The following is a 115,343-nucleotide window of genomic DNA, read 5'->3' as shown; positions in this document are numbered from 1 at the left end:
TCGCTCAATTCGCGCTCGGCGGGAAGCTTGACGCCCTCTCGCAAACGCCCGGTGCGGATGGCCTCTTCCAGATAGCTCGCAAGCGCACGCGCGCCCTCCGCTCTCACAGAAATCTTGCCGGTCTCAACGTCGCCCATGACTTTCTTCCTTGCCGGTGAAGCCTCTTGCATAGAACCAATTGGTACTTATCTTTGGTTAACCCTGGTTGGTTGTGGTCGCATTTGGTCCTACAGTGACACACATTCTCACCAACTGGACCTAGATTAAGGGCTCGACATGAAATTGGCAAATTTGCTGGTGAACGGCGCGAAAACCGTTGCTGTGATAGATCCCGAACGGCAACAGTATTGGACCGTAGCGGAATTGAGCGACGGCTTTCGCGGCGATATGATCCAATTGGTACATGACTATTCGTCGATCAGGAGCGCGCTGGTGCCGAAGCACGACGGCCATCCCCTGAGCGGCGTCACGGTTCTGGCGCCGATCGACGAGCCGCGCCGCAACATCTTCTGCGTGGGCAAGAACTATCACGACCATGCGGAAGAGTTCAGCAAATCCGGCTTCGACAAAAGCGCCCAGGCCGGCGAACACATTCCCGAAGCACCGGTCGTCTTCACCAAACCGGCGACGACGGTGATCGGCCCAGGCGACAAGATTCCGCGTCACGCCGCAGTCACGCAGCAACTCGACTACGAGGTTGAGATCGGCGTTGTGATCGGCAAAGCGGGCCGCGGTATCCGCAAGCAGGATGCACTCGCGCACGTGTTCGGCTACACGCTGATCAACGACGTGACCGCGCGCGATCTGCAAAAGCTGCATCGCCAATGGTTCCTCGGCAAATCGCTCGACGGCTTTTGCCCGATGGGCCCGTATCTCGTCACGGCCGACGAACTCGACGCCAACGACATCGACGTGCGCTGCTGGGTCAACGGCGAGTTGCGCCAATCGTCGAACTCGCGGCATCTGATTTTCGACATCCCCACGCTGATCGAAACCATTTCGGCCGGCATCGCACTGCAACCGGGCGACGTGATTGCAACCGGCACGCCGGCGGGCGTCGGCATCGGTTTCAATCCGCCGCGCTTCCTGCAATCCGGCGACGTCGTGCGGATGGAAATTCCGCGCGTCGGCGTTCTTGAAAACGAGGTGGCATAAATGGCAACAACTCTGGTCCAGGGTCTTTACATCGAAACGCAAGGCGACGGCGCGCCCGTCGTGTGCATTCACGGTCTCGGCGGCTCGTCGAATAACTGGACGCCGGTGCTCGGCGCATTCGAAGGCAAGCGGGTAATTCGCATCGACCTTCCTGGCAGCGCGCGCTCGGAACTGCCGGCGCAGAAGCTGTCGATCGACGGCTACGTGGACGTGATCGCCGCCGCGCTGCGCGAGATGAAGATCGAACAGGCGGACGTGGTCGCGCATTCAATGGGCACCATCGTCGCGCAGCATCTTGCGATCAGGCATCCGCAACTGGTGAAAAGCCTCGCGCTGTTCGGGCCGCTGCTCGCGCCGCCCGATGCCGGCCGCGAGGGCATGCGTCAGCGCGCGGCGCTCGCACGCGACAAGGGCGTCGCGGGCTTGCAGGAAATCGCCGATGCGATCGTCAAAGGCGCGACGAGCGACGAGACCAAGGCTCAGCGCCCCGTCACGCTCGCGCTGGTGCGCGAGAGCGTGATGCGCCAGTCGCCGGAAGGCTATGCGCAAAGCTGCGAAGCGTTGGCTGGCGCACAGGCCGCGCCGGTCGAACAGATCAAGGTGCCCACGTTGCTCGTCACCGGCGATCAGGACGGCGTGGGCAAGCCCGAAGCCGTGCAGGCGATGGGCGAGCGCATCGCGGGCGCGAAGGTAGTCGTGCTGAGCGGCTGCGGACACTGGACGACGTTCGAAAAGCCCGCGGAATCGCAGGCTCAATTGCAGGCGTTCTACAGCGCCGCCCGCTGATAAAGAAGTGACCGACAAGGCCCAAGCGGGTGATACGTCTTTAGCGAAACATAACCCTTAGGGCGAGATGCGCGCCAGTCGCAGTCCGCCCGCCTGGAGGAGACACATGAGCTCGATCGTATTCACGAACGTAACGGTTTTCGATGGCAGCGGCGCGCAACCCTTCAAAGGCGAAGTGCTCGTCGAAGGCCAACGCATCGCCAAGGTAGGACGCGAAGGCGAGCCGGTCAGCGCGCCGCACGCGCAACGCATCGACGGCAAGGGCGCGTTCCTGATGCCCGGCATGACGGAAGCGCACACGCATTTCTCATGGAACGATCAGCCTTCGCTGTCGGCGATCCAGTTCATGCCGCCGGAAGAACACATGTTGTGGTGCGTGCGCGTCGCCAAACGCTATCTGGAGATGGGCTGGACTTCGGCGCTCGGCGCGGCGGCCGCGAAGCCGCGGCTCGACGTCGTGCTGCGCAACGCGGTGAACGCAGGCGAATTCCCCGGCCCGCGTTATCTGGCCGGCAGCCAGGAGATCACGATACTCGGCGGCCTCGCCGACAACACCCTGCCGCACATGCCGTTCAAGGAACTGAACTTCGGCGCGGTGGTGAGCGGTCCCGAGGAGATGCGCGCCACCACGCGCATGTTCGTCAAGTACGGCGTCGATCATCTGAAGATCAATCTGTCCGGCGAGTACATTGCCGGGATTTCGGCGGAATCGTCGCCATTCTCGGAAGAAGAAATCGCCATGCTCGCCGCCGAGGCGAAACGTGCAGGCAAGCGCGTCGCCGCGCATGCGCGTTCGAGCGAGTCGGTCAAGCAATGCGTGCGTCACGGGCTGGAACTGATCTTCCACGCAAGCTTCGCGGACGAAGAAGCGCTCGACATGCTCGAAGCGAACAAGGACAAGCACTTCGTCGCGCCGGGAATCGGCTGGCTGATCAGCACGCTGTATCACGCGGAACCGTGGGGCATCAGCGAAGCGGCCGCCACGCAGATGGGCTATAAACGCGAGCTCGAAACCGCGGCGATCACGCTGCAGAAGATGCACAAGCGCGGCATTCGCATCCTGCCCGGCGGCGACTACGGCTTCGCATGGATGCCGCACGGCACGAATGCGCGGGACCTCGAATACTTCGTGAAGTACATCGGCATGACGCCGATGGAAGTGCTGTTGGCGGCCACCCGATATGGCGGCGAACTGATGATGCGGCCGCACGAACTCGGCCAGATTCGCGAGGGATATCTGGCTGACATCCTGCTCGTCAATGGCGATCCGCTGAAGGACCTGGCCGTGCTGCAGGACCCGCAAAAAATCACGCTCGTGATGAAGGACGGCGAGATCTTCAAGACCTCGCACGACGTCGTGCCGCCGCACGGCGAACTGCATGCGGGCGCGCCGTTGCCGGCCGATGCCGGCGTCGCGCAGACGACTCACGCGCCGGTTCACTGAGCGGCGCGGACTTCGGCGCGGCTGCGGGCACATCAAAACAGCAATCCCTGTTCACGGGACGGGAGACAGCATGAAATCGCTTGCTCTGCTCGCCGCTTGCGCGGCGAGCTTCGTGTGCGCGTCGGCATGGGCCGCCGCGCCGGATATCGGTTTATCGAACGGTTATTTCGGAACCGAATGGCGCAACCAGATGGTCGACGGCGCGAAGGAACAGTTTCAGACCTACAAGTCCAAGGGTCTCGCGGGCAATCTCGTGATCCAGCAATCGGGGACGAATACGGGCCAGCAGATCCAGGACATGCGCAACATGATCCGCCAGAAAACCGGCGCGATCATGGTCGACGCGAATTCGGCCACCGCGCTGAACGGCGTGATTTCCGAAGCGCAGCGTAGCAAGATCCCGGTCGTTTCGTTCGATCAGGCCGTGTCGAACAAATACGCGGTGAACGTCACCGTCGATCACTACAAGTGGGGGCAGCGCTACGCCGAGTGGATCGTGCAGCAATTGAACGGCAAGGGTAACGTCGTGGTCCTCGACGGCATTCCCGGTCATCCGGCAGCCGAAGCGCGCAAGAAAGCGGCGCTCGACACCTTCGCGAAGTATCCCGGCATCAAGGTCGTGTGGTCCGGTTATGGCGAATGGGACGAAGCGAAGGCGCAGGCGGTGATGGCAACGGTGATCGCCGCGCAACCGAAAATCGACGCGGTCTTTACCGAAGACGCGATGGCGCTCGGCGTGCTGCGTGCGTTCGAGAACGCGAACCGGCGCGTCGCGGTGATGACCGGCGAAGCGCAGAAAGGCTTCCTCCAGGAATGGAAGAAGCAGCGCGACGCGGGCAATCCGATGAAGGTGTTCGTGCAGGTGAATCCGCCCGACATCAGCCGGACCGCGCTCGGCATCGCAGTGCGGCTCGCGCAGGGCCACAAGCTCAAGCCGCTGCCGGACAACACCTACTACTTCCCGATCACGAAGACGGTCACCGCCGACACGCTCGACGCCACGCTTGCGTCGATGAACGGCAAGCCCGACAGCTATTTTCTGGGGCAATGGCTGAGCGAGCCGGAGCTCGACGCGCTCTTCACGCCCTGACGGAACGCGCATGCCTTTACTGACTGCCACAGGAATCACGCGGCGCTATGGCGGCGTGGTCGCGCTCGATAACGTCAGCATCGAAGTGAATGCGGGTGAAGTGCTCGGTTTGCTCGGCGCGAACGGCTCGGGCAAGTCGACGCTGTCGAGCATTCTCGCCGGCGACAATCGTCCCGACGCGGGCACGCTTTCGCTCGACTCGCATCGTCTGCCGCCCGGCGAGCCGCGTGCGGCTCGCGCGGCGGGCATTGCGATCGCGCATCAGCATCCGGGGCTCGCGCCCGATCTGCCGGTCTGGGAGAACGTGTTTCTCGGCGCGGAAATGTGCCGGCGTGGGCGCTTTCTCAATCGCACGGCGGCAAGGCGGCGCGCGGCGCAGTTGCTCTCGAGCCTGCGTGCCGGCTGGAACCTGGACCTTCCCGCGGGGCAACTCTCTGTCGCGGATCAGCAGCTCGTTGAAATAGCCAAGGCGCTGGCGCTCGAACCGCGCGTGCTGATCTTCGACGAACCGACGGCCGCGCTCGCCGCCGCCGAAGTCGAGAGCCTGATGCGCGTGATCCGCGCACTGGCCGCGCGCGGCACAGCGATCGTGTTCATCTCGCATCGAATGGCGGAGATTCAGGCGCTGTGCGATCGCGTGATGGTGTTGTGCAACGGAAGGCATGCCGGCGAAATTCCGGTGCAAGGCAAGCTCGACGAAGCGCGCGTGCTTGCGTGGATGGGCGGCGCCGCTGACGTGGATATGCACGGTGAAAGTGCGGCCGCTCGCCGGCATTCGCAACACAGTCCGCGCATGAGTGCCGTGATTACAGCTAGCGCGCCCAACGACATCAGCCCTATCGCGTTGAGCGCGCGTGGCCTGCGCGCCGGCGCCCGCCTGCGCGGCGTGGAGTTCGAATTGCGGCAAGGCGAAATACTCGGCGTGGCCGGACTGCAAGGACACGGCCAGGAAGAATTGCTCGATGCGCTCGCCGGATATCGCAAGCTCGATGATGGCGAGATAACGCTCGACGGTGCACCGATCGCTGTCCGCTCGCCGCGTCAGATGATCGACGCGGGCGTGTGTCTGGTGCCGAACGATCGGCATCGGCAGGGACTGTGGCTCGATCATTCGGTCGAGTTCAATCTCGCGCAAGTGGCGGCCAATTTTCAGCGCGAGCCGTGGCGTTTGCGAAGTGCGTCGATCCGCCAGTTGGTCGACTTTGCCGTGAAGCGTCTGCGGATCAAGACGTCCGACGCGCGACAACCCGTGCGTGCGCTGTCGGGCGGCAATCAGCAAAAGGTCGTGATAGGCCGCTGGCTCGATCGCCGAATCAAGGTGCTGCTGCTGAGCGATCCGACCAAGGGCGTCGATGTGATCGCGCGCAAGGAGATCTACGAAGCGATCGGCGCGCTGACCGAAGCGGGCGCGGCCGCGATCGTCTACGCATCCGACACCGATGAACTGCTCGCCGTTTGCGACCGCCTGATCGTGATGTACGAAGGCCGCGTGGTCGCGCAACTCGAAGGACCCGACATGAACGAAGCCCGCGTCACGAGCGCGCTGTTCGGCAGGAGCGCCGCATGAAAGCCGGCCTGACCGAACGACTTCAGCCTGCGCGCGAGCAGCCCGTCCACAGTTTGCGTCAATGCATTCACGCGATCACGTCACGCAACAGCAGCGCGTTGCCGGGCGTCGCGATGCTGCTGATCGTGCTGGCTTGCAATGCGTTTCTTCAACCTGATTTTTTCAGCGCCGATTCGCTGTCGAGCAATCTGCAAAACGCGGCGCCCGTGATTCTCGTCTGCATGGCGCAGGCGGTGATCGTGCTGCTCGGCGAGCTGGATCTTTCAGTGGGGTCCGGGATCTCGCTGATCAATTGCGTGCTCGCCGCGGTGCCGTCGCTCACCGGCTGGGGCACGGCGGCGACCTGCGTCGCGGCGCTTGTCATCGCGGTTGCGGCGGGTGTCTGCAACGGCTTGCTGGTCGGCTACCTGCGGCAAAGCGCGCTGATCGCGACGTTCGCCACCGGCGCGATCTGGTTCGGCGGCGCCCTGCTGCTGATGCCGCAGCCCGGCGGCGCAGTGCCGGAAATACTCGGCGAGTGGTTTGCGATGCGCGTCGGCGTGTTTCCGCTTGCGGCCATTCCGGTGCTCGCGGCGTGCGCGTTGTGGGCGCTGCTGCAACGTCATCGCTTCGGACGCCGATTGATCGCGACCGGCAGTTCGGCGGATGCGGTGTTCAAGTCCGGCGTCGATACGCGGCTTGTCAAGCTGCTCGGCTATGTGCTCGCGTGGCTGTTCGTGTTCGGCGCGGCGCTTTGCATCTCCGCGCAAACCTCGTCGGGCGATGCGCGCCTCGGCTTGCCGTACACGTTGAATTCGGTGGCAGCGGTCGTGATCGGCGGGATTTCGCTCGCGGGCGGACGCGGCTCGATGCTCGGCGCGATCTGCGGCGCGCTGGTGCTCGTGCTGATCGGCAACGTCGTCTACTTCGCGGGCATTCCGAGCAACTATCAGGAAGTGTTCAAGGGCGCGGTGATTCTGCTCGCGCTCGGTTGCACTTTCATCGGCGCGAGGAAACCGGCATGAGCGCGACGCTGACTTCCCGGCGCATGTTGTTGCTGGTGCTCGTCGTTCTCGTGATGGTCGGCGGACAGTGGGCGGTGCCCGGCTTTACGAACGCCGACCAGTTGGGCAACCAGTTGAAGATTGCAACTTTCCTCGGCCTCTTCGGCATCTCTCAGACGCTCGCGATGATGGCCGGCGGCCAGGGGCTCGACCTCTCGGTCGGCGCGGTCGCGACGTTGGGCGGGATCATCGGCGCGGCGGTGATCAATGTGGGGCCAGCGGGTTTGCCCGTTGGCTTGCCGCTCGCGTTTTTTGCGGCGGCGTTGTGCGGCGCGGTGGTCGGTGTGGTCAACGGTTGCGGAATCACGGTGTTCAAAGTGCCGCCGCTGGTGATGACGCTCGCAATGGCGAGTCTGGTCGACGGCGGTTTGATCGTGTGGTCGTCGCTCATGCATGTGAATACCGCGGCCAGTGCGACGCTCGTTGCGCTCGCCGGACGTAGCGTGGCAGGCGTACCGACCGTCGCCGTGTTGTGGCTCGTCGCCGGCACTGCGGTCTGGTGGTTTCTGGATCGCTCCGCATGGGGCCGCCGCCTCATGGCGACCGGCGCGAATCCCACCGCCGCCCTGCTCACCGGCGCTCGCGTGCGAGCGGTGCGTATCGCGGCTTATACGGCGAGCGCGATGATTGCCGCGCTGACCGGCATGCTGCTGGTGGGCTACGTCGGCCAGGCGTTTCTCGGACTCGGCAGCGGCTATGTGCTCACGAGTGTCGTGGTGGCGGTGATCGGCGGCGTGTCGCTGGGCGGCGGACGCGGCGATTACATCGCGGTGGCGATTGCCGCGCTGTTCATCACCGCGCTGACCAGTTTGCTGACCGCGCTGCAGATCGGCGAGGCTGGACGTCAGTGCATCTTCGGCGCGACGCTGATCGTGTTTCTGACGATGAACGGCTGGTCGGTCGGACGTCGGGCGTTGGCGGCTTGATGCGGGCATCGTCCTGCGGGTAATGCAGCGCTTTTCTGGAGGCGCTCTACGGCCAATACCACATCCATCACCGCGGCGTTTGGAGAAACCGGCCCACACATTTAAGGCACGTAGGGTCGCTCACAACCATTCACCGAACCAGGCTGCGCCGCAGCCGAAACCAGGACTAAAAAGCGCGCGAAAAAAACCCGCCGGGTGGAGTGGCCGGCGAGCCCTTAGATCCAAACCTCGGTGACAAGTCCGGAGGGTTCGGAAGGATAACGAACTATGGTGACTGGATCAACCGCTTGGTCCTGCCACTACGCTCCCCTTGTTATGAAACGGTCAACGAGACAGCGCGCGCTGTCCTGTCGACGACAGCTTGCCACCCCCGACGCTGCGGAAAGCCCGCGTCACGCGATCGGGCTCCGATCCCTGGGCGCAACGCTCAATGCCTCGCACTCATGCCCTGGCGAACTGCAGGCCGCCGAAATTCTGGATCGTCGGAATCTCGACCTTCGTGTACGTGTCGATCTGCGTGACCGGTGCGACGACGATAGCAGGGCTGGCGAAGCCGCCGCCATAGGCAGCATTGAAGTTGCCAAAGTTGAAGTTGCTGCCGCCGCGTACAGCGCACAGGGCCTTGGCGGAGAGGTGTTCGGTATGGGCGATGTCTTTGATGGTGAGCGAGGTCATGGTAGGTCTCCTGGAGCTGTTTGTCTGTTTCGGTTTGGAAGTACGGTCGGCGTGCCGCCGGGGAGAGCGCGGCTCTCCCCGGCGCTTAACTCACGCCTTCGCGAACTGGAAGCCGCCGAAGTTCTGGATCGTCGGGATCTCGACCTTCGTGTACGTGTCGGTCTGCGTGACCGGTGCCACGACGACGCCCGGGCTGGCGAAGCCGCCGCCATAAGCAGCATTGAGGTTGCCGGCGTTGTAGTTGCTGCCGCCGCGTACAGCGGACAGAGCCTTGGCGGACAGGTCTTCGGTGTGGGCGATGTCTTTGATGGTGAGCGAGGTCATGGTAAGTCTCCTGGAGCTGTTTCTTTGTTTCAGGTTGGAAGTACGTTTGGCGAGCAAGGGGGAGAGCGCCGCTCTCCCCGGCGCTTAACTCACGCCTTCGCGAACTGGAAGCCGCCGAAGTTCTGGATCGTCGGGATCTCGACCTTCGTGTACGTGTCGGTCTGAGTGACCGGTGCCACGACGACGCCGGGGCTGGCGAAGCCGCCACCATAAGCAGCATTGAGGTTGCCGAGGTTGTAGTTGCTGCCGCCGCGTACAGCGGACAGAGCCTTGGCGGACAGGTCTTCGGTGTGGGCGATGTCTTTGATGGTGAGCGAGGTCATGGTAAGTCTCCTGAGATGTTTCTCTGTTTCGGGTTTGGAAGTACGGTTCGGCAAGCAAAGGGAGAGCGCCGCTCTCCCCGGCGCTTAACTCACGCCTTGGCGAACTGCAGGCCGCCGAAGTTCATGATCGTCGGGATCTCGACCTTCGTGTGCGTGTCGGTCTGCGTGACCGGTGCCACGACGACGCCCGGGCTGGCGAAGCCGCCACCATAAGCAGCGTTGAGGTTGCCGAGGTTGTAGTTGCTGCCGCCGCGTACAGCGGACAGGGCCTTGGCGGACAGGTCTTCGGTATGGGCGATGTCTTTGATGGTGAGCGAGGTCATGGTAAGTCTCCTGAGATGTCTCTGTTTCGGGTTTGGAAGGTACAGTCGGCGTGCCGTCAGGGAGAGCGCCGCTCTCCCCGGCGCTTAACTCACGCCTTGGCGAACTGCAGGCCGCCGAAGTTCATGATCGTCGGGATCTCGACCTTCGTCTGCGTGTCGGTCTGCGTGACCGGTGCGACGACGACGCCCGGGCTGGCGAAGCCGCCGCCATAAGCGGCATTGACGTTGCCGACGTTGTAGTTGCTGCCGCCGCGTACAGCGGACAGAGCCTTGGCGGACAGGTCTTCGGAATGGGCGATGTCTTTGATGATCAGCGAGGTCATGGTAAATCTCCTGTGAGGGTCTTCAGTCTGGAAGGAAGAGCACTATTCGTTGCGCTCACAGGGGTATTTGCACAGGGTATGCCAGGCTTAATCGCGCAAGGCGGATATAGGCATCCAAGCCGCTGAAAACAAAGGGGAATTAAAAATTTACCAGCAGGCTTTTCAAGCGCTTTCGGCACGCGAGGGGGAGAAAGGTGTCGTGCCGTAGCAAACAGGTTTTTGAGGACTGTCTGCGTTGCGAAAACAGCAGCGGGGTTTTGGTAATTCGCGACGCAGCCGGTGGTGTGCGCATATCGTTCGTGCGACGTGACACGGCGCGCTTGCCGTCTTGCTTATTCCTTGCTCTCAGGAAACATACATCCGCCATTGCGGATCAGCGCCTTCACCTCTTCGCTCACCTGTAAGGGGTTTCGATTTAATCGGGCAACGAACTCCTTGCAGCGCCGCACGTACGACTTCGAATCGTGCTTCGCGCTCCAAACGACTATGTTAAGCACGACCGGAATGAGGTCCAGGCCCTTCTCGGTCAGCGTGTAAAAGTCCTTCCGCCTGTCGTCGGCACTGGGTGCCCTCGAGAGAATTCCTTGCTCCTCAAGAAACGCAAGGCGCGAAGCAAGGACATTGGTCGCGATTCCCTCCTCCGATCTCAGGAACTCGCCATACGTCTTCTTGCCGGCAAAGACGATGTCGCGAATGATCAGGAGCGACCACCGGTCGCCGAAAACCTCCACGCCGTAGTTCACTGCGCAATGGGACCGAATGTCTTCTTTAGATGTCGTCTTCATGGATGTCGTCTTCATCGCTCGATATTAACATCGCTTGCATAACGCAAGTAATTTGCGCCGTTTACTTGTTTTTTGCAAGCAATATGTTTAGCATGGTTGTTCGGGAGTACGAGCAGCACCCAACAAACCAGGAGGCTGCATATGAGCACTATCAGCATCATCGGCACAGGCGGCATGGCCGCAGCGATCGGCGGCCTTGCCGCGAAGGCGGGACACATCGTCGAGGTGATGAGTCGCGACGCCGTCAAGGCGCGGACGCTCGCCGGGCAGATCGGAGCCGGCGCGACGACAGGCGCGTTCGGCGCCGCCCCGGCCGGGGACATTGTCATCCTGGCGGTTCCCTACTCCGCCGTTCTCGACGTGGTGAAGCAGTACGGCGAAGGGCTGGCAGGCAAGGTTTTAGTCGACATCACGAATCCGGTCGCCTCCGATCACACGAGCTTCGTGACCCCTGGAGACAGTTTCGGCGCGAAGGAGATCACTAAGGCCGCCCCTGCCGATGCGAAAGTCGTCAAGGCGTTCAACACCCAGTTCTCTCACGTCCTCGCGGCCGGTCCGGTCCCGGGCCACGCATTGGATGTGTTCATCGCCGGAAACGACGCGCAGGCGAAGGCACGCGTGTCGGCGTTCATCGAGAGCCTCGGACTGCGTCCAATGGATACCGGGCCGTTGCCAATGGCGAGGTCACTGGAGCACGCGTGCCTGCTGTCGCTGGGCCTCCTCGCCCACTCGGTCAAGCACACGAACTTCTCAATCGGCGTCAGCCTTCCCGGCTGAATGCACCCGGACCACCGCTTCCCGCATCACATTACTGATAAGGAACATTCACATGCAGGTTTTCGTCACCGGCGGGACTGGCCATTCCGGCCCGTACATCATCTCCGACCTCATCGCCGCAGGCCATCAGGTCACCGCCCTCGCTCGTTCTGACAAGGCGGCGGCTGCGGTGTCCGCACTTGGCGCGAAGCCGCGTCTCGGTAGCCTCGAGGATCTCGACGGCCTTAAAGAAGCGGCCGCCGCCGCCGACGGCGTCATCCATGTCGCGCACCGGCAAGACCTGATTCCGGTCGGCGGGATCAACGCCGTGGCCGATGCGGAGCTTCAGATCATGCTCGCATATGGCGAGGCGCTGGCCGGAACCGGAAAGCCGCTGGTCTCATCGGGAAGCATCGGCTCGCCCGGCTGGGACAACCTGGGCCGGCCGGCCACCGAGGAGGATCCGCCTCTTCCCGGCGGCGATCCGTACAAGAACACCTTGCGGGTTCGTAACATCGTGGAAACCACGGTAATCGGGCTCGCCGAAAAAGGCGTGCGGTCTTCGGTCGTTCGGATTCCTGAAATCATGCACAGCGCGACCGATAATGCCGGCTTCCTTCCGCTGCTGATCGGGCTGGCGAAGGAAAAGGGTGTCGTCGGTTACCCCGGAGACGGTGCGAACAGGTGGGCCGCCGTGCACACCCGCGACGTCGCCACCGTGTTCCGCCTGGCGCTTGAGAAAGGCGCCGCCGGCAGAAGCTGGCACGCGGTTGCAGAGGGGAGCATTGCGTACCGCGAGATCGCCGAGGCCATCGGCAGTCGCTTGAATCTGCCCGCCGTACCCATTCCCGCGGACGTGCTGATGCTGCCTGGGTACTTCGGATTCCTTGAAAATCTGGTCACGCTGGATACACCGGCGTCGAATGCGATCACGCGCGAGACGCTCGGCTGGACACCAACGCAGCCCGGCCTGTTTGCCGATATGGACAATGGCCACTACTTCCCTGTCCGTTGAACTAAGCAGACGGCAGTGACTCCCCCATCGCGCCGAGCCCGTCACGGAGTAGCAGGAAGGTGACGCAAGTGGCTCGGCGCACACGAAAAAACATCATGGGCGAAGCCTCGTACAGATCACGGGCATACCCCAACTCAGAAGGATATTTGACATGAGCACGATTAGCATCATTGGCGCAGGAACCATGGCCACGGCCGTCGCCGGCCGTATCGCCAAGGCAGGACATACCGTCGAGGTCCTGAACCGCGACCCAGCCAAAGCGCGGGCGCTGGCCGATAAGCTCTCAGCGGGAGTAACCACGGGGACTTACGCCGCCGCGCCGACAGGCGATATCGTCATCCTCGCCGTGCCGTACGGCAGTGCGGCGGCGGTCGTCGCCGATTACGGAAACGCGCTCGAAGGCAAGGTGATCATCGACATCACCAATCCGGTCGCCCCGGACCTTTCCGGCCTCGTCACCCCGCACGGCAGTTCCGGCGCGCAGGAGATCGCCAAGGGTCTTCCCGCCACCGCACACGTCGTAAAGGCGTTCAACACCGTCTTTGGCCACGTACTGGCCAAAAACGGACGCCTCGACGCGTTCATCGCAGCCGACGATGCACAGGCCAAGGCGCGCGTCTCGACCTTGATCGAGAGTCTCGGACTGCGTCCGTTGGATGTGGGTGGCCTGCACATGGCCGCGACGCTCGAGGCGCTCGGTCTGATGATGATCGGCCTCGCGAAAAACGGCGCCGGCACATGGGATATCGCGTTGAACGTCGAGATTGGCTGAATCACCGGCGCGACGTCCTCCGGCGGCTTTTCGGCCACATGAAACGGAGATGGAGAACTTCAATGAGCACGCAAGAGAATGTCCAGATTGTGAAGGATTTTTTTGCAGCAATGGGCCGCGGCGATAAGCAGGGCCTGCTCGCGATTTCCGCCGAAGACATAGAGTGGATCATTCCGGGCGAGTGGCCACTGGCCGGCACCCATCGCGGACACGCGGGATTGGCGGATTTGCTTCAGAAGGCTTCCGACACGGTTGAAACGTCATACCCAGCCCCTTTCGAATTCGTCGCGCAGGGCGACCGGGTTCTGGTCGTCGGCTTCGCCACGGGCAGAGCCAAAGCCACGAACAGGACGTTCGACGACGATTGGGTCTTCGCCATTACCGTTCGAAATGGCAAGGTGACAAACATCCGCGAGTACATCGACACGCTTGCACTGGCGCGGGCCTGCGATCTTTAAAGCTGAAGGCCCCGCAACTCGCGACGTGCTCGCCCGCCGTGAATTCGGAGCCAGCGCTCATGGCGCCTTAGGTGGCGTCCTATCGACAAGTGTGCGACGCCCCACCTCCAGGATCTCGTCGGCGAAGGCGGGATCGGCGCTCACGACCGCACGCGACAACACGAGTGCGCCAACCATCTGGCTGAACGCCGCGATGGCATCGTGACGGCTCTGCTTCGCCGTTGCGCCTTCCGCGGAAATCATGGCTTCAAGCCGGCGGAGATACGCCGCCAGGCCGCGCGTGTAGGACGCGCGCGCCGCGTCGCTCATACGGGGCACGTCGCCCGCGAACCCGGACAGCGGGCAGCCGGCCTCGACGTTGCCGCGGTGCCGCGTCGACAGGTAGCGCGCCGCCTGCTTTGCCAGGCTCCCGGCGTTCGGCGAATCTGCATAGTCTTCCATCGCCTTTTCCATCACCGCGGCGACCAGCGCGTCTTTCGACTTGAAATGGTTGTAGAAGCCGCCCTGTGTAAAACCGGCTTCCTTCATTAACTCCGCGAGCCCCACAGCGTCGACCCCGCGCGCGCGGAACAGCCGCTCGGCGGCCGCGACGATCGCGCTGCGGTTCTCGGCGGCCTGCTGTCGTGACACACCCATCGATTCCTCCTTTGTTCAGGCGATCGCATCGATTAATAAACACAATGTCGATCACCATTGACATGTCCGAGTTGCGTCGACACAATGCGTCTTAAGACGATGGCGATCGACATTGAGATAAGTTTAGCCGACTTTGGCCCATGACGCGAAGCGACGCGGGACAAGGTGCAAACGGCAATGTGGGTCATGCCGTCTTTGATGCCGATGTTTTCACCCGATCGTTTTCACCCGATTTCTTGCGCCCGGCGAACCCGCGCGCCGGCGATCAACCCCAGGAAAGGATGCGTCATGAAAATCGAAGGTTCTGTTGTTTTGGTGACGGGCGCGAACCGCGGGCTTGGCCTCGAGTTCGCGAGACAGGCGCTCCAACGAGGCGCGCGCAAGGTCTATGCGGGCGCGCGCGATCCGGCCAGCGTGACGCTGCCGGGCGTCGTGCCTCTCAAGCTGGACGTGACTGATCCGGCGGCTGTGGCCGCTGCCGCGGAAGCGGCGCGCGACGTCACGCTGCTGATCAACAACGCGGGCATTGCGCGGTTGGGCAGCCTGACCGACGACGGCGCGCTCGACGTGTTGCGCGATCACTTCGAAACCAACGTCTTCGGGATGCTCGCGATGTCGCGCGCGTTCGCGGGCCACCTCGCCGGCAACGGCGGCGGCGCGATTCTGAACGTGCTGTCGGTCGCGAGCTGGATCAACCGGCCGATCCTTTCCGGCTACGGCGTGTCGAAGTCGGCCGCGTGGGCGGTGACCAACGGCCTGCGTCATTCGCTGCGCGAGCAGCGCACACAGGTTGTCGGGCTGCATGCCGGCTTCATCGACACCGATCTGACGCGCGGGCTGGAAGTACCGAAGGCGACACCGGCCGACGTGGTGCGTCAGGCATTCGACGCGATCGAGGCCGGCGCGGAGGAAGTGTCCACCGACGAGTTCACGCGAGAGGTGAAAGCCGCGCTGTCCGCGGGCGTCTATCTGAACGAGCCGGCTCCTCGCTGACGGCGTCGCGGCGTTCGCCCGAAATCGAGCGCGGCTATCAACCCGCGCTCAGTTCCTGCTGCCGCCGTACTCGCGCGTCTTCCTCAAGACGCGTCTCTTCGAGTTCCTGAAGCACGCCATCGAGGTCCACAGGTCGCGTGTCGACTTCGACGCGGCCGGTCAGTTCGATATCGACATGCAGCAGCCCCGATTCGAACAGCGTCCAGATCTCCGCGCCGTAACTCGCGGTGAGAATTTGCGGCGCAAACCGTCCGAAGTATGCGGCCAGGTTGTCGACGTCCCGCTTGAGCATCGAGGCGGCTTCGTTGTTGCCGGCGGCGTCGACGGCCTGCGGCAGATCGATGATCACCGGGCCGTCCGCTGCGAGCAGGATGTTGTATTCCGACAGATCGCCGTGAATCATGCCTGCGCAGAGCATGCGGACAACCTGGTTCAGCAGCAGCGCGTGCAGTTCGAGGGCGCGGGCTTCGGTCATATCGACGTCGTTCAGGCGCGGCGCGACGTCGCCCATCTCGTCGATCACCAGCTCCATCAGCAACACGCCGTCGGTGCAAATATAGGGTTGCGGCACGCGCACGCCTGCCGCGGCGAGCCGGAACAGTGCGTCGACTTCAGCGTTCTGCCATGACGCTTCCTGCATCTGACGGCCGTAGCGCGTGCCTTTTTCCATCGCCCGCGCTTGCCGGCTGTTCTTGACCTTGCGGCCGTCGCGATACGACGCGGCTTGCCGAAAGCTTCGCTGCTTCGCGTCCTTGTAGACCTTCGCGCAACGCGTCGATTCGCCGCTGCGCACGACGTAGACCGTTGCTTCCTTGCCGCTCATCAACTGGCCGATGACTTCGTCGATGAGCCCTTCTTCGAGAAGCGGGGCAAGCCGTTTAGGTATTTTCATGCGACCGCCGACTGCGGCTCGACGAACGTGGATTCCGCACGAGTGGAGGGTGAATGGACCGGGCCGATGAAACGCGCAGCCGGTGCCGCTGCTCGCAAGCTTGCTGCTGTGGGGATGAATTGAGTCATGCCGGATTATACGGGGGCCGCGGATAAGCCGATTTAAATTCCCCGGCGACTGCTCCTTCGACCCTGCTGCTTCCCCCGCCGCGCCTTTATGTATCTCAACGTATCCACGACCGACAGCGATACGCGCGCTTACAAACAACCGACTTCCGGACACAAGCGGGATACGTCCGTCCGCTCAAATACGCCCATCGCGAGCAAACACCGCTCCGCAAACTGAAGGTGGTGCATATGCAGCATAAGTCGAAGGGACCCGTTGAACAGGACTGCACCGCGCATGAAGCGCCGAGCAGACAGATCGCGCGCAGTTGTTTGCTGACGCGCGCCCGGCAGATCTCGCGTTTCCTCACTTCGATCTACGACGACGCGTTGCGCCCGTTCGGCATCGTCGCTTCGCAGTTCTCATTGCTCGTAATGATCGCGGAGTTCGGGCCGATGAGCCGCTCCGATCTGGGCCGACGCAATTATCACGAGCGCTCGACGCTGACACGGAACCTGCAACCGCTGATCGCCCAGGGCTGGGTTGCCGAAGGCGCGCCAGGCAGCGATGGTCGCAGCCGCCCTCTTTCGCTCACGCACGAAGGCAACGCGCTGCTCACGAATGCCGCTAACGCGTGGGCGGCGGCACAGAGCCACGCGACGCGCGTCCTCGGCGAGGGCGGCGCACATGGCCTCATGAATATCGCGCAGCAATTGCCGCCGCGCATCGTTTGAAGTTTTTCGGTCGATGTTGCATGTGCAAGATCGACCAACGCCTCGCACCCTTCCCCGCATCAAGGAGTTCGTCATGAAAGTTGTCAAAGCCGCCGCCGTCCAGTTCAGTCCGGTGCTTTATAGCCGTGAAGCCACCGTCGCGAAAGTGGTGCAGAAGATCCACGAACTGGGCCTGAAGGGCGTGCAGTTCGCCACTTTTCCCGAAACGGTCGTGCCTTATTACCCTTACTTTGCGGCAGTCCAGACCGGCATCGAACTTCTTTCGGGATCCGAACATTTGCGTCTGCTCGAGCAGGCTGTGACTGTGCCGTCCGCTGCTACCGACGCGATCGGCAAAGCCGCGCGAGAGGCAGGCATGGTCGTGTCGATTGGCGTGAATGAGCGCGATGCCGGCACGCTATACAACACACAATTGCTCTTCGATGCTGACGGTACGCTGATCCAGCGCCGCCGCAAGATCACGCCGACGCATTTCGAACGCATGATCTGGGGCCAGGGAGATGGCTCGGGCTTGCGTGCAGTCGACAGCGCCGTCGGCCGCATCGGCCAGCTCGCATGCTTCGAACACAACAACCCGCTCGCCCGCTACGCAATGATCGCCGACGGCGAGCAGATCCATTCGGCGATGTACCCCGGCTCTGCCTTTGGCGAGGGGTTTGCGCAGCGCATGGAAATCAATATCCGCCAGCATGCGCTCGAGTCCGGCGCATTCGTCGTCAACGCGACGGCATGGCTCGACGCCGACCAGCAGGCGCAGATCATGAAGGACACCGGTTGTGGAATCGCTCCGATCTCGGGTGGCTGCTTCACCACCATCGTTTCGCCTGACGGCATGTTGATGGCCGAACCGCTCCGCTCGGGAGAAGGCGACGTGATCGTCGATCTCGACTTCGCGCAAATCGACCTCCGCAAGATGCTGATGGACGCGGCCGGCCACTACAACCGCCCCGAACTACTCAGTCTGATGATTGACCGCACGCCCACCGCGCATGTTCACGAACGCGCTCCGCACTCGTTGCCTGTCAGTGACAAGGCTGACGACGATGTGCGCACGCAGGCGGCCGCTGTTGCAGGTTCGCGCTGACCAGAGGATGCTGGTTCGCAAATTTCAAATGATGTGTGTATTCGTGAGGCCGCACGCCGCCGACTTCACCCGCAACACAACACGCTGATCAAGCAGGAGACAATCTCATGTCACAAGACACTCCCCAATCCTCATCCCGCCGCCACTTCGTCGGTGCGGCCGCCGCAGCCCTGGCTGCCGGTTCGCTCAGCCGGCTTGCTTTCGCGGACACCAGCCCGGCAATCGGCAGGATCACCGAACCCGCGAACGGCGACAAGTCCGCAATTCGCCCGTTTCGCGTTCAACTGCCCGAGGCACAACTCGTCGACATGCGCCGCCGTATCAAGGCGACCCGCTGGCCTGATCGCGAGACCGTGCCCGACGAGTCACAAGGCATCCAGCTCGCCATGATTCAGACGCTAGCGCAATACTGGTCGACCGGCTACGACTGGCGCAAATGCGAAGCACGGCTGAATTCGTATCCGCAGTTCATTACGGAGATCGACGGGCTCGACATCCACTTCCTTCATATCCGCTCGAAGCACGAGAACGCAATGCCGCTGATCGTGACGCACGGCTGGCCCGGCTCGGTCATCGAACAGTTCAAGATCATCGACCCGCTCGTCAATCCGACTGCGTACGGCGCACCGGCTTCGGATGCATTCCACCTCGTGATTCCGTCGTTGCCCGGCTACGGCTTTTCGGCACGGCCCACAACGACCGGCTGGGGTCCGGAGCGCACCGCCCGTGCGTGGGTCACGTTGATGAAAAGGCTCGGCTACGAGCGCTTTGCATCGCAGGGCGGCGATCTTGGCGGCATCGTCACCAACATCATGGCAAAACAGGCGCCGCCCGAACTGATCGGCATTCATGTGAATTTCCCGGCGGCCGTTCCGGCTGAGATCCTCAAATCGCTGGCGGCCGGCGATCCGATACCTCAAGGCTTATCGGACGAGGAGAAGCACGCTTATGACCAGTTGAGCGCGAACTTCAAGAAGAAGCGGGGCTACGCGGTCGAAATGGGCACGCGGCCACAGACGCTCTATGGACTTGCCGACTCGCCCGTTGCGCTGGCGTCCTGGCTGCTGGATCACGGCGATGGCTACGGCCAGCCCGCAGCGGCGCTGAGCGCGGCCGTGCTCGGGCATCCCGTCAATGGACATTCCGCAGGCGCGCTGACGCGGGACGACATTCTCGACGACATCACGCTTTACTGGATCACCAATACAGGTGTGTCGGCTTCGCGGTTCTACTGGGAGTCGCACGCGAATTTCTTCCTTGCGGCCGACGTCAACGTGCCTGCCGCAGTGAGCGCTTTTCCGGGAGAAAACTACCAGGCGCCGAAGAGCTGGACCGAAAAGGCCTATCACAATCTGATGTACTTCAACAAACCCGAAACCGGCGGGCACTTCGCGGCATGGGAAGAACCGATCATCTTCGCGAATGAAGTGCGAGCGGGGTTAAGGCCATTGCGTGCGTAAAGCGCGAAACGCTCCGACCCGCATGCGTTGGAGCACTCATTGCAGGAGAGTCACCATGTATTTTTCAGCATCATCAGCGCCCGCGCGGCGCACGCTTGCTGCGTTTGTCGCAGCCTCTTTGGGCCTTACGCTAGCGACGGCTTTCAGCTCTGCGTACGCGGTTCCAACACCGGATGTACTTCCGGCAACACAGCATGCAAGCGTCCAGGACGAGTCCATCCGTCCGTTTGCACCGGTTCATGTGCCGCAGGTCGCGATCGACGACCTGCGCAGGCGTATCGCCGCCACGCAATGGCCGGAAAAAGAGACCGTGGCGGACTCGTCACAGGGCGTGCAGCTTGAGACGATGCAGAAACTCGCGCGCTATTGGGCAACGGATTACGACTGGCGTAAAGCGGAAGGGGCGCTCAATGCGTTACCGCAATTCGTGACGACCATTGACGGCGTGGACATCCATTTCATCCATGTTCGATCGAAGAACCCGAATGCGCTTCCATTGATCATCAATCATGGCTGGCCCGGCTCGGTGCTGGAACAGGTCAAGCTCATCGGGCCACTGACCGACCCCGTCGCGTATGGCGGAAAAGCCGACGATTCGTTTGACGTCGTCATCCCGTCGATGCCCGGCTACGGTTTCTCCGGCAAGCCGACGACGACCGGCTGGGGTCCCGAACACATGGCGCGCGCGTGGGCCGAGTTGATGCGCCGTCTCGGCTATCAGCATTACGTCGCTCAAGGCGGGGACTGGGGTGCGTTCGTCGTCGATCAAATGGGCTTGCAGGCACCTCCGGGGCTGCTCGGCATCCACACCAACATGCCCGCGACAGTTCCTGCGGACATCGACGAGGCGCTAAGGATCGGCGCCCCGGCGCCAGCCGGTATGTCAGCGGACGAGAAACGCGCCTACGGGCAGCTCGCCCAAACGTTCAAGCAAGTGGACTACGCCCGCTTGATGGGCTCGCGCCCGCAGACGCTCTACGGCATTGACGATTCACCCGTCGGCCTGGCGGCCTGGCTACTCGATCACAACGACGCCAATGCTCAGCCCGCCGCGGCAGTCGCTGCAGCGCTGAACCGGAGTGCGAGCGCAACAGGCGAACTGACGCGTGACGAAGTTCTCGACAACATCACGCTGTATTGGCTGACTAATACGGGCGTGTCTGCATCGCGTCTCTATTGGGAATATAAGGGTGGATTCTTCAACGCAAAAGGCGTCAAGGTTCCAGTCGCCGTCAGCGTATTCCCCGGCGAGCAATATCAGGCGCCGCGTAGCTGGACCGAGAAGGCCTACCCTCACCTCATCTATTACCATCAGGCCGAGAAAGGAGGCCATTTTGCAGCGTGGGAGCAGCCGACGATATTTGCTCAGGAACTGAGGGCAGCTTTCCGGTCGCTACGGTAAGCGACGTGCTCTCTCTCCTGCTGTCCGCACTCGCCGTCATCAATCCAGTTCAGCCGTGCCGATGCCCCGGATCATTGCAGGTGCACGCGTAATTCGAGTCGTTCCACGCGTTTCCGAGAATGATGCTGCAAAAGTTCTTGCGACGGAAACCGGGGTCCTTCAACGCAAGCACGTCGTCGTTGACCGTACCGAATGTCGAGTCCGGCCGGTGCTTCATGCCCTCGTTAAAGGCGTTGATAATCTGCTCCTTGAAGTTCTCCCCGCGTGGGTGAGCCGCCACCACCACCTTGCGCTGTTCCTCGGTGAACTCGTCATACGCGAAGCCCAGCACGTCCATCTCGACGCCTGCCGTCACGAGTTGAACCACTGGCTTCTTGAACGGCGGAATACCCGGTGTGGTATGCAGGGCGATCGCGTCCCACACGAGCTCGACCTCGCCTTCGGGAATGCCGTGCCCCTGAAGGAAGCTGCGCGCCGCATTTGCGCTGTCGACCTCGAAGCGGTTCTGCGATCCGCGAAACTGTTCGCTAAGACCCATGTCATGGAACATTGCGCCTATATACAGAAGCTCGGGGTCATACTTCAACCGCTTGCGCTCGCCGGCGAGGGCGCCGAAAAGAAATACGCGAGTGGAGTGATGGAAAAGCAGGTCCGACTCTGTATCGCGAACCAGTTGAGTGGCTGCGCGTGCCATTGCGCTGTCGGGAATCTTGATTCCTGCAATCGTCGTCATGTTCGTTGCTCCAATGTGTGCGTAGTTGCCGCGCATTCCGGGCGGCTTGAGATAGCTACGTTGAGAAGGAAAGCCCGCACCCAAAGTATCGGAGTGCGGCAAGCAACTTTCAATTCGATCGATGCCTGGAACACAGCCAACCAGACGGCGTTTTCTGCCAACTGCGGCGCCTACGACCGCGTAGGTTATCCTGCGCATACCGACGACAGACACCATCGCCATGAACCTTAGGGCTCTACAGTGCTTCGTGATTCTTGCAGAGGAGCTCAATTTCAGCCGCGCCGCGGAGCGCTTGCATATCGCGCAGCCCGCGCTCAGCCAGCAGATCCGTTCACTCGAAGACCGGCTCGGCACGCAGCTTGTCGATCGCGCGAGGCGTCCGCTCGCGCTCACGGAAGCCGGCCACTATCTCTGCACAGAAGCTCGCCAGATACTCGGCGCATTGGAGCAGGCCGGCCTCGCGACGCAGGAAATCGGCGTGGGCCGGCGCGGCTGGCTCAGCGTCGGCTTCACGCGCTCGGCGATGTACAGCATCTTGCCGCCCGCGCTCAAGGCATTTCATCACGCGTATCCGCAAGTGGAATTGAAGCTCTTCGAGATGCTCACCGAAGAACAGACCGATGCGTTGCGCGACATGCGTATTCATGTCGGCATCGGCCGGCAGCCGCTGGCCATCGACGGTTGCACGTCATATCCGCTGCTCCGCGAACGGGTCATGGTCGCACTGGAGCCCGGTCATCCGCTCGCCGCGCAGAAGAAAGTCAAAATCGCCGATCTCGCGGATACGCCGTTGATCCTTTATCCGAAGCATCAGAATGCGCAGTTCAAGCGCTCGGTTCTATCGTTGTATCGGGACGCCGGCCTGACGCCGCTCGTCGCTCATCAGGCGTATGAAATCCAGACTGCAATCGCGCTCGTGGCGGCCGGACTCGGTGTCACCTTCATCGGCGAATCCGTCGCGCGGCTCGGCCGCAGCGACGTCGTGTATCGCCATCTGACCGGGCCCGGTTCAACGCATCGCTCGACGCTCGCCGCAACTTTTCGCACGGACGACGCTTCACCCCATTTGCGTGCATTCCTCGCCTGTCTGCCGCCGCCAATTGCGGACGCAGCACTATAAGCAAAAACCTATAGAAGCATAAGCAACCCGTCTTGGACTCATCACCGCCGCGTTCTTATCATTGATTGCACACATGACAAGAACGCAGGGACGGCAACTTCGCCGTCGCCGCAAGGTAGGAGACAGGATGAATCCGATCGACGAAGCCGCCACCATGCGAAAGGTCTATGGGCGCCTGATGCCCCTGCTTTTCGCCATGATGTTTTTCAACTATCTGGACCGGATCAACATCGGATTCGCCGCGCTGGATATGAACAAGCAGCTCGGCTTCAGCCCCGCTGTGTTCGGATTTGCCGGCAGCATTTTCTTTGTCGGCTACATGCTGCTCGAAGTGCCGAGCAACCTGCTGTTACATCGCGTCGGCGCACGCCGCTGGATCGCGCGCATTCTTCTGACATGGGGCGCTGTGGCCGCGGTCACCGCGTTCGTCTTCAACGACACGAGCTTCTACGTGCTGCGTTTTCTGCTCGGCGTGATGGAAGCGGGCTTCCTGCCGGGCGTCGCGGTCTATCTGACGAAATGGTTTCCTGTACGTTACCGGGCGCGCGCCGTGGGCGGCTACATCATTGCCGGTTCTTTTTCGGCGGTGCTGGGCGGTCCCATTTCCACCGCGCTGATGACTTACGCGGACGGCATTCTCGGTCTGCACGGCTGGCAGTGGATGTTCATTCTGGAAGGCGTGCCGGCAATGCTGCTCGGTCTTCTCACACTGCGCATCATGACCGAGCGCCCCGCCGACGCCGCCTGGCTTTCCGCCGATGAAAAACGCTGGCTCGAATCCACGCTCGCCGCCGAGCGCGAGGCCTTGGGAGGCAACACGCATTTTCCGCTGCTGCGCGTGGCGGCCGACATCCGCGTGTGGAGTCTTGCATGTCTGTTCGGCTGCGCGCTGGTCGGCATTTATGGATTGTTCCTGTGGCTGCCGCAGATCGTCAAAAGCCTTGGACATCTAACTAATCTCGAAGTCGATTTTCTGTCCGCCGCGCCGCCATTGCTCGGCGTACTCGGCACTTTCCTGATTAGCCGCAGTTCCGACCGCACCGGCGATCGCAAGAAACACCTCGCTTTCGTCTATGGCATGAGTGCACTTGCGATTGCCGGCAGCGCGTATGCGCCTAACCCCGTCATCGCCTATGTGCTGCTGTGCATCACGGGCCTGTTCATCTACGCGGGCAATCCGCTCTTCTGGAGCCTGGCGTCATCGTTCAGAACGGGAGCCGCGGGCGCCGCGACGATCGCGCTCATCAACACCATCGCGCAATTCGGCGGGCTCGTAGGGCCGTGGAGCATCGGACTCGTGCGCAGCGCGACCGGCAACTTCAAGCTTGCGCTGCTGACCATTGCCGCGTTCCTTCTTGTATCGACGATCATCGCGCTCGTGATGCGAGTCACGGCGTCGGACGACGAAACCGCCTCGCTCACCGCCGGCGATGCCGCGCCGCGTGCATGACCAACCAATCTTGCGACAACCAGAACGAAGGTACTTGCAGACATGATCATCGATTGTCACGGGCATTACACGACCTCGCCGCCGCAGCATGAAGCATGGCGCGTCCAGCAGATCGCCGCGCTAAAGGACGGTCACATGCCACCGGCACGCCCCAACATTAGCGACGACGAAATCCGCGAAAGCATCGAAACGGGCCAACTGCGCATTCAACGCGAGCGCGGAACGGACGTCACGATTTTTTCGCCACGCGCCGCAGGCATGGGTCACCATCTGGCCACCGCCGAAGCGAACGCGCACTGGTCGCGCGAATGCAACGACCTCGTGCATCGCGTGTGTTCGCTGTTTCCGCGCAATTTCGTGGGCGTATGCCAGTTGCCGCAAGCGCCGGGCGTGCCGCCCGCGAACTGTATCGACGAATTGCGGCGCTGTGTCGAAGAACTCGGCTTTATCGGCTGCAATCTGAATCCCGATCCATCCGGCGGACATTGGTCTGGACTGCCGCTCACGGATCGTTCGTGGTATCCGCTTTATGAAGCGATGGTGGAACTGGACGTGCCCGCGATGATCCACGTGTCATCATCGTGCAATCCGAATTTCCACGCGACGGGCGCGCATTACATCAACGGCGACACGTCCGTGTTCATGCAGTTGCTCACCGGCGATCTGTTCGCCGACTTTCCCACCTTGCGCTTCGTCATTCCGCACGGCGGCGGAGCAGTGCCCTATCACTGGGGACGTTACCGCGGTCTCGCACAGGACATGAAGCGTCCGCTGCTGCGCGACTATCTGCTGAACAACGTGTTCTTCGATACGTGCGTGTATCACCAGCCGGGCGCGGAACTGCTCGCGAAAGTCATTCCGGTCGAGAACATTCTGTTCGCGTCGGAAACGATAGGCGCGGTGCAAGGCATTGATCCGGAAACCGGCCACTATTACGACGATACGCGCCGCTACATCGATGCAATCGGTTGGCTCAGCGACGCGGACCGGCAACGTATCTACGAAGACAATGCGCGAGCGGTGTATCCGCGGCTTTCGCGTCAACTCGATCGACAATTCGCGGCGCAAGGAGCGATTGCATGAACCCAATAGGATGGCGGGAATTTGAGTCCGCACCGCAGGCTCGGCCCGCGACGCTCGACGCATTGCGCGAGCTCGCGGTCTCGCTGCTCAGCGACAACATGGCGCGAGCGAGCGGCATGATCGGACTGCGGCCGTATCATCGGCCGAAGCCTCTCGCGGGCACGGCGGTGACCGTGCATACGCGGCCCGGCGATAACCTCGCGATTCATCGCGCGTTCGATTTTTGCCGGCCCGGCGACGTGCTGGTGATCGACGGCGCGGGCGACCTCACGCAGGCGCTGATGGGCGAGATCATGGCGAGCTTCGCGCAAAGCCTCGGCGTCGAAGGACTCGTGATCGACGGTGCAATCCGCGATGTCGGCGCGTTGCGTCAGCGCGATTTTCCGGTGTATGCGCGCGGCGTCACGCATCGTGGTCCGTACAAGAACGGCCCTGGCGAAATCAATGTGCCTGTCACGGTAGGCGGCATGGTTGTCCATCCAGGCGATATCATTGTCGGCGATGAAGACGGCCTGCTCGCAATCGCGCCCGCCGATGTCGACGCCGTTATCGAAGGCGCGCGCCGGCAACATGCGAAAGAAACGGCGGCCTTGAAGTCGATTGCGGAAGGCAATTTCGACCGCTCGTGGGTAGCCCCGCAACGCGACAGGATGATGAACACCTGAATGTGAGCCTCATGGCGCAATATCTGAACGCTGCAATGCTTCTCGAACTCGCGCGCGCCGCGGAAGTGCGCGCAAGCGCGCCCTGCCCGTGCATGAAGACGCCGCTCGACGGCTGGCAATCGCAACCGCTGTCACTCGATGAAACGCAGTTCGCGGAAATCGGTACGCTTTCTACTGAAGACTATGCGGAGCCGACCTTCAGCGAGTATCTCCCCGGCAAAACGACCTACTGGTCCGTCGATGCGCCTATTGCACCACGCTACTTTCCATACAACCGCTGCGCGGTATGGGAATGCAAACTGTGCGGGCGTCTCTATCTGCACTACACGGAAGGCGGTGGTTATTTCGTCGATCGCAGGATTCGCGCTGTAAAAGCCGGGCTGGTTGAAGACGTGCCGTTGCCGTCTTAATCGGCCAGGCACTCACCAGCCGCCAAACTCATAACTGCTATGCATCCCTCGCAATGTGCAGCGCAAACGGCAACCGCATAATGCCGTGACGCAACGCTCACATTGAAGCCGCGTTTGTCCCGCGAACCGGCAACGAGGAACCCCAATCCATGTCTGACAATGCAAATGCAAATGCCATTGCACAACCGCGCAATGGCGGACGCATTCTCGTCGATGCGCTCGCGCGCAACGGCGTCGATACCGTCTATTGCGTTCCCGGCGAAAGCTATCTCCCGGTGCTCGACGCGCTGCACGACGCGCATGGCATCCGCGTGATCACGACGCGCCATGAAGGCGCAGCGTCGAACATGGCCGATGCATACGGCAAGATCACCGGCCGCCCCGGCATCTGCTTCGTCACGCGCGGCCCCGGCGCCACGCACGCGAGCAACGGCGTGCACACGGCCAGTGAAGACTCCACGCCGATGATCCTGTTCATCGGCCAGGTGGAACAGGACTTCATGGGCCGCGGCGCATTCCAGGAAGTCGACTACCGCCAGATGTTCGGCGGGATTGCCAAGTGGGTCACGGAAATCGACAGCACCGAACGCATTCCCGAGATTCTCGCGAAGGCATTCAGCATCGCGATGTCGGGGCGTCGTGGTCCAGTGGTGATCGCGCTGCCCGAAGACGTGCTGTTCGGATCGGCAACGGTAGCCGATGCACCCGCGGCACGCGTCGTCGAGGCGGCGCCCACGGCGCACGCGCTGAGTGAACTGCGGGCGCTACTCGAACGCGCGTCGCGGCCGCTCGCGATCGTCGGCGGCACCGGTTGGGATGCCGAAGCGACCGCGGCGTTGAGGCGCTTCATCGTGGCGAACGATCTACCCGTCGCCGCCTCGTTCCGCCGCCAGGACCTCTTCGATAATCGCGATCCGCACTATGTCGGCCAGCTCGGCCTCGGCGTATCGCCGAAGCTCGCCGAACGCGCGCGCACCGCCGACCTGTTGATCGTGGTCGGCTCGCGGCTCGCGGAGACGACGTCGTCGGGCTATACGTTGTTCGAAAGCCCGACGCCCGCGCAGACGATGATTCATGTGCATCCCGATCCGCAGGAACTCGGCCGCGTCTACCAGGCGCGCTTGCCGATCAACGCCGGCCTGCGCGAGTTCGCGCTCGCGCTGGATAGCGTCGCGCCGGTCAGCTCGCATGCGTGGGCGCAATGGACGAAGGACGCGCGCGCCGACTACGTGGCTCATTCGACGCCGCCCGCACCATCGCCGGAAATTGCGGGTGTGGATCTCGCGCATGTGGTCGGCCACCTGAACGAAGTGCTGCCCGACGACGCCGTCATTTCGAACGGCGCGGGCAACTACACGGTCTGGGTGCACCGCTACTACCGGTACAGGATGCCCGCGACCGAGCTCGCTCCCACGAACGGCGCAATGGGCTACGGCTTTCCCGCCGCCATTGCCGCCAAGCTGCGCGATCCGCAACGCAGCGTGGTCTGCTTCGCCGGCGACGGCTGTTTCATGATGTACCCGCAGGAGCTCGCCACCGCCGTGCAGTTCGGCGCGCCGCTTATCGTAATCGTCGTCAACAACGGGATGCTCGGCACGATTCGCATGCACCAGGAACGCGAGTATCCGGGCCGCGTCTCGGCGACCCAGCTCGCGAATCCGGATTTCGTCGCGCTAGCCAAAGCGCTCGGCGCACACGCGGAGCGCGTCGAACGTACCGAGGATTTCCCCGCTGCGTTCGAGCGCGCGCAACAGGCCGGCGTCGCGGCGCTGATCGAACTGCGCACCGATCCGCGGCAGATCACGCCGGTTAGCCGTCTGAGTGCATGAGCGTGGCCGCGTGCAACGTCGTATTCGGCCACGTGCCGTCGCTGACGAGATCCGCGGCAAGATCGCGGATCATCTGCGCGACGTTCCATACGCCTTCCGGCATCACGCGGTTTTGCGGCCACGCGATGGCGACTTCCCGCTGCACGACGGGGTCCGTCAACGGAAAACATTTCACCGTGCCCGATGCCACTTCGTCGACGACGGCGGCTGCGGGCAGCACAGTCGCGCCGCATCGTTCGATCACGAGGCGCTTCGTGATGGATATCGAGCCATCGCATTCGAGCGCGATCATAGGCGCAAAGCCGTGCCGCGCCGCAAGCGATTCCACGAGCACGCGCAGTCCGTGATGCGTGCTCGGCAGAATCAACGGAACGCCGGCGAGCCCGCTGACCGCAAACGGCCCGTCGGACACCGGCGATGCGGCGGGCGTCACGAGGCACACCTGCTCCGACAGCAGCGCATCGAACTGGCTTGTGCCCGGATGCTCGGGCACATACATGATCGCTAGGTCGATCTCGCCGTCGTTCAGCAAGCCGAGAAGATGAGTCGCGAGTCCTTCGACGAAGCGCACTCGCGTGGCTGGATAGCGCGCCTTCAGACGATGGCCGAGACTGCCGAACATCATGCGCGCGATGGTCGGCTGCGCGGCAACGGCGAGCGTGGCCGGCCCGCGCGCGGCGCTGTCCTGCATCGCGACGCGAGCTTCGTCGAGCGTTTTTTCCATCGCGAGCGCGTAACCGAGGAGTTGTTCACCACGCGCGGTGAGCCCGACTCCGCGGCCGCTACGGCGAAAGAGCCGCACGCCGAGCTCCGCTTCGAGCATGCCGATACGCCGGCTGACGGTCGACTGATTCGCGCCCAGCTCCATCGCGGTGCGCGAGATGCTGCCGGTTTTCGCGACGCGCGCGAACATGGCGAGATCGTCTGAGTTCATGGACGCGGAGTAGTTAGCCGGAATAGTTAGCCATACTGCGCGAATACGTCGTACCGCTCACCGCGTTACAAACGCTATGCTCACAGGAGACGGCACGCTCGCCGCTTGCCCGGTCTGCGACAGCATGCCAGAAGCATTGTCGATAGCGAGCACGTTCACTGTGCCGCTGCGCTGATTCGCGACCAGCATCCACTTTCCGGACGAATCGATCGCGAATGCCCACGGCTTCTCACCGCCCGACGAAATGCGCTGAACTGGCGACAGTTCGCCGGAGGCCGCATCGACGCGATAGACCGCGAGCAGATTCTCCGCGCGATTTTCGGCGTACACGAAGCGTCCGTCGCCGCTGACCGCGATTTCCGCTCCGCTCGGCGTGCCCTTGAAGTTTTCGCCGCTGACCGGCAACGACTGCCGCAACGTCAAGCGCCCTTGCGATGCGTCCCAACGAAACACCAGCACCTGCGCGGACAATTCGCTGATCACATAGACAAACTGACCGTTCGCGCCGAATGCGATATGACGCGGCCCGCTCCCCGGCGGCGCAGCGAACGATCGCGGAGGAGTGGCGTCGTCGGCCACGAGCGCGTGCGCCGCGCGGTCAAAGCCGTAAACGAACACGCGATCGGCGCCGAGGTCGGGAACAAGTGCATACCGCCCCGAGGGATCGACTGCCGCGCTATGCGCATGCGCGCTTGCCTGCCTGCGGTTCGGGCCCGAACCGGTCTCCTTAACCGTGCTGACGACCGCGCCCAGGCTTCCATCGTCATTGACAGCGATGCTCGATACGGAACCGCCGCCGTAATTCGCAGCGAGCAACGTCATCGACGGGATGTCCAGGTACAGGTTCGTGGTGCCGCTGCCTCTCGTCGCAACCTCGTTGATCCTGGCGAGCGCGCCGTTCGAGCGATTCACCGCGTAGGCGATCACGCGCCCTTCTTTCGCGTTGTCGTCGTCGACCGCGTAGAGCACCGGCAAAGCCGGATGCGCGACGACCCATGTGGAGCGCGGCCCCTCGGCAACCTTGCCGATCGTCGTGAGGCGGCCCGTGGATGTATCGAAGCGCATGGCGTGAATCTGGCGGTCCTGCGTGCCGATGTACACGAGTTCCGTGCGTGCGTCTTGCGACGATGTGCCCGCACTGCTGCACGCACTCAATGCCGCCGCGAGCGACATCAGTACAGCGAACGCGCCGGTTTTAACGTATTGGGTACGTCTGATTCTCGTTAAAGGCTGGGTCATGGGCGACGAATCTGGAGACCTGAGTGAACTAGAGATGTTTCCAGACTATTCGATTCACCGCGGTACGTCCCTGCATAAAAGCACGATTCGCCGGCATTTTTCGCTGCACGCGCTGCGTTGTCCAGGCGCTTACTGTGACGAAGCCTTGCGATGAGGCTGCTGCCGCGCGGCCACGCGAAACTGGCTGGGTGCCTGACCGACTTCCCTGCGAAAGAAGCGCGTGAAATACGCGGCATCGGCGAAACCGAGGCCAAAAGCAATCTGCTCCACCGACATGTCGCCGAAGATCAGATTGCGTTTCGCCTCCGTAATGATGCGGGCGTGGATCATCTTGGTCGGGCTTTGCTCAGTCGCCGACGCGCACGCTGCACGCAGTTGCACGAGAGACACCGCCATCATCGATGCATAGTCCTGCAGCGGCAGATTCTCGCGGAAGTGTTCATCGATCAGCTTGCGAAAACGTTCGACGAGCCGAATGTCGTTGCGAGTCGAGCTTTCGTGCGCCGCATCGAGGCGCGCCTCGCGAACCAGCTTGAGCAAAAGCATGGTGAGCAGCGCTTCGGTGCCGACCACATGGCCGGTCGCATCCGATTCCACTTCTTCCTTCAGGCTGTGGATCAAGCTGCAGAACTCCATTCCCGCTTCTGCGGAATGGGCAAGTGGAATCACGCGCGGCGCAGCCCACAGTGCGATGAATTCGTGAAACCTGGCGTTCACCTGCGCCAGATAGGCGACCTCGATCGTGACGACCCAGCGGTCGGCATCGACTTCATAGTCGAGACCATGCACGCACTCGGTCGGCAACAGCAATGCGCACGGCCCTTCGAACGGCACGCTGCTGCCTTCGAGATTCATCACGCCGCGCCCATTGCGCACGAATATCACTTGCCCGTAGGCCGGATGAGCGTGAGGCTCGGTTCGCCAGCGGCCTCGTTCGGTGACATGTCCAACGTGCACGAACCAGTCCCGTTCTTCAGGGCGCTCAACGTACAGACGAACCTTCGGAACAGTTGTCAGCTTCGCCTTGGAACCGGACCGCGTTTGATACTTTGCCGACGCACTGTTTGTCATAAAGTCTCCTTGGCCGCTACGGATTCACGCGCCTATTGATTCACGCGCCCACTATCAGCATTCCGGTTTCGCGAGCCATCGGGCAGCGCGATGCGGATAACCGCATGCTGCTCGTGGCGTATGGCGAGTGGAACCGCGAAGTGCGTGAGAAGATGGACGCGGCACGAATTGCGGTGCGCATGCGCGAGTTTGCAGCAGCGCTAACAGCGGAAAAAACCCACGAGAGCGCCGTAGATTTTTGCATATCTTCGAACAGCACGCGCCCTGCTATTTACCCGAACGCGCAGCGCGGCGGCGATCAGAATCGATGCACCATGCCGATAATCGCGCCGCGCGTGTCGGCGCCCGGTGCGACGGCAAGGCCCGTATAACCGGTGCCGTTGAGCGTGAAGCGCGCCTGATTGCGGTTCTGGATAAAGCCTGCGGAGCCGTACAGCGTCGTGCGTTTCGACAGTGAATAGGCGTACGTCAGACCGACCTGCTGCGCATTATTGCCCTGCCCGGTCCGGTCATGCGCATAGCCGTACATGACTGAAAACTGCGCGGCCGGACTGAATGCATAAGAACCGGATGCCTCATACACATCGCGTTTGATACTGTTATCGGTCTGGTGTTCGGTGTGGTACGCCAGATAGAACCGCGCGGCTCCTACACCGACAGACGCCCCCGCGTTGAACAGTTTGAGTGTGGACGTTCCCGCGGCGTTTGCCGCCTGCTCGTAGCCTGCGGCGATGCGAAAAGGTCCGTTCTCGTAGCGAAGCGCCGCGTTATAGAACTGGAATCCGTTGGTCGGCTTCGTGGTGGAATCGCGCATTGCCACCATGAACTGCGCGCTCAGGCCGTACACCGTCGGCGTGAAATAAGAAATCGCGTTGTTCACGCGCACGGTCAGGCTGTTGAAGTTATTCATTGGCGAGCCAATGCTCATGACCGCCACAGGGTCGAGCTCGGGGTTGATAAAGATGTACTGAGGCGTGTTTTGCAGGCCAAAGCGCGTCTCGCCGAATGCGCCGGATAGACCGACCCACGCCTGCCGGTTAAAAGCGGCGGCCGAATTTGAAGCCGCGCCTGTCACGCCGGAGAAGCCCTGCTCCAACTGGAAATTGACGTGCAGACCGCCACCTATGTCTTCACTGCCCTTCAAGCCGTACCGGCTTGCGAACAGTCCGCCGGACACCGCGCGAAGAACCGTTCCCGCAGCGGAATTCCGGTATTCGATGCCGTTGTCGATAACCCCGTACAGCGTGACCGACGACTGCGCGTATGCAGCATTGAAAGCGCATGCCGATGCAATCACGGATAAACCCATGATGGTCTTTTTCATTTCGTCTCCTGTTTATAGTTTGTTTGTGCGAGCCTTATCCCGGCCGCCAAGGTGGCTACGGCCGCTACGGTCGCTGTGCGCTATCAAGCGTATTGAATGAGCGGTGGCGCGTCCCTACACAAAAGTCAGTTTCACTGGCATTTTTTAGGTAGTACTGGCTCGAGCGAAAGCGCCTCGTCGACCTCGTTGATTTTTGGCGCCCATTCGCGGCGAAGCAGAACGACGGTGCTCGCGGCGCCCATTAACAGGAAGATAAAAATCGCCATCATCGGCAGTTCGTAGCTTCCGCCAACGTGCAGAAGCCAGCCCGAAAGACTCGCCGATACACCTCCCGCCAGGCTGGTCGCGACCTGCTGTAGCCCGGTGTTCAAGCCGACGGCCTGAGTCGGAATCAACGTCAGTTTGCACAGCGCGAGATTGTTCGCCGTGACGAGCCCCAGCAGCGACAGCGACGCTACGTTCCAGAAGAGCGCCATGTCCGCGGTGCGCGCATAGGCGCCGAGCAGAACCGTCGTGCCGCCGATAAAACCCGCCACGATAAAACATTTGCGCACGAACACGGCGTCGTGTCCGCGCGCGATTATTCTGTCTGCGGCGAACCCCGCGAGCGCCGCCACGACCGCGATCCCCGCAAAGCTAAAAAACGTATAAACGCCCGACTTCTCCAGCGAAAGCCCGCGCTGTTCCACCAGATAGGCAGGCATCCATGTCATGCAGTAGAACGCGAAGTAGCTGTAGCAGAAATTGTTGACGAGCCCGCCCCATACAACAGGGCTCGCCAGCAGATTACGGAGAGGCACCGAAGCGGCCCGATGCATGGCCGCCGCGAGTTCATCGCGCGACGGGTAATCGTTTCGCACCATCAGCAGCCAGGGCAGCAACCAGACGAGTCCGACGAGTCCTGTTGCAATGAACATCAGTTGCCACGAATATCCGACGATCATCCACGCCGCGATAGGCGCACCGAGTGCGGGCCCCATCTTGCCGCCAATCGAAAAGATGCCTAATGCAGTGCCTTTCTGCGTTTCCGCGAAGTTGTTCGCGAGATAGCGATAGGTGGCCGGCACCACCACCGCTTCCGCAACGCCGATAAGCAGACGCATCACGATCAGCGCCGACAATGTCGTCACCATGCCGGTGGCCGCGGCTGCCAGACACCACAGCACGAAGCACACGGAATACGGCCACTTCACGCCATAGCGATCGACGAGCCAGCCCATCGGCATCTGAAACAGGCCATAAGACCAGAAGACGGCGGAATTGAGCCAGCCGCGCTCGATGCTCGTCAGCGCAAAATGCCGGACAAAGCTTTTGTCCGCGAGCGCAGCGGAAAGGCTCGTGCGATCGACAAAAGAAATCAGCAGACCTAGCGCGAGAAGCACGAGGATGCCCCAAGGGTTTTCAGCGCCCGCGCGTCTGTGCGTCAACTGATTCGTCTCCATGCTCACAGCGTCGGAATGTATAGCGGCATCGCTTCTTCCCACAGCGTATCCGTGATCGGCCGCTGATTGCTGCCGTCCGCATTCATCACCCAGTTCTGGCCGTCGGGCTGGAAGCTGTTGTCGTAGAGCGCGAGTTCGTCGCGAAAGCCGTACGTTCCCGAGCTATACGCGATGCGGCCGTCCCACGTCCATACGGCGTGCCCCTGATTCGAGCCGTCGGTCGTGAGCCGTGTGAGGCCCGTGCCGTCCGGACGGATCGTGAACACGTCGTAGTTGAACCGGTTTGGATTCGTGGCGTCGATCTGCTTGCGCGTGAACACGATCCTGCTGCCGTCCGGCGACCAGCCCGGCAGATTGTCGGCGCCGCTCGTCAACACAGTCGTGCTGCGCGTGGCCAGGTCGAGAATGCGTAGCCCCTGAACCTCCTCGCTCCATACGCGGTACACGAGTTTCTTGCCGTCCGGCGAGTAGCTCGGAAAGCCCGAATTGATGGAGCCGTCTGTCAATGCTTCAGCCTGGCCGTTCATGCTGCCGTCGGCCTTGATACGCATGATCTGCGCGGGGCCGGTACTGCGCGTGAAAAACCAGTTGCCCACGCCGAAAGCGACCCACTGCCGATCGGGCGACCAGGCCGGTTGAAATGCGCCGGCGAGACCCTGAGCGATGGCAGCGGGGTCGAGGCCGCTCGTCGCCGGATCGTAAATGCGCGTGTAACCGGACAGATTGGGATTCGCAACGGCAATCGACGAATTAATTGCCTTCTCCGTATACACGAGCTTCGCGCGATCCCTCGACAATTGTGGGAATACGTCCAGATAGGTGTACTTCCATGCGGGGTCGAAACTGAAGAGCGGCGTGCCATTGGCGCGTGCGGGACTAAACGCGACTTTTTCGTAGACCAGCTTCGTGCCGTCGGGCGAATAACGCGGCGAGCGGATACCCGTATTGGCTGTCGAGTGGAAAGTACCTGCCGTTGTATAAAGCCCTTCGGTCGAGCCGCCCTTGACGTGATACGCGACGGTGGCCGCATTCAGATATTGCGGAAAGACCTTGAAGCCCGCCGTGGAGGTGAGCGCCGTTCGCGAAAGGCTCGCTATATCCACTGAGACCAGTTGCGAGCTCACCGAGTTGATCGACTCGGGACGGTGCGCGCCCCATGTCGATTCCACCGGCGTTTCATAGAACACCACGCGCTTGCCATCCGGCGACCACGACGGCGAACCCTCGTCATAGCCGGAAACGCCGGCAATTTTCTTCCAGCCGGAACCGTCTGGCCGGACGATATAGATACTGCTTTCCTGCGTGCGCTCCCAGCCGGTCGGCAGATTGTGGCCGCGCCAATCGGAGCCGGTATCCGAAGACAACGCGAGCCATTTGCCGTCCGGCGACCATGACGGCCTGAAGTAACCATGCGGGCGCGTCGGATCGAAACCGAGCGAGCCCGTCACGTTGTTCAATGCGCCCGTCGATAGGTTCAGCGTCCACACGTTGGTCGTGCCGAAGCCGTCGTTGCCCCGGCGCGACGAGACGAACGCGATCACGTTCGGGTCCGTCGGCGAGAAGACGGCCGCATCGTCGACCGCAATGTGATCGGTTAGCCGCTCGAGACCGGTGCCGTCCACTTTCACGCGATACAGGTTCGATTGACCAGCGCCGTCGCGCTCGGACGTGAACACAAGCCACTGGCCGTCTTTCGAAAAGGACGCGTGATAGTCGAAGCCGGTACTCGGAATCAGCTTGCGTTCGCCAGTACCGTCGGCATTCGATATGTACAACTCTGAACTGACGGGGCCGACCCGGTTCAGGAACAGGGTTCCTTTCGGCGCCGCGCCCGCGGTGCCCGCAACGGCAACCGAAACCGAAGCGGAAACCGAGACAGCCCCGATGGCGATGCACGCGAGAAGCTTCTTTAAGGACGAAGTGAGATACACAGCGAATGCCTCCATGAGTTTTATGATCAAGCGGTTTTATTTCCTCGATACCTCCGTTCGCCCCCGCTTTCCGGGCACGATTCAGCCGAGGCTGCCGGTCACGTCGTCGAACAGTTCATCCACCGAAAGCCGATGCGGAATGATCTTCTGATCGAGCGCCCAGTCGATTGCCAACTGGATGCCCTTGCGGTTCTCCTCGAGTCCAATAGGCGGAAACACGGCGGGCACACCGCCTTCGGTCTGAGCGCGGCTCTCCACGATCATCCGGTACAGTTCCCGCACAATGTCCGGACGCTTCTTCGAAATGTCCTCGTGCACGACGAACATGTGGTTGATCGGCACCACGCCTTCGCGCGCGAACCAGTCTTTAGCCGCGGCCTGCGCGTTGGGCACGAGCGTGCGTACGCGTTCGTCTTTGGGCATGTCCTCGCCGAGCAGCGCGGCGGCGAGTTCGCCGTCGAGCATCATCTGCGGGATCGACGAACCGGCGGGCAAACGTTCGCAGTTATTCGGATCGCGGTACTCGGCGAGATGGCCGTCGCCGAGCGTCATCCATGTGACCTTGTCGAGATCGACGCCATATTCGTGGCGCAAAATGCCGCGAATCCATAGCGCGGTCGTCTGCGTATAAGTGCGAACGCCGACTTTCCTGCCTTCTATGTCCTTCGGATCGAGCTGGCCGAACTCGATGTTGTAGCCCGCGCAGTGATGCTGGAAGCGCCCGGAGATCGGCGTCGGCAACAACACATAGGGCTTGCCGTAAGCCTTGGCCTGCAGGAAGGTGACGATCGCGAGTTCGCCGGCGTCGAACGCGTTCTCGCGCACCATCGCCTTGAAGCCGTTGTGCGCCGGCGTGGGTCCGCAGTAGTCGAGCTTGACGAGGTCCGAGGCGACGCGTCCTTCCTTCATCGCCTTCGTGACCGGATAAGTGGCCAGATTCGTGCGTAAGGCGGGCACGCCCGCGGACCGCTCGGTAAACGTCGTTGTCATTGCGCTTCTTTCCTGTGCTTGAATGAATCCGGTTCAATACCCCGCCATCTCGCGCGCCATGCCGACCACGCCGTAGCTGCGCAGCGGCGCCGACATCAGAAAGCGATATCCCTCTTCGAGCAGGCGTTTGTGGTTCTTCGCGTTCACGTGCGGATTGCCGACCACCACGTTGTGCTTGCGGCACGTTTCGACGATCTTGCGCATCGCGTCGACCACCACCGGGTGCTCATAGTCGCGGGGATAACCGAGCTCCTGGCTCAGGTCGCCCTCGCCGATCAGAATGAAGCCGATGCCCGGCACGTTCGACAGAATGTCGTCGAGGTTTTCGATCGCCTCGGTGCTCTCGCACATCAGTCCGACGAGAATTTCTCCTTGCGGCGCGAGCGGCCACACGTCGGCCTTGCGGTAGTAATCGGCCATGCTCAAACCCCAGTAACGCGCGGCGTTGGCCGGGCCGTCGCCGCGCACGCCCTTCGGCTCATACAAGGGCGCGCTTTTAGGCCGCGCATACCGGCACGACGCGACTGCGTTGTATGCCTGCTCGACTGTCGCCACATGCGGCCAGATCACGCCGTAAGCGCCGCGGTCGAGCACCTGCTTCGCGAACGCCTGATTCATTTCGGCGCCGTTGGCGGGAATGCGCGCGATCGGCGTCACACGCGGCGCTACCGAGCCCGACTCGGCGATCTGCTTGCGGCTGAGCATGTACTGCAACGCGTCGCCGAGCGCGGTCACGTCGTAGGGGTTGTGCTCCATTTCGAAGACGATGCCGTCGTACGGCGCATCGCTCATCTCGATGGCGGTCTGCTTGTCGAGCTTCGAGAACGCGGCAAAAGCGGGCTTGCCGGATTCGAATGCGCGGATGATGCTGTTAAGTCGCGTGTCGCTCATGGTCTTTATCTCAGGATGAAGAGGGGCAGGCGTGGATGCATGAACTTGAGTTGGGCGCGGCTCATTCGTCGGCCTTCCAGTACATGAAGCCCATGCCTTCGCCGGTGCCGGCCGGCGTACGCCAGCACGGCACATAGTCGACGAGCGTCATGCTGGCGCGCGTTTCCTGCACGGCCTTCATCACGCTGACGTAAAGCTTGATTTCGGAGGTGCCCGACTGATACGAACGGTTGTCCACCGCGGCGAGACCTTCGTAGTCGTAGTCGGCGAGCATCTTCATGATGCGGCGGTCGAATTCCTCGTCGTTGACGAAATGCGAGAGACCGCCGGATGCAAAGATGCCGACTCGCACATCCTCCGGCCACGCGTCGATCGCATCGCGCAGTACCGCTCCGAACTCGATGCAGCGCGACATGGACGGCTGCGTCGGCGGATAAAAGCAGTTCATGATGATCGGCACATGCGGCGGCGGTTCGTCGCCCATGATCTGGTGATAGACGAAGCTGTACGCATGCGGCACGACCGGATACGCCGGCAATGGCTTCATCCACACGTTGTCGGGCCACGCGAACAGATCGGTGAGATCGAAGCCTTCGCGCTGGAAGTGCCCGATCAGATAACTCGCCAGCTTTGGATGACACTGGTGCGTAACGTGGTGGTCCGGTGCATAAACGGAGCGCTGCGGCGGGCCGTTATGCACTTGCTCGCCGCTGTAGATGGCGATGGACGGCGAGCAGTGCGTAAAGATCTCTTTCTGGTCCTTGCCGAGAATGATCGCGACGTCGATGTTCGCGTCGCGATACGCGGCGGCCATGACGTCGAGCGCGGCGCGGCAGCGCGCGGCGCGCGCGGTGCGCTCCTCGAGCGTCAGGAACTTCTCGAACGCCGCTTCGCGATGCGCTTCCAGCTCCGCATAAGTCCAGGTCCGATTGCGATACCACAGCTCCGGATTGCTACGGTCGCGCTCACCGTTCTTTAGCCAGTCCTCCGGTGCCTGACCCAGCATGCCGCTATGCGGCACTGCCATCCCGAATACAATCTTCGCCATGTAAGGTTTCTCAGTGAATTAGTGTTTCAACATTGGTCTCGACGGCGCCGGCGTGCGTGCTACGCCTCGCGCAGCGCAGGCTGCATTTCCGTGACCTTCGGCGCCCATTCGGGGCGATAAAGAATCGCCGTGGCGAGCGCTCCAATCGCGAGGAAGACGAGGATCACCATCATCGGCAGGTCATAGCTTCCGCTCACATGCAGCAGCCATCCGGACAGGCTCGCCGTCACGCCGCCCGCGAGACTCGTCGCGACCTGCTGTACGCCCGTGACGAGTCCGATCGCCTGCTTCGGAATGAGGGAGAGCCGCGACAGCACCAGGTTGTTCGCCGTCACGAGGCCAAGCAGCGAGAGCGACAGCACATTCCAGAAGAGCGCCATGTCGAGCGTCTGCGCATACGCGCCGAGCAGCACCGTGCATCCGCCGACAAAGCCGGTGATGGTGAACACCTTGCGCACGAGAATCGCGTTGTGCCCTCTTGCGATGATCCGGTCCGCCGCCCATCCCGCGAGCGCCGCGACGATCGCGATGCCGGCAAAGCTGAAGAAAGTGAAAAGCCCCGACTTGGACAGCGACAGGTGACGCTGCTCGACCAGATACGCGGGCATCCACGTCATGCAGTAAAACGTGAAATAGCCGTAGCAGAAGTTGGTGATCAAACCGCCCCACACCACCGGGCTCGACACGATGCTGCCGAGACTCACCATGCGCGCGCGCCGGTTCGCCGCCGCGAGTTGCGCCTTGTCCGGCAGATCGTTGCGCGCGAGCAGCAGCCAGGGCGCGAGCCAGATAAGCCCGACGAGGCCCGTGGCGACGAACATCACCTGCCACGAATAGTGGACGATGAACCATGCGCCGACCGGCGCGCCCAATGCCGGGCCGAACTTGTTGCCCATCGCCAGCAGCCCGACCGCGAGACCGTTCTGGCTCTCGTCGAAGTTGTTGCGAATCCAGCGGTAGCTCGCCGGAATCACAATCGCCTCGGCCATCCCGATGACAAGGCGCATCACGACGAGGCTCGCGAGCGCCGTGACCGCGCCCATCATCGCGGTGGCGACGCACCACAACGCGAAGCTGATCGCATACGGCCACTTCACGCCGTAGCGGTCGGCGACCCAGCCCATCGGAATCTGGAACGCACCGTACGACCAGAAGAACGCCGCGTTGATCCAGCCGCGATCCACATTGGTGAGCGCGAAGTGCCGGATGAAGTTCGCGTCGGCGAGCGTCGACGAAATGCTGGTGCGGTCGACGAACGAAATCAACACGCCGAGCGCAAGGAGTGCGAGCACGGCCCACCGGCTCACGCCTGCCTGTCGTTCAGATCTGCTTGTCTCCATCTTCTGTTTTCTCGTTGGTTTGTGTGAGGCTTGCTCAGGCCAAGGCGGGATACAGCCGCCGTGCGGTGTCGCCGAAGATCCACGCGCGATCCGCTTCGCTCAGGCAGGCGAGGCCGGCTTGCGCGGTCGCGAGAATGTCGGCGAGCGTGCCCGGCGAGGTCGGATAGTTCGAACCCCACGCGAGCCGCTGCGCGCCGAATGCGTCGACGACACGCGGGAAAAAAGTTTCGGCGCTCGCCTGGTCCTTTTTCACATCGCCGAAAATGCGCGGCGTGAGCTTCAGGTAGATGTTCGGCAGCTCCGCCAGATCGAAGAGGCTCTGCGCTTTTGCATACGGCGCACCGTCGGCGACTTCGGGACGCGCCAGATGGTCGAGCACGATCCGCACGTTCGGAAAGCGCCGCGCGAGCGCCGTGACTTGCGGCAAACCGATCGGCCCGGTCTGGATGCACATCGGCAGCCCGAGTTCGCCGCACAGTTCCCACGCGGGAAACGAGCGCGGGTCGTCGAGTTCGCTTGGATCGAAGTCCTTCGTGCTGCCGCCCGTGAAGAGGCGCAGGCCCGCGAGGCCGCGCTCTGCCCAGCCGCGAATGACTTGCGGCGCATCGGCCTGCAATACGTCCACGGAACCGACGGCCACGAGACGCTCCGCGTATTTCGCGCAGCCGTCCACCACGTAGCTGTTGTCGAAGCCATACGTCGTCGACGAATGGACCACAGCGGCTCTCGCGACGCCGGCTTCGTCCATTGCCGCGATCAGCGTCTCGACCGTCGTGGGCCGTTCTTTCGACCAGTCCGAGCGCTTGCCGAACAACGGCGCCGGCGGGTAGCGGCTTTCGTCGTCGGAAATGATGTGCGGGTGAATATCAACGATTGAAAATGTCATGAGTGTCTCTGTGCTTTTCTGTGTGCCTGTCTATGTGCATGCTTATGTGCGTGCTCAGGTGCGTGCTCAGGTGCGTGCTCAGGTGCGTGCTCAGGTGCGCGATGTGTTGAGTTGCAGCGGCTCGCGCCGGCATCACTTGCCGCGAGCCTTCAGGCGCGCGTCGAGACGCGGATAGACGCGCCGCGCATTGCCTTCGAAGATCTTGTAGCGGTCTTCGTCCGAGAGCGCCGGGCAGGCGTCGATATAGCGCTTCGTGTCGTCGAAGTACTGGCCGGTGGACGGGTCCTTGCCGCGCACCGCGCCAATCATTTCGGAGCCGAACAGCACGTTGTCGGCCGGCACGACCTTGGTCAGCAGTTCGACGCCCGGCTGGTGATACACGCACGAATCGAAGAAGATATTCTCAAGCAGCCCTTCCAGCGGACGCTCGCGCATTTCCAGCGACATGCCGCGATAACGTCCCCAGTGGTAGGGCACCGCGCCGCCGCCGTGCGGAATCACGAGGCGCAGCGTCGGGAAGTCCTTGAACAGATCCGACTGAAGCAGTTGCATGAAGACGGACGTATCCGCGTTCAGGTAATGCGCGCCCGTGCCGTGAAAACACGGATTGCACGACGCGGCGACGTGGATCATCGCGGGCACGTCGAGATCGACCAGCGCTTCATAGAGCGGATACCATTCGCGGTCGCTCATTGGTTTGCCGGTCCAGTAGCCGCCGCTCGGATCGGGATTCAGATTGCAGCCAACAAAGCCCAGTTGCTCGACGCAGCGGCGCAACTCGGGAACCGAGTTGGCCGGCGCCGCGCCCGGCGACTGCGGCAACTGGCACACCGGCGCGAAATTGTCGGGGTACAGTTCCGTCACGCGATACACGAGGTCGTTCGACACTTCGGCCCATTCGAGGCTCGTCCGCTCGTTGCCAAGGTGGTGGCTCATCAGACCGGCAATCGGCGAGAACAGCGTGAGGTCGCTGCCGCGCTCGCGCTGCAGTTTCAGTTGCCCGTTGCCGATGGCCTCGCGAATCTGGTCGTCGGTGACATAGGCGTCGGCGCGCGACGGCGCGTTAGCGGGATCGTTCGCGAATTCGACCTGCTTTGCGCGCCAGTTGCGAAATGATGCGGGTACGGTCGTGAAGTGACCGTGGCAATCGATAATCATGTTTTCTCTCTAACTTGCGTGCGCTCAGCGAGCGAGCGGATCGACGAACAGCTCGTCGATGGACATGCGCCGCGGCGTCAGGCCCTGCCTGAACGCCGTCGCTTCGAGCGCCTGAATCGTCTTGAGGTTTTCGGCGAGACCGTAAGGCAGCGGGTCATGTCCGACGATCTTGCGAAACTCGATGTATTTCCTGTCGCTCGCGCTCGTGGCTTCGCCGGCATCGAGCCGCGCGAGCCATTCCTGCTTCGCCTGCGCGAAGGCATCGAACAGCGAGTGCGCGATCCACGGGTGCTCGGCCAGCACCGAATCCTTGACGACGATCGTGCCGTGCATCGGATAGACGCCGGTGCGCGCGTAGTACTCCGTTTCGAGCTCGGCCGCGTTCGGCAGCAGGTCGGGATAGTCGGCCTCGACTTCCTGCCAGCCGCCCGTCGGCGCGCCGGTGCGGCCGATGCCCGCGGCAGCCGCAAAGCCCGCCGCCAGTTCGCCCTTCTCCATCATTTCGGATAGCGAACTGTTGGCCGGCGCGTGAACCACATTCGGCGGCAGCTTCAGTTGCGTCACGTGCTCTTCGTCGTCGACAACCCACGTCACCTTCGACGAATCGAGCCCGAATTCGTCCATCAGCACCTGACGCGTCCACACGCCGGTCGTCACCGAATAGGCGCGCACGCCGACCTTCTTGCCTTCGAGGTCCTTAGGCGTCTTGATGCCTGCGTCCGGGCGCACGAGCAGCCCGCCGTGGTGAAAGCGCCGCACGACGAATACCGGCAGCGCGACAAAAGGCGCGCCATAAGCGCGGGCGATGATGTAAGTGGTCGGCGCAAGTTCGCAGACATCGAACTCGACATCGCGGACCATCCGGCGAAACGCGCCGATCTGCGGCTTGACCGTGATGAATTCCGCGTCCACGCCTTCAATGGGAATGGAACCGTTACGGATAGCCGAGGTGTGCGGGTGCTCAGCAATTGCAATCTTGAGCGGGACTTTCCTTGTCAACTTCCTCTCCTTGGGAGTATTCGCCGCCGGCACCGGCGGAACACACCGGCGCCGGGCGCATCGTTTCGACGGACCCAGCATATTTGAGGAAGAGGCTCGCGTCCCTACACAAAAGTCACTTTCAATGGCACTTTTTTTGTCAGCGCGCGAGCGTCGATCGGCATTTGAAAAGTGCCGGTGAATCTGGATTTTGTGCAGGGACGTACGCGCGGCGATCCCCTATTCTGCGTTCTCGCTTTTCGCGGCACACCAAAAGAAACAGTCCCGGAGACAGAATGAAGAAGCTGGCCTATTCGCTATTGGCCGTTGCATCGGCATGTGCATTTAACGGCGCTTATGCGCAGTCGTCGGTGACGCTTTATGGCGTTGTCGATAACGGCATCGAATATCAGAACGGCGGTGCGGGAGGCGCGGTACGCGCGGTATCGAGCGGACTCTTCGCGACCGTGTATGGGCTGATGGGTCACGAAGACATTGGCGGCGGCGTGCACGTCAACTTTCAGCTCGAGCAGGGCTTTTCAGGCGTGACCGGTGCGGCGACCGACCCGACCGCGTCGTTCAACCGGCTTGCGTGGATCGGCGTATCGGGGCGTTTCGGCGAATTGCGCTTTGGGCGGCAGAAGAAGCCCGAATATCTGTTCCTGAACGGCGAAGTAGACCCCACCGCGGTCAAAAGCTTCGCATCGCCGATCAACAACTTTACCGACGCGTCCGTGCGCGCGAGCAACGCAATCGCGTACTTTCTGCCGGACTTCCGCGGGCTGACGGTCCAGGGCATGGTCTCGCTGCGCGATCAGACAACGAGCCCGTCCAACGGGCTGCGTTTCTATAACGTGGTCGCGCGCTATGTGCACGGGCCGATTCATGTGGGGGCCGGCTATGAGTCGTCGGCGAATGCGACGGGAACGTCCGTGCAAAAAATCTTCCGCGCGGCCGCGTCTTATCGGCTCGGCGCCGCGCGCTTCTATCTGGCGTATCAAACGGAGCGTCAGAGCGATCACAGCGAGAAGCGCGACATCTACGAAGCTTCGGGTACCTATCTATTCAATCCGTTCAACCGCTTTTCAGTGATGTACAGTTATGCGCACGACCGCACGGGCCAGGGCAACAACGCGCAGCAGGTCGGTCTGATCTACGAATACTATCTGTCGAAGTCGACGATCCTGTACACCGCTGCGGGGCTGATCCAGAACCGCCATCAGGCGCAATACACGCTCGACGGCACGCAGTATTCGGGCATCGCGGTAGAGCCCGGTGCTTATGCGCGCGGTGTTATCGTCGGAATGACGCATAAGTTCTGACGGCGGCGAACAGCTTGCCGATCTGCATGATGAACCGCGTGGCCAGTAACCGGCTTATAGCGGCGAGATTCCACTGACGCCCGTCTTGCAGCCGACCTCGGCCGAACATTCGCCTGAGAGAAAACGCGCATCGGGCGCGTCGGACAACGAATCGTGGCCGTCCGTCGTCAAGTGGCTGCGTCGCCAACTGGCGGGCGGCAAGCCGAATTCACGCTTGAATGCACGATTGAACGCCGCCTCCGACTCATAGCCCACCCTCTCCGCAATAGCCGTAAGTGACTGCGCTCCGTCACGTAACGCCTGTGCCGCGATTTGCAGACGCCAGCGCGCCAGATATTGCATCGGTGGCTGGCCGAGCAATTGAGTAAAGCGCTGTGCCAGCGCCGAACGCGAGAGGCCCGCTTTGCGGGCAAGTTCATCGACTGTCCAACCATGCGCCGGTTGCGCGTGCATTAACGCGAGCGATCGTCCCACGAAGCGATCGCTGACGCCGGCCAGCCATCCTTTGCGGTCCGCAGGCAGCGAATCGACACAACGCCGTACCGCCTCCACGAAAAGCAGTTCGGACAAACGTCCGAGTACGATCGCACTGCCTACGCGCAATTCGGCTGCTTCGAGAGCCGCGAGTTTCAACGACGACTCCAGCCACGCGGATCTCGCGTCGTTGCGCATGTCGATCTTGAACATACGAGGCAATGCCGATAGCACCGGATTGGTCAGCGTATCGTCGCAGGCGAGGAAGCCGCAAATGAGCCGCGTTTTCGCGCCGCCCCCGCCGTAGCTCAACCTGATCACGTCGCCCGGCGCGGTTTCCAGATACTGCGACAGCATCTGGTGAGAGGGCGCCGGTTCGAGATCGACCGAACTGCCCATTAGATGCGCTTCGCCCTGCGGCACGACGAGAAGTTCTCCGGCATCGACGCAGATAGCGGAAGACGGGTCGTCGACGAGCCGTGCGCGACAGCTTCCTTCTGTGATGAGGTGATAGGAGACGATGCGCTCCGCGCGCGGCAAAAACGATACGCACAACTCCCGCGTCGCCTCGCCGAAAACACACCACGGTGCAGTGAAGTCGGCGCTTAGATACACCGCTCCGCTCAGATGCACGAGGCGAAGTACGTCGGAAAGAGCATCCATGACGTCGTCCATCAGTTTCGGCGTCCTGCGCAAAATATCTGGACGACCGGTCATTCACCGATATGGCTTGCGTCCCGATACTAGCACTCACGCGAATCCGCAACAACGAACGGTAGAGCGCCGCCTTCCACCATCAGGAGAACGACATGAGTAACGCAGAGACTTATCGCGGTCAATGCTTTTGCGGCACCGTGCAATTCACGGTAAGCGGGGAGCCTGCGGGTATGGGCTATTGCCATTGTGAGTCGTGCCGAAGCTGGTCGGGAGCGCCCGTCAATGCGTTCACGCTGTGGAAGCCCGAGGCGCTGCACGTTACTCGCGGCGCCGATGATATTGGCACTTACAACAAGACAGCCCATAGCTACCGCAAGTGGTGCAAGTCATGCGGCGGCCATCTGTTTACCGAACATCCCGGGCTCGAACTGATCGACGTCTACGCCGCAGTCATCGCCGACTTCCCCTATGAACCCGGTGTGCACGTTCATTACCCGGAGTCGCGCCTTCGAATGAAAGACGGTCTGCCCAAGCAGAAAGATCTGCCGGGGGAAATGGGCGGCTCGGGCATCAGCGTTGCCGAATAGCCATTGCATCTCGCGGTTCTGGTTTGATTCGCCCGATCGTCGCGCGGGCTTTTTCACAGTGCAAGTTCGCGGCGTCATCTGAATGGCAGCAACTCTGAGTATTGACTCATCGCTGCCCCGGTTCTCAGGAGTCGTTTATGTCCGCAGTCGATTCTTCTTTTTTACCCGTCGCAGATTTCGCTGCCGTCAAGATCCGTCAACAGGCCGCGTGGTCGACCGGCAATTATGCTGTGGTCGGCACGACGCTGCAGATCGTCGGAGAAGCTCTATGCGAAGCGCTTGACCTGCGCGCCGGCTCGCGCGTGCTCGACGTTGCAGCAGGCAACGGCAATGCAACGTTGGCTGCCGCGCGCCGCTGGTGCGATGTCACCTCCACGGATTACGTCGCCTCACTGCTGGACGCCGGCCGCGCCCGCGCACAAGCAGAAGGTCTATCCGTCGAGTTTCAGGAAGCGGACGCGGAAGCGCTGCCCTACGCGGACGCCTCGTTCGATATCGTGATGTCGACGTTCGGTGTGATGTTCACTCCGGACCAGGCGAAGGCAGCGGCTGAACTGGCTCGTGTGTGCAAGCCGGGCGGCCGCATCGGCCTCGCGAACTGGACGCCGGATAGCTTCATCGGCCAGGTGTTCAAGACAATTGCCATGCACATTCCGCCACCTGCGGGCGTGGCGTCACCGGCGCTGTGGGGAACGAAGGCGCGGCTGGAAACACTGTTCGAAGGAAAAACCCGGAAGATCGTCGCGAACAGCCGCCACTTCACGTTCCGTTACCGCTCGCCCGAACATTTCGTGGAAGTTTTCCGCACGTTTTATGGGCCGGTGAACAAGGCATTTGGCGCACTCGAGGGCGAACGGCAAGCGGCGCTTCTCGGCGATCTGATGACATTGATAAAAAGCCGCAACCGGTCCGGCGACGCGACGCTCGTGCTGCCGAGCGAATACCTCGAAGTGGTGATTGAACGATCATGAACGGCGTTGGACGCAGCGCCGCCGTCCTGCACGGATTCGCGTCGCGCCTCTGGTCGCTGTTGGATCTTTCCGCTTAGCGCCGCACCATTGCAATCTGCTGCTTTGCCGCGCCTTCGTGCGCGGCAAAGCCAATCCATTTCCTCATGCCACGCATGTCCAAACGCAGCTCACTCCGACCAACCCGACAGCCGTGAGCGAAGTCAGTCCCCTTGCGTCACTCCAGAAGAATCAGTTAAGACGCTTAGGTTCGCCATCGTCCGCATACCAGTCGATGGTTTTGCCGCTCGTATTGATCGTCACCGCGCGCGGCTCGCTGAACTGATCGAACGATTCGACACCCGTCTCGCGCCCCACGCCGCTGTTCTTGAAACCGCCCCACGGCGACGCCGGGTCGAGCCGATGGTGATCGTTGACCCACACCATGCCGAATTCGAGCTTGCTCGCCACGCGATGCGCGCGCGCGACGTCCTGCGTCCACACCGAAGCGGCGAGGCCGAACTGCGTGTCGTTGGCGATGCGGATCGCGTCCGCCTCATCGTCGAACGGCATCACGACGGTGACCGGCCCGAACACCTCGTCCTGACCGATCTCCGAACGCGGATCGACGTCATACAGCACGGTCGGCTCGATAAAAAAGCCCTGCTTGAGGCTGGACGGCACGCCGCCGCCCGTCAGCACCTTCGCGCCCGCTGCCTTCGCACGCTCCAGCATCGCCAGAATGCGCTGACGCGAGCGCTCGGAAATCACCGGCCCGAGTTGCGTCTTCACATCGGCGGGATCGCCCACGCGAATGGCCGCCGCTTTCGCGCGGAAGCGTTCGAGAAACTCCGCATGGATCGACTTGTGCACCAGAATCCGCGCGCCGCACACGCAGGTTTGTCCCGCGCCGATGAAGGCCGCGAACGCCGCGCCGTTCACCGCGCGCTCCATGTCGAAATCGTCGAACAGGATCACGGCGCCCTTGCCGCCGAGTTCGAGCGTCGTCAACGCGAAGCTGCGCGCCGCGGCTTCGCCAATCGAGCGGCCGACTTCAGTGCCGCCCGTGAAAACGACCTTGCGGATCAGCGGATGCCGCGCAAGCGCCGCGCCCGCTTCGCGCCCTTCGCCGTTCACGACGTTCACGACGCCCTTCGGCACGCCGGCTTCATCCAGTAGACGCACGAGGCGCACGGTGGTCAGCGGCGTCTGCTCGGACGCCTTGATGACGACGCTATTGCCGGTCGCGAGCGCAGGCGCAAGACTCTTCGACAGAATCATCAGCGGATGATTGAACGACGTCATCAACGCGACGACGCCGAGCGGCACGCGCTGCGTGTAGCACAGGTACGGCCCTTCGACCGGAATCACGTCGCTGCGGCGCGTCAGCGCAAGCGCCGCGAAATAGCGGTAGAACTGCGGCAGACGCGAAATCTGCGCGCGTGTCTCCGAGATCGGCCGGCCGTTGTTCAACGTTTCGAGCCGATAAAACTGTTCGAGGTCCGCTTCGAACAGATCGGCGAAACGATTCAGCACGCGCGCGCGTTGCTGGATCGGCATGTCGCGCCACGCGCCGCTTTCGAACGCGCGATGGCCCGCGTGCACCGCGCGATCCACATCCTGTTCCGACGCGGCCGCGAGCGCGCCAATCACTTCACCGGTCGCGGGATTGACGATATCGAGCGTGCGGCCGGTGTCGGCGTCCGTCCATGCGCCGTCGATGAAAAGCTGTGCATCGAGATGGGTCTGGTTCACTGTGTCCATAGAGATCGATTCCAGGTGGTTCACTTCAGGGGCGATGCATGCGCATCGGTGCGCAGCGCATCGGGTGTCTGTGGGTCGGCGGGTTGCAGGTCTTCGAGACGCTGGCCGGTCGGCTCGACGCCGAGCCACGCGACGACGACGATCTGAATCGCGAGCAGGCCGATCATCAGTGCGAGTACGCCGACAATGCCGTGCCGCGCGTACAGCGCGATGACGATAAACGGCGTCACGATCGTCGCGCCGCGGCCCAGCGTGTTGCAGACGCCCGATGCGCGCAGCCGGACTTCGGTCGGAAAGAGTTCGGGTATGTAGATGGCGAACAGCAGCGCGACCAGCACGTAGATCGGAATGGTCAGCAACAGGCCGACGAGGGGCAGCAGCAGCGGATTCGAGACGAACGGATAGATCGCGCCGAACACGATCGCCGCGAGCGACGCGCCGATGATGGTCGGCTTGCGGCCCCACGAGTCCGCCGTCAATGCGCCGATTGCGGAGCCGATTGGCGCGCCGAGCGACATGACGAGCGCGAAGCCGAACGACTTCGCGATGCTGAAACCCTGATGCACGAAAAAGGTCGGCAGCCAGGTAACGAAGCCGTACAGCAGCGTATTGATGACGACGAGCGTCACGCAGCCGACGATCATCCGTTGCAGCATCGCGCCGCTGAACAGCGAGCCGAACGACAGCGCAACCGCAGCCTGGCTCGGCGTCTTCGCAACGGCAGGCGGCGGCAGCGGTTGGCCGCCGTGCGCGTGCGCGACTTCGTCTTCGATGCGTCGCAGGATCGCGTCCGCCTCCGCGTGACGGCCGACCGAGTCGAGCCAGCGCGGCGACTCGGGCAGCGACTTGCGCGCATACCAGACGCCCAGCGCGCCGAAGCCGCCGAGAACAAACATCGCGCGCCAGCCGAACGCCGGAATCAGCGCGAGGCCGATGAGCCCCGCGACCGGCAACCCGGACACGACGAACACAGCCATCAGTCCTTGTAGCTTGCCGCGCTTTTGCGGCGGCACGAATTCGGTCAATGTCGAATAGCCGACGACGTTTTCCGCGCCGAGGCCCAAGCCCATCACGAAGCGGCACGCAATCAGCACGCTCATGTTCGGTGCGAGCGCTGCGCCGAGCGAGGCGAGTCCGAATACCGCGAGATTCGCCTGATACGTGAAGCGGCGGCCGAAGCGGTCGCCGAGAAAGCCGGTGCCGAGCGAGCCGAGCATCATGCCGAGAAAAGTCAGCGACACGAAAATCGCGTTCTGGCCGATTGTCGAGAACCCGGTTTTCAGCGTGGCGCCGAGCACCGTCGACGCGACGTAGATGTCGAAGCCGTCGAAGAACATGCCGATGCCGATCAGCCACATGATGCGCCGATGAAATCCCGACATCGGCAAACGGTCGAGCCGCGGGCCTGCGTTAACGTTCATGTCTGTCTGTCTCCTGTCGACGGGAGTTAGTGCTTCAGCTGTCGGCCCGAGTTAGTGCTTCAGCACTTACTCGGGTCCCATGCAAAGCACTTACTCCCGTCCCATGCACCGCTGTCGACCGGACTTGGCGCTTTAGCGCTTAGTCCGGTCCCATGCAAAGCTGTCGACGGGAGTTAGTGCTTTAGCTGTCGGCCCGAGTTAGTGCTTCAGCACTTATTCGGGTCCCATGCAAAGCACTTACTCCCGTCCCATGCAAAGCTGTCGACCGGACTTGGCGCTTTAGCGCTTAGTCCGGTCCCATGCAAAGCTGTCCCAGGCAAGGTGCTTGCCGCTGGCGTCTGCGCAAACACGAGCCGTCCCGCGATAAAGTTCGCGCTCGCCGTCTATGAACTTCGATGAAAGAACCTGCGCTCAGCGCCCCTGCATCAGGCGCAGGCTCGCGACGGTCAGCATGTCGGTCGCGCTGCGGAAGTTCTGTTCGGTCGTGCATTCCTCCGCCGCCAGGAAGAATGCCTTGCACTGGCGCACGCCCGCATCGTCGAGCGCGAGAATGCGATCGGTGAGCGCGTCCGCGTCGCTGCGCAGCATTGCGGGCTCGCAGACCTTCGTGATCAACCCCGCCTGCAACGCGGCCGCGGGCGTCAACGCGTCGCCGAACAGGACCATCGGAAACAGCGCCTTCGGCAAAGCGTAGCGGCCCGCGTACGCCATGATCGCGGCAGGCGGCAAACCCTTGCGCATCTCGGGAAACGCGAGCGTCGCGCGCGACGAGACCAGCGTGAAGTCGCACAGAATCGCCAGTCCGAAGCCGAAGCCGTGTGCATCGCCCTGCACTTCCGCGATCGCAATCATCGACGTGCCACGCACGAGGCGCTTCAGTTCGATCAGCCGCGCGACTTCCGATCGGATCGACACCGCATCGCGCGCGGCGCGCTCGCGTCCCGTGCAGAAAACGTCGCCGCTCGCACGGATGCGCAGCACGCGCGCGGTCGGCTCCGCGGCTTCGCTGCGCAACGTGGCTGTCATCGCGTCGAACATCGGGCCGGAAATCTCGTTACCCGCGTCCGGGCGATTCAGCGTGAAGCTCAGCACGTCGCCCGCTCGCTCGATCAAAACCGGCTGCGGCAATGGACTGCGATCCATGACATCTCCTGTTGTATAATCTGTATACAGCGTATTCACATGATGACGAGGTGTCAATGCCTTCCAGCAAAACAGTGGTCAAGACTGCCGGCGCCGCCGCGCGCAAGCGCGCGAAAGAGCCTCATGCAGGCGCGCATTCGCTAGACAAGATCGCGATCAAATATCACTCGCGCCTGCGCACGGTGCATGCATCGAGCGACTCATTGAGCGAGGGTGTGGTGGTGCCCGCGTTGCGCGAGGCGATCGTCGAGGGCGTGCTCGCGCCGGGCAGCCGCCTTTCGGAAGTGCAGGTCGCGAAGCAGTTGAACGTAAGCCGCACGCCGATGCGCGAGGCGTTCGCGCAACTGGAACGCGAGGGACTGGTGACGGTCCTGCCGCGCGTCGGCGCGTACGTGCGCGCGGTGACGCTGCGCGATGTCGAGGAGATTTACACGGTGCGCGCGGCGCTCGAATGTCTTGCCGTGCAACTCGCGTCGGAGCGCATCACGGCGCTCGGCACCGCGCAATTCGACGACGTGATCGAAGCAATGCAAGCGAGCGTCGATGCCGACGATCCGGCGAGTTACGTCGATGCGCTAGATCGCTTCTACACACTCGTCATGACGATCGCCGACAACCGCACGCTACAGGACAGTCACGCAGCTTTGATCGGACCTGTGCGGCGCCTGCGACGCATTGCGATGGCGCGCGGCGGCCGCATGCTCGCGTCGTTCAGGCAGGCGGTCAAGATTCGCGATGCCATTGTGAACCGCTCGCCGAACGTGCAGGACCTGATGCGCGAACAGTTGGCCGGCGCGTGCCGCGCGGCGCTCGACGTGTTAAACGACGCAAGTGAATAATCGAGGAAACGAGTCATGATCAATACGCAAACCGCCCGCATTCTTTCCCGCTACAAGAGCTGGGCCGACACGGTGCTTTTCGACGCCACCGGTGCCCTCGCGCCGGAGGAAGTCGTCAAGACGCGGCAGACGTTGTTCAAAACGATGATCGGTACGCTGAATCATAACTATGTGGTCGATCTGATCTGGAAGGCGCATATCGAGCGCAAGGAACACGGCTTCACGACGCGCAGCGTGGTCCTGCACGCCGAGCTGAACGACTTGCGTCGCGCGCAACAGGACGTGAACGCATGGTTCGAACGTTGGGCCGATGCACAAAGCGATGCGTCGCTGGCTGAAGAGCTGACGTTCGCGTTCATCTCGGGCGAGCGTTCGACGATGTCGCGCGGCGCGATGTTCATGCATCTCGTGAACCACGCTTCGTATCATCGCGGGTGGGTCTGCGAAATGTTCTTCGAGGTTCCCGCGAGACCGCCGACTACCGACTTGCCGGTTTTTATCGCGGCCCACCCGGAGTCGAGTTTCTCGCGCGCTTAGCCGCTAGCAGTCGTGTCGACATGGCTAGCGGTATTTATGAAGACCTACACTCTCACAGGTATTGCGGGGCGCTGTGTATCCTTCAGGGAAGTCGGCGGGCGAACCAGGGTTCATCTTGTGCTCGTAGTGGCGCCCCTTGATCATGCCGCGACTGCCCGCTAACGGATATCTGGGAGAGGCAAATGACTGACAGCAGTTGGGACCGAGTCCCAATCGATTCGCAAAGCATCGATGCGCCACTGTCGCGTGCGGCGGTGTTTCTCACCTTGACGGTCGCCGAGGGTCGCGACGCGCTACAGGTCGTCGCCGGCGTCCTGGACGGTCTCGACGATCTGATCAAGACGGTCGGCTTTCGCGATCTCAACGGCCGGCTGTCGTGCATCACGGCCCTGGGGTCGGCGCTGTGGGACCGTTTTCAGACAGGCAAGCGCCCGAAGGAGCTGCGCCCCTTCACGCCGATCGAGGGTCCAACGCACACGGCACCGGCCACGCCCGGCGATCTCTTCTTCCATATCCGGGCCGAGCGCGAGGATCTCTGCTTTGAATTCGAACGCCTGCTGATGGACCAACTGGGCGATAGCGTGACGCTGGCCGACGAGGTTGCGGGCTTTCGCTACTTCGACTCGCGCGACCTGCTTGGCTTCGTCGATGGCACAGCCAACCCGACCGGTCGCGAGATAGGCTCGTCAACGCTGGTCGGCAGTGAGGATCAGGAGTTCGCCGGCGGCAGCTACGTGGTAGTGCAAAAGTATCTGCATCAAATGCAGCCGTGGGCTCGGCTTCCCAGGAATGAGCAGGAACAGATCATCGGCCGGGAGATCGTCAGCAACGTGGAATTGCCCGACGCGGCGAGCGGCCAGAAGTCGCACAAGACCCTCGCCACGATCGTGGACGACGACGGCACCGAGCACGATATCCTGCGCGACAACATGCCCTTCGGCCGCCCCGGCCACGGCGAATATGGGACCTACTTCATCGGCTACTCCAGGCATCTTTGGGTGACGCAAAAGATGCTGGAGCGCATGTTCCTCGGCGATCCGCCGGGCATGCACGACCGCCTGCTCGATTTCTCGACTGCGCACACCGGCGCGGTGTTCTTCGCTCCGGCGCCGCGCACGCTCAGTGCCCTGTTGCAAGCGGTGTAGGTGGAACGCCCCGATCAGAACCCGGCGGCCAGTCCATCGCGCCGGGTGTCGCTCGCGGCGACATAACCGCGTTCGGGATCGTTGCGGTCGAGCTTCCAGATGTACTGGCCGGAGCCGAAATCCATATACGGATCGTCGACCGATTTGATCGTATGGCCGAGCCCCTGGAGCGCGCGCACCGTGTCCACATCGAGCGTCGCTTCGACGTCGACCGAGAAGTCGCGGTTGACCTTCCAGCGCGGGGCGTCGCAGGCGGCCTGCGGTTGCTGGCCGTAGTCGAGCATGCGCACGATCGATTGCAGATGCCCTTGCGGCTGCATATCGCCGCCCATCACGCCGAAGCTCATCACCGCTTCCTGTGTGCCGTCCACCTGCTGCGTGAGGAACGCGGGGATGATCGTATGGAACGGCCGCTTGCCGCCCTCGACCACGTTCGCCGACTTCGGATCCATTGAGAACCCGTAGCCGCGGTTCTGCAGCGAAATGCCCGAGTCCGGCACCACGATGCCCGAGCCGAAGCCCATGTAGTTCGACTGGATGAAGCTGACCATCATGCCGCGCTCGTCCGCCACCGACATGTAGATCGTGCCGCCCGCCTTCGGCATGCCGAAGTCGAATTGCGTGGCACGCTTGCGGTCGATCAGCTTCGCGCGCGACTTCAGATACGCGTCGTCGAGCATCTGTTCCGGCGTGACCTCCATCGAGCGCGGGTCGGCGACGTACTGGTAGACGTCGGCGAACGCGAGCTTCATGGCTTCGATCTGCAGATGCTGCGATTCGATGCCGTCGACCGGCAGCGAGCCCAGGTCGAACTGTTCGAGAATGCCGAGCGCGATCAGCGCGGCAATGCCCTGCCCGTTCGGCGGAATCTCGTGCACCGTGTGGCCGCGATAGTCCTTGCTGATCGGCTCGACCCAGTCGACACGGTAGTTGCGCAAGTCGTCCATCGTGAGCGCGCCGCCGCCCTGGCGCGAGAACGCGGCGATCTGTTCGGCGATCTCGCCTTCGTAGTAAGCGCGCGGCCCCTGCTCCGCCAGCTTGCGCAGCGTCTTCGCGTGGCCGGGAAAGCGCACCAGTTCGCTGACTTCCGGCGCGCGGCCGCGCGGCATGAACGTGTCGGCGAAACCCGGCTGATCCTTGAGCTCGGGCACGGCCGCCGCCCACTTGTACGCAACCACGCTTGCCACCGCGTGACCCCGTTCGGCGATCTCGATCGCCGGCTCCATCAGGTCGGCGAACGGCAGCGTGCCGAACTTCTGATGCAACGCCTCCCAGCCGGCGATGACGCCCGGCACCGTCACGGCATCCCAGCCGCGCTTGGGATGCTTCGCGAGACCGTTTTCCTCGCCGTACTTACGCTTGAAGTAATCGACGTTCCATGCCGCCGGCGAGACGCCGGACGCATTCAGGCCGTGCAGCTTCTTGCCGTCCCAGACGAGTGCGAACGCGTCGCTGCCGAGGCCGTTGGAGACCGGCTCGACGAGCGTGATCGCCGCCGCTGCGGCAATCGCCGCATCGATGGCATTGCCGCCTTTCCACAACATGCGCAAGCCGGCTTGCGCGGCAAGCGGATGAGACGTCGAAACGATGTTGCGCGCGAACACGGGCAAGCGCGGTGTCGGATACGGGTTTTGCCAATTGAAACGTGTCATTGAAAACTCAAACGAAAGTGATGAGAGGGCCAGTCGGCCGATGAAAGCGGTGACGGAATCCGGTCACGACTCGCGCGGATCGAGCGCATCGCGCAGACCGTCGCCAAGCAGGTTGAAACCGAGCACGGCCAGGAAGATCGCGATGCCGGGGAAAATCGACATCCACGGCGCCTGGCTGACAAAGTCCTTCGCGGTGTTGAGCATCGAACCCCACGACGGCGACGGCGGCAACTGGCCGAGCCCGAGGAACGACAGACTCGCTTCGGCGATGATCGCGGTCGCGATCGTCAGGCTGGCCTGCACGATGATCGGCGGCAGCACGTTAGGCAGAATGTACCGCACAATGATCCGTGCGTGGCCGAGGCCGATTGCCCGCGCGCCTTCCACGTAGTCCTCCGCCTTCACGGTGATCGCCTGGCCGCGCGTCAGCCGGACGAAGCGCGGCATCGCGGAGATGCCGATCGCGGCCATCGCGTTGGTCAGGCTCGGTCCAAGGAACGCGGCGAGCGCGATGGCGAGGATCAGGAACGGAATCGACAGCAACGCATCGGCGATTCGCGAGATCACGCCGTCGACGAGCTTGCCGAAATAGCCGGCCAGCAAGCCGAGCGGCACGCCGATCGCGACCGCGATGCAGACCGACACGACGCCCGCCAGCAACGACGCACGCGCGCCCCACAGCAGACGGCTCAGCACGTCGCGGCCGAGTTCGTCGGTGCCGAACCAGTGCACGGCCGAAGGCGCCTGGCGCACGGTCATGAAGCTGGCCTGCACCGGGTCGTAACGTGACAGCCAGGGCGCGAAGACCGCCATGAAGACGATCAGCAGCACGAGCGCCGCGCCGAACACGGCAGCGCGATTGCGCATGAATTTCACCAGTCCGCGGCGCTCGCGGCGCGGCAGTACGGTCGTCTGCGACGCAGCGGCCGAGGCACGAACGGGGGCGGCGGGAGTAGCCATCAGCTGCGTCTCAGTCGGGGATTGAGGAGGACGTACAACACGTCGGCGCACAGGTTCACGACGATGAAGCACAGCGCGGTGACGAGCACCACGCCCTGCACGACCGCATAGTCGCGATTGAACACGGCGTCCACGATGAGCTTGCCGAAACCTGGGATCGTGAAAACCTGTTCGGTCAGCACCGCACCCGCGAGCAGTTCGCCGAACAGCAGCGCGAGCACGGTGACGATCGGAACCAGCGCGTTGCGAAAGGCGTGCTTGACGACGACGGTGCCGCGCAGCAGCCCTTTGGCACGCGCGGTCCGGATATAGTCGGTGCGCAGTACGCTCAGCATCGCGCTGCGCGTGTGACGCATCAATTGCGCGCCGAGCGAAGCGCCGAGCACGAACGCGGGCATCAGCATGGTCTTGATGCTGAGCCAGAAGTCTTCGGTCGGCGACACATAGCCGGACGACGGCAACAGATGCCAGCGCACCGACACGATGAAGATCAGCATGATCCCGAGCCAGAAGTTCGGGATCGACATGCCGGACAGCGCGAACACGTTCGCTCCGTAATCGAGCGCGCCGCCGCGGCTTGCTGCGGAGATGACGCCCGCCGGAATACCGATACCGATGGCGAAGATCATCGCCATCGCCGCGAGTTGCAGTGTGACCGGCAGCTTCTGCGCGATCAGCGACGTCACCGGCACGTCGGTGCGCAGCGACGCGCCGAGATCGCCACGCACGACGTCACGGACCCATAGCGCGTACTGCGTCGGCACCGGCTCGTCGAGGTGGTACTTGACGCGCAGCGACGCGATCAACTGCGGGTCCTGGTCTTCCCCGGCCATCGCCGTCACGGGGTCGCCCGGCAGCAGCTTCTGCAGGCCGAAGATCAGCATCGACACCAGAATCAGCGTCGGAATGGCGACCAGCACGCGATTTGCAATGATCCGCAGCATGACCGCTCAGCCCTTGATACTGACGCCGCGCAGGCGGACCAGGCCGTCGGGATACGGCGTGAAGCCTTGCACTTTCTTCGACAGCTCGAACGGCCACGGCTGGTTATAGACATAGACGATCGGATCGTCGTCGGCGAGCAGCTTCGACGCCGCTTCGTAGTCGGTTTTGCGTTCCGCGGTGGTCAGCTTCACGCGCGCGGCGTCGAGCAGGCGGTCGACTTCGGGGTTGCAGTAATGCGCGTAATTGAGGTTGCCGGAACAGGTGTTGAACTGATGCAGATTGCCGTCCGGATCGACGCGGCCCGACCAGCCGAGGTACATCGCCTCGAAGTCGCCGCTGTGGGCAGCGTTGAGTTCGGTCGCGTAGTCGGTCGGCCGCAGCTTGAGATTGAAGCCGGCTTCGCTGACCATCGCCTGCATCATCTGCACGATCTGGCTCGACACCGTGTTGTTCGGATAAGTGAACTCGATGTCGACATGCTCGTGGCCCGCCGCCTTCAGCAACGCCTTCGCCTTCGCGATGTCGCGATGCGACATCGGCAGCGACGCGTTGTAGTACGGGCTCGACTTCGGCACCGCCTGATTGGCCGGCGCGAAGATGCCCGCGCCGATCACCTGGTTGATCGCGTCGCGGTCGATCGCGAGCTCGAATGCCTGCCGCACGCGCTTGTCTTTCAGCACCGCGTTGCTGCGCTTGCCGTTGCCGATATTGAACGTCACGTAGTAATAGCCGAAGCCGCTGACCGGCGCGAACCTGAAGTTGGTGTCGCTCTTCGCCGACGCGACATCGGACGGCGCGAGGCGCTCCAGCATGTCGAGCGAACCCGAGCGCAGATTGGCGAGGCGCACGGTGCTGTCCGGAATCGGCAGGAACACGACGCGCTGGATCGGGTATTTGTCGGCGTCCCAGTAGCCGGCGAATTTCTCGAGCACGACGCGATCGTTCTGCACCCGCTGAACGAACTTGTACGGCCCCGAACACACCGGATGCGCGGCGACGCCGGCCGGATCGGCGAGCGTCTTCGGCGCGAGCATCATGCCGGCGCGGTCGGTCAGCGTCGCGAGCAGCGCGGCGTCGGGCTGCTTCAGCACGATGGCAACCGTGTAGTCGTCGATGACGTCGACGTGATCGACCGACGCCAGTTCGCTCTTGCGGTTGCTCGTCTGCAGCGTGCGGTCGCGGTCGAGGTTCGCCTTGACGGCGGCCGCGTTGAACGGCTCGTCGTTCTGGAACTTCACGCCTTTACGCAGCTTGAATGTCAGCGTCTTGCCGTCGGCGCTCGTCGTCCACGAGGTTGCCAGCATCGGTACGATCTTCTGGTCGGGCGTGATATCGACGAGCGCGTTGCACAGCGACGCAAACACGATCCGGTCGACGAGCTGCACGCTGCGTGCGGGGTCGAGCGAACCGATGTCGTCCTGCAAGCCGATCCGTATTGTCTGACCGGTCTGGGCCATCGCGGCAGTGGCGCCAAGTGCGAGCGCCGCGGCAATCAACATTCTTCGCATGAGCATTTTTCCCTTTGTATTCCGATTCATCAAACGGTGTGGTGAAGAACCTGGCGGCGCGGCGCGCGTCCCGCTTGTTCGCTCGAATTTCATCGCGGCCACCGGCTCAGTCGCCCGCGGAAGCTAGCGCCGTCTGGCGCTCACGGTAGATCGCGAGCCGCTCGATCAATTTCGGACTGACGCTCGTGGCCAGCGGTGCGCCGCTGCCGGCGTTCTGGATCTCGCGCCAGAAGTGGCATGCGACCTGCCGTCCGTCATCGAGTCGTTCGCTGACTGGCCGCACTTCAGCGCAATGCGGCTTCGCATGCGGACAGCGCGTATGGAAACGGCAACCCGAAGGCGGCGCGGTCGGACTCGGCAGATCGCCGGATAACGCGGGCTTCGCACGCCGCTCGTGCGGGCTGCTCGCCGGAATCGCGCGCAGCAGTGCTTGCGTGTACGGATGCAGCGGCGCGTCGAACAGTGCATCGACATCGGCCAGCTCGACGATCTCGCCGAGATACATCACGGCGACGCGGTCGCTCATATGGCGGATCACCGCAAGGTCGTGCGCAACCATGATCAGCGTGAGGCCGAGGTCCTGCTTGAGCGTCTCCAGAAGATTGATCACCTGCGCTTGCACCGAGACGTCGAGCGCCGACACCGGCTCGTCGCCGACGATCAGCTTCGGCTCACCGGCCAATGCGCGCGCGATGCCGATCCGTTGCCGCTGACCGCCGGAGAATTCGTGCGGGTAACGGTTCGCGTAGGCCGGTTGCAGGCCGACCGTGCGCAGCAGTTGGGCGACGCGCTCGCGGTGCCCGGCGCTGTCGTGCGCGAGCCCGTGCAGCGCGATCGGCTCGCCGACGATCTTGCCGATCGTCATGCCCGGATTCAGCGACGCGAACGGGTCCTGAAAGATGATCTGCATTTCGCGGCGCAACCGCCGCAGGGGCGCGCCTTGCTCATGCGTGATGTCCTTGCCTTGATAGAAGACGCGGCCGTCCGTCGAATCGATCAGACGAAGCAGCAGGCGGCCGAGCGTGGACTTGCCGCAGCCCGATTCGCCGACGATCGCGAAGGTCTCGCCCGCCTGGACCGCGAACGACACCTCGTTGACTGCATAGACCGTTGGCGTGCGCATGAAGAGCTGCCGCGTACCGCCAAAATGCTTCGTCAGCGAGCGCGCCTCGATGATTGGCGCCGGCGAATGGGAAGCCGGCTGCGAGGCCGGCTGTGCGTGCGGCGTCGGTGCGTGCGGGGTCGGTTCAGTGGACGTCGTCATGCCATTTCCTCACGCAAGAGCGGCGCGGCGACCTGTTCGACCGGAGCCAGCCAGCACGCAACGCGATGCACGCCGGCGATCACCTTGTCAGGCGGCGCGGCGTCAATGCAGCGTTGTTCGGCGAACGGGCAGCGCGGCGCGAAGCGGCAGCCGCTTGGCATCAACTCGGGCGACGGCACCGAACCGCGGATCGTCGCGAGCGCGCCTTCGCGCTTGCCGACCGACGGAATCGCACCCATCAGGCCGATCGTGTACGGATGTTGCGGGTCGTCGAACAGATCGGCGACGGTGCCGTATTCGACGATGCGTCCCGCGTACATCACCGCCACGTGGTCGGCGACTTCCGCGACGACGCCGAGGTCGTGCGTGATCAACACCATCGCGGTGCCGGTCTCCGCTTGCAGGTTCTTCACGAGCGCCAGCACCTGCGCCTGGATGGTCACGTCGAGCGCGGTTGTCGGCTCGTCGGCGATCAACAGGCGCGGGCGATTGGCGAGCGCCATCGCGATCATCACGCGTTGGCGCATGCCGCCGGAAAGCTGATGCGGGTACGCATCGAGCCGGGTTTCCGGCGCCGGAATCCGCACCAGCCGCAGCATCTCGAGCGCCTCTTCGCGCGCTTGCCGGCGCTCCACATTGCGATGCCGGCGGATACTTTCGCCGATCTGCTCGCCGACCGTGAACGCCGGATTCAGCGACGTCATCGGCTCCTGAAAGATCATCGACAGCCGGTTGCCGCGAATATCGGCCAGTTCGCGCTCGGACAGCGCGAACAGGTCCTTGCCTTCGAAGTGCGCGGTGCCGGCGACGCGTTGCGCAGGCGGACTCGCGAGGAGCCCCATCAGTGCGAGCGATGTCACGCTTTTGCCGCAGCCCGATTCGCCGACGAGGCATAGCGTCTCGCCAGTGCCGACCGAGAACGACACGTCGTCGACGAGGTTGGGCGCGTCGGCGTCGCGCGAAAACTTCAACGAAAAGCCGCGAACCTCGAGAACCGGTCGGCGGGCGTCATCGGTCACGCTGGGAAACTCCATATCGTGCTGCTAGTCCTGTTCAAGGCTGTCTCGCGGCGATTATGTGGTGCGCTTTATGACAGAAAATATTAATATTTCTTACCCGTACTTAACTTTTTCTTGAGGATGAACGATGCCCACGCTGCGCATGCTGAGGACCTTTCGGGCAGTCGCGCGCACCGGATCATTCGCGGCAGCGGCCGACAGCGTCGCGCTGACCCAGGCGGCGGTCAGCCTGCAGATGCGCGGGCTCGAACAGGCGCTCGGCCGCCAGCTATTCGACCGCAGCGGCCGGCAGATCGCATTGAGCCGCGACGGGCAAGATATCTGGCCGAAGGTCGAGCAGATTTTCGACCTGCTGGCCGAACTGGAGGCGACGCCGGCGGATTCGATGGTCGGGCCGGTCACCATCGGCGCGGTGGTGTCGGTGATCGGCGCGCTCTCGCTGGTCATCGCGCGTCTGAAGGCCGCGCATCCGCAACTGGATGTGCGGCTGCTGTCGTCGCGCTCCGACGAACTGGCGCGGACAGTCGAGGCGGGTGAGGTCGATATCGCGGCAGTCGTCGCGCATGCCGACACCACCCTGCCCGACACGCTGAAGTGGACGACGCTCTACACGGAGCCGCTGATGCTGGTGGTCAGCCGCGAAATCGGCGACAACGATCCGCGGCGGATTCTGCGCAGCTATCCCTTTCTGCGCTTCGACCGGCGCGTGCGCACCGGGCGCGTCGTCGAGCATGCGTTGCAAACAGCCGGCGTGACGGTCAACGAATATCTCGAACTCAATTCAATCGAGACGATCGTCGCGCTGGTGCGCGAAAATGTCGGCGTCGCAGTGTTGCCGCTTCTGCATCGCGGCAACTGGCAAAACGATCCGTTACTGCGCGTGCTGCCGATTTCGGATCCGCCGGTGTTGCGCACAGTCGGCATGATCCAGCGCGCGTCATATGGCCGGCCCGGCATCACACAGGCGATTATCGATACGCTGCACAGCGACTGAGCGGCCGGACATGGCGTGTGCGCTGTTCTGTTATATGACTCAATCGATCCGCAGCGGATCGCCAGTTCAGCCATACAAAGCACCCGCAAATAATTTCCCACCACTGGAATAAACCCGTTCGCCTTCCCGTTCATTCAGCGTTGTGACCTTTGGACGGAACAAGGAGTGCGGCCATGAAGTCTCTACTCGCAGCGTTCACCGTCGTAGCGTGCGGCGCGGCTATCACGACACTCGCGTCGTGCGGCGGCAGTTCCAGCTCGAACAGTTCCGGGCCGCCTTTGCAGTCGTCGTTCACCGCAACGGCGCTCGTCTCGGACGGCGCCGTGTCGGCGGCGCACACGGACCCCAATCTGAAGAATGCCTGGGGCGTGGCCTTCAATCCGAAAGGCTTCGTCTGGGTCGCCGACAACGGAAGCAACCTCGCGACACTCTATGACGGCAACGGCGTGCCGCAATCGCTGGTCGTCACGATCCCCAATGGTACGAATGGAACAGCGTCGCCGACCGGCATCGTATTCAACGGCACGCAAAGCTTCAACGTGACGCGAAACGGCAAGACGGGCGTCGCCGCGTTTATCTTCGTGGGAGAAGGCGGCACCGTCACCGCGTGGGCGCCTGCCGTTGGGCCGACGAATGCATTTGTCATGTACGACGACGGCACCGGCGGCGCCGTGTACAAGGGCCTCGCTCTCGCGCCGAACAACGGCAACAACTTTCTCTACGCCACCGATTTCCATAACAGCAAGATCGACGTCTTCGACACCAACTTTGCCAAGGTCGCCATGCCCGGCGCCTTTGCGGATCCATCCATTCCTGCCGGCTTCGCGCCGTTCGGCATCCAGTTGATCGGATCGAATCTGTTCGTCACCTACGCGAAGCAGGATGCCGACAAACATGACGACGTCGCCGGAGCAGGACTCGGTATGGTCGACGTATTCGACACGGCGGGCAATCTCAAGCAGCACTTTGCAACGGGCGGCGCGCTGAATGCGCCGTGGGGTATTGCGCAAGCGCCGGGCAATTTCGGCTCATTGAGCGGCGCTGTGCTGATCGGCAATTTCGGCGACGGCACGATCAACGCGTTCAACGCATCGAGCGGCCAGTCGATGGGCGCCATCAAGAGTTCGAACGGCAAGGCGATCGTCGAGCCGGGTTTGTGGGGCATCGCGTTCGGCAACGGGCTCGACAATCAGCCTGCCACTACCCTCTTCTTCGCCGCGGGGCCCAATGACGAAGCGGACGGTGTCTATGGAAGAATCGATCTGAATCCGGCATCGACCCCGGGTTCCGCCACGGGAACGAGTACAGGCACGAGTTCGAGCGGCGGCGCCAGCATCGGCATGTAGGTTGTGGGCAGTCGTGCGGCCGCTAAGGTGGGACGAGCGGCCGCGTTGCTTTGAGCACCGCGAGCGCCCGAGAATCGTGCAAAAGGGCCTGTCGGATATCACCCTGCGGACAAAGGAACTGCTGAGCGGGAAGCAGTTCTCTTTTGGGAGAGAAGGTCGCTCATCGTGAACGAGCGACCGGCACGTCGAAATGTCGAAACAAATGGCCGCAAGCATCTGGCGGCGGCCGTTCGCCTACCTGGTTCAAGCGTCGTGCTTAATTCTCGAACTGCCGAATCGTCGCGTTGTACGCACGTGTGGCCATCTCTTCGAGCGGCAGCTTGCGCTCGACTTCCGACAATATTTCCACGCCCCACGGACCGTCAAAGCCAGTCGCCTGGACTGCCTTGATGAAGCCCTGCACGTCGAGTACGCCTTCACCAGGCAGACGGCGTTTGTGGCAGGTGTCCATCCACAGCGGCTCGATTGCGTAACGGTCCGCGTCGTCGAGTTCGATGCCCTTGATAAATTCCGGCTTGATTGTGGCGATTTCCTTGAAGTCGACGTTGCCGCGGCTCAGGTGCCAGATGTCGAGCAGCAGACCCGCGTTCTTCCTGTTCGCGCCTTCGACGATGGCCTTGCCGGTTTCAATCGTGCGTACGTTGCTGAACGGCATGATTTCCAGCATCACTTGCGTGCCACGCTTCTGGGCATCGTCAGCCAGCTTGCCGAATTCATCGACCATCAGCGGGATGTTTGCGGTTTCTTCGCCAATGCCTGGACCGACCTTCACGATGCGCGCACGAAGTTCTTCCGCAGCCTTCAGGTAGTAGTACCGCATGCTGTCCGACGTGCGGCGGCGCTCGCCGGTTTGATACCAGTCGACCAGGAACTCGAACTCGACGTGCTTCATGCCGTTGGCTTCGAGGATTCGGCGCATTTCCGGGAAGCCGATCTTGTCGGCCGTTGCATAGATATCCGAATGAATCAGGCCGATGCCGTCCCAGCCCGCTTTTGCTGCCGCTTCAACGCGATCCTTGAAGCTGAATGGACTGATTTCGGTGGGACCAAACGGAAAGACGTCGCCCGACAGGGTGAAGTAAGCAGCAACAAGTTCGACTTTAGATCTGGACATGAAAACCCTCGTTAAGAAAGCAGCGACCGACCCGACGGGCGTCGCTAGAAAACCATGCCCTGAACTATCGCGTAGAAACGGCAGCGGATAAACAACCCTCGAATCGTCTCACCGTAGAGTTTGAATCTACACGCTGGCGTTTTGCGGATTGCTGGGCGTTTCGCGGCCCGCAAAAGCGGCGCGCAGCGTCATTCTTCGAAAGCCGCGTGGCTATCGCCGTCTGCAAGTCGCAATTTTTCCAGTGAGCGGAAATAACTTTTCGTTCTGTCGCATTTTTCTTTCCCATACCAAGCCGTACTGTGCCTTCTCGAGAACATTAAAACCCGGCTCACCTATCTCAGGGGCCATCAGGAGACACAGCATGAACATCCGCAAATCCGTTGTTTCTTGCCTTGCTGTCAGCGCTATCGCCACCGCTTTCAGCAGTGGCGCCCAAGCCGCCGACCAACCCCGCGTCGCATTGCTTATGCCGACGCAGAGCGTCGAGTACTGGGCGCTCTATGTCAAAGGCTTCGAAAAGGAGGCCGCGGCGCAAGGCATCAAGCTCGACGTGAAGGTTACCAACTACGACCCGAATGAGCAGGCAACCCAGGTCGACCAGACGCTCGCGCAGAAGCCTGATGTCATCGTCCTCGTGCCAGTTGATTCGAGCGCAATGGTCCCGTCGATTCGCAAGATAGACCAGGCAAAAATCCCGCTCGTCATCTCCAACTCGATGCCTGACCAGAAGTACTCCCGATACTGGAAAGTCTTCACCGGGCCGAACGACATCAGCAACGGCGACGTCGCGGCGAAGACGATGATTCAAGGCTTCAAGGAGAAGGGATACGGCGATAAAGGCAAGGTCATCGTCATTAACGGGCCGATGGGCACGCCTCCGCAGGTCCAGCGCTATCAGGGCTTCGTCGATGGCCTCAAGAAGAATGCGCCGGGCATTGAAGTAGTTGGCTCACAGCCGGCCGACTGGGATGCGGTGAAGGCGGAAGCCGCCGCGTCGGCGCTCTTCACGCAGTTCAAAGACGTGAAAGGCATCTACACGGAGAACGATTCACAACTTCGCGGCGTGGTGACCGCCGCACAGCGGCTCGGCCTCGACCCTTCGAAGCTCGTGATTGTCGGACACGGTTGCGACTCCGGTGCGGTGGAAGCTATCTCGGCCGGAAAGGCGTATGCCACGGTCGAGCAATCTCCCTTCGACGATGGCGCTTACGCCGCGAAGGCCGCGAAGCAACTCGCATCCGGCAAAGCCCCGCAAGCCGTGCAGTACTTGCCGAACCCGGCGGCCACCAAAGCCACGTTGAACGTCTGCTATTCCCAGAAAAAGTAAGTCACGCGACGGCTACCCAGTTACCGCGTAGCCAATAGGACGCAACGCGACCCTGCGGGGTCGCTTTCGCTTAAGCACGGAGACACGAATGAGACGAGAGATTGGCGTTGCGGTGATTGGAACTGGCTTTATGGGAAAAGCGCACGCGCTGGCGTACGGAGCGGTGCCGAATGCTTTTCCTGGGTCTTTGATCCCGCGGATGGTGGCCGTCGCCGATGTCAGCGAGGCCGGAGCGAGGCAAGCGGCCGAGCAGTTTGGCTTCGAGCGTGCGACAAATGACTGGCGGTCACTCCTCGAAGACCGCGATATTCAAGTCGTCTCAATCACGACGCCATGCAGCTTGCACCGAGAGATGGCATTGGCAGCGATCGCCGCCGGGAAGCATGTGCATTGCGAGAAGCCTATTGCGCCATGCGCTTCCGATGCTCACGACATGATGAAGGCGGCCGAGTCCGCGAACGTCGTCACGCAAGTCGGCTACAACTACATCAAGAATCCCCTTCTCAAACTGGCGCGGGAGATGATCGCGTCCGGCGAACTGGGCGATATCACGAGCTTTCGCGGCATCCATGCGGAAGACTACATGGCCGACCCTGAGATTCCCTATAGCTGGCGAGTCGACCCTCAAAACGGTGCTGGCGCGCTGGCGGAAATCGGCAACCACATCGTCGGAATGTCGCGCTTCCTTCTTGGTCCTATCACCCATGTGAACGCGCAACTCGAGACCGTCAATAAGTCGCGCCCAGTGTCGCCTGGTTCGCCCGAGCGCCGGAAGGTCAAGGTCGACGACATTGCCAGATTGATGGTGACGTTCGACCGCGGGTGTTCGGGCTCAATCGAAGCAAACTGGACCGCGACTGGCCGCAAGATGCAACTCGAGTTCGAGATTTATGGAACAAAGGGTGCATTGTGCTTTTCACAGGAGCGCTTGAACGAGCTCCGCTATTTCAAGGCCGGCGGCGACGTACGGACATCGGGATTCACTCGAATCGAAGCCGGACCCGCACATCGTCCCTACGAAAACTTCACGATGGCGGGCGGCCACCAATTGGGCTTCAACGATTTGAAAACCATAGAGATGGCGGAATTCATCGCCGCAATCGAACATGGAACGCCCACGTTCCCGGACTTTCGGGAAGCGTGGGAAATCCAACGGATTGTCGACGCCGCTATCCGGTCTTCGGCCGAGGCACGGAGAGTCTCTCTGTAAGCAACCGCGTTTCTGTACGACTGCAGCCGGACGCCGATATTTCCGGTGGCTGGAAATAGTATTTCGCGGCCACGCATTTTTCTTTCCTCGGCGAACGAATAACCTGTGTTTAACGATAACGAAGCCGCTAAAGCGAGTTTCGGATGGAGACGACATGCATTCCTGCGCACGCAGCGATCCTTTGCCAATTCCTCTCCTCCTGAACTCACAGCAGCGGCATCGCTGATGCGGTCGCGCCCACGGCATGCCTGCGCTTCAGTCTCGATGCAAGGCTTCGTTATTCGACATGTATGCGTCACGAAGCGTGAGCAATCACGCGTATGAGCAAGGTGACGGTGACGGGCATCGACCCGTAGCAGCGGACGACCGAAGAGTGTCCGCGTATGGAGGAAGACAATGCTGCAAGACGCGAAAACAGGCGGCGAGACGCTCGCCACCCAGAGTCTGCTGTGCGCTCGCAATCTGACCAAACACTATGGTGGCGTGAAGGCGCTCACCGGCGTCAGCCTCGAGCTGGCACCTGGTGAGATTCACGCGCTCTGTGGCGAGAACGGTGCAGGCAAAAGCACGTTCATCAAAATTCTCGGTGGCCTGGTGCAGCCGGACGACGGTGAAATTACCATCGACGGACATCAACTGAAACTCGGTCATCGCACCGACCCGAGACTTATCTCCATCGTTCACCAGGAGCTGGCTATCGTCCCGACGCTGTCGGTGCTCGATAACATTCTTCTCGGTGGCGCGAACCAGAGCGCAATCTACCGTCGCAGCCAATACCGGGACTCTGTCCGTGAGCATCTGGATTCGGTCGGACTGTCGCATATCAAGCTCGACGCGCCTGCGTCGCGACTGAGCCTCGCCGAATGCCAGCTCGTCGAAATCGCTCGGGGCATGTCGCGTCAAGCGAAGGTCCTGCTGCTGGACGAACCCACCGCGACCTTGTCGGATGCGGAGATTGTTCGGGTCTTCGATGTCGCGCGCAAACTGCGTGACCAGGGGACCGCGATGATTTTCGTCAGTCATCGACTGGACGAAGTGTTTGCGCTCACAGACCGGGTAACAGTCTTCCGCAATGGACAGCACGTGCTCACGCAGCGCACCGCGGATATGACGACCGCAGAGGTGGTCAAGGCAATGATTGGTCGCGAGCTGGTGCACAGCAAGGTCATGCCGCCGGAGAAACGCGCCAATGTGGCGCCGCGTCTTTCGATTTCCAACCTGACGGTCGCGGACAAGGTCAAGCAACTCTCAGTCGACGTCGCGCCGGGTGAAATCCTCGCCGTGGTCGGCCAGTTGGGTTCAGGAGCGGAAGTCCTCGTTGAAGCCCTTGCCGGCCTGCGCGGTGATATTTCCAGTGCGGTGAAAGTGGACGGCCAAACCGTCAAGCTCGACAGCATTCGCAACTCGCTGCGAGCGGGAATCGCGTACGTGGCAGAAGACCGCGCTGACAAGGGCGTTTTCCTGGATGCGCCAATTGCCATCAATATCACTGCGTCCGTTATGGCGAAGTTCACCCGAGCGGGAATCATGCGGAGCGCCGGTGAACAGGAAGAGGCACGACGCCTGGCCTCGATGTTCACCATCGACCCGAGGCGTCTTCCGCACGAAGTGTCGACGCTTAGCGGCGGCAACCAGCAGAAGGTCTCTCTCGCGAAGGCAGTAGCACTGGCTCCACGTCTGTTGCTTCTGAACGAGCCTACTCGGGGCGTCGATATTGGCGCCCGCAGCGAAATTTACTCCACGCTGCGCAAGATGGCGGACGAAGGCCTGGCGATCGTCTTCTATTCGACTGACCTTGAAGAAATCCTGGAGCTCGCGGATACGGTTCTCACTGTCTTCAGAGGCCGGATGGTCCGTCATAAGCCGCGCTTCGAGATAAACGGCGACACGCTCCTGCACGACATCGTGGCAGGCGACGGCGATGCATCTCGTAGCCATGTCTCTTTCCGGAACCAGACTGTGGAGGTGGGTAATGCATAAGACAGCTCTTGAGCCTACCGCGCAGGTATCGACGACTGCGCTACGACGTTGGGCCGCAGCATTGTTCGGCACGACGAGTATTCACGCTGCGTCGATTCGCATCGCTACCCTTGTACTTATCGTAGTGGCCGCGGCTATCGTTCCGCACTTCACCGAGTTCGGAAACATGCAGTCCCTGATGTACTCGGTGGCCGCGGTCGGCATTGGCGCTATCGGGATGGCGTTAGTGACCCTCAGCGGAAATCTCTTCATGCTTTCGATGGGCGCAACAGCGGCGGTCTCCACTGTGATGTTCGCTGCGCTCATTCATCTGGGTCTCGGCGCAACGCTGCTGCTTGTCGTGTTGAGCGGCCTTTTGATGGGGGCTGTCCAGGGTGGAATCATCGCATTGGGCAGAGCGAATCCCATCATCACCACGATTGCCACGTCGTCAATCATCATTGGCGCTGGCGTTATCTACACCGGCGGGCTTACCGTCATCGGAAAAGGCGACGCGACCTGGCTCGGTCAAGGACGCTTGTTTGGCTGGCTGCCGAATCAGATCCTGGTGCTGGCTATGTTCGCCGCCATCGCAAGCTTCATTCTGCAAAAGTCCCGTATCGGGCGGGAAATCCGACTGATTGGTATGCGCGCCGAAGTTGCGCGCATTGCAGGACTTCGGTTGATGACGGCAACGCTCGTTTGCTATGGATTCGCGGGCGCCGCAGCGGCGCTTGCCGGCTCGTTGATTGCATCGTCGTCGGCGCAAGGCAACCTGACCTACGGCATTGACCTGGACTTCAACGCAATTGCTGCCGTGCTCGTCGGCGGAATTTCGATTCGAGGCGGACGCGGACAAATCTCGGATGCGGTAACAGGCGCCATTTTCCTCGCCGTTATCAGCAACATCCTTCTGGTCAGCGGTGTGAGTTACGAGTACCAGTTGGTAGCGAAGGGCATCGTCGTTCTCGCGGCAGTCGTGTTCGGCGCGTTGCTTGCCCGACTCGGTCCGGGACGGAAATAACAGGAGATTTGAAAATGGAACAGTCTCAACGACTTCTCAATCTGGCCATTCGCCTCGTACTGCTCGTGGGAATGCCTGTTGTCTTCGGCCTCTGCGTCGACCACTATTTTTCGCAGGCGAACCTCTACGCAATCTTCCAGGCGTTTGCATTCCTCGGCATCATCGCGCTCGGTCTTTCGGTCACGATGATCGCCGGTGAGTTCGATCTGAGCGTCGCCGCAATCTCGACAGTTGCCGGCCTCATCACGGTGAAGTTCGGTGGCGATAGTGCGATGCTCGGCATGCTGTACGCCATCATCTTTGGCGTGGTGGTCGGTATCGCTAACGCGGCGCTGCTGCCGTGGCTCGGTGTCTCTTCGCTGGTGACGACAGTCGGCTCCATGATGTTCCTCACCGGCATCGGTTACTGGATTGCGGGTGGCCGCGTGCTGAGTTACGCCAACCTCGATGTCAGCGACTTCCTTGACCAGAACATTGCTGCAATCTTTTCCCCGCGTAGCCTCATTACGATCGCCTGCTTTGTCGTCGTATCGCTGTTCTTGCGTTACACCACCCTCGGGCGCGACATCTACGCATCGGGTGGGCATCGGAAGGCGGCAATTCAGAGTGGCGCGCGTGTGGGTAAGGCACTGACGGTCGCCTTCGTCATCTCCGGCGGACTGTCGGCACTCGGCGGCGGCCTTCTCTCGCTGAGCCTGGCGACTGCGTCCGCCACGATGGGAAGCAATATCCTGCTTCAGGCGGCTTCAGCGGCGATTGTTGGCGGTGTCGCGTTGGGTGGAGGAATCGGTTCGCCGCTCGGCGTGGCAATGGGCGTTCTGATTCTTACTGTGCTGAACAATGGGCTCGGCCTGTTGAGCGCTACGTCTACGCAGATTCTTCTCGTCAACGGCCTTTTGCTTCTGATTGTGGTTTTGCTCGATGGGCGCCTCGGTGCAGTGCTGGCGTCGCCGCTCGAGCGATTTATTGCATTTCGCCGAGTGCATTGAAGGCCGGCATTTCAGGTCGCAAACGTCATCCAACGTTCTTCGAGATTCAGGCTTCTGACGCGCTCCATGAGGAAGTCCGTGAAAACTCTGATTTTCGCGGGCTGGTAACGTCGGCTTTGATAAGCGAGGTTGATGGTGAGACGTGGCAATTGCCAATCGTCGAGCACTGGCACGAGACGGCCGGACACGATGTCGTCGTGAATGATGTAAAGCGGTTGGACAACAATCCCTAGCCCTGCCCGCCCGGCCGCGACGATGACCTGGCCTTCGTTGGAGTCGAGCGCGCTTGTAATGGCGATATTGCGTTCTTCCGTGCCCCGACGCAGGTGAAGCAGATAGGGGTCGACGGCAAGGTTATAGACGAGCATGTTGTGCTGCGCGAGGTCCTCGGGATTCTGGGGACGACCGTGCGCGGAGAGGTACGCCGGCGACGCCGCCAGCACTCGCCTGGTCTCAGCAAGGCGTCGTATGGTGATGCCGGAATCTCCCTCGTGCTCCCTGGTGCGAATGGCGATGTCTATCCCGGCTTCGATGAAGTTCTGGTACTGATTCGCCGCGACTATCTGAACCGACAGGTTGGGATAGCGCGTGAGGAACTCCGGCAGCGCGGGTGCAATATGCATCATTGCGAATGAGACGGAACTGGTCACGCGCAGTACGCCCCGCGGGCTCACTGCCTCTTCGGAAGCGATCGAGTCGGCTTCGGACAGTTCGGAAATAACCGCAGTGCAGCGACGATGATATTCACGGCCGGCGTCAGTGAGCCACATGCGGCGGGTCGTCCGCTCTATCAACCGTGCGCCGAGGCGCTCTTCCAGCGAGCTCAGCGTTCGACTGGCCGCAGCGTTCGACATGTCGAGCTGCTCGGCCGCCTTCGACAGGCTGCCCAGATCGGCAGTGAGCACAAACAACTGCAATTGCGTCCAGCGGTCCATCGCCTGCCCTCTTCCCATTCAGGTGAAACATTCAGGTGAAAAAATCGGAAGGGATTCTTCCACCCCTTCCGGGCCCAATATGCCGTAGACGGGAGCATTGATAAACCGACTCAAGGTATCCGATTTGTAGAATCGACTTCTACAATGAAAGAGCGTTGACGGGCGCGCTTGCAGGTCCGCCGCAAGCTGCAATGCGCGCTTAGCCGATTCTTCCGGGACAAGGAAATGTCATTTCACTTCGAGGCATTTTATTTACGCGGATGACCCATTACCTTTCGTTTAAGACGCCTTGAGCGCACAACGGAGACACGCACGATGCGCAACATCAACGAAGACACCATCACTCAGGCCGTTATTGCCTCGCTCGCGGAGTGCAAGGACGCGAGACTCAGGACCGTCATGACGAGCCTGGTTCAACATCTTCACGCTTTCGCCCGCGACGTTCATCTCACCGAGGACGAGTGGTTTAAAGCAATCAGGTTTCTGACGGAAGTAGGTCATATCACCGACGACAAGCGGCAGGAATTCATTCTGCTGTCGGACACGCTTGGCCTTTCAATGCTGGTCATGTCGCAGAACAATCGCAAACCATCGAATTGCACTGAAGCAACCGTGTTCGGGCCGTTCTATGTCGAGGGAGCGCCTCTCTACAACAACGGCGACGACATTTCGAATGGTGCGAAAGGTGCGCCTTGTTATGTGAAGGGGCAGGTTCGCGGCGCCGGAGGGGAAAGCATCGCGAACGCCCAGATTGACGTTTGGCAGTCGGACGAAGACGGTTTCTACGATGTCCAGAACCTTGCCGATGCAGGCAACGCCGTCCATCGCGGTCGAGGCCGACTGAACGCAGATGCTGAAGGGTATTTCAACTTCCGCTCGATTCTTGCCGAGGCATATCCCATCCCGCACGACGGACCCGTTGGCCGCATGCTGGCCGCTGTCGGTCGTCATCCGTGGCGACCAGCGCACCTGCACTTCATGATTGAAGCGCCTGGCTACGAGACGCTCATTACGCATGTGTTTCGTGATGGCGACCAGTATCTCGACTCGGACGTCGTGTTCGGCGTGCGCTCATCGCTGATTGCCGAGTGGAAGCGTCATGAGCCAGGCGTAGCGCCGGACGGCCGCGAAATGACGGTGCCGTGGTACTCGCTTGAATACGACTTCGTGCTCAACCCGTCGGAGGCACACGCATGATTCGGCATATCGTCATGTGGCGTGTCAAAGGTGACTCGCCTGCAGAGCGGCTAGCTGCGTCCAACCTCGTTAAGACCAGTTTCGAAGGCTTGCGTGGCTGTATTCCCGGCATGCGGCACCTCGAAGTCGGACTTGACTCAAGCCAGGTCGACTACGCGTGCGACGCCGTTCTCATCACCGAGTTCGACTCGCAGGAAGCGTTGGAAGCCTATGCGTCTCACCCCGAACATCTGCGCGTTCGTCACGAACTCGGCGACCTTCGCACTGCACGGTTCCAGGTTGATTACCAGTTGGAAGCGGGGTTGAGTTTCGAGAGTGCAGCGGAGTTATCCAATGCAAAAGCGTGAGTTCGTTTATCAGGCGCGTGCCGGTCGAGTTGTCTTTGGCCCAGGCAGTTTGCAGCACCTCGAGCGCGAAGTACTTCAACTGGGTTCGGAGCGAGCACTCATTCTGTGCAGCCCGGAGCAAAAAGAGACCGGTGAAGCCATCGCTGCGCGCCTGGGCGCGCGAGCCGCCGCTGTGTTCGACCGCGCGGTCATGCACGTGCCGCTCGAGTTGGCCAAGGAAGCTCGCGCACTGGCAAGAGAGCTGAACGCCGATTGCGCCATTGCCGTTGGAGGCGGCTCGACGATAGGTTTAGGCAAGGCAATCGCGCTCGAATCGGACTTGCCGATTCTCGCCGTGCCGACGACTTATGCAGGCAGCGAAATGACGCCTATCTATGGCATCACCGATGCGGGCCTGAAGAAGACAGGAACGGACCTGCGCGTGTTGCCTAAGACAGTGATCTACGATGCGGACCTGACGATGTCGCTTCCTGTCGCGCTATCGGTCACGAGCGGCATCAACGCAATTGCCCATGCCGCTGAAGCGCTCTACTCGCGCGACGAGAACCCCGTGACGAGTTTGATGGCGGAAGAAGGCATCGCTGCTCTGGCGCGTGCTTTACCGCTTATCGTGGCCAACTCGCACAACGTGGAAGCTCGCGCTGAAGCACAGTACGGTGCCTGGCTCTGCGGAACAGTGTTGGGCAGCGTGGGCATGGCGCTTCATCACAAGTTGTGTCATACGCTCGGCGGAAGTTTCAACCTGCCGCACGCTCAGACACACACCATCGTTCTCCCACATGCGCTTGCGTATAACCGGCAAGCCGCTCCAAACGCGATGCAACGGATAGCCCGCGCTCTAGGTTCGCAAGACGCGGCATTGGGTGTCTATGAGCTCGCTAAACGCTGCGGTGCGCCGCTTGCGTTGAAAGACATCGGGATGTCCGCCGAAGATGTGTCGAAGGCCGCCGACATAGCCAGCTCGAACCCCTACTGGAATCCGCGTGAAATCGAGCGAGACGCGCTACTTGCGCTTCTGCAGGATGCCTTCGATGGCGTCGCACCGCGCGGCGCAACAACAACTCAATCAGAGTAAGGAGACGAAAATGAACTTCACTGTCTACTGTCTTGATCATCCGAATATGGTCGAGCGTCGCCTTGAGAACTATGACGCGCACAAGGCCCATTTACAGACAGCACCTGTAAAGACACTCATCTCCGGCCCGCTGACGAAAGCTGACGGCCAGACGATGATTGGCAGCTTCTTTCTCTATGAAGCCGATGACATCGAAGAGATTCAAAAATTCGCAGAAGCCGACCCGTTCAACAAAGCCGGAATTTGGGCCACGGTCGATATCAGGTTTTTCATCAAGCGGGTCGACAACCGCTAAGTCCGTCGTATCACGGCGCTGTTTGAAAGCGAATGGAAATGGCATCGAGTTCCTGAACGCTCGCAAACTACAGAACATTGAATGGAGACATCATGCAGACAGGCCTCGAAGGGAGAATCGTGCTCATCACGGGCGGAGCCCAGGGTATCGGACGCTCGACCGCTTTGGGTTTCGCACGTGAAGGCGCACGTCTTTGCATCATCGACATCGACGCGCATGCGCTGAAGGAGACCGAGTCGGAATTGCGCGCGCTCGGCACCAATGTCACGACTGCGCAGGCAGATTTATCCACGGCCGATGGCGTGAAAAGCGGCATCGACGCGGCCCTTAAGCCGCACAACGGGCAGGTGGACATTCTCGTGAACAACGTCGGCGCGGGGAAGGTCCGCACGTTCGAAGAACTTTCGGACGAGGAATGGGACTTCACGATGAGCCTTAATTTCATGAGCTATGTCCGGACGTGTCGATACCTGCTGCCGGTACTGCGCGCTCGCGAGAACTCGGTGATTATCAACAACGCGTCGGACCTCGCCCGCCAGCCCGAACCTGTTCCGATTGATTACTCCGCATCCAAGGCGGCTGTACTCGCTCTGACAAAAGGTCTCGCGCGAGCCGAAGCTCCGAGAATTCGCGTGAACGCGGTTGCACCGGGTCCGGTCTGGACGCCGTTCTGGACGAAAGACGGGGGATTCGCCGACACGATGGGCAAGTTTCATGGCATGGCTCCGAAAGACGCGGTCGAGCACGAGCTGTCTCTGCGCCAGTTGCCGTTAAAGCGCCTGGGCCAGCCGGATGAAGTGGCCAACGTGATTGTCTTCATGGCTTCCGACCTCGCGTCGTTCGTCACTTCTGCGGTCTGGGGTGTCGATGGCGGCAGTATCCGCAGCCTGATTTGAAGGCCGCATTGTTCCGGGGACCCGCGTATGTCTGCTTACGACCATGTGGTTGCAGCGAAGGTATCGCAGAGAGAGCGCGCTTTTCTTGTCGAGGCGCTGGAGCTGTTGATGCGTGAGCGCTCAAACGCGCTTCGCATCGCGACGGATGTAGCGAAAGCGCGCGGAGACCGAGTGCCGGAAGTGCAGGAGTTTGGTCTTGACGACATCCTGCGGCTTAGCCGACAGATCGCTGTATCGGCGCTTACCGAAATCAAGAGTGAATAGCCGGGGCGCTTCACGCGCCGACGAAATATAGGAGACTCAGATGTTGCGTATCGCTGTTCTCGGTGCCGGACGCATCGGAAAAATTCACGCGGCCAATGTTGCCGCCGACCGTCGAGTGAAGCTCGTCGCTGTGGCCGACCCTAACAAGCAAGCGGTCGAGGCGCTCGCCGCAGAACTCGGTTGCGACTCGTCTGTGGATTGCAAGTCGGTAGTCGACCGCGAAGATGTCGACGCCATCATCGTCGGCACACCGACAGATACACATATCGACCTGACGCTGCAAGCCGTCCGGCTCAGCAAGCCGGTACTCTGCGAAAAGCCCATCGACCTAAACATAGACCGGGCGCTCGCCGCCGTCGAAGAAATCGAGCGTCTTAACGGGCGCGTGATGCTTGCCTTCAATCGACGCTTCGACCCGGATGCAATGCGGCTCAAGCAGGCTATCGACGAAGGCGAAGTCGGCGATGTTCGCCAGGTCGTCATCACGAGTCGCGATCCCGGCCTCGCGCCGCGAGAGTATCTGCGGCACTCGGGCGGAATCTTCCGTGACATGACGATTCACGATTTCGACACTGCTCGCTGGCTGCTCGGCGAAGAACCGGTCGAAGTGATGGCAATGGGGAACCGCCTGGTCGACCCGGGTCTGGAAGAGCTTCCGGACTACGACAGTGTGATGGTGCTGCTGCGGACGGCGTCGGGCAAGCAGTGTCACATCAACGGTTCACGCCAAGCCGTGTATGGCTTCGACCAACGGGTCGAAGTCTTTGGTTCAAAGGGAATGGTTTTGAATGAAAACCACAGGCCGTCGAGCCTGCGCCGGTGGACGAGCGACAGGACCGAAGCGCGTGAGCCGCTGCTCAATTTCTTTCTTGAGCGGCACGCCGATTCATACAAGGTCGAACTGGACCGCTTCCTGACGGCGCTCGAAAACAACGCACCGATGCCTGCAACACCTCGGGACGGTATTCGCGCGCTGCGCATTGCGAACTGCGCCCTCAAGGCGGCCAACACAGGCTGCGCGGTCAAAATTTAATCGGGACCGTTGGCCGTTGACTTCCGCGTTGCAGGTTGACAGTGCTCGCGTTCGTGCCCTATAGGTGGAATCAAACTCGTCAACGGGGCATGACATGGCGCAGGCCGACACATTCAGCGGGATATTGATATTCGTCACCGCAGCGAAGTCGCGCAGCTTCACCGACGCAGCCGAAGAACTCGGGCTGACCAAGTCGGCCGTCGGTAAAGCAATCGCAAAGCTGGAAGACCGGCTCGGCGCGCAGCTATTCCATCGCACGACGAGAAGCATCTCGCTCACGGCCGACGGCGACGCCTATTTTGCGGCATGCGCTTCTGCACTCGACGAAATCAGCACAGCGGAAACGGCACTTGGCCCGGGAAACCAGCGGCCAGTCGGTCGCTTGCGGATTGACATGCCCGCAGCTTTCGGCCGACGCATTCTCGTTCCAATTCTGCTGGACATTGGTCGAAAGCATCCTGACCTGCAGTTCACGATGACCTTCTCGGACCATCTCATTGACCCGATTGAGGAAGGGGTCGACCTTGTGATTCGATTCGGCGAACTCGAAAGCTCGAGTGGTCTCGTTGCGCGTCGCCTAACCAGCCAACGGATGGTGATTGCGGCATCGCCTGACTATCTCGCGCGGCGCGGCGCTCCCAACACGCTTGAAGAGTTGAAAAATCACTCATGCATTGTCGGCCATCGCCGTGGTCAGCCGCTTTCATGGCGCGTGAATGTCGATGGCGAGGTCTCCCGGATTTCGCCGCCTGCAACCCATCAAATCAGCGACGGCGACTCGATCGTGGAGGCCGCGCTCGCGGGCCTGGGACTTTGCCAGATGCCAATGTCTCTACTGCGACCTCATCTGGAGTCGGGCAAGTTGATATCAGTTCTCGAAGATGTTTCGAGTGAGTTCATCGACGTGCACGCGGTCTGGCCGAAGGTGGCGCATCTACGCTCCAAAGTCCGCCATGTGGTCGACACTTTTGTCGAGCTGGCCGAACAGGGCAAACTGGATTGAACCTGCCGGTTTGTTAATCGTTTTCGCTGCGAAATCACCCTTTGCAAGCGGCAGCCGCACGATAGAAGACGCAGTCATCGCGGTGTACTATCGTATCCGCAGGGCAGATGCGGTGCGGCGTCTGGGCACGTGTTCAACAGCGGTTGATCGACCGCGATGAAGCCCTTGGGGAACAGCATGAGGCGCTTGCTGGTGGCATTGGAGTGCGTGTGTGCGCTGTCGGTTGCCGCAGCGCAAGGTATGCCGCTCGTGCCAGCGCCCGGGACCGCTGTCGCGGCCAGGGACTATCTGGCCGCAGCGGAGCGCGTCGTCGATGCCGCGGCGCAACCCGCCGCACCCTGGAACGGGCCGCGGAGCGGTCCGCGCGCCCAGGCCGGCAGACGCGTCGCCATCGTTGCCGAGGATTTGCGCAACGGCGGCATCATTGGCGTGGTCGACGGTGTGCTCGAGGCGGCCAAGGTCATCGGCTGGAACGTAAGAATATTCGACTCGGGCGGCACGCCCGACCTGCGGCTGAAGATGCTTGCGAACGCGCTGGCAAGTGGACCGGACGGTCTCATCATCGTCGGCAGCGACGCACGCGCCCTGCTGTCCGGCCTGCAGCCGTTTGCCGAGCGCGACATTCCTATCGTCGGCTGGCATGTCGCGGCCCAGGCCGGACCGGTGCCGGGCACGCCCGTGGCGATGAATGTCGCGACCGATCCACTCGAGGTCGCGCGCGTGACTGCGCTCGCGGCCATCGTGCAGTCCGGCGGGCAAGCGCAAGTCGTCATCTTCACCGACTCCAATTTCCGGATTGCGCGAAGCAAGGCAGACGAAATGGCCGCGGTTGTGCGTGCGTGCAGCGGCTGCACGTTGCTTGAAGTGCGCGACGTGGCGATCTCGCGCAGCCAGGACCTGATGCCGCGCACGACACGCGCGTTGCTCGCGCGTTTTGGCGAGCGCTGGACGTATGCGCTGGCCGTCAACGACATCTATTTCGACTACGCCGCGCCCGTACTGACGCAGGCCGGGATTCCAACCACCGCGATGGCCATGCTGTCGGCCGGCGACGGCAGCGAGTCCGCCTTCCTGCGGATCCGGACGGGCAGCTTCCAGACCGGCACCGTGGCCGAACCACTGAATCTGCATGGCTGGCAGTTGGTAGACGAAATGAACCGGCTGTTCGCGGGTGCAGGCGTCACGGGTTACGTCTTCCCCGTGCACCTCGTGACGGCGAACAATGTCGCCGCGGACGGCGGCGATCGTCTGATCTATGACCCGGCGAACGGCTATCGTGACGTCTATCGCCGCATCTGGCAACGCCCGTGAAAGCTCCTCTGCCCCGCTCGCTCACCGCGCAATTCACCTTCGTGGTTTCGTGCCTCGCGGCGCTCGTCGTCGCGGTCGGCGCCACGACCCTGTACTCATTGGCCGGCTCTGCCCACGCAATTCGTCAGTTGGCCGAAGAGCGGCTGGCTCGCCAGGAGGATGCACAAGACCTGGCGCAGCAAACCCTGATCATCGAGCGCCTCGCGCTACAGCTTTCGCGTGACGATACCGTCGACGCGGTGCGCGAGACGCATCGGCGTGTGCTCGAACAACTGGTGTCGTTCGATCGCTCGGTGGACCGCCTGGCCTCCGCGACCACCAGCGACAACCTGGGCGTCGACGCGCTGACGCTGCATCGGTCGAGCCAGCGTTTTCGCAACACGGTCAATATCGAGGCCCAGTTGCGCGAGACCGCGCTCGGCGCCGACACAATGTCGCAGACCGTGCCTCGGCCTGGCGCGTCATTGGCCAGCCTCGACGACGATCTTCGCCGCCAGGCCGACGCCTTGGCGGCCGCAGCCCGCGATCAGTCTGACTATTTCACGCGAGATTATCGGAAAGCCGTTCAAGGCCTCGCCGACGACGTAAACCGCACCCGCATGTGGGTAGCCGGCGAGGTGGCGGTGAGCCTGCTGCTTACCTGGCTGATCGCCCATGCATTCCTCGGTCGTCACGTCGTGGCGCGGCTGCGCCGGGTCAGCCACTTCCTGCGTCACGGTGATGTCGGCGGCGTCCAGGCAGGCGTGCCCGTTCATGGCGGCGACGAGATTGCCGACATGGCGCGCGCCGTCGAGCAGTTCCTGAAGGATCGGCGCCAGCGTCGGCAGGCCGAGGATGCGCTCAAGGAACTCAACGCCGGACTTGAGGCGCGCGTTGCGGAGCGCACGGCCGAACTCAGTGCTGCGCTCGCGGGTCAGACGGCGGAGATCGTCGAACGACAGCGTGCCGAGCAGGTTGCGCGAGCGAGCGAACACTTCCTGGACAGCATTGTCGAGAACATCCCCGACACGATTTTCGTAAAGGATGCGGCGACGCTGCGCTTCGTGCGCATCAACAAGGCAGGCGAGCAATTGCTCGGCTACGGGCGCGAACAGATCATCGGCAGGTCCGTGCATGACATGTTTCCGGCGCAAGAGGCGGAATTTTTCGCGCTGAAGGATCTTGACGTGCTGAAGTCGCATCAGATGGTCGACGTGCCCGAGGAGCCGGTCGAAACCATTCACGGGCAGCGTCTGCTGCACACGATGAAGATCCCCATCGTCGACGAGCGCGGCGAGCCGCAGTTTCTGCTCGGCATCTCGCGCGACATAACCGGGCAACGGCGAGCCGAAGAGGAATTGCGGCGCTATCGCGAACACCTCGAGGACATGATCCGCGAGCGAACGGCCGAACTGGCCGTCGCGAAGGAGCGCGCCGATGCGGCCAATCAGGCAAAGGGCGCCTTTCTCGCGCACATGAGCCATGAGCTGCGTACGCCGTTGAACGGGATTCTGGGCTACGCGCAGATACTGAAGCGCGACAAGAACCTGGACCGACGCCACGTCGATGGAATCACGGTGATCCAGCGCAGCGGCGAACACCTGCTTGCGATCATCAACGACATTCTGGACATGGCGAAGATGGAGGCCGGAAAGGCGGAGCTCACTTTGTCCGACGTTCCGCTCGAGGGGTTTATCTACTTCATCGCCGAGACGATTCGGGTTAAGGCAATGGAAAAGGGCTTGGCCTTCGCGTGCGAGCTGGCGCCCAATCTTCCTGCGGCTGTGCGAGTCGATGAAAAACGGCTGCGCCAGGTGCTGCTCAATCTCCTCTCCAACGCAATCAAATTCACGGAGACGGGCAGCGTGCGCCTGCGCGTCGGGTGGATGCCGCCCGCGCGCTTGTCTTTCGAAGTGCGGGACACGGGCATTGGTATACACGAAGCGCGCCTAGGGGCAATCTTCCGGCCGTTCGAGCAGGTAAGCGATGCCCGGCACCAGATAGGAGGCACCGGGCTGGGCCTCACTATCAGCCGGCAGCTCTTGCGCCTGATGGGCGGCGAGATCCGCGTCGACAGCCGCCACGGCGCGGGCAGCGCGTTTTCCTTCGAGTTGAACGTGCAGGTAGTGGCGCATCAGTCAGTTGCCATTCCGCCCGAGCAGGCGGTCAGCGGTTACAAGGGACCGCGCAAGCTGATTCTCGTCGTGGATGACGTCGCGGTAAACCGTGCTGTGGCGATCGATATGCTCGGTCAGCTCGGATTCGATGCGGTCGGGGCCATCAACGGATTCGAAGCATTGGAAAAAGCGCAAGCGCTGCAGCCGGCGCTGATCCTGATGGATGTCGTCATGCCAGAGATGGACGGACTTGAAGCGACGCGGCACCTTCGCGCAATTTCCGAGCTCGCCGATCGGCCCATCATTGCGGTATCCGCCGGCGCCTCAGGGAGTGACGCCGCGAAAAGTCTGGCGGCCGGTGCAAACGCTTTTCTGCCAAAGCCAATCGACTTCAGCGCGCTGCTGTCGCAGATCCAGATGCTTCTTTCGATCGAGTGGATCTACGAAGTTCCGCGGACGCAAGCCGCCGCTCCGTCGATGGAAAGCTTCATCATGCCGCCGCCAGGGGAACTCGAGGCGCTGCACCACCTGGCGCGACTCGGCGACATGCGTGCCATCGCGCAATACGCCACGCAGGTTGCCGGGCTTGACGAGCGATATCGTCCGTTCGCCGAACACCTTTGCCAGTTGGCGAAGGACTATCAGTCGAAGGCAATCCTAAGTTTCGTCGACCGATGTCTGGAAAGGAGGAGCGTGCCGTGATTGTGGGTAGATCACCGCCGCGCCCCCCCTACAACGTCAACTGGAACGAACGCGTAAGAATGCCCGGCAATTGCATGCCGCCCGTCGCCCGCTCGCCCCACGTGCCGTCGCTGAGCAGCAATTCCGCTTGCGCGCCAAGCTCCTCGAGCTCGCTGCCGAGCAGCCGATACAGGCTGTCGTCAAAGCGCATCGCGTCGAGCGGCGCGACGATCTGCCCGTCCTCGACCCAGAACGTCGCGAATCGCGTCATGCCGGTGAGGCGGCAATTCATGCGGTCCGAAAAGTTCACGTACCACAAGTTGCCGACATAGAGACCCGTGCCGATCCGGGCCAGAACCTCGTGATCCGCGAGACCGCCGGCCTGCATTGCAAGCGACGTCGGCGCTTCTTCAGCAAGCGCGCCGTTCGGCGTCAAGCCGTATTCGCGTGCGCTTCTTGCGTTGGTCAGCGTGCCGGCGCTGCGCCCCGCGTCGATGAGCGCGACCCGCTCACGCAGATAACCGTCTTCGTTGAAGGCCGGCGCGATGCCCAGCTCCAGTTCCTCGGCTATCGAGACGCGCGGGTCCAGCGCGACTTCGCCCACGTGCAGCTTGTACAACTCGCTGCGCGAACTGGCCTGCGCGCGCGCCGAGAAGCCGCGCCATGCCGTTACACCAAGCAGCTCCGCGAGCGCGGCCGGCGCGAGCCACGCGCGATACGCGCCCGGCGCGAGCACACGCGGTGCGCGAGCGAGCACCGCGAGCCGCCCGGCGGCCTGCTCCACTTTCGCCGCAAAAACGGCATCGCTCCAGTCGTCGCCGGCATAAGTGGTTTTGATCGCGCGGCCGCTCGGGTCGTACAGCGACCAGCTAAAATTGAAGTTGTCCACTTCGTACCAGCCGCGGCTGCCGTGCGTCGATGCAAAGCCGCGCACGATCGTGCCGCCCGCGTAGAAGCCCACGAAATCGAGGCCGCGCGCGCATTCTCCGACGATGCGCGACAAGCCGTGCGGGTCGGGCAACTTGCCCGAACGCCGCGTCGTGCGCTGCCATGCGGACGTATCGACGAGCAGATGCGGATCGTCGGCGGCATCGCGCAGCGCTTGCCGCAACATCGCAAGCGCGGCGCTCACTTCGTCGATGTCCTGCTGCAGATCGCCGCAGACCGTCAACGTGGAATACGCCTGGCGCGCGCCGTCGATCAGCCGCAAAGTCAGCTTGCCTTGCGACACGGTGCCGCTCTGGCGCACCTTGCCCGCGTTGAAGCGGATGAAGTCCGACTGCTCGCCGGCGAACGAGCTCAGCGTGGTTTCGCCGCCTTGCTGAAGGCGCTCGATAGCGTCGGCAAGCGACGTGAAGTGCCCCTGCCAGTCGACCAGTTGCCCGGCGCGCGTCGACATGAAGTGGTTCATCATGCGCCTCCGAACACGTCGACGTCGCTGAACACGCAAGCCGGCGACGCATGCCCCACGCGAATGACCTGCGCCGGCTCGCCCTTGCCGCACATCGGCGTGCCAAACACCTCGCGCGTGTCGGCGTTGCCCACGGCGCTCAGGCTGCGCCAGAAATTCGCGGAGATGCCGCGATAGTTCGGCTGCTTGACGATCTGCGTGAGCTTGCCGTTCTCGATCAACTGCCCGAATTCGCAGCCGAACTGGAACTTGTTGCGATGGTCGTCGATCGACCATGAGGTGTTCGTTCGCATCAGAATGCCGTGTTCAATGTTGCCGATCATCTCGTCGAGCGAACTGTCGCCGGGTTCGATATTCAGGTTCGCCATGCGGTCGATGGGCGGCCGGTTCCAGTTCGACGCACGCGAATTCGCGACGCCCGGCATGCCCGCGCGTTGCTGCGACAGCGCGCCGCCGAGCGGTCGCTCCAGCACGCCGTGGCGGATCAGATATTCCTTGCGCGCTTCGGTGCCGTCGTCGTCGAATGCATAGGCCGCGGCTTCCTCGCGCAGTTCAGGATCGAAGGTCACGTTCAGCAGTTCGGAGCCGTAGCGATACGAGCCGAACATGTCCGGCTTGACGAAACTCCAGCCCGCGAAGTTGCGCTCGTCGCCGAGAATGCGGTCGAGTTCCAGCGGATGCCCAATCGACTCGTGAATCTGCAACATCATCTGGTCGGGCATCAGCAGCAGATCGCGCTTGCCCGATGGGCAGTTGGGCGCGGCCAGCAATTGCAATGCTTCCGTGGCGACGCGCGGACCTGCGCCGTCGAAGCCGAAACGCGCCAGCACGTCCATGCCGCCCTGCGCAAGCGTGCCGTAATTGCCGCCGAGCGTGCGAACCTGCGTGTCGCCGTCCGCATGCGCGGCCACGCTGAGTTGCGGCATCACGAAGCGAAAGCGCTGATCGATCCGCACGCCGTCGCCGGTCATATAGAACTGATCGGTATGCGTGATCTGCACCGCCGCCACGCGTTCGACGATGCGCGGATCAAGCTTCGCAGCCGCGCATTCCGCGCTCAGGCGGTCGATCCATTCCGCGCGGCCCGGCAGCGCGTGCTGCGCATTCGGCGACACATATTCGCCGCTCACCGACGGCCGCGCCACCTCGCGATGATCGATCAACGACAATGCCGCACTCGCCTCGGCACGCGCGCTTGCAAGGTCGAGCGCATGTTGAAGGCCCGCCGCCGACAGGTTGGCCGTCGCCGCATAACCGGCCCCCGCCCCGACCCACGCGATCAGCATCGCACCCCGATCGCGCACGGTGCGCAGCGGCTGCGCGACGTCGTTGCGAACTTCGTGATCGTCGATCCGCTCATCGACAATGCGCAGCGACCAGAACCCGGCGCGGCTCGTCAGTGAACGGGCGGCTTGCACCCAGCATTCGTCAATCATTCAGGCTCCGTAGGTTTGGCGTGGGCTCAGGCAGTGGCGACAGCAGCGACGAGGCCAGCAGCGAGCGCGTGTAGGGATGCGACGGCGCGCGCAGCACGTCGAGCGTGTCGCCGCTCTCCACGACGCGCCCCGACTTCATCACGATCACGCGATGCGCGACGGCCCGCATAACCGCCAGGTCGTGCGTGATGAGAAGGTAGCTCAGCTTGCGCGTGTTCTGTAAATGTACCAGCAGCGCGAGCACCTGTTGCTGGATCGACACGTCGAGCGCGCTCGTCGGTTCATCGAGCACCAGCAGTTCCGGCTCGACTGCAAGTGCGCGCGCGATGGCGATCCGCTGACGCTGCCCGCCCGAAAATTCATGCGGGTAACGCGGCATGGCATCGGCGGGGAGCCCCACTTCGTCCAGCAAACTGGCGACTCGCGCGCGCCGCGCTTTCGCGTCGATCTCCGGGCGATGCACGGCGAGCCCTTCACCGACGATCTGCTCGACCGTCATGCGCGGCGACAGCGAACCGAACGGGTCCTGAAAGACGACCTGCATGCGCGAATACAAGGCCCGCCGGGAACTTGCGGATCTCAGCGTGGACAGCGGCATGCCGTCGATATGAACATGACCCGCGGCCGCGCGCTGCAAGCCCAGTACGGTGGCTGCGAGCGTCGACTTGCCCGAGCCCGATTCGCCGGCAATGCCGAGCGTTTCGCCGCGCCGCAAGCTGAGATCGACGTCATGCACCGCGCGAAATGTCGAGCGTCGGACCAGCGAGCGCCAGCCCTTCGCGGGCGTGCTGTAGTCGACGCACAAGCCTTGCACTTCGAGCAGACGGCGCGCGCCTTTGGCGAGCGGCGCAATCGAACGGCGCGGCTCGCTGTCGAGCAGGCGCTGCGTGTAGGGATGCTGCGGATCGCCGAACAGTGCCTCCGTCGTATTGGTTTCGACGAGCACGCCCTTCTCCATGACCGCGACGCGCTGCGCAAAGCGTCTGACGAGGTTCAGGTCGTGTGTGATCAGCAGCACGGCCATGCCGCGCTCGGCGGCTTCCTGTTCCTGAAGCTCGATCAGCAGATCGACGATCTGCTGGCGCACGGTCACGTCGAGCGCGGTCGTGGGCTCGTCGGCGAGAAGCAGACGCGGACGGCATGCGAGCGCCATGGCGATCATCGCGCGCTGACGCTGGCCACCCGACAACTGATGCGGAAAACTGTCGATGCGCCGCTCGGGCTCGGGAATGCCCGTGCGTCTGAGCAGTTCGATGCCGCGCGCCCGCGCCGCGTTGGGCCGCACGCCCTCGTGCAAACGCACGCTTTCGGCGATCTGCTTGCCGATCGTGAAGAGCGGATTGAGCGCGGTCATCGGTTCCTGAAACACCATGGCCACGTCCGCCCCGCGCACGCCGCGCATCTCCTGCTCGGTCTTGCGCAACAGGTCGTCGCCGTCGAGCAGAATGCGCCCGCCGAGTTCCGCATGATCGACGAGCCGCAGGATGGACAGCGCGGTGACGCTCTTGCCCGAACCCGATTCGCCGACCAGCGCGACGCGCTCGCCGCGCGCGATAGACAGACTCAGATCGCGAACCGCTAGCCTGTCGCCGAAGCGCGCGGAAAAGCCTTCGATTTCGAGCAAGGGCCGCTCGTTTGCAGTGCGGTTCATCGCGGCGCTCCACCGAATGCCGAGCCGCGCGAACGCGTGTCGAGCGCATTGCGCAACGCGTCGCCGATAAACGTCAGCAGCAGCAGCGTGACAACCAGCGCGGCAAATGCCGACACCGAAATCCACCATGCGTCGAGGTTGTTCTTGCCCTCCTGCAACAACTCGCCGAGGCTCGGCGTCGGCGGCGGCACACCGAGCCCGAGGAAATCGAGACTCGTGAGCGACAGGATCGCGGCGCTCATGCGGAACGGCAGAAACGTGATAACCGGCGTGAGACTGTTCGGCAACACGTGACGCCAGATGATCTGCGAGTTCGACAGACCCATCGTGCGGGCGGCTTTCACGTAGTCGAGCGAACGGTTGCGCAGAAATTCCGCGCGCACATAATCGGACAGCACGAGCCAGCCGAACATCGACAGAAGAATGAACAGCAGCCACAGCGTCGGCTCGAAGATCGACGCGAAGATGATGAGCAGATAGAGGTCGGGCATCGAGCTCCAGATCTCGATCAGGCGCTGGCCGATCAGATCGGTGCGGCCGCCGTAGAAGCCCTGTATCGCGCCCGCTGCCACGCCGATCAGCACGCCCGAGACCGTCAGCGCGAGCGCCATCAGCACCGACAGCCTGAAGCCGTATAGCAGGCGCGCAAGCACGTCGCGTCCGTATTGATCGGTGCCTAGCCAGTTCGACGCGGTGGGCGGCGCGGGATACGGATGCGCGGCGAAATAGTCGATGGTGTCGTAGCGGAAATGGTTCAGCGGATAGATCGCGAAGTTGCCGTTCGACTGAAGCCGCGAGCGGATGTACGGATCGAGGTAATTGGCGCGCGCCGGAAAGTCGCCGCCGAAGAGCGTCTCCGGATAGTCCTTCACGATCGGAAAATAGTAATGGCCGTCGTAGCGCACCACGAGCGGCCGGTCGTTCGACAGCACTTCGCCCAGAAGGCTCACGACAAACAGCGACATGAAGATCACGAGGCTCCAGTAGCCCAGACGCTGCCGCCTGAAGCGCAGCCATGTCCGCCGCCACGGAGAAGTCACGGCCCGGCGCGTCGCGCCGGGTACATCATCGGTCCAGCCGGTTGAACTGGATGCGCGGGTCGACGAGGACATAGCAGACGTCAGCAATGAGTTTGGTTACGAGAGCGATCAGCGTGAAGAGGAACAGCGAACCCAGCACGACCGGATAATCGCGGCGAATCACGGAGTCGTAGGAAAGCTGGCCCATGCCGTCGAGTGAGAACAATGTTTCGATCAGCAGGTTGCCGTTCAGAAATGCGCCGACGAAGGCGGCGGGCAAACCGGTCAACAGCGGGATGGCGGCGTTGCGCAGCACGTGTTTCCACAGCACGTCGCGCTCGGAGGCACCCTTCGCGCGCGCGGTCAGCACGTACTGCCGGCCGATCTCCTCGAGGAACGTGTTCTTCGTGAGGATCGTGACGATTGCAAAATTGCCGACCACCGATGCCGTGACCGGCAGCACGATATGCCACAGATAGTCGAGCAGCTTGCCGAACAGGCTGAGTTCGCCGAAGTCGTCCGATGTGAGTCCGCGCATCGGAAACACCTGCCAGAAAGTGCCGCCGCCGAACAGCATCAGCAGCAGAACGCCGAGCACGAAGCCGGGGATCGCATAGCCCGCGAGCACGAGCACGCTCGTCGCCGTGTCGAACCGCGAGCCGTTGCGCACGGCCTTGGCAATGCCAAGCGGCACAGAGACCAGGTACGTGAGAAGCACCGTCCATAGCCCGAGCGTGATCGACACGGGCAGCTTCGAGCGGATCACGTCCCATACTCGCGCATGCTGGTAGTACGACTGTCCGAGATCGAAGCTCGCATAGTGTTCGAGCATCAGCCCATAGCGTTCGAGCGGCGGCTTGTCGAAGCCGAACTCTTTCCTGATCTGCGCGATCTGCTGCGGGTCGACGCCCTGACTGCCGTGATATCCGCCGCCGCCCGCGCCCGCCTCTCCGCCACGGCCGGCGCCGTGGCGGAGTTGCGTCATCACCTGCTCGACCGGCCCACCCGGCACGAACTGCGTGACGACGAACGTGAGCGTGACGACGCCAAGGAGCGTCGGCACCATCAACAACAATCGTCTGAGAATGTAGGCAAGCATGCTGTTCCTCGATTCCTCGATCCCTCGATAACGGCTAGTGAGCCGCGGATGTGACTGTCGCCGTGGCCGCGTCGCCGCGCGGGCGTCTTGCGAACCAGTAGCTGATCACCCAGTCCTCGTATCCATACGACGCCGGCACGACGTCGGGGAACCCGAGCGTCGTCTTGTAGCCGATGCGCGCCCCCGGCGCGTAATACTCGGGCACGAGGTAATACGAGTTGATCAGCACACGGTCCAGCGCGCGGGTCGCCGCCTGCAGATCGTCGAGCGTGGTCGCGGCGAGCGCCGCGCGAATCAGCGAATCGACCGCGGGCGAGCGAATCCCAGAATAGTTCTCCGAGCCCACCTGCGAAGCCGCCGCGCTGCCGAAGCGCCGTTCCAGTTCCACGCCCGGAATCGTCACCGGCGGATAGATGTACGTGGTCATATCGAACTGGAAGTTGTCGATCCGCTTCTGATACAACGCACTGTCGATCTCGCGCAAATGCGCGTCTATGCCGAGATTCGCGAGCGCCTGCATGTACGGCAGAATCAGACGGTCCATGCCCGGCTGATCGTCGATGATCTCGATCGTCATCGGCGTGCCGTGCTGATCGCGCAGCGCGCCGTCGCGATAGTGCCAGCCGGCTTGAGCAAGCAGATCGCGGGCGACGCGCAGATTGCCGCGCAGCGAGTTCGGCGGCAACGTGTTGGGCGGCGGCAGCATGGACCCGAACACTTCGGGCGGCAGACTCGCGCGGAACGGTTCGAGCAGCGCGAGTTCCTTCGGTCCCGGCATGCCGGTCGCACCAAACGGACTCGCATCGAAATAGCTTTTCGTGCGCCTGTACTGGCCGTAAAACATCATGCGGTTCATCCAGTCGTAGTCGAACGCGAGCGTCAGCGCGTGGCGCACGCGCACGTCCTGGAACATCGGCTTGCGCAGGTTCATCAGCATGCCCTGCATCTGCGCGGGGCCGTCCGCGAAATTGCCTTTTTTCAGCAGGCCGTTTGCGAAGTTCTTGCCCACGTACTTGCGCGCCCATTGCGTCGCGCTGTATTCGACGATCGCGTCGGCGTCGCCCGCCTTGAACGCCTCCAGTTGCGTGTAATGGTCGCGATACAGCTTGAACGTGATGTGCGCGAAGCGGTACATGCCGCGCCGCGACGGCAGGTCCGCCGCCCAATAGGCGGGGTTGCGCCGATAGGTGATTTCCTTGTCGTTCTTGCGCGACTCGACGAGATACGGGCCGCTCGATATCGGCGGCTCGTTCGCGATCTGATCGAACGGCGGACGCGTGCCGTCAGCACGCATCCCCCATTTCGGCGAGAACACCGGCAAGTCGCCCGCGATGAGCGGCGCGTCGCGTTCGGCGTGCCGGAAGTCGAAGCGCACCGTCGCGCGATCGATAACCACCGCGCGCCTGATCACCGCGAACTGCGCGTTGAACATCGGCGAGGCGTGCGGGCTCGTCAACGTGTCGAACGAATATTTGACATCGGCTGCCGTGATCGGATCGCCGTTCGAAAAGCGCGCGGCCGGGTCGATGTGAAACGTCGCGGACGAGAGGTCGGGCGCGACTTCGACATCGTTCGCGATCAACGGATACTCCGACGCGAGTTCGTCCCAGCTTCGCTGCATCAGCGTGTCGAACATCAGATGCAGCACGTCCGGCGCGGGCGCGCCGCGCACGAGGAACGGATTCATCGAATCGTAGCTTTGCAATTCGTTGTAGTTCTGAAAATTCAGTGTGCCGTCCGTGCGCGCCGTGGGATCGGCGTAGTCGAAATGCGTGAAATTCGCGGCGTATTTCGGCTCGTCGTATTGCGATATGGAGGGCTTCGCGTGCGCGCCCGCGCACAGCACACCGAACGCAAGGCTCAGGCCGACAGCGCGCGGCCAGCGAAACTTCACAGGTGTCATCTGTTTCAAATGCCAGAGGTCGCGCGCCGCTTGCGAGCCGGCGCGCGATACATCGAACCGGCGCGACGATGATGATGCTCATCGCGCACGCCGCTGCTCCAATGCTGATGCCGCGTTACTCGTCGTCGGCCGGCGTGGTCTTGAACGAGAACGCCACTTCGCCGACGTACGGCTCGGCATTCTTCTCGCACCGGTATGCCTTCGCCGCAGTGACGACCGCGTCGTTGAAGACCGAGGTCGGCGGCGTCACGCGCACGATCTTGACGTCGCTCACGCTGCCGTCCGGGCTAATCGACAGATGCGCGATCACGGTCGCCGAGATACCGTCTTGCAGCGCGCGGCGCGGAATCTGCGGCTGCACCGCCTGACAGTGACCGCGTCCGTCGACCACGCCGTGCAACGCGGGCGGCGCCACCGGCGCGGGCGGAGCCGCCGGCGCCGTAGCGGGACCTGGCGTTGCATTGGCGGTGGCGAGCGCAGGCGCATTCGCGCTCGGATTCGCAGCGGGCGCGATGTTGGCGGGCTTAGGCGTCGCGGACGGCAACGCAGGCGGCGGCTTCGCCACCGGCAACGGCCTGGGCTGCTGCGGTTTGGGCGGCGGCTTCACCGGCGTCGGCGCAGGCGGCGGTTCGAGCTTCTTCACCTCGGGCGGCGGCGGCGGTGGCGGCGCCATGGTCACCTGCATGACTTCGCGCGCGGGCGGCGGCTCCTGTTTGAAGCTCACGTGCGAGAGCCCCGCGACGATCAGCAGTTCGACAACGAGCGCGATCGCGAGCGCTGTCTTCATGGACATGCGGCCATGATGCGCCGGATTGGACGACGCCCATAGCGCGCCGTTCAGACGGCTTTGCGGGTCTTTCATGTCGAGTACCGGAGAGCTCATGTCGTCGGGTTCGTTGCCAGTGCAACGGAGCTGATGCCCGCCGCGCGCACCAGATCCATGACCTTGACGATGTTCTTGTAGCTCGTGCCTTCGTCGCCCGCGATCGCCACGTCGACCTTCTTCGAATCGTGCACGAGCCCTTGCAGATGCGCGGTCAGCTCTGTCGGCGTGACCGGCTTTGCGTCGAGATAGATTTCGTCGGTCTTGGTGACGCCGATGGACACCTTCACCGTCTGCTGCAACTGCTCCGCCGTGCTCGATTGCGGCAGGTCGAGTTTGATGCCCGCGCCCTGGATCATCTTCAGCGTGGCCAGCATGAAGAACACCAGCAGGAACATCATGATGTCGATCATCGGAATGATCTCGATGCGCGCCTTCTCTTCCGCGCCCAGGTAATGGCTGCGATGGTTACGCATGATCGTTCTCCTTAGCGCGCATTCAGGCGGCGAACCGCGACACGAGCAGCGACTTGATCAGATCGAACTGATTCACCGTCATGCGGATGCGCTTGTTGAAGTAGTTCAGAAAGATCACGCAGACAATCGCGATCGTCAGGCCGCAGGCGGTGGCCGTCAGCGCATGGCCGATGCCGCCCGTCACGCCGTTGGGGTTCGCAGTGCCGCTCGTGCCGAGCACGTTGAACGACTCCACCATGCCGATGATCGTGCCCAGCAGACCGAGCAGCGGGCCGAGCGTGACCGCCGTGTCGAGAATCCACAGGTTCCGGTCGAGCCGCGGCATCTGGAACATGATGGTTTCCTCGAGTTCGCGCTCGACCACCGCTTCCGGTTTGCCCCGCACTTTCAGCGCGCTTTTGACGAGTTCCCCTTGCACGGTCTGTCCGTAATGTTCGGCGACCTTTTGCGCGTCGGACAGGTTGGCCGGCTCGACCATCTTCAGATCGTGTTCGAGCGTCTTGCCTGCCTTGACCGCTCGCGAGAAAAACATGAAACGCTCGACGATGATCGAGATGCCCAGCAGGAAGATGAAGGCCAGAAGCGGAATCAGGCCCATCGATTGAACCGAATAGTTGATAAGGGTATTGAGCACGAAAAACTCCGGTTACGTCTTTAACAAAGTTGAGCCGCCTCGGTCCGAAGACCTGAGCCGAGGCGGCGACCGACCAGACTAGACAGACTGCGTTTCTAAAACAGACATCGCGCGGGCTAGAAGCGATACGTCGCGCCGACCTGGAAGAAGCGGCCAATGTTGGTGTAAAGCGACTGGTCGTAGCCGGTGATATCCGGCGTGGCCTGCCACTCCACGTCGAACGGCGGCTTGCGATCGAAGATGTTGTTGATGCCGCCGTAGATGGTCCAGTGCTTGAAGCCGCGATACGTGGCCATCAGGTTGAACTGGCTATACGAAGCGACAGACAAGGTGCCGCCGTCGCCGAACTCGTCCGCCACCGCGTTGGTGTACGGGCCGGTGTATTGCCAGGTGAGCGTCGTCGTGAACTTGCGGTAGTCCCAACTCAGGCTCGTATTGCCCTTCCAGCGCGGATTGCTCGCACCGAACGGTTGCAGCAGCGCGAGATTGTTGCCGGCGAAATCCTGAGTGGGCGCGCCCGGACTATTGAGCTTGAAGTGCCATACATAGGCCCAGTCGCCCGCGAGCGTGAAGGTGCCGTACTTCGTGCCGACCGACTTGCGGAAGTTCATGTCGAAGCCGTCGGTGTCGAGCGAGCCAAGATTGACGAACTGTTCCTTGATGTACGCTACCGTGCCGTCCGCATTGCGAATCACCGTCGACGGATCGTTCGCGTTGATCACCGCGTTCGGGTCGTTGGTGCCGATCACTCCGTCGATATGGATCTTGTAGAACGCCGCGCCGATATCCGTCGACGAGTCCGGCGATAGCTGGAAGCCGATGTTGTAGTTCTTGGTCCGCTCGGGCCCGAGGTTCGGATTGCCGTTCACCTGTTCGGTCGTGAAGTGCTTGGTCGGCACGCCGCTCGGGTCGTTCGGGTCCACCAGATTCTGGTGCGCGAGATAGGTCGCCTGCGAATTTTCGACGAGCGTCGGCGCACGGAAACCACGGCTGTACGACGCGAATGTCGTGAGCGCCTGCACCGGCTGAAAGCGCAGCGCGAAGCTCGGCGAAAACGCGCCGCCAAAGTCGCTGTAGTGGTCGTAACGGCCGGCCTGCGTGAACGTCAGGTTGCGGATGATCGGAATGTCGATCTGGTAGTAGACCGCGGCCACGTTGCGCTCGCCGTCGACCGTTTGCACGTTGGCCGGCGCCGTGATGCCGAGCGCGCTGTAGGTGCGCGAATTGATCAGCGAGCTCTCGTGACGGAACTCCGTGCCGAAGCCGACGCCCACAGGCCCGCCCGGCAAGTTGAAGAGATTGCCCGTGGAGGTTTTGGCCGTCACGCTGTCGAGCTTGGAGATGGCCTGCTCGTAGTCGTTCTGGAACACGCCGTTCAATCCGTTAGGCGTGGCCGACGGATTCGAGAAATCATAAACGCCGTTCTGCAAGATGTTCTCGACACCCGCCACGTTCAGGGCATTCCTGTACGTCGTGTCGACCGTGCTTTGCGAATGGCCGTAGTCCGCGGACCAGTCCCAGTCGCCGAACTTCTGCGTGGTGAACGAGCCCTTCACGCCGGTCGTCGCGCGCCAGAATGTGGACACCGTATCGGCTGAAACCGTATTCGGGAACGTGTAATTGATTTGCGCCGGCGCGCCGAACGGGTTGTACGGATTGCTTCCCGGGACGGTTCGCGACAGCGGCAACGCGGAGCCGGTCGCCGGATTGAACGCGTTGGTCGTGCTTGCAAGCACGGCCGGGCCTTCGTTCTGCACCGTTTCATTGCGGCTCACCCACAAGTCCGCGTAGGCCTGCACGTCGTCGTTAATTTTGAAGGTGCCGTGCACCTTCGCATTCAGACGCGTGGTGGACGGAACCAGCGATGTCGCGCTGGCGGGGTTGCTCTTGCACGTCGCGCCGCCGTTTGCCGAGACGCTGCCGGGCGGGCATGGGCTGAGCGCGGTCTGGGTGCCGTCGGGTGCTGTCCAGTAAGACTGCTGATTGGGGCCGAGCGGGCCTGCCAGGCCGCCGGGGAACTGGCTGAAGTCCTGATTGGCCGTCATCGACCGGTCCGCCAGCGACGATCCGCTGTCGCGGTAGTAGCTTGCCGCGGCGGTCACGTTGAAGCGATCCGCGTTCAGATCGCCGAAGCCGCCGAGCACGCCGAAGTTGCCCTGGGCATCGCCAGGATGCTGCGCCTTGCCGAGCTGGCCGTCTATCTGCAGGCCCTGGAAGTTCTTCTTCGTGATGATATTGACCACGCCCGCAATCGCGTCCGAGCCGTACACAGACACGGCGCCGGTCTTCACGATATCGATGTGATCCACCATGTTGAGCGGAATCGAATTGACGTCGAAGAAGGTGTCCGTGAAGTTGACCGCCTTGCCGTAATTGGCGACGCGCTGGCCGTCGACCAGGACCAGTGTGTACTTCTCACTCAAGCCGCGCAGCGCGATGCCGCCGCCACCTTGCGCCGAGCTGTTCATGGTCGTTTGGCCCCAGCTGCTGCCCGAATTCGCCGACGTGCCGCGCAGGAAATCGGCCACCGTCGTATAACCGCTTTGCTCGATTTCCTTGGGCGTGATGGTCTGCACTTCCGTGTTGCCGACCTTGTCCGACGTGCGAATCAGCGAACCGGTGACTTCCACGCGCTGCATCTTCGTGACGTTACCCGTGTCCGTCGCGGCCGGCGCGGCCGGCGCGGCTTCCGACGTCGTGGCGGCTGCGGTACTACCGGTCGGGGCCGGTTGGCTTTGTGCAAACGCGGGTGCGGCAATCGCCGCTGACAGCGCAAGTTCTGCCCAAAGCATTTTTCTGATGGCCAACGCCAATGCCCTTTGTTTCATTTTCCCCTTCTCACTTGTCAGTAAGACCACACCTGTTGTGCAAAGAAAAGTCTTATGGACTTCTCCGCCTTTTTTACAACGCCGACGCACCACGCTTTACCGGATATGCCCCGCATGTGTGCAAATAAGTCCAAAACGGATAAATCTAATCAGGTGCACTTTTGTTAAATCAGAGATCAGCCATCTATTCAATGGCCTTAAAATATGGATGCCTAACTAAATAACAAAATGAAAGGTATTTTCTTTCTGGAACATTTCAGGTTAGATAAAAATTCGAAGCGTTGGGCATTCGACTTTTTCGCATCGCCTGTATCACTTGCGCAGCCGGTAACTAGTACGGATGCCTAAGCTTTCTTCTCCCCGCCTCCGGTCAGGCAGGACTCGCCCCCGGTTCGCGCGCCGCGGCTTGCCGGTGGGTTCGTCAGCCTATCGAAAGGTTTGCGGACACCTGGCTACCATCTTCGTTGCGCGGCCAGGAACGCCTGCATGCGCATGGCGGCCCTTACCTTGGGTGGGATGAAACATAGCAAGCCAGAAACGCGGAGTCAAAATTTGTTTGATATATACAAATCTTGTTTGATGCCTTTTTGGCCAGGCTTCATCTGGTGTATGGACGCCGCACAGTGTCTCGTCCGACGTGTCCCATACGACGCGAACCCGGCCACGACTTTCGAGCGCGAGCGAAAGCGGCGTCCGAATACCGGAACGCTGACTTTTGCTCAGGCGGGAAAAGCGTGGAGATAGAAACTCACGGATCTCACGGCCGCGCGCTGCGTGTTACCAAAGCGCTCAATGGACAGGGACAATAACAAATCAAAATCGGTCGTCAAACTTTTTTTGATGCCGTTGTTTCAAACTTGCACCGCACCTGTCATTAGATGGATCGTTCTAGGGCTTTCGAATTTTCCGGTGCTTTTCACTGCCTGTGAAGGGTGAGCTATCGCAACGAGACTAAGCGCAATGCGAGTGGCAGATAGACGGTGCGCTTGCTTGTTGCGATGCAATGGTGGGGCGCAAGTCGTTGGTGCCGGCTCAGGTTCGAGCACCCGTTTAGAGCAACGCCCGCGTGGCTTGAGACCATCCCTTCGCAAATCATTCGTAGTCCGATGGGCTTTAAATCCATAAGCCAATCCTTCGGTACCGGCAAGACGCCTAGACGGCCGGCGGAAATACACTTCACGTGGCTCGAAATCGAGCAACCATGACCACACCTGATCAGACCCTGGCTGCGCGTTAGCTGGCTAAGATGCGCATCCTTGCATGGTAAAAACTTTGTAATCCACTATTCTTTATATGGGCGGACCGACAGCTCTCAGGGCTGTTCCAGTTGAGGAGTTAATAAATTGATCACTAACTTATTGCGCCGCTCATCGTGGGCGAGCTTGCTATTAGTTCTGCTATTGAGCAGCGCTCCTCACGCCTATCCTGCCTCCGGGCAAAAAGAACCGCCGGTGCGTGCCGCGCGAGTTCAGCCTGAAACCGCCTCACAAGCCGAGGCTCGCGCGATTCTCATGAAAATGGCGCAGTTCCTTGGCGGGACGCAGAACTTTCGTGTCGGTGTGCGCAGCGGCTACGACGCGGAGCAGCCGTCTGGGCAAAAAATCGAATTCGGCGAATACCGCACCGTTACGTTGAGCCGGCCGGATCGCATGCGAGTAGAAACCGAGCGCAGCGATGGCGCAAAAACACTAGTTGTCCTGACTGGAAAAGAGATCGTTCTGGTCGATCTCGCCAGCAAAGTCTATGCGACTGCGCCGCAACCAGGTGCGCTGGACCAGAGCATCGTGTATTTCGTCAAGGATCTCGGCATGCGCCTGCCGCTCGCTGCGCTGCTGTTGAACCGGTTGCCAGAAGAATTGCAAACCAGGGTAGGTTCGGTGGACTATGTCGAGAAGACGAGTATCTACGGAACTGCGTCCCATCATCTGGCCGCGCGTACCGACACGGTGGATTTTCAGGTGTGGGTAGCCGATGGCGACAAGCCCCTGCTGCAGCGGATCGTACTGACTTACAAGAAGGCTGTAGGCCAGCCCCAGTTCTGGGCGGATTTTATCGACTGGAATCTCGCGCCCCAACTTAACAATGCGACCTTCTCGGCACAGGTCCCCGAGGGCCTGCAGAAAGTCGCGTTCGCAGCGCAACTCCCGCGTGCGTCGCACACGGCTCGCCAGTCGTCTGCGAAGAAGGGAGCCAAATAATGAAAACAGGACCGTGGGACCGTGCCATTGCGGCGTTGTTCGCCGCAGTGCTCACGTTGGGGATGATCAACCAGGTCGATGCACGAGGCGAGCGAGGTGGTGGCGCCCGTGGCGGCGGCGGCGAAGGTGGCTTTTCGCGTGGCGGGGCAGCGTCGGCTGGGGGCCTCTCTTCCGGCGGCTCGACCGCTGTGCAAGGCGGTTCACGATCTCGCGGCGGACAGCAGGCAACGGCCCAACAACGGCAGACCTCTCGCCAGGCTACAGCGACCTCGACATCAAGTGCGAATCAGAGCGCGCGTCAGAGTTCAGCGAGTTCGATGCAGGCAACCTCCAGCCAGAACCAGGCGAACCGCCAGCAGAGCGCGAGCCAGAACCAGTCCCAGCGCCAGGCTGCGTCGAGCCAGAACCAGGGTGCACGTCAATCCACCGCTAAGGAGATGCAGAACACGCGGGCTAACACCGTGAGCAACGTGCAGAACAACTACCATGGCGATTGCAACAACTGCTCCAACTCGGATTGGGACGGCGGCTCTGCGGCAGTCGGATTTGTGGCCGGGGCAATGGTGGTTGGTGCGACCGCTGCCGCAACCGCACCGCCGCCCACAACCGCTGCGGTTGTCGCAGCGCCTGCGCCTGTCGCGCCGCCGTGCAACGTCGCACCAATCGCCGTTAACGAGGTGCCGTACTATAAGTGCGGCGCGACGTGGTTCGCGACGGGGTATGGCAGCGGCGGCGTGGTGTACACACAAGTTCCGCCACCGCCTGGATATTGATCGCGGTCGCCTCTCGCACGGCTGGCGGTTGAGCATCGCTTGGGTCCTGCTGACTCTCGAATGTCAGCACGAAAGCCACCGTTTAGACGTCCGGCAGTGCATCGATCTCTGCGCGAAGCGCAGCGACTACATCCGTCCAATCGCCTCTCGTGGCTTGCCGGAATAACCGCGCGTTTGCATACCACGGACTATCGTTCCTATCGAGTTGCCATCTCCAGTCCGGCATGAACGGCAGAGCGATCCAGACGGGTTTTCCAAGCGCCCCGGCCAGGTGCGCCGCGGCTGTGTCGACGCTGACTACCAGGTCGAGCCGGGCGATCAGCGCAGCGGTTTCGGCAAAGCTGGTTAGCCGTCCTGACACATCGCGTAGCGCCCCGCTTTGCTCAAGTTGTGCGAGGCACGCCCGATCGCTATCGCGCACATCCGGTTGCAACGCGAAGAATTCCGCGTCGGTTTCGAATACCGGCTTTAGTTGCTCAAGCGGAATCGATCGATTGTGATCGTTCAGATGCGTACGGCTTCCCGACCACACAATCCCAATCCGCGGCCGTCGCCTGGCGACCGGCAACAACTCGTCCCATTGACGGACAAGCTCTTCGTCGGCCTGCAGATAGGGACCGGATAGCGCGGGACCGGGTGTCCCCACCTTGAGCGCAAACGGCAGACTCATGGTTGGAATGTGATAGTCAAAATGCTTTACCTGGTCGGTCTCGCCGATAACTTCCGCTGCGCCAGGATAATGTCGGAGGAGCGGTAACAACGCGTCATGGACACGCAGCACGACATGCGCGCCGGCCGCACTTAGCTGATCCACGAAGCGTACGAATTGCAGCGTGTCGCCGAACCCTTGCTCATGATGAACGAGCACTGTCTTTCCGCCTATCGGTTGCGCGCCAGTCCATAGCGAATGCTGCGGAAATCCGTGGTCGCCCGTACCATCGCGCCAGCGCCATTCGTACTCGCGCCAGCCGTGTTCGAATTCGCCCAGCAGTAAATTGGTCTGTGCTCGATTCGTGCGTGCGCCGGCGTCGTTCGGATCGATCGAAAGCGCCTTCCTGAATTGAAGCAACGCCTCATCAAAGCGCCGGAGATCTCGCAATGCGACCCCGAGGTTAACGTATGCGCGCACGAAACGTGGCTTGAGCGCGATGGCCTGCCGGTAGGCATCGAGCTCGTCGTCATAGCGCCCCATCGTGCCTAGCAGCGTTCCCCGGTTGTAGTGCGCTTCGGCTAGTTGCGGATGGACCTTGCAAAGATGCACGAACACCTCGAGTGCCCGCTGCGATTGGCCAAGCTCTATCAGCGACACCGCCACACCATGCAACGCGGCGGCATCGTTGCGACACTGCGCCAGGCAGCGTTCGAGCAGCGCTATAGCAGCATCGCGGCGCTGCGCCAGCCGACAAACCTGCGCGGCGAACTTCAGTTGATGCCACGAGAGTGACGCACGCTCCGATGCCTGGATCAGATAGTCCGCGGCGCGTGCATGATCGCCCTGCTGGGCGGCGATATAGCCAAGGCCTGCGAGCGCCTCGCCGTGGTCGGGAGCGGTCTTCAGAATGCCGTGAAGCAGGCTTGCCGCATCGTCGAGCCGACCGGCCTGCAAGTTCGCCTGCGCGGCGGCGAGAATGTGTTCAGTATCGTGACTCATTACGCTGGGCACCAGGCAAGTGCGATCTGTCCAAAGATCGTAGAGGCCCATTGTACGGAATCGCGTCTAGCGGGTCTTACGAGCGATGCTTCCGGTTGGTTACCGCCAGATTCAGCGGAGATTCATCCGGTCCGCCACCGCTTCTAGATGTCGAGCTTGCTGACCTTCGTGCCTTCAAAGCTGAGGTTGGCCATCAGGCCGGAGTTCGTGACCACGAAACCGACGATCGGCGAACTGGTCGTTGCAGTGTCGAGCGAACCGTTGGCGCCAGTCTTGGCCACCGCGACGGAGCCATCCACGCCGGCTGTCCAGCCCTTGTCGGTGGTGCGGAATTTGTCGAGCGCGTCCTGCGTCATGAACATGAGTATCACCGCCTTGGACTGGGCGCCGATCTGCAAGCCAAATGAGGCGGTACTGGTCTTGTAATACCCGACGGACGTGCCTCGCTCGCGAAGCGCGCCTTCGCCGTATTCGCCGCCGACCACCACGCCTGCCGCGAACACGGACGGAAAGACAAGAATCCCCTTGGCGTTGCCGGCCTGCGCCTGAGCACCCGGCGTCGAACTGTATAGCTTCTTGAGGGCGCCATCGACGCCGTCGTCGATTTCATTGCGCTTATTGGCCGCTTCCGTCGGATTCGAGGTCGTGCCACACGCGGCGAGCGAGCTGGCTAGTGCGATTGCGCTAACCGAAAAAAAAGTGCGACGGTTCATGAGCGTTCCCTTATTGAAGTGCGCCAGATTTGCGCCTGGAAACAGATGAGATTGCGATTCGTATCCGCCACGCGACGGAGTAACGCGGCAACACCGCACATGAACGATAGGCCTCGCGCACGCGGGCAGGTATAGGACCTTGGTCCGATGCGTCGCGACCTCGTTAGCCTCGCTTCGCGTAGTCAATAGCACACGCTGCTACTGGATCTTCACCTCGTTCTCTAAAGTCCGATTGTTCTCGAATGCCGAGACGCTTTCAAGCGTGGTTTCGCAAATGGTCGTCAACGCCTCGTGCGTGAGATAGGCCTGATGCCCCGTCACAATTACGTTGGGGAACGACACGAGTCGCTGAAAGACATCGTCGGTGATGATTTCGCTCGATAGATCGCGAAAGAAGAGATTGCTCTCCTGTTCGTACACGTCAATTCCAAGGCCGCCGAGCTGCCCGGTCTTCAACGCGTCGATGGCAGCCTCGGTGTCGAGCAGGCCCCCGCGGCTGGTATTGATGAGTATCGCGCCTCGCTTCGCGCGTGCGAGCGTCTGCGGGTTGATCACGTGGTGTGTCGCCGGTGTAAGCGGACAATGCAGCGAAATAACGTCAGCCTGCTCCCCTATCTCGCCGGGCTTCGCATAGCTCAGACCGAGCGCCTGAAATTCCGCCGACGGTTGCGGATCGAAACCGATCACCCTGCAGCCGAAGCCGAGCATGATCTTCGCGAACACGCAGCCGATCTTGCCGGTGCCGACCACCGCAACCGTCTTGCCGCAAAGGTCGAAGCCAGTCAGCCCGTCAAGCGAGAAATTCGAGTCACGCGTGCGATTGTAGGCACGATGCACCTTTCGGTTGATTGCAAGCAGAAGCGCTACGGCATGTTCCGCCACGGAGTTCGGCGAATACGTCACCACGCGCACCACCTTCATGCCGAGCCCGGCGGCAGCGGCGAGATCGACGTTGTTAAAGCCCGTGCAGCGCAGAGCCAGCAGACGCGTCCCGCCCCTGTGCAGCGCGCCGAGTACTTCCGCGTCCGCCTTGTCGTTGACGAAGATGCAGACGGCGCCGTAGCCGGCGGCGAGGCCGGCGGTATCCGTATCCAGCAACACGTCGAAGTAATGCAGCTTGTGCGCACCGTTGCGATTCGCTCCGTCGAGATACCGGCGTTCATAGCGCGTCGAACTAAATACCGCTACTTCCATGATCGACTCCTTCAGTGTCCGGATTGAACGTCCGTCCTCGTGCGGCGCAGCTTTGTCTAGCCGGCCGCAATCGCTATGGCAAGCTGCACGAAAAGCACCTTGAGGATGGTCATCGACGGGAAAATCATTGCGTACATGATGTCGGGCTGATCCGTCGGCGCAACGCGGTTCGCGAAGGCGAGAATCGCGGGGTTGCCGGTTGCACCGCAAATCACGCCCACCGATGTATCGAAAGACAGCTTGAAAACCCAGAGGCAGCATATCGCCGTGACGCCGACGAGCACGAGCAAAGTTATCGCGCCATAAAGCAGCAGCAGCGGCCCCGCGGTCCCGACGGTCGTGACGAACTTGGGTCCGCAAGCGATGCCCACTTGCGCGAGGAAGATGGTGAGTCCGAGGTTGCGAAGGACAAGGTTCGCGGAAAGCGGCATCGTCCATACGAACGGTCCGTTGCGGCGCGCCTTGCCAAGGCACAGCGCGACCAGCAGCAACGCCGCCAGACCCAGACTGAACGCACCGAGACCCGGAAAGCGCAGCGGGATCGCGCCGACCAGCAGTCCCGCAGCCGCGCCTATGCCCAAGGAAATGAAACTGAGATCGGCCGTGCTCTTGATCGAATCGCCGAAGAACGCGCGCACGGCCACCTGATGCGCGCGGTTCACGAGCAGGCCGACCCGATCGCCCGCTTCGAGAACAAGCTCCGGCGTGGACAGCAGATCCGTATCGCCGCGCCGCACATGCGCAACCGCGCAGTTCACACCGTCCGGGAAACGCAGACTGCCAAGCGGCATGCCGACCACCGACGGATTCGAAGCGAACACGCGCATGTAGTCCAGGTCTTCCCGGTGACTCGCGATGCGTCCCGGCTGCAACTCCCCGCACAGCGTCGTCGCCTCCTCGAGCAGGCGCGCGTCGGTGGCCGTGACAAGAAGGACGTCGTCGGCGCGCAGAATGAGATCGTCGGTGGGGAGCTGGTTGCGATGCGCGCGCCGCACGGCCGCGATGGCTACGCCAGCAGGCAGTTGTGTCAGAAGTTCCGGCAACCGCAGACCAAAGAGACGCTCATTGCGCAGCGCGATTTCCGCAGTCTCGAGCAACTTCGCGGGCGGCTTGCGTATCCTGGCTTTGAGCGCCACGTTGAGCGCATAGATAAATAGAATCGGCCCGGCCACGCCGAACGGATAGGCAACGCTATAGGCCACGGCGGCATCGCTGCTGTTCATCGATGCGATCGCAACCTGAAGGCTCGCCGTGCTCGTGCCGCTCCCTGCGAACATGCCGAGAGAATCGGCGAGCGTAACGCCAAAGCGGATGAACGCGCACGCTGCGAGGCCTGACGCAATGACGCCGATACATGCGGCGAGATTGGCCTTTAGGCCCTCGCGGCTCGTCAGTCCACGAAAGAACTGTGCGCCGTACTGAATGCCGATGCCATACAGAAACATCAACAGACCCAGCGTGCCCAGCAACGCTGGCGGCGTGGCTTTTGGCGCGAACGCGCCAAGCGCCAGCCCAACGAACAGTACTGCCCCGGAGCCCAGCGCCACGCCTTTCACATTGATTTCGCCGATCAGATAGCCAACCGCGATCGTCAAAAACAGCGCAAAGAGCGGCTGAGCTTCGACGAAGGTTCTGACTGCGTCCATGACGCCCCCTCAGGTTGTACAAGGCAATGCAGCAATACATCGATATGGAAGTCGCTTTGCCGCCGACGGTCTTGCACCACTGCACCAATTCATCTCGATTCAAGTACGACCACACTGCGCGATTCGACGCGGCAGATACCGCGCTCGACGCGGGCCGTTTCAATGTTCGAAACGACTTTCGACGGCAGTTCCGCAGCCGTATCGACGAGCCGCCGCCAGCTCCCGTCGTCGAGCGCGGGAAGCTCAACATCGCGCCCGTCTGCGTTCATGTTGAAGATGACGTGCAACATGGGCTCGTCGAGCGCCTGTGCCGCGAGCGTGAACGCGACGAGGCGAGCCTGCGGGTCTCCCCATGCGGGCGCTCCGAGCCGTTCCCCGTGCCACGCCACATCGGGATGCGTTTGGCCATGCTCCGTACCGCCCGTGAAGAACCGGCGACGACGCAGGCTCGGGTGACGCTTGCGCAGCGCGATCATCTCGCGCACGAAACGCAGCATGTCAAGCGAGTCATCGGAGAAGCGCCAGTCCGTCCACGACAGTTCGTTGTCCTGGCAGTAAGCGTTGTTGTTGCCGCGCTGGGTACGCAGGATTTCATCGCCGGCGAGAAGCATGGGTACACCCTGGCTTAGCAGCAGGATCGCAATGAAGTTGCGCCCCTGCCGCAAACGCAGACGGACGATCGACGGATCGTTTGTGTCGCCTTCCTCGCCGCAATTCCACGAGAGGTTATCGTTGCTGCCATCGCGGTTGTCGTCGCCGTTGGCCTGGTTGCGCTTCGCGTCGTAGCTGACGAGATCGCGCAGCGTGAAGCCGTCGTGGCAGGTGACGAAGTTGATGCTGTTCACTGGCAGCCTGCCGTCCGCCTGGTAAAGATCAGCGCTCCCAGCGAGACACGTGCACATCTGGCCGATCATTCCAGGATCGCCGCGCACGAAGCGCCGGATCACGTCACGGTAACGCCCGTTCCACTCGGCCCACGCCATGCCCGGAAACGCGCCGACGTGATACAGCCCCGCCGCGTCCCAGGCCTCCGCGATCAGCGGCACGCGCGCGAGTACCGGGGAAGCTTCCATTGCCCACGGCAACGGCGGCGTACCTAGCAATGCACCGCCCTCGCCGCGCGTGAATACGCTCGCGAGGTCAAAACGAAAACCGTCCACGCCGAATTCCCGAACCCAGTACTCGAGACAACGCAGGATGAACGCCGACACCAGCGGATGATTGCAGTTGACCGTATTGCCGCAGCCGGTGTAGTCGAGATAACGTCCTCCTTGCGCCGGATCGACGTGATAGAAGACTTCGTTGGCGAGCACCTTGAAATTGATCACAGGGCCGCTCGCGCCCGCTTCCGCCGTGTGATTGAACACCACGTCCAGCAGCACCTGGATCCCGGCCGCGTGCATCGCATCGATGAACGCACGGAACTCCTGCGGCGCGCGCCCAGGTTCGACGCTATAGCCAGGATGCGGAGAGTAGAAGCTATGCGTGCTGTAGCCCCAGTAATTGACGAGGCCGATCGCTGCAGCCGGTGCAGGCACGTCCTGCTCATCGAAAGCCATCACCGGCAGCAACTCCACGTGCGTGATGCCCAAATCCTTCAGATAGGGGATTTTCTCGATCAGCCCCGAGAACGTTCCGGGGTGTTGAACGCCGCTCGACGAATCGCGCGTGAATCCGCCTACATGCAGCTCGTAGATGATCGCGTCATCGAGTGTGCGCACGCTCACGTCTTCGCGTTCGCCCAGCGGTTCGGTGACGATGGCTCGCAGCGAAGCATGCTCTCGCTCCCGTACAGCGGCAGCGGGCTGGCGGCGCCATCGCCGATCGCTGACCGCGCGCGCGCCGGGATCGAGCAACTCAAAACGGCTGCTGGCTTCGTCATCCAGTTGCGGAACACCATGACGGCCGTATGCACGCCACGTGTAGCAGCATTGCTCCGGAAGGTCTTCTATCAACACATGCCAGAAATAGAATGTGCGGTTTGTTTCGGGCGTTAGTCCGACGATCTGGAACGGTGCGATGCTATCCGGCGAAGCGTAAAGCAGCAGTTCCAGGCGAGTCGCGTGCCGGCAGAAAATACAGAAATTCACGCCGCCCGGCACGACCGACGCACCAGGCGGAAATCGTGAGCCGGGCCGCGCTACACAAATACGCTGGCTATCGACGTTAGCGCTGCTCAAGGTCGATCCTCACTGCACGAGCGTTCCATATGCGCTCGCAATACTCACCTATCGCACGATCGGACGAGAACTTGCCCGATCGCGCCGTATTCATAATCGACATTCGCGTCCACCGCCTTGCGTCCTGCCACGCGTCGCTCACACGTTGCTGACACGCGACGTAATCCGCGAAATCGGCCAGCACGAGGAACGGGTCGAATTGCAGCAGACTGTCGACAAGTGGCCTGAATACATTCGGGTCGCCCCGCGAGAAGCGCCCTTGCGCGATCTGCGAAAACACATCGCTCAGTTCGTCGTTAGACTTCACATAGTCGGAAGGACGATAGCCGTCGCGCTTGGCCTGTTCGACCTGTTGCGCGGTCAAGCCGAACAGGAAGAAGTTGTCGGCGCCCGCTTCTTCACGGATCTCCACATTCGCGCCATCGAGCGTGCCGATGGTCAGCGCGCCGTTCATCATGAACTTCATGTTGCCCGTGCCGGATGCCTCCTTGCCCGCGGTTGAAATCTGCTCCGAGAGGTCGGCGGCGGGATACACCCAATGCCCGTTTTTCACGTTGAAGTCAGGATAGAACACGACTTTCAGCCGACCGTCGATTACCGGATCGTCATTGACGACTTCGGCAATGCCCGTAATCAGGCGGATCATCAGCTTGGCCATCGCGTAGCCCGGCGCCGCCTTGCCGCCAAAGATGAAGCAGCGCGGCGCGATGTCGAGCCCCGGATCGCGGCATAGCCTCCGATACAGACTGATTATGTATAACGCGTTCAGGTGTTGGCGTTTGTACTCGTGGATGCGCTTGACCTGGACGTCGAATAGCGCGTTCGGGTCGACGTCGATACCTGTTGCATCAGCGATACGCGCCGCCAGCGCCGCCTTGTTGTCGAAGCGCATTGCACGCCACGCCTCGTGAAAGCCGTCATCGTCGGCATGCGCGGCAAGCGCGTCGAGCTCGGTCAGGTCGGCTCGCCACTTCGCGCCGATAGTCCCGTCGAGAAGACCCGCGAGCCCCGGATTGCTCAACATGAGAAAGCGGCGCGGCGTCACGCCGTTCGTCACGTTGAGAAAGCGTTGTGGATACATCTCCGCAAAATCACGCAGCACCGTCTGGCGCAAAAGATCGGAGTGCAATGCCGCGACTCCGTTGACCGCATGCGCGCCCACCGTGGCGAGATGCGCCATGCGCACCTTCTTGTCGCCGCGTTCGTCGATCAGCGACATGCGCGTCGCGCGCGCGTCGTCGGCGGGAAAAGCACACCGCACGCTGTCGAGAAAACGGTGATTGATTTCATAAATGATTTCGAGCTGGCGCGGCAGCAGGCTCTGAAAGAGCGGCAGACTCCACGTTTCAAGCGCCTCGGGCAACAGCGTGTGATTGGTGTATGCAAGAGTGCGCTGGGTGATATCCCACGCCGCATCCCAGGAAAGTCCGTGCACGTCCAGCAGCAGACGCATCAACTCGGCAACGGCGATTGATGGATGTGTATCGTTGAGTTGCGCGGCAAACAGGTCAGGAAAGTGTTCGATCGATGTGTTCTTCAATGCCGCTAGCCGCAACATATCCTGCAGCGAACACGAAACAAAAAAATACTGCTGCGCAAGCCGCAGACGCTTGCCCGCCTCGGGCTCGTCGTTCGGATAGAGAACCTTGGACAAGGTTTCCGAAACCACTTTCTCCTGCACAGCCTCGTAGTATTCGCCGGCGTTGAAATCCTGGAAGTCGAACGACTCGACCGCTTCGCTCTTCCACAGCCGAAGTACATTGCAGGTATCGACACGATAGCCCTGCACCGGCAGGTCGCAGGCAACGCCCTTCACTTGCCGCGCCGGTATCCAGTTCACGCGGAGGCGGCCTTCAGCGTCGGTCTGCTGTTGCGTGTATCCGCCGAAGCCGATGTAGTAACTCACATCCGGCCGTACGAGTTCCCAGGGATTGCCGTTCTGCAGCCACTTGTCTGTCACCTCCACCTGCCAGCCGTCGCGGATAACCTGATCGAAGATGCCGAACTCGTAGTGGATGCCATAACCGATCGCCGGTATTTCCAGCGTGGAAAGCGAGTCCATGTAGCACGCGGCAAGGCGTCCGAGGCCGCCGTTGCCAAGTCCGGGTTCTTCCTCGATCGCAAGCAGCGCGTCGACATCCTGCCCCAGCGCATGCATCGCCTCGCGCGCTTCGTCTCCCATGTCGAGATTGAGCAGGTTATTGCCAAGCTGTGGGCCGATCAAAAACTCTGCGGACAGATAACAGGCGACCTTGACGTTTTGTGCGGCGTAGACTTTCGTCGACGCGGCCCAGCGCGCGAGCATCCGATCGCGCACACTGAAGGCAAGCGCCATATACCAGTCGTGCGGGCTTGCAATGTCCGGATAGCGTCCTACCCGGCAAATCAGATTCCTGACTACGTCGTTCTGGAACGCGTAGCCGCTCACGTCGTGAGTGGCGCCTTGCGTATTCAAAGCCGCTTCCGCTACGGAAACCTCGTTCATGGTCTCGGCCCTCGCATTTCACGCCGGGGCAGGATCGGCCCCGGCTCCCGTTGGATCGCGCAACGCAGGTTCTATGCTCCGGACGGTCAATACGGCCACACCCATTCCGACAACTCCGGATTATCCGTACCGTGCTCATGCGCGTAGTTCATGTTGAGGATGATCGCGTTCCTCATGTCTTCTCTTAGATGTGCGGTTCTGCCCTGCAGGCGCGGCACACGATCGAGCACGTCCAGCACCAGATTGAAGCGGTCGACCTTGTTGAGTATCGCGAGTTCGAGCGGCGTATTGATGTTGCCCTTCTCCGTGTAGCCGCGAACGTGCAGATTCTCGTGATTGCGGAATCGATACGCAAGCTTGTGAATCAGCCACGGGTAGCCGTGAAAATTGAATATCACGGGCTTATCGACGGTAAACAGGCTGTCGAATTCGCGCTCCGTCGAGCCGTGCGGATGCTCTGTCACCGGCTGCATTTTGAACAGATCGACTACATTCACGAAGCGCAGTTTCAACTCGGGCAGACGCTCGCGCAAAATGGCCGTTGCTGCGAGCGCTTCCTGCGTGGCAACGTCGCCGCATGAAGCCATCACCGCGTCGGGCTCCATGTCTTCGTCATTGCTCGCGCGCCGCCAAAGACCCATGCCTTTCGCGCAATGCACGACCGCTTCGTCGATAGTCGTGAATTGCAGGTGCTTCTGCTTGTCGGCGACGATGACATTGATGCAGTCGGTCGAGCGCAGGCACTGATCCGCCACGACGAGCAGCGTATTGGCGTCCGGCGGCAAATAAACCCGTGTGACCGAGGGACTCTTGTTAGTCACGAGGTCGATGAAGCCGGGGTCCTGATGCGAGAAGCCGTTGTGATCCTGACGCCATACCGTCGACGAAAGCAGGATATTTTCAGAGGCCACCGAAGCCCGCCACGGCACATGGTTCTTGCATACGTCCAGCCATTTCGCGTGCTGGTTGAACATCGAGTCCACCACGTGCGCGAACGCTTCATACGTGTGGAAGAAGCCGTGGCGGCCGGAAAGCAGATAGCCTTCGAGCCACCCCATCAGCGTGTGCTCCGAGAGCATCTCCATCACGCGGCCGTCGCGCGACAGTTCGCCGCCGTCGTCGTCTTCGGGCAGCATGTCTGCCATCCACGCTTTCTTGCTGACTTCGTAAATCGACTGAAGCCGGTTCGACGCAGTCTCGTCGGGGCCGAAGACGCGGAAGGTGTCCATGTTGCAACGCATGGTGTCACGCAGAAACTGGCCGAGCGGCTGCGTGTTTTCGCGCAGCACATTGCCGGCGCGTGAAACTTCGACCGCGTAGTCGCGAAAGTCGGGCAGCTTCAGATCGCGGCGCAACAATCCGCCGTTTGCATGCGGGTTCGCGCTCATGCGGCGCGGGCCTTGCGGCGCAAGCTCGCGCAGTTCCGTAAGCAACCTTCCGGAGTCATCGAACAATTCGCCGGGCCTGTAGCCGCGCAGCCAGCTTTCGAGCAGGTCGAGGTTCGCGGGGTTTCCCCTTACATCCGAGAACGGCACCTGGTGCGAACGCCATGACCCCTCGACCTTATGGCCGTTGATTTCCTTCGGCCCCGTCCAGCCCTTGGGCGTGCGCAACACGATCATCGGCCAGCGTGGACGCTCGGCATTGCCATCCGCGCGCGCCCTTTCGTGAATCGAGCGGATGTCGGCGATCACAGTATCGAGCGTGCCGGCCATTGTCTGATGCATCTGCGACGGGTCGGACCCTTCGACGAAATACGGCATATAGCCGTAGCCTTCGAGTAACGCCGCGAGTTCTCCGTGGCTGATGCGCGAGAGGATCGTCGGATTGGCGATCTTGTAGCCGTTCAGGTTCAGAATTGGCAGTACGGTGCCGTCGCGCGCGGGATTGATGAACTTGTTCGAATGCCACGCGGTCGCAAGCGGACCTGTCTCGGCCTCACCATCGCCGACCACGCAGGCCACGATCAGATCGGGGTTGTCGAGCGCAGCGCCATAAGCGTGCGACAGGCTGTAACCGAGTTCACCGCCCTCATGAATAGAGCCGGGCGTTTCGGGCGTCACATGCGAGCCGATATGTCCCGGAAACGAGAACTGCTTGAAGAACTTCTGCATGCCTTCGGCGTCCTCGCTTTTGTCCGGGTAGACCTCCGAATAGGTGCCTTCGAGATAGGCTGGGCCGAGTACGCCAGGCGCGCCGTGCCCAGGCCCGGCCATGAAAATCATGTCCAGGTCGTCGCGCTTGATGACGCGATTCAGATGCGCCCAGACGAACGAAAGCGCGGGACTTGCGCCCCAGTGCCCAAGCAGACGGTGCTTTACATGATCGACTTTGAGGGGTTCGCGCAAAAGCGGGTTGTCCTTGAGGTAAATCATGCCGACCGAGAGGTAATTGCACGCGCGCCACCAGGCGTCGATCCGCCTTAGTTCGTCGTTGGAGAGCGCGGTTGGGTACGAGGAGTCCGATGCTCGATCGCTGCTCATGCTGGTGTCTCCTGTGCGTGCAGCCTCGGCCCCAACAAACAGCCGAGCGGCTCTACACAATAGAGATAAACGCCGGACAGGCGACAGGCAATAGGACCTTAGGCCGATGTTGGCGGGCAGCCAACCTGCTCCATTACGCCGTCGGCCGCCTGCCCGCCGCCGGGCCGGCAGCAACCAGCGGTTCGCGTGTAGGACCATGGTCCAATTGCCACAGTCGGGCGCTGCCTTCAGCATTCAAACCGTTGGCAAGTCGCGCCTCGTTGGTCCCGCTTTTCAATGTCGAGGTCCATCTCATGGACGGAGCAAAGCAGTTTTCACGCAGTCGGGACATCAATGCAAAGGTTGCCCGCATTTTGACGAAACGCAGGGCGGTCGCACACGAGCATCTGACAGAACGCGTGCGCACCGCGTCAGGTGTCGATTGCGACACTGCAGCCGCGCCGACCACGCGTGCGCCAACGCCTTGGGACACATGGTCTTACGGGCTCGACATCATTCAGCGGTCGGTCATGTTTCTCGATACGCTGCGTGAGCGCGGGACTGCGTATCGCGAGCGGGCCCGGCAGGATCCGAAACCCGTGTTGCACTTCGACTACGAGTCTGTTCTCGACGGTCGCCAGTTCGAAAGACCCGTCAACTACGCGCTGCTAAAAATCAAGCCTCCCGAAGGCGTGATCGTGGACCCGCGCAAGCGCCCTTACCTCATTATCGATCCGCGCGCCGGCCATGGCCCGGGCATTGGAGGCTTCAAGGACGACTCACAAGCCGGTGTCGCGCTGCGCGGGGGACATCCGGTGTACTTTCTCATCTTCTTTCCCGATCCAGAACCGGGCCAGACATTGCTCGACGTGTGCGCCGCCGAGCAGCAGTTCGTGAAGCGGTTGCGCACGCTACACCCCGACAGCCCGAAACCCGCGCTCGTCGGTAATTGCCAGGCCGGGTGGGCCGCGATGATGATCGCGGCGTCAGACCCGGACGACACCGGCCCGATCGTCATCAATGGCGCGCCGATGTCCTACTGGAGCGGTGCGTGGAGCGAAGGCCAGGGCGATAACCCGATGCGCTACGCCGGCGGCATACTCGGAGGCTCGTGGCTTGCGTCATTTGCCGCGGATCTCGGAGCCGGAAAATTCGACGGCGCTCATCTGGTGCAGAACTTCGAGAGCCTTAATCCGGCGAATACGCTGTGGGACAAGTACTATCACCTCTTTCATAACGTCGATACCGAACCGCCCCGCTTTCTCGACTTCGAACGCTGGTGGGGCGATTACTATCTGATGAACCGCGAGGAAATCGAGTGGATCACGCACAACCTGTTCATCGGAAACAAGCTCTGGTCTGGCGATGTGAGAGGATCAAGCGGCAAGGCATTCGATCTGCGCGAAATCCGCTCGCCGATCATTCTGTTTGCGTCGCTTGGCGATAACATCACGCCGCCGCAACAGGCATTCAACTGGGTGGCGGATCTGTACGGCAGCACCGAGGAAATCAAGGCCCGCGGCCAGGTGATCGTCGGACTCATGCATCAGGACATCGGCCATCTCGGCATCTTTGTATCGGGCAAAGTGGCAAAGAAGGAACACACGCAGATCGTCTCAGTGCTGGAAGCCATCGAATCTTTTGCGCCCGGCCTCTACGGAATGTCGATCACCGAACGGAAAGACGCAAACGGCGAAACCGAATACGAGGTCGAGTTTCGAGAACATCGGCTCGAAGAAATCGCGGCGCATTTCAACCGCTTCGAGCGCGAGGACGAAAAGCCGTTCGAAGCCGTCGCGCAACTTTCCGAGTTCAACCAGCGTGCGTACGAACTGTTCGCCCAGCCGATCGTGCAGGCCATGTCGAACGAAACGACCGCGCGGCTGTTTCGCGAATTTCATCCGTTGCGTTTGCAGCGCTGGGCGTTCTCGGATCTCAATCCCTGGCTCGCGTGGCTGCCATCCGCGGCGAGCGCGGTGAAGACTCATCGCCAGCCCGCGGAAGCAGACAACCCGTGGCGCGCGATCGAGCAAAGCGGCTCGCAAATGATCAGCGCATCGCTCGATTACTATCGGGAGATGCGCGATGCAGGTACGGAGGCAACATTCTTCACGATCTACGGCAACCTGTTCTCGCTCTATCTCGCTGACGCTAAACCTGCGGCAGAAAGCAGGGCCAAAAGCGGGACCGGGCCCGACAGTGATCCTCGCGATTTGCCGTTCGTCAAGGAAGCGCTCGCGTCGATCCGCGAAGGGGGCTACACGGAAGCAATCGCACGCGCGGCCGCCCTGCTCTCGCGCAAAGGCGAGCCATTGCCGCTTTCGCGGCTCGTCACGCGCAAGGAACTGGCTCAGGCGTACGCGAGCTATCTTCCGGATCTGCCTGCCGATCAGTGGCGGCGAATTCGCGGTGAGCAGGAAATCATCGTCAGCTTCGAGCAGGATGAGGCGATTGCCACGTTGCCGGTACTTGTCGCCGACAGGAAAGATCGGGCGCGTTTCATCACGCTGCTAGACGAATTGTTGAAAGACGAACGCGTACAAAGCACTGGTCCGACTGAAGCGCAGCGGGCCATGTTCGATCGCATTCGCCAGGCACTCACGGCGAAGCCCACGCCGGGCCGCTCCGTTGCTGCGCTCGAGCGGCCATAGTCCGCCAGCCAGATGCACACGGTCCTGTTTTGCATGGAGCCTCAATGGAAGCGAAGCACAGCAAGTACCAACGACTCATCGAGCACTGCAAAAGCTTGCCGCCGATGAAAACGGCGGTCGCGCATCCGTGCGATGCGAGCTCGCTCGAGGGCGCTGTCGAAGCGGCGCGGCTGGGGCTCATCGCGCCGATACTCGTGGGGCCGGTCGAGCGTATCGAAGCCGCAGCCGCGCTGGCCGGCGTTGCGATCGCCGGCTTTGCGCTCGTCGATGCCCCGCACAGCCACGCCGCGGCAGCCGCCGCAGTGCAACTCGTGCGCGAAGGCAAGGCAGAAGCCCTGATGAAAGGCAGCCTGCATACGGACGAACTGATGGGCGCGGTGGTGAGCCGCGAGTCGGGGCTGCGTACCGAACGGCGTATCAGCCACTGCTTTGTCATGGACGTCCCGCTGCTCGAGCAGGCGCTGATCGTCACTGACGCCGCGATCAATATCGCGCCCACACTCGACGTGAAGATGGACATCTTGCAGAACGCGATCGACCTGGGTCACGCGTTGCAATTCGAGCAAGTACGCGTCGCGATTCTGTCAGCGATGGAAACCGTGAATCCGAAACTGCCTTCCACGATCGAAGCCGCCGCGCTCTGCAAAATGGTCGATCGACGTCAGGTGACGGGAGCGTTGGTAGACGGTCCGCTTGCACTGGACAACGCGATCAGTGTCGAAGCGGCCCGGATCAAGCAGATCGATTCGCAGGTGGCGGGCCGCGCCAACGTGCTGATGGTGCCCGACCTGGAAGCCGGCAACATGCTCGCGAAGAGCCTGTCGTTTCTCGCTGGTGCGGATGCGGCGGGTATCGTGCTGGGCGCCCGTGTGCCGATCGTGCTAACCAGCCGCGCCGACAGCTTGCTGACGCGCCTCGCCTCATGCGCAGTGGCGGCCCTCGTGGCAGACGCCAGGCGCACGAGCGACAAGGTGTTGAGGTAACGCCATGCCGGATGTCATTCTGGTACTGAACGCCGGTTCGTCCAGCATCAAGTTCCGCGCCTTCGGCGTAGACGGTGCGACGATGCATCTCGTGCTGCGCGGTCAGGTCGACGGCCTCGGCACGGCGCCACGCTTTATCGCCGTAGACAGCGACGGCAACACGACAACCCGCGACTGGGACGCCGATCCAACGCTCGGACACGAGGGCGCAATCGAGCATATCGGCGGCTTCCTGCGAAGCTACGGCGGAGGAT

At 62.0% G+C, this 115,343-nt stretch carries 102 protein-coding genes (2 of these 102 only partly in view); 50 read left to right on the top strand and 52 right to left on the bottom strand.

The features are described from left to right. On the bottom strand, positions 1-137 hold the start of the coding sequence (locus P0D87_RS13440) for a FadR/GntR family transcriptional regulator (protein WP_053860533.1). 619 nt of this gene lie to the left of the window's left edge; only the first 137 of its 756 coding nucleotides appear in the window; it begins with the start codon at positions 135-137; its stop codon lies off the left edge, out of view. Positions 138-276: 139 nt separating this feature from the next. On the opposite strand from P0D87_RS13440, the gene P0D87_RS13435 reads away from it, so the two are divergent. From P0D87_RS13435 to P0D87_RS13405, 7 genes are all read left to right on the top strand, one after another. Next, complete coding sequence (locus P0D87_RS13435; protein ID WP_053860532.1) at positions 277-1,155, top strand: fumarylacetoacetate hydrolase family protein; 879 nt, start codon at positions 277-279, stop codon at positions 1,153-1,155. Continuing rightward, positions 1,156-1,941, top strand: a complete 786-nt coding sequence (locus P0D87_RS13430) for an alpha/beta fold hydrolase (RefSeq protein WP_006050392.1) — start codon at positions 1,156-1,158, stop codon at positions 1,939-1,941. Positions 1,942-2,047: 106 nt separating this feature from the next. Next, entirely contained in the window at positions 2,048-3,385 is a 1,338-nt protein-coding gene (locus tag P0D87_RS13425; protein ID WP_053860531.1) for a metal-dependent hydrolase family protein, read from the top strand. 70 nt (positions 3,386-3,455) lie between these two features. After that, positions 3,456-4,475: an ABC transporter substrate-binding protein gene (locus P0D87_RS13420; protein WP_006050394.1), complete on the top strand. Its 1,020-nt coding sequence runs from the start codon at positions 3,456-3,458 to the stop codon at positions 4,473-4,475. Positions 4,476-4,485: 10 nt separating this feature from the next. Continuing rightward, positions 4,486-6,042: a sugar ABC transporter ATP-binding protein gene (locus P0D87_RS13415; RefSeq protein ID WP_053860530.1), complete on the top strand. Its 1,557-nt coding sequence runs from the start codon at positions 4,486-4,488 to the stop codon at positions 6,040-6,042. Beyond that, complete coding sequence (locus tag P0D87_RS13410; protein WP_053860529.1) at positions 6,039-7,046, top strand: ABC transporter permease; 1,008 nt, start codon at positions 6,039-6,041, stop codon at positions 7,044-7,046. The genes P0D87_RS13415 and P0D87_RS13410 overlap by 4 nt, the downstream gene beginning before the upstream one ends. Beyond that, positions 7,043-8,011: an ABC transporter permease gene (locus P0D87_RS13405; RefSeq protein ID WP_053860528.1), complete on the top strand. Its 969-nt coding sequence runs from the start codon at positions 7,043-7,045 to the stop codon at positions 8,009-8,011. Before P0D87_RS13410 ends, P0D87_RS13405 begins: the two co-directional genes overlap by 4 nt. A gap of 441 nt (positions 8,012-8,452) precedes the next feature. On the opposite strand, the gene P0D87_RS13400 is transcribed toward P0D87_RS13405, so the two are convergent. From P0D87_RS13400 to P0D87_RS13375, 6 genes are all read right to left on the bottom strand, one after another. Beyond that, entirely contained in the window at positions 8,453-8,686 is a 234-nt protein-coding gene (locus P0D87_RS13400; protein ID WP_029968918.1) for a hypothetical protein, read from the bottom strand. 90 nt (positions 8,687-8,776) lie between these two features. Beyond that, a complete protein-coding gene (locus tag P0D87_RS13395) occupies positions 8,777-9,010 on the bottom strand; it encodes a hypothetical protein (protein WP_029968917.1) in 234 nt (77 codons plus the stop codon). 89 nt (positions 9,011-9,099) lie between these two features. Continuing rightward, entirely contained in the window at positions 9,100-9,333 is a 234-nt protein-coding gene (locus P0D87_RS13390) for a hypothetical protein (protein WP_053860527.1), read from the bottom strand. An 89-nt stretch (positions 9,334-9,422) separates the two neighbouring features. After that, complete coding sequence (locus P0D87_RS13385) at positions 9,423-9,656, bottom strand: hypothetical protein (protein WP_053860526.1); 234 nt, start codon at positions 9,654-9,656, stop codon at positions 9,423-9,425. Positions 9,657-9,745: 89 nt separating this feature from the next. After that, positions 9,746-9,979, bottom strand: coding sequence for a hypothetical protein (locus P0D87_RS13380; RefSeq protein WP_053860525.1), 234 nt, complete (start codon positions 9,977-9,979; stop codon positions 9,746-9,748). 332 nt (positions 9,980-10,311) lie between these two features. Further along, positions 10,312-10,764: a winged helix-turn-helix transcriptional regulator gene (locus P0D87_RS13375; RefSeq protein ID WP_053860887.1), complete on the bottom strand. Its 453-nt coding sequence runs from the start codon at positions 10,762-10,764 to the stop codon at positions 10,312-10,314. Positions 10,765-10,905: 141 nt separating this feature from the next. On the opposite strand from P0D87_RS13375, the gene P0D87_RS13370 reads away from it, so the two are divergent. The 4 genes from P0D87_RS13370 (at position 10,906) to P0D87_RS13355 (ending at position 13,765) form a co-directional block, all read left to right on the top strand. Continuing rightward, positions 10,906-11,541 carry an NADPH-dependent F420 reductase gene (locus tag P0D87_RS13370; protein ID WP_053860524.1) on the top strand — a complete coding sequence of 212 codons (636 nt, stop codon included), beginning with the start codon at positions 10,906-10,908 and terminating at the stop codon, positions 11,539-11,541. 52 nt (positions 11,542-11,593) lie between these two features. Continuing rightward, a complete protein-coding gene (locus tag P0D87_RS13365) occupies positions 11,594-12,535 on the top strand; it encodes an SDR family oxidoreductase (protein WP_053860523.1) in 942 nt (313 codons plus the stop codon). A gap of 151 nt (positions 12,536-12,686) precedes the next feature. Then, positions 12,687-13,307 (top strand): NADPH-dependent F420 reductase, encoded by a 621-nt coding sequence (locus P0D87_RS13360; RefSeq protein WP_006050406.1) that lies wholly within the window; start codon positions 12,687-12,689, stop codon positions 13,305-13,307. Positions 13,308-13,369: 62 nt separating this feature from the next. Beyond that, positions 13,370-13,765: a nuclear transport factor 2 family protein gene (locus tag P0D87_RS13355; RefSeq protein WP_053860522.1), complete on the top strand. Its 396-nt coding sequence runs from the start codon at positions 13,370-13,372 to the stop codon at positions 13,763-13,765. A gap of 57 nt (positions 13,766-13,822) precedes the next feature. On the opposite strand, the gene P0D87_RS13350 is transcribed toward P0D87_RS13355, so the two are convergent. Beyond that, positions 13,823-14,401, bottom strand: a complete 579-nt coding sequence (locus P0D87_RS13350; RefSeq protein ID WP_053860521.1) for a TetR/AcrR family transcriptional regulator — start codon at positions 14,399-14,401, stop codon at positions 13,823-13,825. 288 nt (positions 14,402-14,689) lie between these two features. Between P0D87_RS13350 and P0D87_RS13345 the strand changes: the two genes are divergently transcribed. Beyond that, positions 14,690-15,394, top strand: coding sequence for an SDR family oxidoreductase (locus tag P0D87_RS13345; protein WP_053860520.1), 705 nt, complete (start codon positions 14,690-14,692; stop codon positions 15,392-15,394). Positions 15,395-15,431: 37 nt separating this feature from the next. Here the strand turns inward: P0D87_RS13345 and P0D87_RS13340 are convergent, their stop codons facing one another. Next, positions 15,432-16,286 carry a PA4780 family RIO1-like protein kinase gene (locus P0D87_RS13340; RefSeq protein ID WP_053860519.1) on the bottom strand — a complete coding sequence of 285 codons (855 nt, stop codon included), beginning with the start codon at positions 16,284-16,286 and terminating at the stop codon, positions 15,432-15,434. Positions 16,287-16,642: 356 nt separating this feature from the next. Here P0D87_RS13340 and P0D87_RS13335 point away from each other — a divergent pair, with 356 nt between their 5' ends. The 4 genes from P0D87_RS13335 (at position 16,643) to P0D87_RS13320 (ending at position 21,071) form a co-directional block, all read left to right on the top strand. Continuing rightward, positions 16,643-17,125, top strand: coding sequence for a MarR family winged helix-turn-helix transcriptional regulator (locus P0D87_RS13335; RefSeq protein WP_053860518.1), 483 nt, complete (start codon positions 16,643-16,645; stop codon positions 17,123-17,125). A gap of 73 nt (positions 17,126-17,198) precedes the next feature. Next, positions 17,199-18,209, top strand: coding sequence for a carbon-nitrogen hydrolase family protein (locus P0D87_RS13330; protein WP_053860517.1), 1,011 nt, complete (start codon positions 17,199-17,201; stop codon positions 18,207-18,209). 107 nt (positions 18,210-18,316) lie between these two features. After that, positions 18,317-19,669: an epoxide hydrolase family protein gene (locus P0D87_RS13325; protein WP_053860516.1), complete on the top strand. Its 1,353-nt coding sequence runs from the start codon at positions 18,317-18,319 to the stop codon at positions 19,667-19,669. A 55-nt stretch (positions 19,670-19,724) separates the two neighbouring features. After that, a complete protein-coding gene (locus P0D87_RS13320; RefSeq protein WP_006050414.1) occupies positions 19,725-21,071 on the top strand; it encodes an epoxide hydrolase in 1,347 nt (448 codons plus the stop codon). A 49-nt stretch (positions 21,072-21,120) separates the two neighbouring features. Here the strand turns inward: P0D87_RS13320 and P0D87_RS13315 are convergent, their stop codons facing one another. Next, positions 21,121-21,804, bottom strand: coding sequence for an HD domain-containing protein (locus P0D87_RS13315; RefSeq protein WP_006050415.1), 684 nt, complete (start codon positions 21,802-21,804; stop codon positions 21,121-21,123). Positions 21,805-22,024: 220 nt separating this feature from the next. On the opposite strand from P0D87_RS13315, the gene P0D87_RS13310 reads away from it, so the two are divergent. From P0D87_RS13310 to P0D87_RS13285, 6 genes are all read left to right on the top strand, one after another. Further along, positions 22,025-22,924 (top strand): LysR family transcriptional regulator, encoded by a 900-nt coding sequence (locus tag P0D87_RS13310; RefSeq protein ID WP_053860515.1) that lies wholly within the window; start codon positions 22,025-22,027, stop codon positions 22,922-22,924. A gap of 127 nt (positions 22,925-23,051) precedes the next feature. After that, a complete protein-coding gene (locus P0D87_RS13305; protein WP_408636843.1) occupies positions 23,052-24,374 on the top strand; it encodes an MFS transporter in 1,323 nt (440 codons plus the stop codon). A 42-nt stretch (positions 24,375-24,416) separates the two neighbouring features. Beyond that, on the top strand, positions 24,417-25,457 hold the full coding sequence (locus tag P0D87_RS13300) for an amidohydrolase family protein (protein ID WP_053860514.1): 1,041 nt from the start codon (positions 24,417-24,419) through the stop codon (positions 25,455-25,457). Next, entirely contained in the window at positions 25,454-26,122 is a 669-nt protein-coding gene (locus P0D87_RS13295) for an RraA family protein (protein WP_053860513.1), read from the top strand. Before P0D87_RS13300 ends, P0D87_RS13295 begins: the two co-directional genes overlap by 4 nt. Before the next feature lie 11 nt (positions 26,123-26,133). Continuing rightward, on the top strand, positions 26,134-26,532 hold the full coding sequence (locus P0D87_RS13290) for a hypothetical protein (protein ID WP_053860512.1): 399 nt from the start codon (positions 26,134-26,136) through the stop codon (positions 26,530-26,532). 149 nt (positions 26,533-26,681) lie between these two features. Continuing rightward, entirely contained in the window at positions 26,682-28,361 is a 1,680-nt protein-coding gene (locus P0D87_RS13285; RefSeq protein ID WP_053860511.1) for a thiamine pyrophosphate-binding protein, read from the top strand. Here the strand turns inward: P0D87_RS13285 and P0D87_RS13280 are convergent. The 13 genes from P0D87_RS13280 to P0D87_RS13220 form a co-directional block, all read right to left on the bottom strand. Next, positions 28,342-29,295: a LysR family transcriptional regulator gene (locus tag P0D87_RS13280; protein ID WP_053860510.1), complete on the bottom strand. Its 954-nt coding sequence runs from the start codon at positions 29,293-29,295 to the stop codon at positions 28,342-28,344. The two genes, P0D87_RS13285 and P0D87_RS13280, sit on opposite strands and share 20 nt — an antisense overlap. A 57-nt stretch (positions 29,296-29,352) precedes the next feature. After that, positions 29,353-30,534, bottom strand: coding sequence for a lactonase family protein (locus P0D87_RS13275; RefSeq protein WP_321175849.1), 1,182 nt, complete (start codon positions 30,532-30,534; stop codon positions 29,353-29,355). A 129-nt stretch (positions 30,535-30,663) separates the two neighbouring features. After that, positions 30,664-31,605, bottom strand: coding sequence for a helix-turn-helix domain-containing protein (locus tag P0D87_RS13270; RefSeq protein WP_053860508.1), 942 nt, complete (start codon positions 31,603-31,605; stop codon positions 30,664-30,666). A gap of 298 nt (positions 31,606-31,903) precedes the next feature. Further along, a complete protein-coding gene (locus P0D87_RS13265; protein WP_029968886.1) occupies positions 31,904-32,929 on the bottom strand; it encodes a porin in 1,026 nt (341 codons plus the stop codon). Between the two features lie 131 nt (positions 32,930-33,060). Continuing rightward, positions 33,061-34,371, bottom strand: a complete 1,311-nt coding sequence (locus P0D87_RS13260) for an MFS transporter (RefSeq protein ID WP_053860507.1) — start codon at positions 34,369-34,371, stop codon at positions 33,061-33,063. A gap of 2 nt (positions 34,372-34,373) precedes the next feature. Beyond that, on the bottom strand, positions 34,374-36,317 hold the full coding sequence (locus P0D87_RS13255) for a PD40 domain-containing protein (protein WP_053860506.1): 1,944 nt from the start codon (positions 36,315-36,317) through the stop codon (positions 34,374-34,376). A 66-nt stretch (positions 36,318-36,383) separates the two neighbouring features. Beyond that, positions 36,384-37,292: a substrate-binding domain-containing protein gene (locus P0D87_RS13250; RefSeq protein ID WP_053860505.1), complete on the bottom strand. Its 909-nt coding sequence runs from the start codon at positions 37,290-37,292 to the stop codon at positions 36,384-36,386. 33 nt (positions 37,293-37,325) lie between these two features. Further along, positions 37,326-38,183, bottom strand: a complete 858-nt coding sequence (locus P0D87_RS13245; protein WP_006050430.1) for an HpcH/HpaI aldolase family protein — start codon at positions 38,181-38,183, stop codon at positions 37,326-37,328. A 61-nt stretch (positions 38,184-38,244) separates the two neighbouring features. Next, positions 38,245-39,231, bottom strand: a complete 987-nt coding sequence (locus tag P0D87_RS13240) for a DODA-type extradiol aromatic ring-opening family dioxygenase (protein WP_006050431.1) — start codon at positions 39,229-39,231, stop codon at positions 38,245-38,247. A gap of 59 nt (positions 39,232-39,290) precedes the next feature. Then, the gene (locus P0D87_RS13235) at positions 39,291-40,571 is read right to left on the bottom strand and encodes an MFS transporter (protein ID WP_006050432.1); all 1,281 of its coding nucleotides are present in this window, start codon (positions 40,569-40,571) and stop codon (positions 39,291-39,293) included. 34 nt (positions 40,572-40,605) lie between these two features. Continuing rightward, positions 40,606-41,457 carry an amidohydrolase family protein gene (locus tag P0D87_RS13230; protein WP_053860504.1) on the bottom strand — a complete coding sequence of 284 codons (852 nt, stop codon included), beginning with the start codon at positions 41,455-41,457 and terminating at the stop codon, positions 40,606-40,608. 132 nt (positions 41,458-41,589) lie between these two features. After that, a complete protein-coding gene (locus P0D87_RS13225) occupies positions 41,590-42,615 on the bottom strand; it encodes an amidohydrolase family protein (RefSeq protein WP_053860503.1) in 1,026 nt (341 codons plus the stop codon). Positions 42,616-42,639: 24 nt separating this feature from the next. Then, a complete protein-coding gene (locus P0D87_RS13220; RefSeq protein WP_053860502.1) occupies positions 42,640-43,614 on the bottom strand; it encodes an ABC transporter substrate-binding protein in 975 nt (324 codons plus the stop codon). A 275-nt stretch (positions 43,615-43,889) separates the two neighbouring features. Here P0D87_RS13220 and P0D87_RS13215 point away from each other — a divergent pair, with 275 nt between their 5' ends. After that, positions 43,890-44,915 (top strand): porin, encoded by a 1,026-nt coding sequence (locus P0D87_RS13215; RefSeq protein WP_053860501.1) that lies wholly within the window; start codon positions 43,890-43,892, stop codon positions 44,913-44,915. Between the two features lie 54 nt (positions 44,916-44,969). Here the strand turns inward: P0D87_RS13215 and P0D87_RS13210 are convergent, their stop codons facing one another. Then, positions 44,970-46,052, bottom strand: a complete 1,083-nt coding sequence (locus tag P0D87_RS13210) for an AraC family transcriptional regulator (protein ID WP_053860886.1) — start codon at positions 46,050-46,052, stop codon at positions 44,970-44,972. Positions 46,053-46,198: 146 nt separating this feature from the next. Between P0D87_RS13210 and P0D87_RS13205 the strand changes: the two genes are divergently transcribed. Together P0D87_RS13205 and P0D87_RS13200 are read left to right on the top strand one after the other, a co-directional pair. Continuing rightward, positions 46,199-46,633 (top strand): GFA family protein, encoded by a 435-nt coding sequence (locus P0D87_RS13205; protein WP_006050438.1) that lies wholly within the window; start codon positions 46,199-46,201, stop codon positions 46,631-46,633. A 137-nt stretch (positions 46,634-46,770) separates the two neighbouring features. Further along, complete coding sequence (locus tag P0D87_RS13200; protein WP_006050439.1) at positions 46,771-47,604, top strand: class I SAM-dependent methyltransferase; 834 nt, start codon at positions 46,771-46,773, stop codon at positions 47,602-47,604. A gap of 228 nt (positions 47,605-47,832) precedes the next feature. Here P0D87_RS13200 and P0D87_RS13195 read toward each other — a convergent pair whose 3' ends face one another. The 3 genes from P0D87_RS13195 to P0D87_RS13185 all read right to left on the bottom strand — a co-directional run bounded on the left by P0D87_RS13195 (position 47,833) and on the right by P0D87_RS13185 (position 51,908). Then, a complete protein-coding gene (locus P0D87_RS13195) occupies positions 47,833-49,344 on the bottom strand; it encodes an aldehyde dehydrogenase (RefSeq protein WP_006050440.1) in 1,512 nt (503 codons plus the stop codon). Between the two features lie 20 nt (positions 49,345-49,364). Further along, positions 49,365-50,765 (bottom strand): MFS transporter, encoded by a 1,401-nt coding sequence (locus tag P0D87_RS13190; RefSeq protein ID WP_053860500.1) that lies wholly within the window; start codon positions 50,763-50,765, stop codon positions 49,365-49,367. Positions 50,766-51,176: 411 nt separating this feature from the next. Beyond that, the gene (locus tag P0D87_RS13185; protein WP_053860499.1) at positions 51,177-51,908 is read right to left on the bottom strand and encodes an enoyl-CoA hydratase/isomerase family protein; all 732 of its coding nucleotides are present in this window, start codon (positions 51,906-51,908) and stop codon (positions 51,177-51,179) included. A 56-nt stretch (positions 51,909-51,964) separates the two neighbouring features. Here P0D87_RS13185 and P0D87_RS13180 point away from each other — a divergent pair, with 56 nt between their 5' ends. The 3 genes from P0D87_RS13180 (at position 51,965) to P0D87_RS13170 (ending at position 54,429) form a co-directional block, all read left to right on the top strand. Beyond that, positions 51,965-52,747: a GntR family transcriptional regulator gene (locus P0D87_RS13180; protein ID WP_053860498.1), complete on the top strand. Its 783-nt coding sequence runs from the start codon at positions 51,965-51,967 to the stop codon at positions 52,745-52,747. Positions 52,748-52,762: 15 nt separating this feature from the next. Then, a complete protein-coding gene (locus P0D87_RS13175) occupies positions 52,763-53,284 on the top strand; it encodes a DinB family protein (RefSeq protein ID WP_053860497.1) in 522 nt (173 codons plus the stop codon). Between the two features lie 182 nt (positions 53,285-53,466). Further along, positions 53,467-54,429 (top strand): Dyp-type peroxidase, encoded by a 963-nt coding sequence (locus P0D87_RS13170; protein ID WP_053860496.1) that lies wholly within the window; start codon positions 53,467-53,469, stop codon positions 54,427-54,429. A gap of 14 nt (positions 54,430-54,443) precedes the next feature. Here the strand turns inward: P0D87_RS13170 and ggt are convergent, their stop codons facing one another. The 6 genes from ggt to P0D87_RS13140 form a co-directional block, all read right to left on the bottom strand. Continuing rightward, the gene (gene ggt / locus P0D87_RS13165) at positions 54,444-56,081 is read right to left on the bottom strand and encodes a gamma-glutamyltransferase (protein WP_053860495.1); all 1,638 of its coding nucleotides are present in this window, start codon (positions 56,079-56,081) and stop codon (positions 54,444-54,446) included. A 63-nt stretch (positions 56,082-56,144) separates the two neighbouring features. Further along, positions 56,145-57,041 (bottom strand): ABC transporter permease, encoded by an 897-nt coding sequence (locus P0D87_RS13160; RefSeq protein ID WP_029968861.1) that lies wholly within the window; start codon positions 57,039-57,041, stop codon positions 56,145-56,147. Beyond that, complete coding sequence (locus tag P0D87_RS13155; protein ID WP_029968859.1) at positions 57,041-57,985, bottom strand: ABC transporter permease; 945 nt, start codon at positions 57,983-57,985, stop codon at positions 57,041-57,043. The genes P0D87_RS13160 and P0D87_RS13155 overlap by 1 nt, the downstream gene beginning before the upstream one ends. Positions 57,986-57,991: 6 nt before the next feature. Beyond that, entirely contained in the window at positions 57,992-59,494 is a 1,503-nt protein-coding gene (locus tag P0D87_RS13150) for an ABC transporter substrate-binding protein (RefSeq protein WP_053860885.1), read from the bottom strand. Between the two features lie 106 nt (positions 59,495-59,600). Beyond that, entirely contained in the window at positions 59,601-60,758 is a 1,158-nt protein-coding gene (locus P0D87_RS13145) for an ABC transporter ATP-binding protein (RefSeq protein WP_321175848.1), read from the bottom strand. Then, a complete protein-coding gene (locus P0D87_RS13140) occupies positions 60,755-61,792 on the bottom strand; it encodes an ABC transporter ATP-binding protein (protein WP_171800549.1) in 1,038 nt (345 codons plus the stop codon). Before P0D87_RS13140 ends, P0D87_RS13145 begins: the two co-directional genes overlap by 4 nt. Positions 61,793-61,904: 112 nt before the next feature. On the opposite strand from P0D87_RS13140, the gene P0D87_RS13135 reads away from it, so the two are divergent. Both P0D87_RS13135 and P0D87_RS13130 read left to right on the top strand, forming a co-directional pair. Further along, positions 61,905-62,771: a LysR substrate-binding domain-containing protein gene (locus P0D87_RS13135; RefSeq protein ID WP_029968854.1), complete on the top strand. Its 867-nt coding sequence runs from the start codon at positions 61,905-61,907 to the stop codon at positions 62,769-62,771. A 173-nt stretch (positions 62,772-62,944) separates the two neighbouring features. Next, a complete protein-coding gene (locus P0D87_RS13130; protein ID WP_053860494.1) occupies positions 62,945-64,117 on the top strand; it encodes a TIGR03118 family protein in 1,173 nt (390 codons plus the stop codon). A gap of 256 nt (positions 64,118-64,373) precedes the next feature. On the opposite strand, the gene P0D87_RS13125 is transcribed toward P0D87_RS13130, so the two are convergent. After that, positions 64,374-65,231, bottom strand: coding sequence for a sugar phosphate isomerase/epimerase family protein (locus P0D87_RS13125; protein ID WP_053860493.1), 858 nt, complete (start codon positions 65,229-65,231; stop codon positions 64,374-64,376). Between the two features lie 361 nt (positions 65,232-65,592). On the opposite strand from P0D87_RS13125, the gene P0D87_RS13120 reads away from it, so the two are divergent. The 5 genes from P0D87_RS13120 (at position 65,593) to P0D87_RS13100 (ending at position 71,740) form a co-directional block, all read left to right on the top strand. Continuing rightward, positions 65,593-66,558: a sugar ABC transporter substrate-binding protein gene (locus tag P0D87_RS13120; protein ID WP_053860492.1), complete on the top strand. Its 966-nt coding sequence runs from the start codon at positions 65,593-65,595 to the stop codon at positions 66,556-66,558. A gap of 88 nt (positions 66,559-66,646) precedes the next feature. Further along, the gene (locus P0D87_RS13115; protein ID WP_053860491.1) at positions 66,647-67,768 is read left to right on the top strand and encodes a Gfo/Idh/MocA family protein; all 1,122 of its coding nucleotides are present in this window, start codon (positions 66,647-66,649) and stop codon (positions 67,766-67,768) included. A gap of 396 nt (positions 67,769-68,164) precedes the next feature. Then, the gene (locus P0D87_RS13110) at positions 68,165-69,748 is read left to right on the top strand and encodes a sugar ABC transporter ATP-binding protein (RefSeq protein WP_053860490.1); all 1,584 of its coding nucleotides are present in this window, start codon (positions 68,165-68,167) and stop codon (positions 69,746-69,748) included. Further along, positions 69,741-70,751 (top strand): ABC transporter permease, encoded by a 1,011-nt coding sequence (locus P0D87_RS13105; RefSeq protein ID WP_171800550.1) that lies wholly within the window; start codon positions 69,741-69,743, stop codon positions 70,749-70,751. The genes P0D87_RS13110 and P0D87_RS13105 overlap by 8 nt, the downstream gene beginning before the upstream one ends. A gap of 14 nt (positions 70,752-70,765) precedes the next feature. Then, positions 70,766-71,740 carry an ABC transporter permease gene (locus P0D87_RS13100; protein ID WP_053860488.1) on the top strand — a complete coding sequence of 325 codons (975 nt, stop codon included), beginning with the start codon at positions 70,766-70,768 and terminating at the stop codon, positions 71,738-71,740. Positions 71,741-71,751: 11 nt separating this feature from the next. Here the strand turns inward: P0D87_RS13100 and P0D87_RS13095 are convergent, their stop codons facing one another. Beyond that, positions 71,752-72,675, bottom strand: a complete 924-nt coding sequence (locus P0D87_RS13095) for a LysR family transcriptional regulator (protein WP_029968837.1) — start codon at positions 72,673-72,675, stop codon at positions 71,752-71,754. Positions 72,676-72,990: 315 nt separating this feature from the next. Between P0D87_RS13095 and P0D87_RS13090 the strand changes: the two genes are divergently transcribed. The 10 genes from P0D87_RS13090 to P0D87_RS13045 all read left to right on the top strand — a co-directional run bounded on the left by P0D87_RS13090 (position 72,991) and on the right by P0D87_RS13045 (position 82,894). Then, positions 72,991-73,872, top strand: coding sequence for an intradiol ring-cleavage dioxygenase (locus tag P0D87_RS13090; RefSeq protein WP_053860487.1), 882 nt, complete (start codon positions 72,991-72,993; stop codon positions 73,870-73,872). Beyond that, a complete protein-coding gene (locus P0D87_RS13085; protein WP_053860486.1) occupies positions 73,869-74,219 on the top strand; it encodes a Dabb family protein in 351 nt (116 codons plus the stop codon). Before P0D87_RS13090 ends, P0D87_RS13085 begins: the two co-directional genes overlap by 4 nt. Beyond that, a complete protein-coding gene (locus tag P0D87_RS13080) occupies positions 74,206-75,294 on the top strand; it encodes a maleylacetate reductase (RefSeq protein ID WP_053860485.1) in 1,089 nt (362 codons plus the stop codon). The genes P0D87_RS13085 and P0D87_RS13080 overlap by 14 nt, the downstream gene beginning before the upstream one ends. A 10-nt stretch (positions 75,295-75,304) precedes the next feature. Continuing rightward, positions 75,305-75,589 carry a YciI family protein gene (locus P0D87_RS13075; RefSeq protein ID WP_053860484.1) on the top strand — a complete coding sequence of 95 codons (285 nt, stop codon included), beginning with the start codon at positions 75,305-75,307 and terminating at the stop codon, positions 75,587-75,589. Positions 75,590-75,708: 119 nt separating this feature from the next. Next, entirely contained in the window at positions 75,709-76,485 is a 777-nt protein-coding gene (locus tag P0D87_RS13070; RefSeq protein ID WP_258196126.1) for an SDR family NAD(P)-dependent oxidoreductase, read from the top strand. A gap of 27 nt (positions 76,486-76,512) precedes the next feature. Further along, positions 76,513-76,749 carry a hypothetical protein gene (locus tag P0D87_RS13065; RefSeq protein WP_029968829.1) on the top strand — a complete coding sequence of 79 codons (237 nt, stop codon included), beginning with the start codon at positions 76,513-76,515 and terminating at the stop codon, positions 76,747-76,749. A 40-nt stretch (positions 76,750-76,789) separates the two neighbouring features. Then, on the top strand, positions 76,790-77,782 hold the full coding sequence (iolG, locus tag P0D87_RS13060) for an inositol 2-dehydrogenase (protein WP_053860482.1): 993 nt from the start codon (positions 76,790-76,792) through the stop codon (positions 77,780-77,782). A 94-nt stretch (positions 77,783-77,876) separates the two neighbouring features. Beyond that, positions 77,877-78,785: a LysR family transcriptional regulator gene (locus P0D87_RS13055; protein WP_053860481.1), complete on the top strand. Its 909-nt coding sequence runs from the start codon at positions 77,877-77,879 to the stop codon at positions 78,783-78,785. 177 nt (positions 78,786-78,962) lie between these two features. After that, on the top strand, positions 78,963-80,096 hold the full coding sequence (locus P0D87_RS13050) for a substrate-binding domain-containing protein (protein WP_053860480.1): 1,134 nt from the start codon (positions 78,963-78,965) through the stop codon (positions 80,094-80,096). Further along, complete coding sequence (locus P0D87_RS13045) at positions 80,093-82,894, top strand: ATP-binding protein (RefSeq protein ID WP_053860479.1); 2,802 nt, start codon at positions 80,093-80,095, stop codon at positions 82,892-82,894. The genes P0D87_RS13050 and P0D87_RS13045 overlap by 4 nt, the downstream gene beginning before the upstream one ends. Before the next feature lie 28 nt (positions 82,895-82,922). On the opposite strand, the gene P0D87_RS13040 is transcribed toward P0D87_RS13045, so the two are convergent. The 10 genes from P0D87_RS13040 to P0D87_RS12995 form a co-directional block, all read right to left on the bottom strand. Next, complete coding sequence (locus tag P0D87_RS13040; protein ID WP_053860478.1) at positions 82,923-84,284, bottom strand: metallopeptidase TldD-related protein; 1,362 nt, start codon at positions 84,282-84,284, stop codon at positions 82,923-82,925. Beyond that, entirely contained in the window at positions 84,284-85,720 is a 1,437-nt protein-coding gene (locus P0D87_RS13035; protein ID WP_053860477.1) for a TldD/PmbA family protein, read from the bottom strand. The genes P0D87_RS13040 and P0D87_RS13035 overlap by 1 nt, the downstream gene beginning before the upstream one ends. Further along, on the bottom strand, positions 85,713-87,371 hold the full coding sequence (locus tag P0D87_RS13030) for an ABC transporter ATP-binding protein (protein WP_053860476.1): 1,659 nt from the start codon (positions 87,369-87,371) through the stop codon (positions 85,713-85,715). The genes P0D87_RS13035 and P0D87_RS13030 overlap by 8 nt, the downstream gene beginning before the upstream one ends. Continuing rightward, positions 87,368-88,483, bottom strand: a complete 1,116-nt coding sequence (locus P0D87_RS13025; protein WP_053860475.1) for an ABC transporter permease — start codon at positions 88,481-88,483, stop codon at positions 87,368-87,370. The genes P0D87_RS13030 and P0D87_RS13025 overlap by 4 nt, the downstream gene beginning before the upstream one ends. Then, entirely contained in the window at positions 88,437-89,489 is a 1,053-nt protein-coding gene (locus P0D87_RS13020) for a microcin C ABC transporter permease YejB (protein WP_006051602.1), read from the bottom strand. The genes P0D87_RS13025 and P0D87_RS13020 overlap by 47 nt, the downstream gene beginning before the upstream one ends. A 34-nt stretch (positions 89,490-89,523) precedes the next feature. Beyond that, positions 89,524-91,392 (bottom strand): extracellular solute-binding protein, encoded by a 1,869-nt coding sequence (locus P0D87_RS13015; protein ID WP_053860474.1) that lies wholly within the window; start codon positions 91,390-91,392, stop codon positions 89,524-89,526. 115 nt (positions 91,393-91,507) lie between these two features. After that, complete coding sequence (locus tag P0D87_RS13010) at positions 91,508-92,275, bottom strand: TonB family protein (RefSeq protein WP_053860473.1); 768 nt, start codon at positions 92,273-92,275, stop codon at positions 91,508-91,510. Continuing rightward, positions 92,272-92,691 carry an ExbD/TolR family protein gene (locus P0D87_RS13005; RefSeq protein ID WP_006051605.1) on the bottom strand — a complete coding sequence of 140 codons (420 nt, stop codon included), beginning with the start codon at positions 92,689-92,691 and terminating at the stop codon, positions 92,272-92,274. Before P0D87_RS13005 ends, P0D87_RS13010 begins: the two co-directional genes overlap by 4 nt. Positions 92,692-92,713: 22 nt before the next feature. Continuing rightward, positions 92,714-93,325, bottom strand: a complete 612-nt coding sequence (locus P0D87_RS13000; protein WP_006051606.1) for a MotA/TolQ/ExbB proton channel family protein — start codon at positions 93,323-93,325, stop codon at positions 92,714-92,716. Positions 93,326-93,441: 116 nt separating this feature from the next. Continuing rightward, on the bottom strand, positions 93,442-96,153 hold the full coding sequence (locus tag P0D87_RS12995; RefSeq protein WP_053860472.1) for a TonB-dependent receptor plug domain-containing protein: 2,712 nt from the start codon (positions 96,151-96,153) through the stop codon (positions 93,442-93,444). Between the two features lie 1,343 nt (positions 96,154-97,496). On the opposite strand from P0D87_RS12995, the gene P0D87_RS12990 reads away from it, so the two are divergent. Both P0D87_RS12990 and P0D87_RS12985 read left to right on the top strand, forming a co-directional pair. Further along, entirely contained in the window at positions 97,497-98,351 is an 855-nt protein-coding gene (locus P0D87_RS12990; protein ID WP_321175847.1) for a DUF2092 domain-containing protein, read from the top strand. 317 nt (positions 98,352-98,668) lie between these two features. Continuing rightward, a complete protein-coding gene (locus P0D87_RS12985; protein WP_053860470.1) occupies positions 98,669-99,124 on the top strand; it encodes a hypothetical protein in 456 nt (151 codons plus the stop codon). Between the two features lie 82 nt (positions 99,125-99,206). Here P0D87_RS12985 and P0D87_RS12980 read toward each other — a convergent pair whose 3' ends face one another. The 7 genes from P0D87_RS12980 to P0D87_RS12950 all read right to left on the bottom strand — a co-directional run bounded on the left by P0D87_RS12980 (position 99,207) and on the right by P0D87_RS12950 (position 111,476). Further along, on the bottom strand, positions 99,207-100,826 hold the full coding sequence (locus P0D87_RS12980) for a tetratricopeptide repeat protein (RefSeq protein WP_082367214.1): 1,620 nt from the start codon (positions 100,824-100,826) through the stop codon (positions 99,207-99,209). A 92-nt stretch (positions 100,827-100,918) separates the two neighbouring features. Beyond that, a complete protein-coding gene (locus P0D87_RS12975; protein WP_006051611.1) occupies positions 100,919-101,488 on the bottom strand; it encodes a BPSL1445 family SYLF domain-containing lipoprotein in 570 nt (189 codons plus the stop codon). 198 nt (positions 101,489-101,686) lie between these two features. Then, a complete protein-coding gene (locus tag P0D87_RS12970; protein WP_006051612.1) occupies positions 101,687-102,682 on the bottom strand; it encodes a 2-hydroxyacid dehydrogenase in 996 nt (331 codons plus the stop codon). A gap of 56 nt (positions 102,683-102,738) precedes the next feature. Then, on the bottom strand, positions 102,739-104,328 hold the full coding sequence (locus P0D87_RS12965; RefSeq protein ID WP_006051613.1) for an aspartate:alanine exchanger family transporter: 1,590 nt from the start codon (positions 104,326-104,328) through the stop codon (positions 102,739-102,741). 89 nt (positions 104,329-104,417) lie between these two features. After that, on the bottom strand, positions 104,418-106,508 hold the full coding sequence (locus P0D87_RS12960; protein WP_082367212.1) for a glycogen debranching protein: 2,091 nt from the start codon (positions 106,506-106,508) through the stop codon (positions 104,418-104,420). Then, entirely contained in the window at positions 106,495-108,993 is a 2,499-nt protein-coding gene (locus P0D87_RS12955) for a glycogen/starch/alpha-glucan phosphorylase (RefSeq protein WP_149029256.1), read from the bottom strand. Before P0D87_RS12955 ends, P0D87_RS12960 begins: the two co-directional genes overlap by 14 nt. A gap of 86 nt (positions 108,994-109,079) precedes the next feature. Continuing rightward, positions 109,080-111,476 carry a phosphoketolase family protein gene (locus tag P0D87_RS12950; protein ID WP_053860468.1) on the bottom strand — a complete coding sequence of 799 codons (2,397 nt, stop codon included), beginning with the start codon at positions 111,474-111,476 and terminating at the stop codon, positions 109,080-109,082. A 293-nt stretch (positions 111,477-111,769) separates the two neighbouring features. Here P0D87_RS12950 and P0D87_RS12945 point away from each other — a divergent pair, with 293 nt between their 5' ends. The 3 genes in view from P0D87_RS12945 to P0D87_RS12935 are tightly spaced (at most 44 nt apart) and all read left to right on the top strand, a layout consistent with a single transcriptional unit that may run on beyond the window. After that, complete coding sequence (locus P0D87_RS12945) at positions 111,770-114,106, top strand: DUF3141 domain-containing protein (RefSeq protein ID WP_053860467.1); 2,337 nt, start codon at positions 111,770-111,772, stop codon at positions 114,104-114,106. 44 nt (positions 114,107-114,150) lie between these two features. Continuing rightward, positions 114,151-115,089 (top strand): phosphate acetyltransferase, encoded by a 939-nt coding sequence (locus tag P0D87_RS12940; protein ID WP_006051618.1) that lies wholly within the window; start codon positions 114,151-114,153, stop codon positions 115,087-115,089. Positions 115,090-115,093: 4 nt separating this feature from the next. Beyond that, positions 115,094-115,343, top strand: partial view of an acetate/propionate family kinase gene (locus P0D87_RS12935; RefSeq protein WP_053860466.1) — the start only. It continues 938 nt past the right edge of the window; the window shows 250 of its 1,188 coding nt (coding positions 1-250); the start codon lies at positions 115,094-115,096; its stop codon lies off the right edge, out of view.

Origin of the sequence: Paraburkholderia sp. RL17-368-BIF-A (assembly GCF_046054045.1) — a bacterium.
GTDB lineage: Bacteria > Pseudomonadota > Gammaproteobacteria > Burkholderiales > Burkholderiaceae > Paraburkholderia > Paraburkholderia graminis.
Note: the sequence above shows the minus strand (reverse complement) of the source record. Positions and strands in the feature narration are given on the sequence as shown.

Coding starts and splice junctions, on each gene's coding strand:
- P0D87_RS13435 (WP_053860532.1), top strand. CDS start 277: ATGAAATTGGCAAATTTGCTGGTGAACGGCGCGAAAACCGTTGCTGTG.
- P0D87_RS13430 (WP_006050392.1), top strand. CDS start 1,156: ATGGCAACAACTCTGGTCCAGGGTCTTTACATCGAAACGCAAGGCGAC.
- P0D87_RS13425 (WP_053860531.1), top strand. CDS start 2,048: ATGAGCTCGATCGTATTCACGAACGTAACGGTTTTCGATGGCAGCGGC.
- P0D87_RS13420 (WP_006050394.1), top strand. CDS start 3,456: ATGAAATCGCTTGCTCTGCTCGCCGCTTGCGCGGCGAGCTTCGTGTGC.
- P0D87_RS13415 (WP_053860530.1), top strand. CDS start 4,486: ATGCCTTTACTGACTGCCACAGGAATCACGCGGCGCTATGGCGGCGTG.
- P0D87_RS13410 (WP_053860529.1), top strand. CDS start 6,039: ATGAAAGCCGGCCTGACCGAACGACTTCAGCCTGCGCGCGAGCAGCCC.
- P0D87_RS13405 (WP_053860528.1), top strand. CDS start 7,043: ATGAGCGCGACGCTGACTTCCCGGCGCATGTTGTTGCTGGTGCTCGTC.
- P0D87_RS13400 (WP_029968918.1), bottom strand. CDS start 8,686: ATGACCTCGCTCACCATCAAAGACATCGCCCATACCGAACACCTCTCC.
- P0D87_RS13395 (WP_029968917.1), bottom strand. CDS start 9,010: ATGACCTCGCTCACCATCAAAGACATCGCCCACACCGAAGACCTGTCC.
- P0D87_RS13390 (WP_053860527.1), bottom strand. CDS start 9,333: ATGACCTCGCTCACCATCAAAGACATCGCCCACACCGAAGACCTGTCC.
- P0D87_RS13385 (WP_053860526.1), bottom strand. CDS start 9,656: ATGACCTCGCTCACCATCAAAGACATCGCCCATACCGAAGACCTGTCC.
- P0D87_RS13380 (WP_053860525.1), bottom strand. CDS start 9,979: ATGACCTCGCTGATCATCAAAGACATCGCCCATTCCGAAGACCTGTCC.
- P0D87_RS13375 (WP_053860887.1), bottom strand. CDS start 10,764: ATGAAGACGACATCTAAAGAAGACATTCGGTCCCATTGCGCAGTGAAC.
- P0D87_RS13370 (WP_053860524.1), top strand. CDS start 10,906: ATGAGCACTATCAGCATCATCGGCACAGGCGGCATGGCCGCAGCGATC.
- P0D87_RS13365 (WP_053860523.1), top strand. CDS start 11,594: ATGCAGGTTTTCGTCACCGGCGGGACTGGCCATTCCGGCCCGTACATC.
- P0D87_RS13360 (WP_006050406.1), top strand. CDS start 12,687: ATGAGCACGATTAGCATCATTGGCGCAGGAACCATGGCCACGGCCGTC.
- P0D87_RS13355 (WP_053860522.1), top strand. CDS start 13,370: ATGAGCACGCAAGAGAATGTCCAGATTGTGAAGGATTTTTTTGCAGCA.
- P0D87_RS13350 (WP_053860521.1), bottom strand. CDS start 14,401: ATGGGTGTGTCACGACAGCAGGCCGCCGAGAACCGCAGCGCGATCGTC.
- P0D87_RS13345 (WP_053860520.1), top strand. CDS start 14,690: ATGAAAATCGAAGGTTCTGTTGTTTTGGTGACGGGCGCGAACCGCGGG.
- P0D87_RS13340 (WP_053860519.1), bottom strand. CDS start 16,286: ATGAAAATACCTAAACGGCTTGCCCCGCTTCTCGAAGAAGGGCTCATC.
- P0D87_RS13335 (WP_053860518.1), top strand. CDS start 16,643: ATGCAGCATAAGTCGAAGGGACCCGTTGAACAGGACTGCACCGCGCAT.
- P0D87_RS13330 (WP_053860517.1), top strand. CDS start 17,199: ATGAAAGTTGTCAAAGCCGCCGCCGTCCAGTTCAGTCCGGTGCTTTAT.
- P0D87_RS13325 (WP_053860516.1), top strand. CDS start 18,317: ATGTCACAAGACACTCCCCAATCCTCATCCCGCCGCCACTTCGTCGGT.
- P0D87_RS13320 (WP_006050414.1), top strand. CDS start 19,725: ATGTATTTTTCAGCATCATCAGCGCCCGCGCGGCGCACGCTTGCTGCG.
- P0D87_RS13315 (WP_006050415.1), bottom strand. CDS start 21,804: ATGACGACGATTGCAGGAATCAAGATTCCCGACAGCGCAATGGCACGC.
- P0D87_RS13310 (WP_053860515.1), top strand. CDS start 22,025: ATGAACCTTAGGGCTCTACAGTGCTTCGTGATTCTTGCAGAGGAGCTC.
- P0D87_RS13305 (WP_408636843.1), top strand. CDS start 23,052: ATGAATCCGATCGACGAAGCCGCCACCATGCGAAAGGTCTATGGGCGC.
- P0D87_RS13300 (WP_053860514.1), top strand. CDS start 24,417: ATGATCATCGATTGTCACGGGCATTACACGACCTCGCCGCCGCAGCAT.
- P0D87_RS13295 (WP_053860513.1), top strand. CDS start 25,454: ATGAACCCAATAGGATGGCGGGAATTTGAGTCCGCACCGCAGGCTCGG.
- P0D87_RS13290 (WP_053860512.1), top strand. CDS start 26,134: ATGGCGCAATATCTGAACGCTGCAATGCTTCTCGAACTCGCGCGCGCC.
- P0D87_RS13285 (WP_053860511.1), top strand. CDS start 26,682: ATGTCTGACAATGCAAATGCAAATGCCATTGCACAACCGCGCAATGGC.
- P0D87_RS13280 (WP_053860510.1), bottom strand. CDS start 29,295: ATGAACTCAGACGATCTCGCCATGTTCGCGCGCGTCGCGAAAACCGGC.
- P0D87_RS13275 (WP_321175849.1), bottom strand. CDS start 30,534: ATGACCCAGCCTTTAACGAGAATCAGACGTACCCAATACGTTAAAACC.
- P0D87_RS13270 (WP_053860508.1), bottom strand. CDS start 31,605: ATGACAAACAGTGCGTCGGCAAAGTATCAAACGCGGTCCGGTTCCAAG.
- P0D87_RS13265 (WP_029968886.1), bottom strand. CDS start 32,929: ATGAAAAAGACCATCATGGGTTTATCCGTGATTGCATCGGCATGCGCT.
- P0D87_RS13260 (WP_053860507.1), bottom strand. CDS start 34,371: ATGGAGACGAATCAGTTGACGCACAGACGCGCGGGCGCTGAAAACCCT.
- P0D87_RS13255 (WP_053860506.1), bottom strand. CDS start 36,317: ATGGAGGCATTCGCTGTGTATCTCACTTCGTCCTTAAAGAAGCTTCTC.
- P0D87_RS13250 (WP_053860505.1), bottom strand. CDS start 37,292: ATGACAACGACGTTTACCGAGCGGTCCGCGGGCGTGCCCGCCTTACGC.
- P0D87_RS13245 (WP_006050430.1), bottom strand. CDS start 38,183: ATGAGCGACACGCGACTTAACAGCATCATCCGCGCATTCGAATCCGGC.
- P0D87_RS13240 (WP_006050431.1), bottom strand. CDS start 39,231: ATGGCGAAGATTGTATTCGGGATGGCAGTGCCGCATAGCGGCATGCTG.
- P0D87_RS13235 (WP_006050432.1), bottom strand. CDS start 40,571: ATGGAGACAAGCAGATCTGAACGACAGGCAGGCGTGAGCCGGTGGGCC.
- P0D87_RS13230 (WP_053860504.1), bottom strand. CDS start 41,457: ATGACATTTTCAATCGTTGATATTCACCCGCACATCATTTCCGACGAC.
- P0D87_RS13225 (WP_053860503.1), bottom strand. CDS start 42,615: ATGATTATCGATTGCCACGGTCACTTCACGACCGTACCCGCATCATTT.
- P0D87_RS13215 (WP_053860501.1), top strand. CDS start 43,890: ATGAAGAAGCTGGCCTATTCGCTATTGGCCGTTGCATCGGCATGTGCA.
- P0D87_RS13210 (WP_053860886.1), bottom strand. CDS start 46,052: ATGGATGCTCTTTCCGACGTACTTCGCCTCGTGCATCTGAGCGGAGCG.
- P0D87_RS13205 (WP_006050438.1), top strand. CDS start 46,199: ATGAGTAACGCAGAGACTTATCGCGGTCAATGCTTTTGCGGCACCGTG.
- P0D87_RS13200 (WP_006050439.1), top strand. CDS start 46,771: ATGTCCGCAGTCGATTCTTCTTTTTTACCCGTCGCAGATTTCGCTGCC.
- P0D87_RS13195 (WP_006050440.1), bottom strand. CDS start 49,344: ATGGACACAGTGAACCAGACCCATCTCGATGCACAGCTTTTCATCGAC.
- P0D87_RS13190 (WP_053860500.1), bottom strand. CDS start 50,765: ATGAACGTTAACGCAGGCCCGCGGCTCGACCGTTTGCCGATGTCGGGA.
- P0D87_RS13185 (WP_053860499.1), bottom strand. CDS start 51,908: ATGGATCGCAGTCCATTGCCGCAGCCGGTTTTGATCGAGCGAGCGGGC.
- P0D87_RS13180 (WP_053860498.1), top strand. CDS start 51,965: ATGCCTTCCAGCAAAACAGTGGTCAAGACTGCCGGCGCCGCCGCGCGC.
- P0D87_RS13175 (WP_053860497.1), top strand. CDS start 52,763: ATGATCAATACGCAAACCGCCCGCATTCTTTCCCGCTACAAGAGCTGG.
- P0D87_RS13170 (WP_053860496.1), top strand. CDS start 53,467: ATGACTGACAGCAGTTGGGACCGAGTCCCAATCGATTCGCAAAGCATC.
- ggt (WP_053860495.1), bottom strand. CDS start 56,081: ATGACACGTTTCAATTGGCAAAACCCGTATCCGACACCGCGCTTGCCC.
- P0D87_RS13160 (WP_029968861.1), bottom strand. CDS start 57,041: ATGGCTACTCCCGCCGCCCCCGTTCGTGCCTCGGCCGCTGCGTCGCAG.
- P0D87_RS13155 (WP_029968859.1), bottom strand. CDS start 57,985: ATGCTGCGGATCATTGCAAATCGCGTGCTGGTCGCCATTCCGACGCTG.
- P0D87_RS13150 (WP_053860885.1), bottom strand. CDS start 59,494: ATGCGAAGAATGTTGATTGCCGCGGCGCTCGCACTTGGCGCCACTGCC.
- P0D87_RS13145 (WP_321175848.1), bottom strand. CDS start 60,758: ATGACGACGTCCACTGAACCGACCCCGCACGCACCGACGCCGCACGCA.
- P0D87_RS13140 (WP_171800549.1), bottom strand. CDS start 61,792: ATGGAGTTTCCCAGCGTGACCGATGACGCCCGCCGACCGGTTCTCGAG.
- P0D87_RS13135 (WP_029968854.1), top strand. CDS start 61,905: ATGCCCACGCTGCGCATGCTGAGGACCTTTCGGGCAGTCGCGCGCACC.
- P0D87_RS13130 (WP_053860494.1), top strand. CDS start 62,945: ATGAAGTCTCTACTCGCAGCGTTCACCGTCGTAGCGTGCGGCGCGGCT.
- P0D87_RS13125 (WP_053860493.1), bottom strand. CDS start 65,231: ATGTCCAGATCTAAAGTCGAACTTGTTGCTGCTTACTTCACCCTGTCG.
- P0D87_RS13120 (WP_053860492.1), top strand. CDS start 65,593: ATGAACATCCGCAAATCCGTTGTTTCTTGCCTTGCTGTCAGCGCTATC.
- P0D87_RS13115 (WP_053860491.1), top strand. CDS start 66,647: ATGAGACGAGAGATTGGCGTTGCGGTGATTGGAACTGGCTTTATGGGA.
- P0D87_RS13110 (WP_053860490.1), top strand. CDS start 68,165: ATGCTGCAAGACGCGAAAACAGGCGGCGAGACGCTCGCCACCCAGAGT.
- P0D87_RS13105 (WP_171800550.1), top strand. CDS start 69,741: ATGCATAAGACAGCTCTTGAGCCTACCGCGCAGGTATCGACGACTGCG.
- P0D87_RS13100 (WP_053860488.1), top strand. CDS start 70,766: ATGGAACAGTCTCAACGACTTCTCAATCTGGCCATTCGCCTCGTACTG.
- P0D87_RS13095 (WP_029968837.1), bottom strand. CDS start 72,675: ATGGACCGCTGGACGCAATTGCAGTTGTTTGTGCTCACTGCCGATCTG.
- P0D87_RS13090 (WP_053860487.1), top strand. CDS start 72,991: ATGCGCAACATCAACGAAGACACCATCACTCAGGCCGTTATTGCCTCG.
- P0D87_RS13085 (WP_053860486.1), top strand. CDS start 73,869: ATGATTCGGCATATCGTCATGTGGCGTGTCAAAGGTGACTCGCCTGCA.
- P0D87_RS13080 (WP_053860485.1), top strand. CDS start 74,206: ATGCAAAAGCGTGAGTTCGTTTATCAGGCGCGTGCCGGTCGAGTTGTC.
- P0D87_RS13075 (WP_053860484.1), top strand. CDS start 75,305: ATGAACTTCACTGTCTACTGTCTTGATCATCCGAATATGGTCGAGCGT.
- P0D87_RS13065 (WP_029968829.1), top strand. CDS start 76,513: ATGTCTGCTTACGACCATGTGGTTGCAGCGAAGGTATCGCAGAGAGAG.
- iolG (WP_053860482.1), top strand. CDS start 76,790: ATGTTGCGTATCGCTGTTCTCGGTGCCGGACGCATCGGAAAAATTCAC.
- P0D87_RS13055 (WP_053860481.1), top strand. CDS start 77,877: ATGGCGCAGGCCGACACATTCAGCGGGATATTGATATTCGTCACCGCA.
- P0D87_RS13050 (WP_053860480.1), top strand. CDS start 78,963: ATGAGGCGCTTGCTGGTGGCATTGGAGTGCGTGTGTGCGCTGTCGGTT.
- P0D87_RS13040 (WP_053860478.1), bottom strand. CDS start 84,284: ATGAACCACTTCATGTCGACGCGCGCCGGGCAACTGGTCGACTGGCAG.
- P0D87_RS13035 (WP_053860477.1), bottom strand. CDS start 85,720: ATGATTGACGAATGCTGGGTGCAAGCCGCCCGTTCACTGACGAGCCGC.
- P0D87_RS13030 (WP_053860476.1), bottom strand. CDS start 87,371: ATGAACCGCACTGCAAACGAGCGGCCCTTGCTCGAAATCGAAGGCTTT.
- P0D87_RS13025 (WP_053860475.1), bottom strand. CDS start 88,483: ATGTCCTCGTCGACCCGCGCATCCAGTTCAACCGGCTGGACCGATGAT.
- P0D87_RS13020 (WP_006051602.1), bottom strand. CDS start 89,489: ATGCTTGCCTACATTCTCAGACGATTGTTGTTGATGGTGCCGACGCTC.
- P0D87_RS13015 (WP_053860474.1), bottom strand. CDS start 91,392: ATGACACCTGTGAAGTTTCGCTGGCCGCGCGCTGTCGGCCTGAGCCTT.
- P0D87_RS13010 (WP_053860473.1), bottom strand. CDS start 92,275: ATGAGCTCTCCGGTACTCGACATGAAAGACCCGCAAAGCCGTCTGAAC.
- P0D87_RS13005 (WP_006051605.1), bottom strand. CDS start 92,691: ATGCGTAACCATCGCAGCCATTACCTGGGCGCGGAAGAGAAGGCGCGC.
- P0D87_RS12995 (WP_053860472.1), bottom strand. CDS start 96,153: ATGAAACAAAGGGCATTGGCGTTGGCCATCAGAAAAATGCTTTGGGCA.
- P0D87_RS12985 (WP_053860470.1), top strand. CDS start 98,669: ATGCAGGCAACCTCCAGCCAGAACCAGGCGAACCGCCAGCAGAGCGCG.
- P0D87_RS12980 (WP_082367214.1), bottom strand. CDS start 100,826: ATGGGCCTCTACGATCTTTGGACAGATCGCACTTGCCTGGTGCCCAGC.
- P0D87_RS12975 (WP_006051611.1), bottom strand. CDS start 101,488: ATGAACCGTCGCACTTTTTTTTCGGTTAGCGCAATCGCACTAGCCAGC.
- P0D87_RS12970 (WP_006051612.1), bottom strand. CDS start 102,682: ATGGAAGTAGCGGTATTTAGTTCGACGCGCTATGAACGCCGGTATCTC.
- P0D87_RS12965 (WP_006051613.1), bottom strand. CDS start 104,328: ATGGACGCAGTCAGAACCTTCGTCGAAGCTCAGCCGCTCTTTGCGCTG.
- P0D87_RS12955 (WP_149029256.1), bottom strand. CDS start 108,993: ATGAACGAGGTTTCCGTAGCGGAAGCGGCTTTGAATACGCAAGGCGCC.
- P0D87_RS12950 (WP_053860468.1), bottom strand. CDS start 111,476: ATGAGCAGCGATCGAGCATCGGACTCCTCGTACCCAACCGCGCTCTCC.
- P0D87_RS12945 (WP_053860467.1), top strand. CDS start 111,770: ATGGACGGAGCAAAGCAGTTTTCACGCAGTCGGGACATCAATGCAAAG.
- P0D87_RS12940 (WP_006051618.1), top strand. CDS start 114,151: ATGGAAGCGAAGCACAGCAAGTACCAACGACTCATCGAGCACTGCAAA.